The following is a 115,343-nucleotide window of genomic DNA, read 5'->3' as shown; positions in this document are numbered from 1 at the left end:
AAGAAGAACAACCCGATACCAAACCAGAATATGGCATTACCCGGAAGGTAAATTCCGGTAATTTTATGGATGTATATTTTGGTGAATTTATAGCTTTAGGCAGGGATATAGTGAAGGCCCCAGGAATTAAAAATAAGCTCGCCTATATTTTTATGCCCCCTGGATGGAGCCATACAGGGGAACATAAAACATTTAAAATTGTAAGATCTGAATATTTAACAGGAAAGACTTAGATTCCTGCCACTTCCTTTATTTCACTAATAATTCGGTCTGCCAGTGAATCCGCTTCGGTCTGACTTTTCGCTTCGGTATAAATTCTGATGATGGGCTCCGTATTCGATTTTCTCAAATGCACCCAGTTATCCGCAAAATCAATTTTTACCCCATCAATGGTGGAAATTTCTTCATCTTTATATTTGTCGGCCATCGCACTTAATATTCCGTCAACATCAAGCCCTGGAGTAAGTTCAATTTTCTTTTTGCTCATAAAATAACTTGGGTAGCTGGCCCTAAGTTCGGCCACTGTTCCCCCTTTTTCAGACATCAACATCAGAAATAAAGCCGTACCTACCAAGGCATCGCGTCCATAATGGCTTTCGGGATAAATGATACCTCCATTTCCTTCTCCACCAATAATCGCATTATTCGCCTTCATTTTGGTCACCACATTGACTTCTCCAACCGCCGCGGCCTCGTATGTTCCTCCATGTTTTTGGGTAATATCCCTTAATGCCCTGGATGAAGATAGGTTGGAAACCGTATCTCCTTTTGTTTTACCAAGAACATAATCCGCACAGGCTACCAAAGTATATTCTTCACCGAACATTTCACCATCATTGCTAATAAAGGCCAATCGGTCAACATCAGGGTCTACCACGATACCAAAATCGGCCTTTTCTTCAACGACCAATTTGCATATATCTCCCAGGTGTTCCTTTAAAGGCTCCGGGTTATGGGGAAAGTGGCCCGTAGGCTCACAATACAATTTTACGACCTTTACTCCCAGTTCCTTTAAAAGCTTTGGAATAGCAACTCCCCCTGTAGAATTGACCCCATCTACAACAACCTTGAATTTTGCTTTTTTGATGACATCTGCATCCACCAGGGATAGGTTTAGAACTTCATCGATATGTATATCGATATAACTATCATTTTTAATAATTTCGCCCAATTCGTCCACTTCGGAAAAATCAAAATCCTCCTTTTCTGCTATTTCCAAAATTTTAGCACCTTGGGCTGCGTCCAAAAATTCTCCTCGCTCGTTCAACAACTTTAGGGCGTTCCATTGTTTTGGGTTATGACTAGCGGTAAGTATGATTCCCCCATCCGCCTTTTCCAAAGGAACGGCTATTTCTACGGTAGGGGTGGTGGACAAATCCAAATCTATGACATCGATTCCAAGTCCTACAAGGGTAGAAACAACAAGATTTTGGATCATTTCACCAGAAAGTCGGGCATCTCGGCCAATCACCACTTTTAATTTGTCCTTTTTGGAATAATCCTTAAGCCAAATACCATAAGAAGCTGCAAATTTAACCGCGTCTATAGGTGTTAAGTTATCGCCCGGCTTGCCTCCAATTGTTCCTCGTATTCCTGAAATTGATTTTATTAGTGTCATTATTTGAATTAAGTTTTTGCAAATATAAAGCTCTAAGGTTATTTGAAAGTTTACCAATTCGTAAATTCGACTTTTATAGAAAAATATTAGCTGAATGAACTTCTTGGCCCATATTTATCTTTCCTTTAATGATAAGGAAATTACCATTGGTAATTTTATTGCGGACAGTATCCGGGGAAACAAGTTTCGGCACTTACCATACAGAATTCAACAGGGCATTCAATTGCACCGCTCCATAGATACCTTTACGGACACGCATAAAATTCCCAAACTGAGCAGTAAGCGCCTTCATAAGAACTACGGCCACTATAGTAGGGTAATCGTAGATATTTTTTATGACCATTTTTTAGCCAAAAATTGGAAGGAATACTCCAATATTCCTTTGGAACACTTTGTGGACGAATTTTATGACTTGTTGGAAGAATATTATGATTATCTGCCAGACGGCACCAAACATATGATGCCTTACATGATTTCCGATAATTGGTTGTTGAATTATTCTAAAATGGATGGAATCGCAAGAGTTCTAAATGGAATGAACCGTAGAACCCGCAACAGGTCAAAAATGAATTTTGCCATTTTGGACCTGGAGGAATATTATGACGATTTTGAAAAAGAGTTTACCCTGTTTTTTGAAGAATTGGTTATCTTTTCCAAACACAAATACAATTCTTTAAAACCAATTTAAATCAACCTAATAGAACTTTAAATGAAAAAACTTTCCTTTCTTTTTCTTGGCTTATTAGTATTAACAAATTGCAGAAAGTCAGCTTCCGATCCAACTGGTTTAGTTACCGATAAGGCCATGGTGGTCTCAGCTCGTGAGGAGGCCTCCAAAATTGGTGTGGAAATCATGAAAAAGGGGGGCAATGCCTTTGACGCTATGGTAGCGACGGAAATGGCCCTAGTAGTAGCGTATCCCTTTGCTGGAAATCTTGGGGGTGGTGGATTTATGGTTTACCGAAAGGCAGATGGAGACGTTGGTGGTTTGGACTATAGGGAAAAAGCCCCCTTAGCAGGACACAAGGATATGTATTTGGATTCTCTTGGCAATGTAATTCCCAATATGAGTACCGTGGGCGCCACTGCTGTCGGTGTACCGGGTACCGTTGCGGGTATTATAGAGGTTCATAAAAAATTTGGTTCCCTTCCCTTGGAAGAAATATTTGAACCCGTAATCGCACTGGCCGAAAAAGGGGTTCCCGTTACCGCCAACCAAGAAAGAAGATTAGCTAGCCAACGGGACAAGTTTATAGAAGTTAATGGCGATAGCACAAAATTTGCAACAGTTTACAAGGAAGGAGATATTATCAAATATCCTGCTTTGGCCAATACGATGCGAAAGATTGCTGAGCAGGGACGCGACGGATTCTACAAAGGGGAAACCGCTCAAAAATTGGCGGCCTTCATTCAGGAACATGGAGGATTTATTACCGAAGAGGATTTAGAAAAGTACCAAGCGGTATGGAGGCAACCTATTATATTCAATTATAAAGATCTACGAATCATATCCATGAGTCCTCCAAGTAGCGGGGGAGTGACAATCAATCAAATATTCAAGATGATAGAACCCTATGATGTTGCCGATTTTGGACATAATTCTGCTAAGACCGTTCAATTGTTTACCGAAGCTGCACGTAGAGCGTATGCGGACCGTAACTATTATCTTGGAGACCCTGATTTTGTGGATATACCTTTGGATGTACTGTTATCCAATGCTTACTTGGAGGAACGCATGAAGAACTTTTCTTTTGAAAAGGCCACTAAATCCTCGGATGTAGAACGTGGTAATGTAGAGATTGTAGAAAGTATGGAGACCACCCACTACTCTATCGTTGATGCCGAAGGCAATGCCGTCTCGGTCACCACAACCTTGAACGGAGCCTATGGTTCCAAGCTATATTCTGACGAACTGGGATTTTTTCTCAATAATGAAATGGATGATTTTAGTGCAAAGCCTGGCGTTCCCAATATGTTTGGTTTAATAGGTGCGGAAGCCAATAGTATTGCACCCGAAAAACGAATGTTGAGTAGTATGACTCCTACCATAGTGGAAAAGGATGGTAAACTTTGGATGGTAGTAGGTACTCCGGGTGGTTCTACCATAATAACAGCAGTGGCCCAAACCATTTTGAACGCCTATGAGTTTGATATGAGCATGCAGGAAGCGGTTAACGCTCCACGTTTTCATCATCAATGGTTGCCGGACATGGTCATTTTTGAACCGGAAGGATTTCCGGATACCCTTAAGGAAGAAATGAAATCCAAAGGATATATCATTAACGAAGAAAGAACTCCTATAATAGGAAAAGTGGATGCCATTCGGGTTTTACCCGATGGAAAACTGGAAGGTGGTGCCGATAAGCGAGGTGACGATGCCGCAGTTGGATATTAAATTCAAGTGTCAAACTCAAATTCAAGTACAAGTACAAGCTCAAAATGAAAAGTTTTAATTTTCCTATAACCAACAATCGGCAACCAATAGCGAACAGCAAATAGTAAAAAATATGCTTAAAAAATTATTACGAATCCTAGGTATTATTGTTTTAGTAATCGTAATCGCCTTTGGAACAATCTATGCCTTATACAACGAACCCTTGCCAGAAGGCAGGTCGGGACCGGAGGCGGATGCCCTGGCCCAAAAAATGTTGAACTCCTTAAACTATGATCAATATAAAAACACCCGATTCATTGAATGGTCTTTTAGGGATGGCTCCCATTTATATAAGTGGGACAGGAATAATAAAAAGGTGGAGGTCCAATGGGACGATTACAGAGTCAATTTGGACCTCATTGCTACAGAATCCAGTATAGGATATAGAAACGGAGAACGACTAAATGCCAAAGAGAACGAGGATGTCATAGAAGATGCCGTTTCCATGTTCAACAATGATTCCTTTTGGTTGGTGGCACCGTACAAGGTTTTTGACCCTGGAACGCGGCGGGAAGTGGTCGCTTTAGAAGATGGTTCGGAAGGTTTGTTGGTTACCTTCAACAGTGGTGGCACTACTCCGGGGGATTCCTATTTATGGATTTTACAACCTAGTGGATTCCCTAAAAGTTTTAAAATGTGGGTGAAAATTATACCTATAGGGGGTGTTGAAGCTACTTGGGACGATTGGCTGGTTACCGATAGTGGCGCATTTCTGCCCAAGACCCATGTCATGGGACCTTTAGAAATTTCCATGGGCGATGTTAGAGGGTATAATCGATAGTCTAAAAAATCAAACACAAATTCAAGTACAAATCCTAATAAACAAATTAAAAATTCCAACTGCCAAAACAATGGAAATTAAACTTTTAGCTGAAAAGGATTTAACCCAGGATTTACAGGAACAACTATCCAAGTTATACCTGCAGCTTAATTCCGAACTGAAACAGCTTTCCTTGGAAGAAATATTATATGACGAAGAATATATTGATATAGCCGCCTGTTTTGATGACGACAAACTTGTTGGTATCGCGATGATGGTCAATTACAAAGTAGTTTCGGGGCACAAAGGAATGATAGAGGATGTTATTGTATCAGAAAATTACAGAGGACAGGGAATCGGAAGAAAACTCATGGAAGTATTACTTCAACAAGCTAAAAAAAGAAAGCTTGATGATGTGCTCCTTTTCAGCGGTCATCATCGAACTGCCGCCATCAGTCTCTATAAAAGTTTAGGCTTTACTTTAAAGAACAGCGGACTTTACATTAAAAAATTGGATTAGCACCTATACTTTCTTAACGTGTTGCAATTGACTTTTGAGCTCTTGCATGGATTCCTGTAACTGTCGTAAAAGGCCACTATCAGTGGTTGCATCTACATTGAAGGTAATCTTACTACTTACTTCCCATATCTCCTGAATCAAAAAGGGTTTTATTTCGTATGGTGGATATGTTTCGTTCAAGGAAACCAAGGTAATATTGTTGGAATTTGGTCTTTTTTCAATTTTTTTGACCATGACCGAATCCTGTAATACCACCACGTACATTTTGTTGGCACTCACATGGTCAATATGTTCTATGGCCCTGGCCAAAACCCACTCGCCAGGTCTAAGATTGGGAAGCATACTATCTCCTTCCACTTGAAAGCCACGATATGTAGCGTTCCTAAATTCTGGTATTGGCAAATCAAACGCTGGTAGCTGTTGGTACCAACTCGTATCTGAAATGTTTTGGGGATATCCGGCGGCGGCCTTTGCATTAACTAAAACCATATTGTCACGGTCGGCGCTATCTACAGTAACCACTTTGGGAATCACACTTACTTGGGAAGTTTCTAAATATTGGTTGTCGCTTTCCCCAAACAACCACAAGGGGTTAATCTTAAACTGTTTCAGAAGCTCCGAGACCACTTTTCCGGATAGTTTGGTCCTTCCCCTTTCAATATCAGCAGTCGTATTTTTAATGCCTAAAAGCTCGGCAAATTCAGCTTGGGTGTATCCTAGTTCCCTGCGGATATCAATAAATCTTTTGAGCGTCAGTTCATTTTCCATATTCAAATATAGTCAATATGGATTATTTCCAAAATAAAATATGGATTATTTCCATAATTAGGAATATATCCATAATTTTGGATTAATTACATATCCTGATGAATTTTGAACGTATAAAGGAAAAATTGAATATTCTTGCGGATGCCGCCAAATACGATGTTTCGTGTTCCAGCAGTGGTAGTAATAGAAAGAATAAGGATAAGGGGCTGGGCAATGCCAGCAACGGTATCTGTCATAGTTATTCAGAAGACGGCAGGTGTATCTCTCTTTTAAAGATATTATTGACCAACCATTGTATCTATGACTGTGCCTATTGTGTTACTAGAAAGAGCAATGATGTAAAACGTGCTGCTTTTAAAATTCAGGAAGTGGTGGACCTGACCATAAATTTTTACAGAAGAAATTATATCGAAGGTCTCTTTTTGAGTTCAGGTATTTTTAAGAATGCTGATTATACGATGGAGAGACTTATTGCAGTGGCCAAAAAATTAAGGGAAGAGGAAAATTTTAATGGATATATTCATTTAAAGTCGATTCCCGGAGCTAGTGATGAATTGATGTATGAGGCCGGATTATATGCGGACCGCTTGTCGGTAAACATTGAAATCCCCACAATATCCGGCCTTAAACTTTTGGCACCTGATAAAAAACACGAAGATTTTGCAAAGCCCATGCGCAAGGTGAAGGACGAAATTCTGCGTTATCAAGAAGAAAAAAAGCGAATAAAAAGTATACAGGCATATGCACCGGCTGGGCAAAGTACCCAGATGATAGTGGGTGCAACAGGGGAATCGGACAAAGACGTGATGTATTCCGCAACCCATTTTTACAAAAAATTTCATATGAAGCGGGTCTATTATTCCGGTTATGTTCCGGTTTCCCATGACAGTCGGTTACCGTCTATCGGAACACAGGTACCTATGTTACGGGAAAATAGATTATATCAAACAGATTGGTTGTTACGTTTTTACGGTTTTGCCGTTAATGAAATCCTTAATGATGAGCATCCCAATCTGGATATGGACGTTGATCCAAAATTAGGGTGGGCCCTAAGAAACCTTCAATATTTTCCCGTGGACATCAATAAAGCGGACAAATCTCTTTTGGCCCGTATTCCTGGCGTGGGAATATCCTCGGTACATAAGATTGTAAATGCAAGGAAGTTCAGGAAATTGGATTGGGATCACTTAAAGAAAATGGGGGTTGCACTAAATAGGGCCAAGTATTTTATTCATTGTGACTCAAGGTACTGGGAAAGAAGGGATTTGGATGCGGAACGTATAAAAGGGATGATTTTAAGTACGTCCTATGGAAAATTTAGAGGTCAATATAGCAATCAATTATCACTTTTCAACTGAATAGGGGCTTATGGAAACAACAAAAACATTTATTTACGACGGAAGCTTTAATGGATTTTTAACCGCTGTTTTTTCTGGATTTGAGCAGCGACTAGGGTCTGTGGACATTCAAAAGGATCGACTTGTTCAAAATGGATTGTTTTCTGAAACAGAAATCATCTTTACAAACGTAACAACAGCTAAAAGGGTATGGAACGGAATAAAATCTAAAAGTAGCAATGCCATTCGTAACATATATTTTTCCTTCCTTAGCGGAGAAGAGGGTTTGGAGCCCCTACTCTATCAATACATTCGCAAGTTAATGGGTTCTAAACAATCTATGGAGAAGAATTTTTCTGATACAGCCATTCTAAAAATCAATCAGATCGCCCAAAAGGTCAATCGGGAAAAACACCGTATGGAGGCATTCGTACGATTTCAACTTACCAAAGACGGTATTTATTTTGCAAATATTGAACCGGACTATGATGTACTTCCCTTGATTTCCAGACATTTTAAAAATAGATATGCAGATCAGGAATGGATAATCTACGATCTTAAGAGAAAATATGGTTTATACTATGACTTGAGCGGGGTTGAAATTATTACTATGGATCTGTCCCAGGAGCTTGTAAATGATATAGGAAAAAGTCACTTGTTGACAGATGGTGAATACGACTATCAAAATTTGTGGAATAATTATTTCAATAGTACCAATATCAAATCCAGAATTAATAAAAAACTACACACACAGCATGTACCCAAACGTTATTGGAAATACCTTAGTGAAAAGAAGGAAGCAGTTTAAACACACTTTAGATTTGAATTGGTTTAATGAATGATTAAGTCCATTTGATTCATAAGTAATTTTAAATATACATCACCCAAATAATAATCAGTTTCTATTAGTTATATTGTAACTTGATATTCTTTTCTTAAAATAGAAATTATGATTTCCAAAACACCATTTGTAAGTTTCCTTATTCTTTCAATTCTCGTGTTATCTTGTAATGAAACACCAAAAACTACTGCTTCATTACTCATCTACGGTGGTCCTATTTATACCGTAGATTCCATTCAGCCTATGGTGGAAGCTGTTGCCGTTAAAGAAAATAAAATTCTATTTGTTGGGAGTTTAGCCGATGCGGAAAAATATAAAGGAGATATAACAAAAGTTATTGACCTAAAAGGTAGAACCATGGCACCTGGCCTAATTGAGGGTCACGGTCATTTTATGGGTTTAGGTTATAATGAGTTGAATTTGGACCTGATGAATACAAAGAGTTATCAGGAAATTGTAGATGCAGTGGCAGAACAAGTAAAGAAAGTGGCTCCGGGTGAATGGATAACGGGAAGAGGCTGGCACCAAAGTAAATGGGAGGAAATGCCAAGTGATACGGTAAATGGTTTTCAAACCCATGATTTGTTAAGTGAAGTATCACCGGATAACCCCGTTTATTTGAGACATGCAAGTGGTCATGCAGGTTTCGCCAATGCAAAAGCCATGGAAATTGCTGGTGTTTTGGAACTTTCAAAGGACGGAGTTGATAAATTGGAGGTAGAAGGTGGTGAAGTAATGCGAGATGGTTTAGGAAGACCAACTGGTATTTTTAATGAGCGAGCCATGTCTTTAATTACCCAACACATTCCAGAAACTACTCCAGAAAAGAATATTCAGGCCTTTAAATTGGCTATTAAGGCTTGTCACGAAAATGGAATTACAGGTTTCCACGATGCGGGTATTGGTAAAGAGACTATTGAACTTTATAATCAGATGAAAAGTGAGGGTGAAATGAACGTACGTATGTACGCTATGTTGACTGGTTGGGACAAAGAGCTCCTGAAGGACTGGTATGCAAAAGGCCCAAGTATTGATGAGGATAATCTATTTACTATTCGCTCCGTAAAATTAAATTGCGATGGAGCATTAGGGTCAAGAGGTGCCTGGCTTTTGGAGGAGTACACGGACCGACCTGGGCATTTTGGGCATGAGACCCTCCCAATGGAGTTTGTAAAAGAAACTGCTCTAAACGGATTGCAACATGGTTTTCAAGTATGTTCCCATGCCATTGGTGATCGTGCAAATAAAGAAATATTGGACCGTTACGAAGCTGCGTTTACGGAATTACCCGAAATGGCGGAGAATCATAGATTTAGAATTGAGCATGCGCAACATTTACACCCCGATGATATTCCACGCTTTGCCCAATTGCAGGTAATTCCGGCTATGCAAGCGGTGCATATGTCATCGGATAGACCTTGGGCTATTGATCGTCTGGGTGAGAAGCGGATAAAAGAAGGAGCTTATATGTGGCAATCCTTATTGAAATCAGGAATCCCTATTGTTAACGGCACCGATGTACCCGTGGAACCGTTAAATCCGATTGCCAGCTTATATGCAAGTTTTACACGGAAAACTTTGAAAGGAACCCCGGAAGGAGGCTATGAACCTGAGCAAAAAATGACGCGTGAGCAAGCACTACGATCCTATACACTTGATGCCGCCTATGGTGCCTTTGAAGAAGAAATCAAAGGTTCCATCTCCCCAGGCAAGTTGGCCGATTTCACCATATATAACCAAGATTTGATGACCGTGCCTGAAGATGATTTTTTAGGGACCGAAATCGACATGACCATTTTCAACGGCAAAGTTGTGTATGACAAATCGAAATAATAAATGCTTTAAGGTTCATTATACGATATTGCACAAGTTGCTTGCTTCATGCAATGATGGTATTGTTTGAAGTTTAAAAAATTATCCTAAATCTACTTTATGCTTTTTTCGCCGATAAAATGGTCACTCTTATTTTTAAAAAGAACATTGAACGTTGTTAGACTGCCATAAATTCTCGTAATGTATTGCTGTAAATCAATCTTTTCCTGGTCGTCCAAATTCTTGCTGGAATTGATTTTTTGCTCCATTACCCTAATCCTATCCCGTACCATGACTATTTTATGAAAAAAGGTATCAATAGGGATTTCCTTGTTGCTTAAACCTGTTTCCCCTGGTTCCAATATGAGATTGCCACCTTTCCACTTGTCCGCGATAGCCACTTGTTCCGTAACATCGCTCCATCTTTTTAAAATGTTCATTAGTGAAGTCTCCACTTCCAAAAAACTTACCGTGTCCACATCATTCTCCAAAGCTTCAATAACTTCAAAATCATCATTAATATAGATAGTTTCGAGTCCCTTTTCCATGAAGGTCACCCAATAATGTTTGGAAGAAACATTGGTAACCACTCCAAATCCATACTCGCTATGTTTAATACGAGAGCCTATTCCCAATAATTGCATAGTGTTTTTTTAATTTTGAAAGCTAAGGTAGTACCAATGACATTTTTCAGCAAGGAAAAATTCTTTGAATCAAATAAAAAATTGAAGCATATTTATGCTAGTTGTTAATCTAAGGAACTTCCATTACATTTAAACACTGTAAAATCTATGCCCTATGAAATACCTAAAATGGTTTGTGCTTGTCGTCATCTTGGCGACTGCCTGTAAGGAGGAAGCAAAAAAGAGCGAAATCGTGGAAGAAAGGAATCCCGTTAAATTAAAAGCATTGATTCTGGACGGACAGAACAATCATTATGTTTGGCCCAAGACTACGATGATGATGAAAGATTATTTGGAGGAAACCCAATTATTTGATGTTGATATACATCGTATGGACTCCGTTTGGTTGGGTATAAAATATAATGAATCGAGACCTGAATCGTATACTTTTTATATTGAAAAGTACCCCTTGGATTCCACCAAGTACGGAGTGTCTTCCAAGCCTATCAAAACATCTATGTTTTCCATGGATTTTGAACAGTATGATGTCATTATCTCTAATTTAGGTGCAGACTCTCCCCTATGGCCCGAAGCCACGAGAAGTAATTTCGAAAATTATATTTCCAATGGTGGTGGATTTGTGGTAGTTCATGCCGCCAATAATGCATGGGGCGAATGGGATGAATTCAACAAGATGATCGCCCTTGGAGCTTGGGGAGGTCGTGACGAAAGTACGGGTCCTTATGTGTATTATAACGATGCCGGAGAAGTGGTAAGGGACGATTCAGAAGGGGTCTGTGGTTCGCACGGACCGGAATATGAGTTTGAGCTCACCAATCGGGCACCGGAACATCCTATTATGAAAGGAATACCCAGCAAATGGTCACACACTCAGGACGAACTGTACGAACGTATGCGAGGTCCTTTTGAGAATGCCACTATTCTTGCAACCGCCTATGCCGATGTGGAAAAGAATGCACCGCCTTGGAACCCGAACGTAAAAGGTCTTGGACAACATGTACCACAATTAATGGCCATTGAGTATGGCGATGGACGTGTTTTTCATACCACCTTGGGACATTTTGATTATTCCATGGAAGGTGTAGGGTTTATCACCACGTTACAACGAGGTGCCGAGTGGGCGGCAACGGGTAAGGTAACACAACCCATCCCTAAAGACTTTCCAAAAGAGAATGAAACATCCTCAAGAAAATGGAAGGGCTAATTAGTAGATTCTTGGTCTGGTTGGCTTATCGGGTCGGTTTGGCATCCCTCTTTCCGTCTGGTATCGATTAAATATATAATTTTCCACGTGCCTTCTTGCTTCAGTAGTTGAAAGGAATTTACCCCACAGTGGCTGAATTTATTTTTATACCAAAACTCATAGGGTGTCCAAGCATTGGCCATCGCACCATCGACCTGTATGGAATAATCCAATAGCTTTTCCTGAAAGCTTACCGTATCGGGAATGCTTACAATAGAGCGAATCATATCCTTAATATTTTCCGTTTTTAAGATGGTCTTTCCTTGCTTATCGGTACCAATGGTCTGCAATACAACATCTTCACGAAGAACATTCGCCATACCGATAGAATCCTGTGTATGGAAAGCTGTAAAAAAATCATCTACCGTTTTTCTTACTGCCGTTTCTTCGTTGGATTGTGCCGGCAGAACCATGGAAATAAACGGAAACACAAATAGCATTAATTTTTTTAGCATCACTCAAATAAATTTTGGTTGGCTAAAAATAATGATTATGACCCATACAGAGACCAAAGCAGGGAAATCTTCGTAAAAAATTTCTCAACAAAACTCATTACTTTTGCCCAGACTAAAAAGGAAATATATGTCTACCGCAAAAAAGGAATACAAGAGAGTAACGGTCAAGTCTTTGGTCGAAATGAAAAGCAATGGTGAAAAAATATCCATGCTAACGTCCTATGACTACTCTATGGCAAAAATTGTGGATGCGGCAAAAGTTGATGTCATTCTGGTGGGTGATTCCGCTAGCAATGTAATGGCCGGTCACGAAACCACTTTGCCCATTACCTTAGATCAAATGATCTATCATGCATCTTCGGTAATTAGAGCGGTAGAAAGAGCCTTGGTTGTGGTTGACCTGCCTTTTGGAAGTTATCAGAGCGACCCAAAGGAAGCATTAAGGTCTGCCATCAGAATCATGAAGGAAAGTGGGGCCCACGCGGTAAAAGTGGAAGGCGGGCTGGAAATTAAAGAATCGGTAAAACGTATCTTGGCTGCTGGAATTCCCGTCATGGGCCATTTAGGTTTGACCCCCCAATCCATTTATAAATTTGGAACGTACACAGTAAGGGCCAAGGAAGAGGAAGAGGCCCAAAAATTGCTTGAGGATGCCGCCATGTTGGAGAAATTAGGTTGCTTTAGTGTAGTCCTTGAAAAAATACCGGCAGCTTTGACCAAAAAAGTGTCGGAACAATTGACCATACCTACCATTGGAATTGGCGGGGGAAAACATGCTGACGGACAAGTTTTGGTAGTACATGACCTCTTGGGAATGACCCATGAATTTAATCCAAGGTTTTTAAGGCGATACATGAACCTTTATGAGGAAATGGGCAACGCCATATCCAACTATGTCAAGGACGTAAAAAGTATGGACTTTCCCAACGATGAGGAACAATATTGATTATTATGACTTTGTCCCTAAGAAATAAAGTGCTTTTTAGCAGGCTTGTAATCATATTTCTGGTGCTTCTCAATATAGGCTGTGACCAGGTGTCTAAAAGGGTTGTACGTGAAAATGTATCACATCGGGAATATATTCCTCTGATTAAAAATCATTTCATTCTTACCAACGTAGAGAACACTGGGGCCATGTTGGGATTTGGAGCCAACTTCCCTCCTACCCTTAAACTCATTTTGTTTCAAGTTTTGCCCTTTGCTGTTTTACTGGTTTTACTGTATAGAATGCTAACGAAAATCCATACCAACAAATGGATGATTATGGCATTTGCTTTTGTAATTGGTGGTGGTATAGGTAATTTAATCGATAGAATTGCACTAGGATCGGTTACCGATTTTTTTCAAATCCGTCTAGGTTTTTTTAAAACAGGTATTTTTAATATGGCAGATGTTGCAGTTACCACCGGGGTGCTGCTTATTTTGTTTCTTGGGCTTGTTGGAAAAAAAATTACCATTTAAAGTGTATGGGAGCTTTTGAAAAGGTAATATCCACCCCTAAAAATCTCCAAGTATTATATGAGGACAATCACCTTATCATTGTCAATAAAAGGCCAGGGGATATTGTTCAAGGAGATAAAACCGGTGATTTACCTTTGAGTGAAGTCGTTAAACAATACCTTAAGGAAAAATACCAAAAACCTGGTAATGTATATTTGGGCGTGGTGCACCGTTTAGACCGTCCTACATCCGGATTGGTGGTTTTTGCAAAAACCTCCAAAGCCCTACCTCGATTGAACAAACTTTTTTCGGATAAAAAGGCGAAAAAAACCTATTGGGCAATAGTTAAGGAAGCACCACAAAAAATCGAGGGGACATTAACGCACTGGCTTAAAAGGAATCCGAAACAAAACAAATCTTATGCCAACGACAGGGAAGTACCCGACAGTAAAAAAGCTATACTCCAGTATCGAATTCTAAAAAAGTTGGACTCCTATTATTTATTGGAAATTGATTTAAAGACAGGGAGGCATCACCAAATCAGATCGCAATTATCCGCCCTTGGGCACCCTGTTAAAGGAGATTTAAAATATGGTTTCCCTCGAAGTAACAAGGATGCCAGCATTCATCTCCATGCACGTAAACTTGAATTTGAACATCCCGTTCAAAACAAACCCCTTTCCATCTTGGCCCCCTTGCCCAAAGACCCTATTTGGGATGCCTGTTCCTAGATTTTGTACATTAGGATTTTTAAACACTAAACCATGTATAAGAAAATCAGTATACTTTTCATATTCGTTCTTTTCTATAGTTGCGGTACTTATAATTCCATCGATACCTTTTATAATGCCCATAAAAATGATGATCAGGTAACCGCTGTAAGGGTGCCACAGTTCATGTTAACTTTAATCAGTGGTATTTCCCCAGAAATGCAATCCCTGATCGGAAATACTAGGGATTTAAGATATATGCAGTTTCCTAGTGCTACGCCGGCCAGAACGCAGTTTTTAAATCAGCAAATGAATGGCATTACGAGTAATTCTTTTATTGAGGTGTATAGAAAGAATGACAATTTAAAACGAAATGTAGTTTCCATCAGGGAAAAAAGAAACAGTGTAAAGGAAATCTTAATTTATAACAACAATGCAGAATCTGCCTCCTTTCTTTATTTCAATGGCGATTTTGACCCTATAAAAGTTAGGGAAATGGCACGGAACAACGAGTTTGAAACGCTAGGAAACAATGTTATGAACGAGTACCTTCCAAATATTAATCCGAAGAACTGACCTTCTTCCTTTTTGAGGACCTAAAGCTTTCAATAATCACGGAACTAAGAATCAATACTCCGCCAATTAAGGTAGTGTTTTTAGGAATTTCGTGTAGAAATATCACCCCGATTACTATACCATAAATTGGCTGCACACTACTTAGTATACTTACCGTAGTTATACTAAAATGTTTGAATGTCATAAGAAAAAGGCTATGTCCAATTGCCGTGGTAATCACTCCTAAGGCCAAAAGCCCTTGCCAATTTTCCAATATATTGGTTGGGGTCGTGAAAAATAATGCGGGTAACATGAGTAGGGCTATTGTTCCTGTTTGATAGACCATTAGGGTAGTCCCTTGATATTTTTCAACTTTTAATTTCAAAATGATGTTTCTTAGTGCGTAGGCGATAGCAGAAATCAATCCCATTAAAATTGCCAGAGTGCTCGAGTCCTTTAAACTAAAATGGGGGCTTAAGAAATAGATACCCAACAAAACCAAAGCACCAAGCAAAAGATGCATTTTTTGAAGCTTTGTTTTTAACAAGATTGGTTCTAAAAAGGCCGTTATCACCGGATAGGTAAAAAGGGATAACATTCCAATGGCTACATTGGACCATTGAAGGGCATAAAAGTAAAATAGCCAGTGGGAGGCCATTAAGACACCGGTAAGTAAAATAACGGGCAAATCCCTTTTTTTTACGTTCAACGAAATTTTTCTAAACCTGCAGAAAAGTAATAAGAGCACAAAAGCTATGGCACCACGTATTCCAGTTGTTACGGGTACCGATAAATCCACAATTCTTCCCAAAGGACCGGATGTCGCTATAAACAACATGGCTAGGTTGATTTCCAATAATTGGGAAGCATGGGTTCGGTCCATAGAAGATGTCCTTACTTACCTGGTCTGTTTTAATGCTTTTTCTCTAATGATTTCCGAAACCGGTTTGTTTTCCAAGTGGCTCTCTAACCATGAAATAATGTCAAGGTAAAGAAAGGCACGTTTTTCATAGGGATGGTCCTCATATTTTTTGAGTTCGGTGTGGAGCTTTTTAAATTCATTTTTTAATTCATTGGGATAAATTCCGCCCAAATTCCGTAAAAACTTTATCATTTCCTTTTGTACCGCATGCATATCGTTCATTTTTAGCAGGAACTTATAGGTACTTTTTAATTGTACCTCCAAATGGTAGTCCATGCCCGCTTCATAATGCGCCACCAAACTCAAAACCCTAGCAAAGCACATTAGGTCTTCACGCATTTTAAGGTTTTTATTATTGATGATTTTTTTAAGGTAAACAATGCAGGTCTTATTATCACCGATTCCAAAATACAGGCAAGCAATTTTATAATAAAGTACCATTACGTGATGCGCATCTATACGGTCCTTATGCTTATTTATACCATATTCCACGATTTTTACGAGATACAATCCTTTTTCAAAAGTACCTTCCAAAAAATGCAGGTTCAATTTATTTGCATTCAAATAGAGAAAGGCAAGCGAGTTTATATTGTCATTATTAGGAAAATTCTTTTCCTGTATGACACCCTCCATTTTTTGAAGTGTTTCCCTAAATTGCGAACTATATTTTACGTAAAAAAGAGATTCCAATAAGTAATGATTGCCCTTTAGAAAAAACACGGGATTTAAATAGATCATTTCCTTGTAATCATAGAATAGATCTACCCATTTACTGGCATATTTATAAGAAGAAAGAAAATCCTGGATTAAAAAACTATACCATAAGTGGGCCTTATAGAGCCATAATTTCTCCCTGAACCCTAGCTTTTCAATATCAACCTTGGGCAAGTGTTTGGAAAAATAGTGCTTTACTTTCTGTAGGTCCTCATCGCTCCTAACATATCCTACCTTTAGCATCATGCTATATAGTTGCAACGAAAGATTGGATAGCTTGCTGGTCACAACATTTTGTCCGGATAGTTCCTTTGCCTGTAAGGCAAGTTCGTCTGCCCTATCAGGAATACTCCGGGTAATGTATTGTGTTTCAATAATTTTTTCAAACTCTACAATTTCATAGGCGATGTTCTTTTCCTCGTTTTCTATGGCTGTGGATTTGGCTTTGTCCAAAATTTTAAGACTTTGCTTGTAAAGTCCTTTTTGATAGAGAATAGTTGCAAAATCCAACTGTTCCCGTATTTGAACCCGAATGTTTTGGTTGACAGGATTAAGGCGAAGACTGACTAAAATCTGTTTATATAGATGGGCCTTCAGGTTGGAAAGTTGCGCTTTCTTAACTATTCCGCTGGAAAGTATTACTTTTTCATCGTATCGCTTAATTTTGTCCAGAAGATTGAAAAGTGCAAGGAACTTGGCATCGGTATTCACACCTAAACGACCCACATAAAGCTTAAATTGACGCTTTTCTGATTTTGAGAGCGATTTTACCAAAACGAACAACGCATCTTTATGAGCACTTGTCATCGTAAAAATATATGTTTAAATTATTGTAAATCAATTGATTGATATTAGCGAAAAGTTAATTAACATTGTAAATGTTCTAACAAAATTTGCTTTTTTCGTTATCAGGGTTATATATTCGTTTAACTAGCTAAAACTACATAAATATAATGAGCAAAGATATAGTACAAATTTTTGATACTACACTTAGGGATGGCGAACAGGTTCCAGGATGCAAATTGGACATGGAACAAAAGTTAGTGATAGCTGAAAGATTGGATGAACTGGGTGTTAATATTATAGAAGCGGGGTTTCCTATTTCTAGCCCAGGTGATTTTAAATCTGTGGAAAGTATTGCCAAATTGGTTAAGAATGCAACGGTATGCGGATTGACCAGAGCGGTTAAAAAAGATATCGAAGTGGCGGCAGAAGCCCTTAAATATGCAAAAAAACCTAGAATACATACAGGAATCGGGACTTCGGACTCCCACATTAAGCATAAATTCAACTCGAATAGGGATGCCATCATAGAAAGGGCCATAGAAGCCGTAAGTTATGCAAAGACCTTTGTTGAGGATGTTGAGTTTTATGCGGAAGATGCCGGCAGAACGGATAACGAATTTTTGGCACGGGTTTGTGAAGCAGTCGTGAAAGCTGGTGCTACAGTTTTAAATATTCCGGATACCACAGGGTATTGTCTGCCCGAAGAATACGGTGCTAAAATGAAGTATTTGAAGGAAAATGTCAAAGGTATAGATAAAGCTATTCTTTCCTGTCATTGTCATAACGACCTAGGATTGGCCACGGCCAATTCCATAGCAGGGGTAATCAACGGTGCCCGACAAATAGAGTGTACCATCAATGGAATTGGGGAGCGTGCCGGAAACACTTCCTTGGAGGAAGTGGTAATGATCATGAGGCAGCATCCAAGTCTAAATTTGGATACCACTATTAACAGCCAGTTACTCTTTGATACCAGCAAAATGGTCTCCAACAAAATGGGTATGGTTGTGCAGCCAAATAAGGCCATTGTAGGTGCCAATGCATTTGCCCACAGTTCAGGTATTCATCAAGACGGGGTCATTAAGAACAGGGAAACGTATGAAATTATTGATCCTGCGGATGTAGGGGTAACGGAATCCTCTATTGTTTTGACCGCTAGAAGTGGTAGGGCCGCCCTTGCCTATCGTGCAAAACTAGTTGGCTATGAGCTAACCAAAATCCAATTGGATAAGGTTTATGAAGAATTTCTAAAGTTTGCAGATAGAAAAAAGGAAATTCTTGATGAGGATATTCACGATATTGTTGAAGCGAGCAAGGTAAATCTTCAAAGTATAAGTTAACATGCGTTTGGAAATAGCTGTACTTGGAGGGGATGGTATTGGCCCGGAAGTCGTTGCCCAATCCCTAAAATGCCTGCGCTCGGTTGAAGAAACTTTTGGTCATTCCTTTAAATTCAAGAAAGCGCTTATAGGTGCTGAGGCTATTGACAAAAAAGGGACTCCCTTGCCCGAAGATACTTTAAAGCTCTGTAAAAATTCCGATGCTATTTTATTTGGAGCCATAGGTATGCCAAAATACGATGGTAATCCAGATTCTAAAATTTGGCCGGAACAAGGTTTACTGAGACTGAGAAAGGAATTAGATCTTTTTGCCAATATACGACCGGTTAAAGTGTTTCCCGCATTGATCAAACAATCTCCTTTAAACAAAAAGTTGATAAAACATACTGATTTGGTCATTTACAGGGAATTGTCCGGTGGGATTTATTATGGAAACAAGTCCATGGATTCAGGTACCAATATCGCTACCGATACTTGTTCGTATTCTGAGGACGAAATCAGTAGAATAACGCATTTGGCTTTTAAAGCGGCCAAAAATAGAAGAAAGAAGGTCACTTTAGTGGATAAGGCTAACGTACTGGAAACTTCCCGTTTATGGAGAAGGGTCGTAAGGTCCATTGCAAAAAGCTATCCCGAAATTGAATTGGAAACTTTGTTTATAGACAATGCAGCCGTGCAGATGATTCTTAACCCCTCACAGTTTGACGTTATCCTGACGGATAACATGTTCGGTGATATATTGTCGGACCAAGGTAGTGTCCTAGCAGGATCTATAGGTCTTCTACCCTCGGCCTCAGTTGGAACGGAACATGCCATGTTTGAACCAATACATGGGTCCTATCCTGATGCTAAGGATAAAAATATAGCCAACCCGGTGGCCGCAATTTTAAGTGCCGGTATGCTTTTACAGCACTTTAAACTTAATGAAGAAGCCGATGCCCTTGTCGCTGCTGTTTTAAAATCGTTCTCAAAAAAAATCGTTACTCCGGATATTATGGGAAGTAGTAAGTATGGAACCAATTATGTGGGAGATTTTATTGCGGACAATATCATGGAACTGGACGATAATTTCAATATGAACGATGAGAATATAGACTTGGGAAAGTCTACCATCATTTAACATCATTTTATTCCGATAATAACTCTTTTAAGAAACTATCGAAATCCAATTTAAATTCCTCGAATTTTTCTCCCGTTGCAGGACCATTAAATCCTGTGTGTATTTTTCTGACAACACCTTGTTTATCTATGAAAATAGTGGTAGGATAAGACAGCACGTGGTTTAACATCGGTAATTTTTCTTGTGCTTTTTCTTTGTCATAACTTCCATATTGCGCCAGTAAAATAGGGTAATCAATACCAATTCTATCTTTAAGGCGACTAATACTTTTTAGAGCCAATTCCTTAGTCTTTGCCTGTTCAAATGCCAGACCTAAAATGGCCAAATCCTCATGCTGATTGTTGTTGAGATAGTTCACCAAAAATTTGGATTCATCCAAACAATTCGGACACCAAGAACCCATAAGCTGCACAACAACTACCTTGTTTTCAAACTCGGGATCTGATAAGGATACTTCTTCTCCATTTAAATCAGGAAAAGAGAATTCCAATCTTTCGTATCCCTCTTTTATAAAGGTCAGTGAGTCAGGACTGGGAAGTTCATAGGTTTCGTTTTTAACGGCAACAAAAGGTTCCTTAAAATGATTACCTGAATAAAAAATACCGTTCATTGTGCTATCCGTTACCTTTGCCTGGAACAAAAAGGCATGAGCGCCATCAAATGCAGATATTTTAATTGAATCGGCATGCATTGTTCCCTCTAAAAATCTATAATCTCCGGTGGTCGTTCTAAAGGTGCCAGAAACCACCCCATTCTTTTGGGTAAAAATCCCCTTGCCCATGTAGCTATCCTCCGTGTCTGGACTAAACTCGGTTTCCCAAATACCGGTTACATCAACATTACCTTCCTCCGTATTTGAAAATCGTTCTTCAATTCCAAAAACGGCCTCAAAAGGAACCTCGCGATCTAAACTTTCAATAACAAATTTTCCTTGCATTCTATCACTGGCAAGTTTTGCGGTAATATATCCCTCAAAAACTGGAGCTTTAATCAAAATGGAATCCTCCTTTATGGTAATTTCATCTACATAAATGATTTCCTCGCCATTGTGTATGGTTATATTGGTCCCTTGATCATCTGTACTACTCAGCTCGAAATTAAAAGGGAGAATCTGATTGTCCTGAACCGTCAATCTGGCCTGCCATATACCATTTTTTGGTACGTTACTTGACTTTTTGGGTGTACAGGCCGTTATAGAAAGAAATAAAAATGTTATATAAATTTTTCTCATCGTCAATAGATTCTTCTGCGAATTAACAACTTAAAAACTTCATTTTAAAATTCAGGAGAAAACAAACTAGCGTCTGTTGAATGTCTTAGGGCATTGTTTTATCTTTGCCTGCTTAAAATAGACCAATGAAAATTTCTTACAACTGGCTTAAACAGTTTATAAATATAGATTGGAGCTCCCAAAAAACAGGGGAACTTCTTACAGATTTAGGTTTGGAGGTAGAAGGCATCGAGCCCTTTGAATCAGTAAAGGGCGGCTTGGACGGTATTGTCATTGGTCATGTAGTGAGCTGTGAACAGCACAGCAACGCGGACCGATTGAAAGTCACGTTGGTCGATATTGGCGATGAAAAACCAGTACAGATTGTTTGCGGTGCGCCCAATGTTGCAAAGGGACAAAAAGTACCGGTAGCTACTATAGGTACCACGCTGTATACAAAAGACGGTGAGGCTTGGAAGATTAAAAAGGGTAAGATTCGCGGTGAGGAAAGCCATGGAATGATATGTGCCGAGGATGAGTTGGGCCTTGGCGAAAGCCATGACGGTATTATGATTTTGGATGATAGTCTACAACCGGGAACCTTGGCTTCTGAGGTATTCAAAGTTGAAAAAGACGAAGTATTCGAGATAGGACTTACTCCCAACCGGGCAGATGCCATGAGCCATTTTGGTGTTGCAAGGGATTTAAAGGCGGGTTTAAAGCAGAAGGAAATCAACCAGGAGTTGATTACCCCTCCTGTAAGCCATTTCAATGTTTCCAACAGGTCATTACGAATCGATGTTGACGTAAAGAACAATACATTAGCCCCAAGATATTGTGGTGTTACCATAAGCAACATACTGGTACAAGATTCACCTGATTGGCTTAAAAACCGATTGAAGGCTATTGGTCTTACACCAAAAAACAATGTAGTTGATGCCACAAACTATGTACTTCACGAATTGGGGCAGCCCTTACATGCATTTGACGCGAACAAAATCAAAGGGAATAAGATAGAGGTGAAAACACTTCCAAAAGGAACCAAGTTCACGACGCTCGATGGTATAGAAAGAGAATTGCACGAGGATGACCTTATGATTTGTGATGTTGAAAAACCTATGTGTATTGCCGGTGTTTTTGGGGGAATACATTCAGGGGTAACGGAACATACCACTTCCATTTTCTTGGAAAGTGCCTATTTTGATCCAGTATCCATTCGTAGGACCGCTAAGAGATATGCACTCAATACGGATGCTTCCTTTAGATTTGAACGAGGTATAGACATCGAAAATGTTGAGTACAGCCTTAAGCGTGCTGCTTTATTGATCAAGGAAATTGCGGGGGGCGAAATCACTTCGGATATTGTAGATCTTTATCCCAACAAGCACAAGGACTTTGAAGTATTTTTGGCCTTCGAAAAAATCAATAAGCTCATCGGGCAAAATATTCCCCAAGACACTATTAAATCGATTTTGGCTTCCTTGGATATCAAGGTCAAAAACGTGACGGAAGCAGGTATGGGATTAACAGTTCCTTCCTATCGTGTGGATGTTCAGCGTCAAGTGGATGTTATCGAGGAAATTTTAAGGGTCTATGGCTACAACAATGTGGCCTTTAGTGAAAAATTGAATGCTTCTGTGGCTTCTACAAGTCCTTTTGAGGACTATAAAATTCAACAAATAATAGGAGATTTATTGGCTTCAAAGGGCTATTATGAAACATTGACCAATAGCCTGACCTCACCGGAATATGATTCTTTTTTAGAAGGTGATTTTAAAAACAAAAACCATGTCACGGTCATGAATCCATTAAGTGGGGAGCTGTCCGTGCTTAGAAAATCCTCTTTGTTCACCGCTTTGGAATCGGCAAGCTTCAATATCAACAGAAAACGTCAGAATCTTAAACTTTTTGAGTTTGGTAAAACATACCATCAGATACATGACGAACGTATTGAAGAAAAATACCTAGGTATTTTACTTAGTGGCGAAACCAACGAGAATAGTTGGACCGGGCCATCAAAGAAAACAGATTTTTTTCAACTCAAATCCATTGTTGACACTGTACTTGAGCGATTAGGTATAATGAATTTAACAACCGGTCCAGATGAATCCCTATTGTTTTCAGAAGGCATTTCCTATAAAACTAAAGAAGGTATAACCCTAGTGTCATTTGGCATGATTAAAAAGAAAATTGTTAAACATTTCGATATAAAACAACAAATTTTCTATGCCGATTTTAAATGGGACGATATTTTGAATAGCCTTAATAAAACGGGAATCACTTTTCGGGAGATTTCAAAATATCCTGAAGTAAAAAGGGATTTTGCACTTATGTTGGACAATTCCACCACGTTTAAAGAAGTATACGATTTAGGCTTCAAGACGGAACGAAAGCTATTAACAAACATAAGTTTATTTGATGTATATCAGGGTGATAAGTTACCGGCGGGTAAAAAATCATATGCGGTTAGTTTTACGTTAAAGGACACGTCCAGTACCTTGACGGATAAGCAAATAGATAAAATTATGAACAAGCTCCAAAACAACTATGAAAGGGAACTTGGGGCAGAACTTAGGTAAGGTTAAAACAAGTTTACAGGAAAGAATACACTATCTATTTCATGTATAAATCCGTTGCTCTGTTCGGAATCTGCGGTAACTATCTTGGCCTTGTTACCTTTGTTATCGGTTAAGACAATATCTATTCCGTTCATAGTGGCCGTTATTTTTTCACCTAAAATAGTAGTAAATGAGGCCTCGCCGTTTCCCCGGCACATAGCCCTTAAAATATTAGAGGCCGATAACTTGCCTGCAATAATATGATAGGACATTATAGCCTTAAGCTTTTCTTTGTTGTCTGGGTTTAGAAGTAATTTTTTGGTAACATCAGAAAGCTTGTTAAAAGCGGCATTGGAAGGGGCGAAAACTGTGAATTGGGCGTCGTAGTCCAAAAGACAATCTAAATCCGAAGCCCTGAGTGCCGCCAATAATACACTATGACTGGTTGTATTTTCAGTATTAGATAAAATAGAATTCCCAAAATGAATCAGGCTTGTTGAGGATTGTTCGTTTTGGGGTTCTTGCGCATTACTAAAAGCGAAAAAAAGCAAGAGTAAAAGAGACATGGGGGATGTCCAGTTTTTCATATTCAAGGTTCTTGGTTAGGGGCAATGGCACATAATCGACGAATGGTCAACTATTGAGGACAATATACAATCTTAGGTTCAAAAGGCATAGCAGGAGGAAGTGCCTAGAATTTGATTTAACATATTTTTAACATTCATTAAGGATTTTGTGGTCAATACTAATTTTATTTATTGTCTAACTTTGAAAGAGTTGCTAAAAAAAAGAATATGCTATTTCGAAAAACGAACCTTTTAGAAAAGTTACATTTAGAAAAAGAAAAGCAAAGAAAGTCAGAAGAGAATATATTGAGTGAGGTAAGAAATATCCTTGATCAGGTGGATAAAAGCTACTCTCGTATTGAAGACAATCTCTCCTTGACCGACACTGTTTCCGATATCAATTCCTTTGATTTTGACCTTTTGGAGTCCGATAAAATTTTTCACATCGATCAAATAAAAAGCCTATGTATCGATTATAGACTAAGGTTTTTGGACAGCAAATACTTTAAAGGTGAAATACCGGTCGAAGCCTATGCCAAAATTAGAAAGTTGGAACAAGAGCATACCATTGAAATCAAAGGCTTTAAGATAATTGCACCTTCTAGGTTGTTTAAATTGGAGGATAAGGATGATCCTCTTTTGTTTGCCCCAATAGGCAACGGATACTATTATCTAATCCATAAATGGGGCAATGATCTACATCCTTTCAGGAAAATGATGATGTGGCCTTTTAAGAACGTGGGAAACCTAATTTTTGTAATTGTTCTAATTAGTTACTTGACCACTCTTTTAATTCCCAACGGGTTATTTTCAAAATCGAATTCGGTGGCGGAGTTTGGAATATTATTTTTCTTCACGTTCAAAAGCATAGTTGCCGTTGCAATTTTCTATGGATTTGCCCTAGGGAAAAACTTTAGTCCCGCCATATGGAATAGTAAATACTATAATGCCTAGGAAGTTTTTATTGTACCATGATGGCCTTTGGAATACCTTCCAAGTCAACGTTATCAACATAGGTGAAATCTGGTGTTGGTGTTAAGCGAAGTATACCCCCAGTATTACCGTTGCCGTTTTTTTGGTATCCCACTAGAATGAATCCGTTCTTCTCATCATATCCTATAGCAGATGCTGATTTAATGTTTAGTTCCGTGGATTGAATATCAGACAAAAAGTTATCAAAATAGTACAACGTAGCCTTATTGGCTTGAAAATCATAAACGGCAGGGATTTTCATAATTTGATTATCCTCTGTGTTCATGGTATAGTACAACTTATCGGTCGAATCAAATTCATAGTATGTGGATGCGTATAAATTGGGACGTAGTGTCTCTCCATATTGAGTATACAGCTCCTCAAAAGTACTACTATTCATTTTTGTATGTAGTTCTGGGTAACTGATTACGATATTGCCATCCGGTGTCTTAAAGATTTTCTTCGCATTAAATCCAATTAGCTTTTCATAAACAGTAGATTGACCATTGATATCTATGACAATGACTCCATTTTCATCGGTAATTTCAACGTCGTGGGCAAGTACAAATACTTTTTCCTGACTAGGAACCAAATACATTGGTTTTAAACCAAGCTCCACATCAACTGCACTTTCGGTATCGTTCAAATTGATAATCCTAACGAAATAAGCATCTGATTTACCTACTTCACTTTTAATAAAGCTTAGGAAAACATGGGTGTTATCGTGTGCGATGGCTGTAATATTTAAGTCACATGCATCTAGATTCAAAAAGGTTTCAATCAATTGATAGTCACCAGAATCAAAATCATACCTTAAAACCTTTCCCTTACAATCCGATGTGACTTCAAAAAAACTAAATGTATTTCCATCTGCATAGGAAATTTCTGTTGATGGAAATGACGGGAAATTCAAATCATGAGTTTCTGGTACCATTCCATTTTCAGATGATAAGATACTTTGAGTCGCAAAAACACCGTTTTGATCCATCAAAAGGGTATAATCTGCTTTAATAGATAAAGGGGTCTCATTCTCTTGGGGCTCTGCGGCAGGTTTACTGCATGCGGCCAATAAAGCCATCAGCAATATGCCGACCTTGTAGGTGTAGGTCTTCATGATGTATAGATTTGGGTTATACTTCCTTATGCAGGAACAGCATACATCTTGCCCCTCTGTTCCTTCAATGCCTTGTCCGACATATATTCATCAAACGTAGAATATCGGTCAATGTTGCCTTTGGGTGTCAATTCTATGATTCTGTTGGCAACAGTTTGTGCAAACTCGTGATCATGGGTGGTAAAGAGCACCGTTCCCTTAAAATTCTTTAAGGAATTATTGAATGCCGTGATACTCTCCAGATCTAAATGGTTCGTAGGTTCATCCAACATAAGCACATTTGCTCTTAGCATCATCATCCTGCTTAACATACACCTGACTTTTTCTCCTCCAGAGAGTACGGTACACTTTTTAAGGGCCTCTTCTCCACTAAACAACATTTTACCCAAAAACCCCCTTATATAAACTTCTTCACGCTCTTCCTCCGTCTTTGCCCATTGTCTTAACCAATCTACCAAGTTGATATCTTGGGTAAAAAAACTGGAATTATCCGCAGGTAAATAGGATTGCGTAGTTGTAATCCCCCAACTATATTTTCCGTGATCCGCCTTTTTATTTCCGTTGATAATTTCATAAAAGGCCGAGGTTGCCCTAGAATCCCTTGAAATAACAGCTATTTTATCTCCTTTTGCTAGATTAATGTTGACATTATCGAACAAAACTTCGCCCTCTTCCGTAGTAGCTTTTAAACCATCCACATTCAGTATTTGATCACCCGCTTCACGTTCTCTCTCAAAAATAATTGCAGGGTATCTTCTGCTGGAAGGTTTTATATCATCCACTTTCAATTTGGACAACATTTTCTTTCTGGAAGTAGCCTGCTTGCTTTTTGCCACGTTTGCACTAAAGCGCATAATAAACTCTTGCAATTCCTTGGCTTTTTCCTCTGCCTTTTTATTTTGTTGTGCCCTTTGTCTTGCCGCCAACTGACTACTTTCATACCAGAAAGTATAATTTCCGGAATATAGGTTCAATTTGCCAAAGTCGATATCCCCAATGTGGGTACAGACTGTATCCAAGAAATGACGGTCATGTGATACTACAATTACCGTGTTTTCATAATCGGCCAAAAAGTTCTCCAACCAATTGATGGTCTCATAATCCAAATCATTCGTAGGCTCATCCATGATCAATACATCTGGACTACCAAAAAGGGCTTGGGCCAAAAGGACCCTAACCTTGAGTTTGGAATCCATATCCGCCATCAATGTATAGTGCATTTCCTCACCAATACCCAGATTTGAAAGCAGAGCGGCCGCATCGCTATCTGCATTCCAGCCATTCATTTCTTCGAATTGCACTTGTAACTCCCCTATTCTATCGGCATTTTCATCATTGTAATCGGCATACAAGGCATCAATTTCCTTTTTTATATCGTAGAGTGGCTTATTGCCTTTGACCACGGTCTCCAGAACAGTGTACTCGTCTGACGCATTATGGTCCTGCTCCAAAATGGACATTCTTTTACCAGGCTCCAGATGTACATGGCCGGATGTGGGGTCCATCTGTCCCGATAATATTTTTAAAAAGGTCGATTTCCCTGCTCCATTGGCTCCAATTATTCCATAACAGTTACCCTCCGTAAAGGACACGTTGACTTCATCGAATAATATTCTTTTTCCAAACTGAACTGATAAATTGGATACTGATAACATAGGGTACGATTTAAAAATCCGTGCAAAAATACAGAATTTTAAAGGCTAAAACCAATAAACATTTCATATCATCCCCTACAATCATCCTTTCATCCTAATCCATTAATTTTTAACTAGGTATTAACAAGGAGCGAAGTGTGGTATCCTTATTTTTGGTCCTAAATGTTGCCCATTTTGTGTATGGATAAATTTTTACCTATTGCTCTTGCTTTATGTTTAATTGGATGTAATACACCTGAAAGGAATGACCAGAGTGTTTTCTTCGCTGGGGAAATTGTCAATCCAACAAGTGAGTATGTAGTGCTTTTCAAAGGAAGCGATGCTCTGGATTCTGCTAAACTTGACGAAAATAACAGATTCTCATTCCAGTTTGATAACGTAAGCGATGGTTTATACCACTTCAATCATAGTCCTGAGCAGCAATATGTATATTTAGAAAAGGGTGATAGTGTTTGGATACGTTTAAATACGCTCTATTTTGATGAATCTTTGGTTTTTTCAGGAACCAACGAGGAATTAAATAACTTTCTTTTGGAGATTTTTCTAGAAGATGAGGAAGTGGAGCAATTAATGTACTCAGAGCTTTACGCATTGGAAGGAGATGATTTTTCGGAGAAAATCGAGAAATTACGAAATGAAAAGCTCCAAGCTCTCGAAGCGTTAAATAAGGAAGCCAAACTTTCCGATACCGCTTACGAAATTGCCAAGGCCAGCATTAATTATACCTTCTACAGGTTCAAGGAGATTTATCCATTTAAGCATAGGGGATCCTTACGTGAAGATGAACTTCATGATTTACCAAGTGATTTTTACGCCTACAGAAAAGGAATAGATTATAATAACAAAAACCTAATCTATCTTAGACCCTATTATGATTTTATGAAGTCTCACATGGGGAACCTTTCTTATATGAACTGCTCTCATTCTTGTGGAAAAAAAGCTGGTACCACCCATAACCAATTACATTTTAACCAACATAAATTGGCTATTATTGATAGTCTGGTGGGTGAAAAAGAACTCAAAGACAATCTTTTTAGGAACGTTGCCTTCAATTATTTATTACGGGAACACGATGTTGATAGCAATAAAGTATTCATAGAGAAGTTCCAAAGGATATCTGGAAACAATATGCATATTAAGGAAATCGAAAGGTTGTATAATGGTATTAGCAATATTCAGCCCAATAGTCCGATACCTGAGATTAATGTGGTATCCATGAAAGATACTTTGGTTTCTCTTCCTTCCTTAAGTAAGGATAAAAAGGTTGTATTTTACTTTTGGTCCGCTACGGATAAAAACCATTATGAAAATATATTTAGCCGTGTTAAAGAGTTGCAGGCGCTTAAACCGGACTATGATTTTATCGGTATTAATTTTAGAACCGAAACCAATAATTGGAAGGCTATAGTTAATAAGTTTGGTTTTGATGCTCATAGTCAATACAAAGCGGACGATTTAGAACAGCTTGCCGAAAAACTTATCCTCTATCCTATGAATAAATGTATTATCACTAAAGATGCTATGATTGTGGATGCTTTTTCCAATATTTATAGAAACGACCTTTAGTCTTTGGTCAAAGTCAATAATCAATTATTTCTTGCTGTGATTTAATAAGAGTTGCTCGTACCATGTATCGGGAAGTACTTTTTTAAGGACAATTGAAAATTTTTGAAGTAGAGCGCCGACCTTATAATGCACCTTCGGATTTTTTGTATTGATTATTTGCAAAACCTTTTTTGCTACTTCTTCCGGATCTCCTCCTTTGTCCACATCTTGATCAATGGTATTTAATGTCTTTCCATAAGATTCCTTATACGGAGAATCGTTATTTACAGGTGCATGATAGCGACCTGCGGCGATATTGGTAGCAAAATCTCCGGGGGCCAAACAAGTACATGTTATCCCAAAGTCCTTGATTTCCATCCTTAGACTTTCTGTAATAAGTTCTAATGCACCTTTTGTGGCGGAATAAATTCCGCGATAAGGTAATCCCATATAACCAGCTATAGAGGTAATGTTGATAATGAGACCGGAACCTTGTCTCCGCATTTGGGGTAAAACACTTTTTATTACGTTAAGCGGACCGATAAAATTAATATCAAAGGCATTCAATATCTCCTTGTTTGGGGTTTCCTCCAGAGGTCCAGTAATTCCTACCCCTGCATTATTGACCAATACGTCCAATCTATTTTCCTTTTCCAATAACACGTCAATAGCCCTGTTCACCGATTGCGGTTCCCTAACGTCCATTTCCAATAGTTGGAACTCGGTAAAATCCGGATATTTTTTTAAATTTCGTGTAGTTCCATAAACGGTAAAACCCTTTTTGGTCAAATATATACCGATGGCTTTTCCAATACCGGATGACCCACCTGTGATAAGTACTATCTTAGAATCCATATTTCAAAAATAAGGTCGGTAAGTGTATAAAAAAAATGAATGGATTTTGATTCAAAGGAATATGAACGCATTGATAACTTTCGGGTACAAAAAAAGGCAAGCTACCTACATCGCACCGCTACGACCGTATACCCTTGCTGCGTTCCCACCCTGGGGGATTCTACAGGAGCTGGTCGTGTAGGACTTGCCGGGTGCAAATATACAACCTTTTAAATCTTTCACAATCCTTTTTACATTCTAAATTTATGGTTTAACTTGCCGTTTTGACATAATTACCTTAGAATTTTAGAATACAATTTCAAATGAAATTTTTTAGAACAAGCAAAGCCATTATGTTGTTTCTTTTGATTGTCTCCTGTGGGAGCGGTAATCAAAAGCCTTCTTCACTTTTCACGATAGAACTGGAAGGCAACACAAAACAAGTGAACCAAAATGAAAAAGTTGGGGTTTCCTTAAAAAATATGAAGAATAAGGAGATAGAAAATGTCGTTTATAGCATTGATGGCAATGAATTAAGCGTTGTAGGTAATAAGTTGGACTTCTGGGTTCCCAAATTGGGAAATAAGGTGTTAAAGGCTACCATTACCTATGAAGGAAATGTTGTTGAAGTAACCAAGAATTTAAAAGTTTTAGCCTCACAAGCACCCGAAATTTATACCTATACCATTTTAAACGAATATCCCCATGACCCCAATGCTTACACCCAAGGTTTGGAATTCCACAATGATACGTTATATGAAGGTACAGGAAAGAATGGGCGCTCCTTTCTTAGAAAATTTGATTACAGGACTGGAAAGGTATATCAACAAATCGATTTGGACGAAACTTATTTTGGGGAAGGCATTACAATATTGAACGACAAGATATATCAGTTAACTTGGCGTAGTGGTATGGGCTTTATCTATGAACTGAAGAACATGAAAAAATTGGATAATTTCCAGTATGGTAAAAGCCGAGAAGGTTGGGGACTTACAAACGATGGAGAAAAGCTTTATAAAAGTGATGGAACCGATAAAATTTGGATTTTGAACCCGAACACTCTGGTCGAAGAAGACCACATAGAGATTGCCACCAACAAATCTCTGTTTGCGGACACCAACGAATTAGAATATGTAGATGGGAAAATTTATGCCAATGTATATCAAAAACCCGGTGTCATGATCATCGATGCCAAAAGTGGAGCCATTGAAGGTGTTATAAACTTTGGTGGATTAAGCGATAAGGTTACCAAAACTGAAAACTGGGTAGATACAGAAAATGTATTGAACGGTATCGCATATCATCCAGACCGGAAGACATTTTTTGTGACCGGGAAAGACTGGGACAAATTGTTCGAAGTCGAAATTCAAAAAAAATAATATGTCTTTTACGAAACGTATCAAAGTTTCAATAGAGGATTTGGATGACCTAAATCATGTGAACAACGTTAGGTATGTGCAATGGATACAGGATATATCTAAAGAACATTGGCAGAAAAAGGCACCTATTGATATCCAAAACGAGGTAGTTTGGGTGGTTCTGAAACATACCATTGAATATAAGTCACCAGCGGTGCTCCATGACCCGATACTAATTTCCACATATATAGAGAAAAGTAAAGGTGCAATTTCAATTCGTGTCGTGGAAATGTTTCATGAAATAACAAAAACGCTCTTGGTCCGTTCAAGTACTGAATGGTGTCTATTAAATAAGGACACTAATAAACCTATGCGGATTTCAGAAGATATACAGCATATTTTTTCCTAAATCACAACAAAAACTTGATGGTGAAACAGAAGGTTCCTATACTGGTGATACTGTTTATATTGGTGCTCTGGGGCAGTTCCTGTAGAAAGGATTTTGAATTTGCCTCCAGCAATGGCCATCTTTCTTTTTCCAAGGATACCGTATACTTGGATACTGTTTTCAAAGGTATAGGCAGCAGTACCTATTCGCTTAAAGTATATAATACTACCAAAGACGATATCCTTATTCCATCAATTAAGCTAAGAAACGGCGCCGATAGTCAATACAGATTAAATGTGGATGGAAAAGCTGGAAAATACTTTGAGGACATACCTTTATATGCTGAGGACAGCCTTTTCATTTTTATAGAGACCAATGTTACTTTATTTCCAGATAATACTTCACAGTTAATATATACAGATGCCATTCAATTTGATAATGATATATATCTGCAAGAAGTAGAACTGGTAACTTTGGCAAAGGATGCAATTTTCCTTTATCCCAAAAATGATTCCAACGGGACAAAAGAGAAAATTATGTTATATACCCGGGAAGATGGCACCGAGGTATGGGTAGAAAGTTTTGAACTTACGGATGACCAACTGCATTTCAATAATAACAAACCTTATGTTATTTACGGGTATGCCGCTATTCCTGAAAGCCAAAAACTTACAATAGATGCCGGTGCCAGGATTCATTTTCACAATGGTTCTGGAATACTGGTTAGGCCAACCGCCTCGTTAGAAGTTAACGGCACCCATAGTATAGACCAAGACCTGTTGGAAGGTGAAGTCATATTTGAGGGAGATAGGTTGGAACCGGCCTTTTCAAATACACCGGGTCAATGGGGAACGATATTTATTACAAAAGGAAGTATAAGTAATAGCATCGACCATCTTACTATTAAGAACGCTGAAATAGGGATTTATGTGGAAGGGAACATTGAAATAGAGGATTCAAGTTTAGACATTGCCAATAGCCAAATCCATAACAGTTCCTTATTTAACCTTTGGGCCAAATCGGCAACCATAAAGGCCAAAAATATATTGTTGGGCAATGCGGGGAGTTCATCGCTAAAATGTGACTTAGGAGGCAAGTATGAATTTATTCATGCTACCATTTCCAATTATTGGACCAATGGATTTAGGACGGGTAGAGCTTTGAGTCTAAGGAATTATGAAGATTCCGATGTAAATTTAGGAGTTGATCTGTTACAGGCCGATTTCCGAAATTCCATTATAGATGGAAATTCCATGTCGGAATTGACACTTTCCTCCAATGGGGAGAATATTTTTAATTACAGTTTTGAAAATTGCTTTATAAAGTTCAATAAATCAGGTCCGGCCTCTCCGGATGATTCATTTTACAATTTTGAAGGTCCGAATTTTATCAATTGTATTTTAAATGGAGATCCAGATTATTTTAATACCCGGGCAAATGATTTTAGGATCGGACTGGATTCCGATGTTATCAATAAGGGTAGCATTCCCATTGCGCAACAAGTCCCATTTGATCTGCTAAATAGGGAAAGAATTTCATCACCGGATTTAGGTGTTTATGAGGCAACGGCAAAGGAGGAGTAATCTATACCTTATATATCTCGAGGAAAAAACTTTCAAAAGTAAATATTTAGAAAAAATATAATAATATCCTCCATTTTTATAAGGTTTTCCTAGTTCAAAGATTTTCAGTCTATTAGTACCTTGCGAGTGAACACTATTTAGATTTGGAATATTCTTACGTCATTATAGATTCTGATGCCGTTTCCAATTTGCAATTGAGCACTTTTTTGGAAGAGTATGGGGATTTTTCTTGCTCAGGACTAGCAAAAAGTCCTGATGACGGTCTGAACCAAATTCTTAAGTATTCCCCCGATTTGGTTTTTATCAATCTGGACCAAAAAGCCAAGGCCCAATTTCAAATGGTACTGGAAATGCACCAATACCTTCTGGACATTCCCGTAGTGATAGGTATTTCCAAATCCAAGAAACATGCTTATGATGCTATAAAGAATGGTTTTTTTGATTATTGGTTATTGCCGTTTAATGAGTTCGATATTAGAAAATCTCTTTTGAAACTGAGGAAAAGAATGCCCAAGACAAAGCAACCTCAGACCATATGTTTAAAGTCCTACAATGATTTTCAATATTTGAATACCAAGGATATTCTCTATTTGCAGGCGGACAACAATACCACGGAATTTTTTATGAAGGACGGAACCGTGGTAAACGCTTTCAAGACCTTGAAGACTTTTGAAAAGCAATTGCCTCAAAATTTCATCCGCATTCACCAAAGCTACATCGTAAATACAGATTATGTTTCCAGAATCAACTTTGGTAAGAATATCTGCGCATTAAAAGAGGGTGAAAAAAACCTGCCTTTCTCAAAATCCTACAAGGACAAGATGGATCAATTGAAGGAAACCTTGTCAAAGAACAGCATTTCCTCACTAAACTGACCGAATTCTCTCAAAATCGGTTCAAATACTATCAGAACCGCTCCATCCACTAAACACCCAGTAAAATAGGCTGTTTCGACAAATTGGCTTATTACTTTAGTAGTGTAATAAAAAAACGTTTCCCTAACTAAAAAAACACTAAAAAAATGAAAAAAGTAGTAAGTATTGCAGCAGTAGCATTAATGGCATTAGGACTAACCACCTACGTAGTAGAGAACACTGCAAACGAGTTTGATTTTATGAAAGATTTGAGCAAAATGTTGGCCTGTGATGGTTGTTCTACAACTGAAGATAGAAGGGACCCTCCAAAGCCTATTGCTTAATATTCTTTTAGGAAATAATTAAATCACGCCCAGAACCTTAAAGTTCAGGGCTTTTTTATATCTTGTAGGTAAATAGTTACAGGACAAAACCTAATCGATTGAAAAAATTCCAATTCTTCGTATTTGCCTTTGTATTCTTAAATATCCTCCAAAGCCAAAATGAAAAAACTTCAGATTATTCAAATGGGCTAAAAACACAAATTGATAGTCTCATTGACTTGAGTAACTCACCTAGGATTTCACAGGCAACGAGAAATGAATTACTGGGTCAAGCCTTTGAATTATCTAATGAAATCAAATCGGATAGCCTTCGAATAAAATTTTTATCAAGTCTTTCCTATTATAGTTCTTCATCACGACTTAATAACCTTTTCAAAAATATAAATTGGGAGACCATACGTTTGGCCAAAGATTTAAATGATTCGACTGCATTGGCCAATGCCTTCTGGGACCGAGGATTTTTTTATAGTAAAAACTCAGTAAAGGACAGTGCTTACCAGAGCTATTCTGAAGCCCACAAAATATTCGAGGCCCAAGGGAATTCCTACCTTTCAGGGCGCATGCTAAATAACATGGCCATTCAACAGTTGGAGGTAAAGGACTACGTGGGTAGTGAAGCCAATGCCATAGCTGCCATTGAACGCCTAAAGCCCTTAAGCAAAAGCAAAGAACTTTATTATTCTTACAATACCCTCGCCATAATCACACAAGACTTGGAAGAGTACGAACAAGCCATTCAATATTATGATGAGGCCTTGTTTTATTTAAAAAAAACTGATTATTCAGAACGTGATGTATTACAGAATATGAATAATCGAGGTATGGTTTATCAGGACCTAGAAGAATACGAAAAAGCTTTAGAAATTTTCAAAGAAAGCCTTAGCAATAAAAATTTAGCGAATAATGATAAGAAGCTTTATGCCATAATACTAAGTAATCTTGCCTTCACCAAAATAAAGTTGAATGACACCACTCAGGTGAGGAAATTAATTGAGAATTCGATACAAATAAATGATAGTCTTCAAGATATAAGAGGCTTGGCGTCTTCCTTTTTTATCGAAGCCCAATATCAATTATACCTCAAAGATACGTCAAAAGCAGTGGTCAGCGCAAGGAAAGCGATGCGCTTGGCCAAGGAAAGTTCCAGTAACGAGCGCCTATTGGAAACCTATGCTTTTTTAGCCCGTTTAGAAAATCAAAATGCTTCGCAATATGCCCAAAAATATATTGCTTTAAATGATAGCATTGTCAAGGAAGAACGTAAGGCTAGAAACAAATTTGCGCGCATCCGTTTTGAGACTGATGAATTTATTGCCCAAAATGAACAGTTGGAAGAAGAGACAGAAGTTCTAGCCAGACAAAAGCAGATTTGGACCGGGGTGGCCCTTGGTTTTTTCCTTTTGGGGTTATCGGTTTATATTATCATTAATCAAAGAGCCAAGAACCAAAAGCTCCTATTTACACAACAGCAACAGGCCAATAATCAAGAAATTTTCAACTTGATGCTTACCCAAAAACAAAAAGTAGACGAGGTAAAGAGATTGGAGCAAAAAAGAATTTCTGAGGAACTCCATGATGGCGTTCTTGGTAAAATGTTGGGTGCACGTATGGTATTGACCGGACTTAACAAAAAGGAAGGGCAAGAAATTATTGAAGCTAGGATGGAAGCGATAAAAGCACTTAAAAATGTAGAAGAGGAAGTACGATCTATTTCACATGAACTAAGCCATAGCGCTTATCAAAAAATAAACAATTTTATCAACTCTGTTGAGGATTTATTGAGTTCCGCAAAAGAGAATTCCAATATTATCACTACATTCAAGTATGATGAGGACGAGGACTATGATGAACTTAAAGGGGAAATCAAAATAAATATGTATCGTATGATTCAGGAATGTCTACAAAATACCATAAAGCATTCCGAGGCTGATAATTTCTTTGTTAGCTTTGAAAGAGACGGAAACAATCTTATTGTAGAAATGGGAGATGACGGAAAAGGTTTTGATTTGGAAAAGGAAAGAAAAGGCATTGGCATGCGGAATATTAGCTCAAGAATAGAAAAGTTAAAAGGGCAATGGCGAATGGAATCCAAACCCAATGCGGGAACCACAATAATCTTGGAAATTCCCTTATATTTTGTAGATTCAAATACAAAAGGTACATTACAGAACGTTTAAAGGAATAATCTTAAAATTGATAAAGAATGGATACGGTGAGGATTCTGGCGGTGGATGATCATGAAATGACAACTTTAGGATATAAATATATCCTAGAGGATGCGGAGTTTGAAGATTTTATGGTCAAAGTGGACATAGCTAAAAGCTATGATAAGGGAAAGGAAAAAATTGAACACTCCGCAAGAACTTTACCATATGATATAATTTTGTTGGATATACAATTGTTCCCCGCAGAGTCCAAGGACCCTAGGTCTGGTGTTGATTTAGGTAAATTGGCAAGGGAAATTGTACCCGACTCAAAGGTCGTTTTCATGTCTTCTTTTAGTGATAGCTACCGAATTAATAACATTTTCAAAGCGGTTAATCCTGATGGTTATATGGTTAAGTCGGAGATTGATGAAATGTCCTTAAAAACCATGGTAGAAACCATAGTTAAAAAACCTCCATATTACACGGCCAGTGCATTGGGCGCCGTTCGTAGAAGAATGGCCAGCAATATCGAAATTGACGAGCAGGACCAAAAAATACTGTATTATTTATCCCTGGGAACCAATACTCGGGATATTGCTCCCTTAATAGCGTCTGCCAATACTACCGTAGAGGCCAGAAAACGACAGCTAAAAGCTATTTTTGGGGTAAAAAACGGAAATGATTTGGCGCTCATTCAAGAAGCCAAGAAAAGAGGGTTCTTATAACCCGAATCCATGAAATTTTAAAATACTGAAAATCAATTCTTTGTAAATTATATTTTCAGAATATTACAATTTCCTCCGAAATTCTAAGGTTTTCCTAAGTCCTATGAATTTCCAATAAAGCTATCTTTATTATAAAAGAGATTGTAAAGAATGCTTTTCAAACCAAATAATTACCATTCCATTGATTTTATAAATGTCAAGTCCACTGACGTTATGCTCGGTCTATTCGATTTTAAAAAATCGATTGAGTTGGGATACTTTTCAGAAGTTATACTTAAAAACAATAGTGATAGCACCCATAAATTGGACTTGGTCGTTGAGCTAAACTGCCCACTTAACCTATTGGATATTTTAAGTCATTTCAATAAAGGGCTTTGGGGCTCCTCTGAGATTACAAAATCGCCTTTGGCCAAAAGTTTTGATTGTTTATTGGCATATAACAAGGAATTGGATATTGATATTCAGGAGTTTACCTTGTACTTAAATGACACGAATATTGTCATCAAAAATATTTATAAGCACAGTATTCCTGAGCAGTTCAACAATATCATATCTGAAATAGGTAAACAATACGTTTCCATTACAAAGGGTTTAACGGAACAGCCTGAAGAAATATTTATACCGGTCTTTGAGGATTCATTAAATAGTTCTCTGAACGGTGTTGAAAAGAGACCAACATTAAATAGCTATACAGAATACTGGGGCATATACATGGAATCTGAAGTTGACGGATTAATATTTGATGTACAGCACAACAAATTTATTTCTGCCAATTTAGATTATTATATGTTCGATGAAAATAATTAGGCCTTTACCGACATTTCATTAAAGATTTCCCTGCCTCCCATCATGGCATTGACACTGTTCTTAACTTCCGAAATTACCTGAGAATCCTCGGGATTCGTCAATACTTTATCAATAAATTCTACAACGGTCTTCATATCCTCTTCTACCAACCCTCTCGTTGTAATTGCTGCTGTTCCAAAACGAATACCAGAGGTTACAAATGGTGATTTATCATCAAAAGGAACCATATTCTTGTTTGCCGTAATATCGGCCAATACCAAAGCCTTTTCGGCATCCTTACCGGTAATTCCCTTATTTCGGAGATCTATCAACATCATGTGGTTGTCAGTACCACCGGAAATAATATTATAGTCCTTGGCCACAAAAGCCTTGGCCATAGCATCTGCATTCTTTTTCACCTGTTGCATATATTCCCCAAATTCCTCGGTAAGCGCTTCCCCAAAGGCTACTGCCTTTGCTGCAATGATATGTTCCAAAGGTCCTCCTTGATTGCCTGGAAAAACGGCCAAATCCAATAAGGCGGACATCTTTCTTAGGTTACCGTTCTTAAGCTTGATTCCGAAGGGGTTGTCAAAATCCTTACCCATCAAAATCAAACCTCCCCTTGGTCCTCTTAAGGTTTTATGGGTAGTAGTAGTCACTATATGACAATGAGGTATGGGGTCACTTAACAATCCTTTCGCTATTAAACCGGCGGGATGCGAAATGTCGGCCAACAACAAAGCGTTTACACTATCGGCAATTTCCCGAAACCTTTTGAAATCCATATCGCGAGAATAGGCAGAGGCTCCCGCTATTATAAGTTTTGGTCGCTCCTTCGTTGCTATTTCCTGAATTTTATCATAGTCCAGCGTTCCCGTTTTTTCATCTACCCCATAAAAAACCGGGTTGTACAATTTACCGGAAAAATTGACCGGAGACCCGTGGGTAAGGTGACCCCCATGGGAAAGATCAAACCCCAAAATGGTGTCACCTGCTTGAAGACAGGCATGATATACAGAAGCATTGGCTTGGGAACCCGAATGGGGCTGTACGTTGGCATATTCCGCCCCAAACAACTCCTTTGCCCTATCAATGGCCAATTGCTCTACTTCATCGACAACTTCGCATCCGCCATAATAACGTTTCCCTGGATATCCTTCAGCATATTTGTTCGTTAGAACGGAACCGGCAGCCTCCATAACCTGTGGGCTCACAAAGTTTTCAGAAGCAATTAATTCAATACCGTTTTTTTGGCGCCTTCTTTCCGCTTCAATGAGTTCAAATATTCGATTATCCCTTTCCATGTTGTTGATGTATTTTAATCTTTTGCAAAAATACAATATGATCCCATTTCTATTACCATAAAAATGGTAAGCTCACTATTATTTTATTCAACAATGGTTAATAACTGAAGGCGAATTTCAACTCTTAATGTTACTTCCAATACTTTAAAAAGTGTAATTCATCCCTTTTACACTAATCTTCAACCTTTTTCGTTATGTATTGGAATATTTCTGGCATAGCTATTGAAATAGCTCCAATTGAAACCCTTAAAGTTCTAGTTATGAAAAAATTTCTACTTCTTGGCATCATTGTGTTGGTATACTCTTGTAGTGGAGTAAAAAGAACACAAGAGGCATTGAATTCTGGGAATTATAATGCGGCCATAAACAAAGCCATTGCAAATATTGCAGAAAACAAGACCAAAAAAGGTAATCAGGCCTACATCTTATTATTGGAGGAAGCATATCAAAAAAACACGGAGCGTGAGCTTCAGAATATTAAGTTTCTAAAAAAAGATGGCAATCCCGCCAATTATGAAACTATTTATGAGTCCTATTCCAGATTGAAACAGATTCAACAAGGTATTAGACCCCTTTTGCCGCTTTACATTATGGAAGAAAACCGCAACGCCAGGTTCAATTTCAACAATTACGATTCTGATATCATTGCAGCAAAGGAAAATCTATCGGAATTCCTATATAATAATGCAGTGGGCCTTTTACAAAATGCCCGTTATAAAAATGAGTATAGGAGTGCGTATGATGATTTAAAATATTTGGAGGAAATTAATCCAAATTATAAGGATACCAAATTGAAAATGGATGAAGCTTATCAAAAAGGATTGGATTATGTGGTGGTAGAGATGGTAAACAATACGGATAAAGTAATACCACAGAGACTTGAAGACGAATTGTTGAATCTGAATACTTATGGATTAAACAATCTATGGACAGAGTACCATACCAACAAGTTGGCTAACATCGACTATGATTATTTAATGGAGGTTTCCTTTCAAGATATCAACATTTCACCGGAACAGGTAAATGAAAAACAGATTATAAAGGAAAAACAGATCAAGGATGGTTATCAGTATGTAGAAGACCAAAATGGCAATATTGTTAAGGATAGCCTAGGAAACAAAATAAAAGTGGATAAGTTTAAAACTGTTAGGTGTGATTTTTATCAATTTACCCAGTTCAAAAGCGCTCAGGTCGTTGGGGTGGTTAATTTTACGGACTTAAGAAAGCAACAACAAATAAATCAATATCCTTTGGCCAGTGAGTTCGTTTTTGAGCATATATTCGCCAATTATAACGGAGACAAACGTGCTTTGGACAATGATTTGCTACCTTTCTTACAAGCTGCAAGAGTACCCTTTCCCACAAATGAACAAATGGTCTACGACGCAGGAGAAGATTTAAAGAATAATTTAAAATCGATTCTTACAAGACAACATTTTAACTAAAAGAAAAACTCCGCAAATGTGCGGAGTTTTTTTATACATATTGTTCTAATTTTATTTCCGATATGCCCCCATGTGAACTATGGGCTACCACTACCCCATTCTTAATAATCAATAACTGGGGCGACTGATGCACAACCCCAAATCTTTTCACCACTTCGTTGGATACCTCCCGGTGTGCGTGCAAATCCAAAAAATAGAAATCCATTTGGGAAGGTTCTAGACCATAAGAGGTCTTGAACATATTTAAAACCATTCTGCTCACACCGCATGTGGTGGAATGCTTGAAAATGGCCTGAGGTCTTGTTCCAGAATTTTTCGTCAATACCTCTAGCTGATCTGTATTCTCAAGGGAAATCCACGGTATATCCATACCACTTTCAGAATTTCCATTATCATTTTTACCAAAAAAATTACCAAATAATCCCATTCTCCACTAACTTTAAATGACGCTATAAATATTAATCCGATACTGACTTTATGTCTTGAAAATATTGAAATTACAGGACATTTTGTCTTGTTGATTCAATTGGTAGGATTGTTGCCCATTTCCTTACAAAAGTAATATTCAAAATAAAAGTAATCCATATGAACTTTAATAATTTCACCATAAAATCACAGGAGGCTGTACAACAGGCTCAGGTAATTGCCCAATCATTGGGGCATCAACAAATAGAGAACGAACATTTATTTAAAGCTATTACAGAGGTAGAAGAAAACGTGGTTCCATTTATATTCAAAAAATTGGGACTCAATGCCAACCTTATTAAACAGATTTTAGAAAAGGAACTCAATTCCTTTCCTAAGGTTCAAGGTGGAGACATTATGCTTTCCAGAGAGGCGGGTAAATCGGTAAACGAAGCCTCTATAATCGCTAAAAATATGGGGGATGAATATGTTTCCATAGAGCATCTCCTATTGGCTATTTTCAAGTCAAAAAGTAAAATCTCCCAAATCCTAAAAGATCAAGGGGTGACCGAGAAGAATTTGGTTGCCGCTATCAATGAATTGAGAAAAGGCTCCAATGTGACTTCCCAAAGTGCGGAGGAAACTTATAATTCATTAAACAAATATGCCAAAAACCTTAATGAATTGGCCGATAGTGGTAAACTGGACCCGGTTATAGGAAGGGATGAAGAGATTAGAAGGGTGCTACAGATTCTATCCAGAAGGACCAAGAACAACCCCATGCTTGTGGGTGAACCTGGAGTGGGAAAAACGGCTATTGCCGAAGGTCTGGCCCACAGAATCGTTCAAGGCGATATCCCTGAAAACCTAAAGGACAAGGTTATTTATTCCTTGGATATGGGTGCCCTGATTGCTGGTGCCAAATACAAAGGGGAGTTTGAGGAACGATTAAAGGCTGTTATTAAGGAAGTGACCAGTGCTGATGGTAATATCATATTGTTTATTGACGAGATTCATACGTTGGTAGGTGCTGGTGGTGGTCAAGGAGCAATGGATGCCGCCAATATTCTAAAACCCGCTTTGGCGAGGGGCGAACTTAGGGCCATTGGAGCCACGACTTTGGATGAGTATCAAAAATACTTTGAAAAGGACAAGGCATTGGAACGTCGTTTTCAAAAGGTTGTGGTAGATCAACCCGATACGGAAAGTGCCATTTCCATTCTTAGGGGAATAAAGGAACGGTACGAGACGCACCATAAGGTACGTATCAAGGACGAAGCGGTAATTGCTGCCGTAGAACTGTCCCAACGCTACATTACCAATAGGTTTTTGCCCGATAAAGCAATCGACCTTATGGACGAAGCGGCTTCTAAATTAAGAATGGAGATCAATTCCAAACCTGAGGAACTTGATGTGTTGGACCGAAGAATTATGCAACTTGAGATTGAAATAGAAGCGATAAAAAGAGAAAACGATCAGTCAAAGCTAAAGTCCCTGAACTTAGAGTTAGCCAATGTTAAGGAAGAACGTAACGAGATTTTTGCCAAATGGGAAACTGAAAAATCCGTAGTGGACAACATCCAAAAAACTAAAATGGATATTGAAAACTATAAGGCGGAGGCGGAAAGAGCCGAGCGAAACGGGGATTACGGTAAAGTGGCTGAAATTAGATATGGTAAAATCAAGGATGCCCAAGAAAATCTGGCAAAACTGCAGGAAGAGCTCGCTGAGCAACAAAATGCAGGTACCTTGATTAAAGAAGAAGTAACCAGTGAGGATATTGCCGAAGTCGTAGCGAAATGGACTGGAATACCTGTAACCAAAATGCTACAGAGTGAACGTGAGAAGCTCCTAAATCTGGAAAATGTGTTGCATAAGAGGGTCGTAGGTCAGGATGAAGCCATTCAGGCGGTTTCTGATGCCATTAGAAGAAGTAGGGCAGGTTTGCAAGATATGAAAAAACCAATAGGTTCCTTTCTGTTCTTAGGTACCACGGGTGTTGGTAAAACGGAGTTGGCCAAAACACTGGCCTCATACTTGTTCGACGATGAAAATGCCATGACCAGAATAGACATGAGCGAATACCAAGAAAGGCATTCCGTAAGTAGATTGGTAGGAGCACCTCCAGGCTACGTTGGTTATGATGAAGGAGGGCAATTGACAGAAGCCGTGCGAAGACGCCCCTACTCCGTTGTTTTGCTGGATGAAATTGAAAAGGCACATCCAGATACGTTTAATATTCTTCTACAGGTTTTGGATGAGGGAAGGTTAACGGATAATAAGGGACGTGTTGCCGATTTCAAGAACACCATTATCATTATGACCAGTAATATGGGTAGTCAGATAATTCAAGAGAAGTTTGAAAATTCAACCGATATACACAGTGCATCCGAGGCGGCAAGGGTGGAGGTCCTGGGACTTCTCAATAAAATGATTAGACCGGAGTTCCTAAATAGAATTGATGACATCATTATGTTTACACCCCTAAACAAGGAAGATATACGTGAGATTGTGAAACTTCAATTGGAAGGATTGAAGAAAATGTTGGATAAACAAAATATCACTTTGGATGCAACCGATGAAGCTATTGACTATTTGGCGGAACGAGGCTATGAGCCGCAATTTGGTGCCAGACCGGTAAAAAGGACCATTCAGAAAGAGGTTCTTAACAATATGTCCAAGGAGCTCTTAAGCGGAAAAATCAAATCCGATAGTGTAATTCTCTTGGATGCCTTTGATGACGAACTTGTATTTAGAAATCAAAATGATTTGGTAGTATAAATTGATAATTAGTTAGTTAAGCGCCCTAAAAATTATTTAGGGCGCTTTTTTTTATCTGCTAGATATACCATACAGTATTGTTTTTTTATCTTCGTGAAAAATAGCCGAATATGTCCACCAAAGCTGAAAGAACCACTGCCTATATCATTGAAACAGTTGCCCCTGTATTCAATAAACATGGCTATATAGGCACTAGTATGAGCGATCTCACCGAGGCAACGGGTTTAACTAAAGGCGCACTCTACGGTAATTTTGAAAATAAGGAGGCTTTGGCGCTCTCTGCCTTTGAACATAATAGCAAGATATTGCTAAATGCTTTGGACGAGGTCCTTAATATATCAGGCTCGTCCTTGGACAAGCTAAAAAGTCTAATGGATTTCTATAAGCAATATGATGCTTTTACGAACCCCATGAGTGGATGTCCGGTACTTAACGTTGGTGTGGATGCACAGCATAACAATACATTATTGGCAGCGGCCGCTAGGGAAACCATAAAGGAGATTGAAGGAAAAATAGCCCTGGTTCTGGAAAATGGTGTAAATAAGGATGAAATTAAAATCCCTGTTACACCACTTCAATTTGCCAAACAATTATATACTATGATTCAGGGTGCCATTTCCATGGCGACCATAACAAAGGACAGAAAGTATTTGTTAAATACTATTACTTACTTGGAAGTTTTGGTGAGGAGGGAGTTATAACTCCCCTTCCACATATCCTTTTGTTCTTTAGTCTATTTTATTCCCCTACAACTCTAAAGATCCAAGTTTTATCGGTATACTTTCCTCCAAAATTGGAATCCCTTGCGGCTCGTGCTTCAGAGATGGAATCATATCTTGCCAAAAACACATAGTTATATTTGTTAGTTTCCCTATAGAATGATCCCGGACTGAGACCTCTCTTTTGCAAATCGGCCATAAAAGCATCAAAGTAGCGCTTAGTGCCAAAAACATTAGCTATTAAATAATAACCGGGCTCCAAGGAACCTTGTTTGGCTACTTCCTCGTAGCGCTCTCCTTTTTCGGGTGTTACCACTTCTTTTTTTAGAGCTTCGGCCTCGGCCAATTTTACTTGGGCTATAGAATCCTGTTTTCTTTGAATTTCCAAGGCCAAAGCTTCTTCCTTGGCCTTGTTAACAGCTTCGGTAGAATCCAACACCCTTTGGCGTTCCAAGGCTTGAGCCTCTGCCAATAACTTTTTTTCGCTAGCCTCTGCAATAGAATCCCTTTTTCTTTGGTCTTGCTTTTTAGATTCTTCAAGGGCCAAATCTGCCAATTTACTAGCTTCCCTGATAGAGTCTTTCTGTCTTTGTTGTTGCAATTTGGCCAATCGTTCCTGTTCCTTCTCCTCTTTTCTTTTAGCTAATTTCTCAGCACGAGTCAATTCTTTCTCAATGGTTTCCTCCGCTATCAATTCATCTTGTGGATATCGTTCTTCTGAGGATAAAGGCCCTAATTTATAAGCGGTCACCAATTCAAAAGTGGGGTCTGTACCTTTTAAATCGTTGGATATACCAAATTCTACCAGAGCCCCGAGGGAAAATCGCTTAAAAAATCTTCCTCCTACTCCACCTGAGATTCCGTAGAAGCTATTGTATCCAATCTGTGTCCAGAATTTATTGGTAGAAAGCAAGGCTGATGCTCCTAACTGCGCATCAAATCCTGGGATAGATTTATAGTAAATGGATGGTCGTAAAATAGAATTTTCATCAGATTGAATTACACCCTGAAATTCATAACTGGCCAAAGCGAGAAAAATTCGACCGTCGGTACTGGTGTTTCTTTCATTAGTGCTGATATTATAGTCCATTAGATTTTCCGAGGACAAACCCAAACTAAATCGGTCTATTTTCACATTAATACCTGGCGCCATTTGAACTACGAAATCATCGGTAATTTCAGTTTGTATGGGGTTTGGAATAAAAAATCTTTGATCCGCCAATTTTTGCTGAAATCCTAAAATGTTGATTCCTACCCCTAGACTTGCACGCTCGCCTAAGGTAATGGTATAGCCGTAGTTTAAAATGATTCCTGTATTTATGAATATTTCCGTATTCTGTTGAAAGAATCCAAGACCTGCCGTAGAAATATCGTTTAATCTATGGGAGTAGTTCAAGAATAAACTGGTAGGGTCGGCATCAAGGGTCTGCCACTGCCATCTGGACCAAAAAGCAACTGAAGAAGGATTGTTCCTGTCGAGCGCAAATGCGGGATTAAGTAGACTGGAATTGTATTCCATCAAATTGTGTTGCCTATAATCACTAGGAAGTTCAACATCCTGGGCGTTTAAACCAACAACTACAAATACAATAAGAAGTGCCCCACAAAATTTATTCATATGCAAAAAAACAAAAAATAGCGTTGAAACGTACTATTTTAAAGTAAATTTAGTTCTGTATAAAAGTAATTGTTAACGTTAAACCATGAAATTACTAAAGATTCTTTCATTCTTTCTTTTATTGTCATTTATTTCCTGCAAGGAAGACAATCCCACTGAAAAACCAAACCAAGATGCCGGTATTTCTACTTTTTATTTCATACGGCATGCCGAGAAGGATAGAACCAATCCAGAAGACCCCGACCCTGAACTTAGCCAAAAGGGATTGGGAAGAGCCATGCATTGGGCTGAAATTTTAAATGAAGTAGATTTGGATGCTATTTATTCCACTAATTTCAATAGGACTTCGATGACCGCTGCCCCCACCTCTGTAAAAAAGAACATCGATGTTCAATATTATGATCCTAGAATTTTGGATATAGATCAATTTAAAAAGGACAATCTTAATAAGAATGTACTTGTAGTTGGTCATAGCAATACTACACCTGAATTCGTCAATCTTTTATTGGGTGAAGATAAATACACCCAAATAGATGACAATGAAAACGGGACCTTATTCATTGTCACCATTGTTGACGGTATTGCAACTAGTAGTAGGCTTATTTTTAATTGTAACTGCCCTGATTAACCTGTACGTTTTCCAATGCGATATTGGAAAGCAATTCCAATTGATTATTTAGGTAAAGACTGTCTATGTTAAAGATGGTCGTATTCTCCAGTTTGGGTTTATAATTTTTATAATCCACAAATCGGATATCACCAACATACCGTTCATTATAGGCTTCCCTAAAACGCTGTCCGCCACCGTTCACATGAAACTCATAGGCCAGATAATCAGGTTTGAATGTATCGGCATTGAACCAATAGATATATACATCGTCAAAATCGTCGCCCCCACCATCTTCCTTAAAGGTAACTTGGATTTTATAGTAGCTTTTTCCGTTTAGATCCACTTTTCCCAAAAGCCTTTTTTGAACCGCCCTATCGTTTAAACCATAGGGTAAATAGGCAAAATAATGAACGGAATTGACAGAATTAGCGTATTTATTTGACGTTGTATCCGCTAGTACGACAAGACTATCGTTTATATATCGCTCAAAACCGGAAGGTGACTTCACGTCCAAAATAACGGCAGTATCATTTTCTATTCGCCGTTTCAACACCTTTTGGCCATTCTCCAATTCAGAGCTATAATGAATTTTCCTAAAATCGAATTCAATATTGGAATTCCCATACTTTTTTCCACCACTGACTTGGATACTTTTATCCACTATTTCTTGGGCCGAGGGTATTTTTTTGTCTTCTTGGCAACCCAGTAGGCCAATTAATATCAAGATTGTGAATACTCTATTCATGTATTTTTTTAAATGATAATCGTTAAAAACATGGATTCATTACAAAATAAGCACTTTAAATTTTTATATGGTTCCACAGGATTATTTATTTGTCCTTACTTTTGTAAGTCATGCAGAATAAAATAAATATTAAAAATAAAAGGGCTCGTTTCGAATACGAGTTACTGGATACCTATACTGCAGGAATCGTACTTGCAGGTACGGAAATAAAGTCCATTCGATATGGAAAAGCTTCCATTGCAGAAAGTTTTTGCGAGTTTAATGACCGGGGAGAACTTTTTGTGATCAATATGCAAATAGACGAGTATTCCCATGCCTACCATTTCAACCACAAACCAAAGGCTGAAAGAAAACTATTATTGAATAAAAGAGAGCTAAATAAACTTCATAAAGAAGTTAAGGCATCGGGTCTAACCATAGTGCCCTTGTCCCTTTTTATAAATGATCGCGGACTAGCCAAAATGCAAATTGCTTTAGCTAAGGGTAAAAAGCTTTATGACAAGAGAGATACCATAAGGGACAGGGACAATAAGCGAAATTTAGACCGAATCAAAAAAAGCTTCAATTCTTAGTTTTTATCCTCTAATAAGGGTACAAACCTGAAGGAACCATACTCGGTTTTCTTGAATTCTTTTTCCGATGTTCTTTCTAACAAGGTCATGATCTGATCTTCAAAACCTACCGGTATCACGAGCCTGCCTCCTACTTTTAATTGGGACATCAATGCCTTGGGCACTTCCGGTGCCCCGGCGGTAACAATAATCCGATCAAATGGCGCATCTTCTGGAAGACCTTTATAGCCATCACCAAATACAAACTTTTTGGGCCGGTATCCCATTTTCTTAAAAAATAGGTTAGTTTTTTTAAACAGCTCCAATTGTCTTTCAATGGTATACACTTTGGCCTTGCATTTTAATAAAACTGCAGTTTGATAACCACTACCGGTGCCAATTTCCAACACGGTATGGTTGGGTTCCAATTGCAATAATTCTGTTTGGAACGCCACCGTATAAGGCTGCGATATCGTCTGGTCCGCCGCAATGGGAAACGCCTTGTCCTGATAGGCATGACCTTCAAAACTACTGTCCATAAAAAGATGTCTGGGCACCTCTCTAATAGCATTCAGGACCTTTGTATCCGTAATGCCTTTTTCCATCAGCAATTCTGCCAATTGATTGCGCATGCCTTTGTGTCTATAGGTATCTTTCAATTTTAGCTTGGTTTGGTTCTCAAAGTTATAAAAGATTGCCATAGAAAAGAAGTTGACCAAACAGTAAATGTCAAAAATGGATTTTACATTCCTACTGAAACTTGTAAACTATGTGTATTTTTGATGAAAAAGTAGAAGCATGCTCAAAGTAGGGGTTTTAGGGGCCGGACATTTAGGTAAAATTCATTTACGATTGCTTAATCAGTCTGAAAAATATGAACTAATAGGTTTTTTTGATGCGGACATTATAAATGGGAAACAAGTGGCGGCCGAATTTGGATATGCTTATTTTGACCATTTAAATGACTTGATCGATGCCGTAGATGTCGTGGATATTGTGACCCCTACCCTATCCCATTTCGATTGTGCCAAAAAGGCCATGGAAAAGGGCAAACATGTTTTTATTGAAAAACCCATTACCAATACCTTGGATGAAGCCGAAAATCTGTTGGCACTGGAGGAAAAGTATGGTGTTAAGGGTCAAGTGGGCCATGTGGAACGCTTCAACCCGGCTTTCATGGCGGTACGGGAATCCATAAAGGAACCCATGTTCATTGAAACGCATAGGTTGGCAGAATTTAATCCTCGTGGAACGGATGTACCTGTGGTTTTGGATTTGATGATACATGATATAGATGCAATACTTAGTGTGGTGAAATCTAAGGTTGTCGGAATCAATGCGAGTGGGGTTTCCGTATTGAGTCAATCCCCTGACATCGCCAATGCCAGATTGGAATTTGAAAACGGCTGTGTTGCAAACCTTACGGCCAGTAGAATCAGTTTAAAAAACATGCGTAAATCTAGATTCTTCCAAAAAGATGCCTACATATCCGTAGATTTTCTTGAGAAAAAAGTGGAGGTGGTTAAAATGAAGGATGCACCGGAAGTGCCTGGGGATTTCGATATGATTTTACAGAATGCGGAAGGGGTTAAAAAGCAGATTTATTTTGAAAACCCCGATATTTTGGAAAACAATGCCATCTTGGACGAATTGGAGTCCTTCGCCGAAGCCATCCAAAAAAACAACACTCCGCAGGTTACCTTGAAACAAGGAACGGAAGCCTTAAAGGTAGCTTTGCAGATTATTGATGCGTTTGAAAACAAAACGGTTTTGGGTTGATATTTCAAGTCTAAAATCCTATTTTCCTATAAAACTAGTTTATGAAAAAAATTGCGGTAATAGGTGCTGGGACCATGGGAAACGGAATTGCCCATGTGTTTGCACAATATGGATATAAAGTAAATCTAATAGACCTTGACCAAAAGGCCTTGGAAAGAGGGGTTTCCACCATTTCCAAAAATTTGGACCGCATGTTGGCCAAGGAGAAAATATCTCAAGAAGACAAAAAAGCTACTCTTGACAACATTACCACTTTTTCCGATTTAAAAAATGGAGCAAGCGAGGTAGACCTTGTGGTGGAGGCTGCATCAGAAACATTAGAAATAAAACTGGATATTTTTGGTAAACTGGATATAATTTGTAAACCGGAAACCATTTTGGCCACCAATACTTCCTCGATTTCCATTACCCGAATTGCTTCGGTAACCACAAGACCTGACAAGGTAATCGGTATGCATTTTATGAATCCGGTCCCCATTATGCCCTTAGTGGAAATTATTCGTGGTTATAATACTTCGGACGAAACCACTGAACAAACCATGGCATTATCCAAGAAATTGGGAAAAACGCCTACGGAAGTCAATGATTATCCGGGTTTTGTAGCCAATAGAATTCTAATGCCCATGATCAACGAAGCTATAGAGACTCTGCATCATGGGGTTGCCGGTGTTTTGGAAATAGACACCGTAATGAAATTGGGAATGGCCCATCCTATGGGGCCATTACAGCTTGCCGATTTTATAGGGCTTGACATTTGTCTTTCTATTTTGAACGTCATGTATGACGGATTCAAAAATCCAAAATACGCTCCTTCCCCCCTATTGGTGAACATGGTTACCGCTGGGAAATTGGGTGTTAAATCCAAGGAAGGTTTTTATGATTATTCCCAAAGTAATAAGGCCGAAAAAGTTCCGAATCAGTTTAAATTGTAAATATGTCCATAGCAGAAAAATTATCATCCATAAAAAAGGAACTGACAGAGAATGTGACCTTGGTCGCCGTTTCCAAAACCAAGCCTTTTTCAGATATTTTAGAAGCCTATAATAGTGGGCATAGGGTTTTTGGGGAAAACAAGGTGCAGGAAATGACCCAAAAATGGGAAGAAATGCCCAAGGATATCGAATGGCATATGATTGGACATGTACAGCGAAACAAGGTAAAGTATATGGCCGAATATGTAGCCTTGATCCATGGAGTAGACAGTCTTAAATTATTAAAGGAAATCAATAAACAAGCAAAAAAGCACGAGCGGGTTATTCCATGCCTATTGCAGGTGCATATTGCAGAAGAAGACACCAAATTTGGTTTTGACGCAGATGAGATCAAGGAACTGATTAGCAACCCGGAATTCGAAAAATTGGAAAACGTCAGAATTAAAGGTTTAATGGGCATGGCCACCTTTACAGACAATATGGATCAAGTGAGACGGGAATTTCAATCATTAAACAAGCTTTTCCAAGACTTGAAGAATAGCTTGACACATATTTCCATTCTCTCCATGGGTATGAGCGGCGACTATAAAATTGCCATTGAGGAAGGTAGTAACATGGTGCGAATTGGAAGTAGTATCTTTGGTAGTCGAAATTATAACTAGCGCAAAGGACAAAAGCGTTTGGAATTCAGACTGAAAATATTTTTATGTACGCTATACTGGATATAGAAACGACCGGAGGGAAATTTAATGAGGAAGGTATCACGGAGATAGCGATACATAAATTCAATGGACATGAAGTAATAGACTCCTTCATTAGCTTGGTCAATCCAGAAAAGGAAATTCAACCCTTTGTAGTCAACCTTACGGGAATTAACAACAAAATGCTTCGCACAGCCCCTAAGTTCCATGAAGTAGCCAAGAGGATTGTGGAAATCACGGAGGGGACGGTACTTGTTGCCCATAATGCACAGTTTGATTATAGAATCCTAAGAACGGAATTCAGGAGGTTGGGTTATAATTATGAGCGAAAAAGCCTTTGTACCGTAGATTTGTCCAAAGCTCTTTTACCGGATGCCGATTCTTACAGTTTAGGAAAATTAGTACGATCCTTGGGAATCCCAGTAAGTGATCGTCACCGGGCCAACGGCGATGCCTTGGCTACGGTAAAATTGTTTAAACTCTTATTGGCCAAGGATTCGGAAAAGAAAATTATACAGGACGTTATCCGAAAGGAAGCCCATGGTGAACTGTCCGAAAAACAATTGGATATTGTTCAAAATATGCCCAATGAAACGGGGGTATTTTATATGCACAATAAAGATGGGGATATCATTTACCTGAGTAAAAGCAACGACATCAAAAAAAGGGTGAATCAATTGTTTACCCAATCAAGTGACCGTGTAAGAAAACTGACAAAGGACACCAGAAAGGTTACCTTTGAAAAAACGGGTAGTGAACTAGTGGCACAATTGAAGGAATATCAGGAACTTTTAAAAAATAGGCCTAAATACAATTCAATACCCAGAAAACGAATGTTCTCCCATACGCTTTGCCTTTCAAAAAATGAACATGGGTACTTGGAATTAAGGTCATCCAAAATAAATTCATGTCCTGATTCCTGGGGCTACTTCAATGGTGAATTCAGTGCCGAAAACCATTTATTCAAGATTACTAAGGAATTTAATCTTTGTGATAAGGTAAATGGAATTAGTGAGGCACGTGGAAGCTGTTCCAATTTTTCCGAAGGAAAATGCAAAGGTGCCTGTATTCAAAAGGAAGACCAGGGAGACTATAACACAAGGGTCATGGAAGCACTGCATAAATATACCCTTAAGAATAAGAATATATTGCTGGTCGATAAGGGTCGTCAAATTGGCGAGAATGCTGCCATTATGATTAGAAAGGGCTCTTTAGTGGGGGTTGGTTATTATGATCTAAATCATCAAATAAATAATATTCATATCTTAGAATCCTTGATAACGCCCATGGATGGGACAACAAATGCCAATTTTATTGTCGAGTCCTACCTTAGAAAGAAAAAAATACTAAAAACCATTCCATTGTAACGATCATTGGACAAGGAGGAGAAAAATATAGGTTGGAAACAAAGGCTACATGAGATTATTTATGAGGCGGACACCCCTATGGGAAAGTGGTTCGATATTCTTCTGATCATCCTTATACTTTTTAGTGTTCTCCTAATTATGTTGGAAAGCGTCAAAAGTATTGATGCGGAATACCATAATACATTGTTAATCTTGGAGTGGATCGTTACCATTCTCTTCACCATTGAATATTTTGCCAGGATTATCTGTATAAAGAAACCCACCAGATATATTTTCAGTTTTTATGGAATCGTGGATTTTTTGTCTACCATTCCGCTTTATCTATCCTATATTTTGGCGGGATCGCAGGTGTTATTGGCAGTCCGCGCTTTCCGATTGCTTCGAGTCTTCAGGATATTAAAACTGGTTCAGTTTTTAGGGGAGGCATCCCAATTAAAAAGTGCGTTAAAAGCAAGTAGGGCAAAAATTACGGTTTTTCTTTTTGCTGTACTTATATTATCTGTAATGTTGGGTACTCTTATGTACATTGTGGAAGGGGATGAAGCCGGCTTCACCAGTATCCCCACCAGTATATATTGGACCATTGTTACCCTAACTACAGTGGGATATGGCGATATAGCACCCATTACCCCGCAGGGTCAACTCATTGCAACCATAATAATGTTATTGGGTTATGGAATAATAGCGGTACCCACGGGAATCGTAACCGTTGAATTTGGAAAACGTTCCAAAAAAGGATCTGGCGACGAAAGTGTGGAACATTTTGTGCACGTAAATACCCAAGCATGTCCCGTTTGTGCCAAAGAAGGACATAGGGACGATGCCACTCATTGTTATAATTGTGGAAGTATATTAAATGAATAAAGTACTCATTTCCGTAACAGGGCCAACTGCCATAGGGAAAACGAGGTTGGGCATTCTTTTGGCGAATCATTTTAATACGGAAATTATTTCGGCGGACTCCCGTCAATTTTACAAGGAAATGTCAATTGGTACAGCGGTACCTACAAAACATGAGCTAACCAGTGCGGTTCATCACTTCATTCAACACAAGAGTATTCATGAACCTTACTCGGTGGGTGATTTTGAAAAGGATGCCTTAAAAAAATTGGATGAACTGTTTCAAGACCATGAAGTTGTCATCATGGTTGGTGGTAGTGGACTTTATGTGGATGCAATTACCAAAGGACTGGATGCATTTCCAAAAGTAGGTAAGAGTATCCGTGAAAACCTGAACAAACAATTAACGAATGATGGCATCGAAATATTGCAAAATATGCTCAGTACATTGGATCCTGAGCATTATAACAGAATCGATATTCATAATCCGCATAGACTCATTAGGGCCTTGGAAATATGTATAGGTACGGGAAGGCCGTACTCCAGTTTTTTAAACAAGCCAAAGGATAAAAGAAATTTTAAGGTTTTATCGGTGGGTTTAAAAGCCGACCGGACTGTGGTCTATGAAAGAATAAACGAACGGGTTGACCTTATGATGAAGGAAGGTCTTCTTGATGAAGTTAAATTATTAAAAAGCACTAGAGATTTAAATGCGCTACAAACGGTTGGGTACAAAGAGCTTTTTGAGTATTTGGATGGCAACTGGACACTGGATTTCGCCATTTCCGAAATTAAAAAAAACACCCGACGGTTTGCGAAAAGACAAAATACCTGGTTCAAAAAGAGTCTGGAAACGCTCTATGTCGATTATAATTATAAAGAAAATGAAATTCTAGCCATGATGGATAAAGCCGTTATGGAATTACAACATGAACGTACCTAAAATTATTTATGTAATGGGGGTTTCCGGTAGTGGGAAATCTACTATCGGTTCACTTTTGGCCGATAAACTGGGATATCCATTTTTTGATGGTGACCATTATCATCCAAAGTCCAATATTGATAAAATGTCGAAAGGCATACCGCTAAACGACGAAGATAGGATAGGTTGGTTAAATACCTTAAATGAATTGGGAAAGGAGCACCAACAAGAAGGTGCCGTAATTGTTTGTTCTGCTTTAAAGGTTAAGTATAGGGAAATCCTAAGAAAGGACATAGAACAAACCACTACCTTTCTTTTTTTGAAGGGTTCCTTGGAACAGATTAGCAACAGGCTAAGCCAAAGAAAAGGGCATTTCATGCCCAAGGATTTATTGAAATCGCAATTTGAAACCTTGGAAGAACCTGAAAACGCTGTTATAATTTCAATTGATCAAACTCCGGAAGAAATAGTATCCCAAGCAATTGTCCAGCTTAAAAACTAAAAAAGCACCCCTGTAGGGTGCTTTTTCTTTATGTTATAGAATTATACTACTCGTCTTCGTTTTTGATTACCAAACGGAAACCTTCACCATGTATATTCAAGATTTCCACATTTTCGTCCCGTTTTAGATATTTTCTAAGTTTGGCGATGTATACGTCCATACTTCTTGAAGTGAAATAGTTGTCATCCCTCCATATTTTCGTCAAAGCCAATTCACGGGGCATCAGATCATTCTCATGTAGTGCCAAAAGTCGTAAAAGTTCGTTTTCTTTCGGGGATAATTTAATAGACTCCTCATCCTTATACTTTAAGAACCTCAATTTTGAATTTAGATGAAAACCACCAATCTCAAATTCAAATTTCTTACTATCCGCCAAACTGCTCGACGCCTTTCTTTGAAGTATGGCCCTAATTTTCATTAAAAGAACTTCAGAGTCAAAAGGTTTGTTAAGATAATCATCGGCACCGGCCTTATATCCCTTTAAAACATCCTCCTTCATTGTTTTTGCCGTCAAGAAAACAATAGGAACATTTTCATTCTTTTCCCTTATTTCCTTTGCCAAGGTAAACCCATCCTTATAGGGCATCATGACGTCTAGAATACAGATATCGAAATTATCCTTCTTGAACTTTTCAAATCCTTCCATTCCATTCTTCGCCAAAGTCACATCGAAATCGTTCATGGACAAATAATCCTTAAGAACGATTCCAAAGTTTGGGTCATCCTCTACTAAAAGTATTTTTTTATTTACTGTTTCCATAATTTTTAAATTAAAGGCAGTTTAATGTAGAAAGTGCTTCCTTTATCTTTTTCACTTTCCGCATATACCTCCCCTTGATGATCATCTACTATTTTTTTTACGTACGCAAGCCCAAGTCCATGACCTTTGACGTTGTGAATATCTCCTGTGTGTTCTCTATAAAATTTCTCAAAAACTCTTTTTAATACGGCCTTGCTCATTCCTGCTCCCTGATCTTGAACCTTTATTACTATATTATTTTTAACGACCTCCGTAAATACATCTATTTTAGGGGCATTTATAGAGTATTTAATCGCGTTGTCCAATATGTTCACAATTACATTGGTAAAATGCATTTCATTGGCCAAAACTTCGGAACGTTCTGCATCCAAATGGGTTTCTATATATCCTCCCCTATCCTGCACAATGAGCTCTACATGGGTAATTGCGTCTTCTATTATGTCGTGGGCATCGACCCTATCCTTACTAATATCCAATTGGTTTTTTTCCAATTTGGAAATTCGGAGTACATTTTCAACCTGTGCGTGCATTCGCTTGTTTTCGTCCCTAATCATTTGCAAATACCTAGAGACCTTTTCCTGATCTGCAATCACTTTGGGGTTTCTAATAGCCTCTACCGCCAAGTTAATGGTAGCAATGGGTGTTTTGAACTCATGGGTCATGTTGTTGATGAAATCCGATTTTATTTCGGAAATCTGTTTTTGTCTAATCAATTGATATATGGCCCCAGAATAGGCGATGACAATTATCAAGGTGAACAACAATGACAATAAGGCAAGACCCAAAATGGATTGTACCAAAAAGCGCTTTTTCTTCGGAAACGAAACCAAAAGATCAAAATTGGATATCCCTTCAAAATCCGTAAACAATGGCGATTTATAAATATTTGCTTCGGAATATTTAAATTTCCTCGATTTTAGTTTTGTGGGCAAGCCATTGCTATAAACTCCGTATTCAAAACCAATATCCACTCCCCTATCTTCCAACTCTCTTTGAAGCAACAGTTCAATTTCCTGTTTGGAAACCCGCTTATGTATGGGTACTCTTTTGGCTTCGGTCATAAACAAATCCTCAATAGCCATCTTATCCATTTCGCTCAGTTCACCTATCTTCTCGATTCGTTGTATAGGAGTAAGTTGAAAACTTTTGCCATCTATGTCGTAGTCTTCCTTAAATATAGAAGTTGATCGCTTGCTCGTATAGTTTTTGATGAATGTGGTATCACCCTCTTCACCATTATCAAAGAACGTTGATGAAATGCCATATTTTTCCTCTAATATTCCATGTTGGAACAATAAAATCTCATTGGAATTGACATCCCGGTCTATGAAAAAGAAATTTCTAAATTGGGTTTCTTTTAATTCCCCGATACTATCCTTGGCATACAGATACCTATCGAAGTAATTTTTTTTCTCCCGCTCCTCTATCTGATTGGTAACACTGTTGAGCGCTTCTGAAACAACATTTGAAAATTGCTCCTCCTTGTTCTCAACGGATTTCTTTATCCAAAAACTTTGAACGAAAATCAATCCAATGAGAGAAAGGCTCATTAGAACTACCAAGAGAACAAATAACCTCTTATTCATTATAATGTTAAAATTAATTATTTACAAGGAAGCCCTTAACACGTTTAACCAAACCTTAACACAAATGTTAAAATAAGCGAGTCTTAGTAAGAATCAAGGATGGCCCGATTTACTTCCGTGACGCGTTCACCTGTTTTTTCAAGGTTTGTGTTTTTAATGATAAAATCTGCCAAAGGTATTTTTTCCTTATCCTCCAACTGATTCTCCATTCTTGCCAATATGTCTTCCCGGGTACTTTGGTCTCGCTCCAACAAGCGGTCTATTCTAACTTCTTTGGGAGCGACTACCAAAATTATCTTATCGTACAAATCCTGGGCCCTGTTTTCAAATAAAAGCGCGGTTTCTTGAATGACATAAGAATGATCCTGTTTTTTGCACCATTTTTTAAAATGTCTTCTCACAGCCGGGTGTACAATGCCGTTTAGCGCTTTCAATAAGTCCTGATCGTTAAAAACGGACTTGGCAATGTAGCCCCTGTTTAATTTTCCGTCCAAATAGGCAGACTCACCAAACAAAATTTTCAGTTTATTTCTAATAGTTTTGGAGGAATGCATCAATTTTTTAGCTTCCAAATCTGAATTGTAAACAGGTACACCCAGTTCTGCAAACATTTTTGCCACTGTGGTCTTACCACTTCCAATTCCCCCGGTAAGTCCAACTATTTTCATGAGTATATTCTTGGATAATTTAAAGGTCACATGCCTCACAAAATACAATCGATACATTTTGTACCAAAACTATACCATAGCGCATTATTCCTTTTTCAATATGAATTCTATTTCTTTACTCCGTAGGTCGGCATTATTGATATTTTCAGGTTTTTCTTCCAGAATCAAAGGCAAAACATTCTGGTCTCCACCTACTATCTGGTTATAGTCTGCCACCACCAAAAAATCCTCGGGAGAAATATCCTTAAGAATATCCAAAGGTGCCTGACAAACTACCTGAACCACATCGGGAAACATTCTCACTTGAACACTATCCGGTAGATTCCTCATCACTACGGGCACATCAAATACCTGTTCCGAAAACCGATATACCTTTCCAGAAATTGTGACCGATGAAGGTTCGAAATTGGTATCCTGCAACTCCCTAGATTTTACTACGGTCAGTTTTTGGGAGAAATCAGTTTCAACATTCAGCAACTCCATATAAGAAGTACGTACACTTTCTATGGTATCAATTTGTGTTTTGGGTCCGTTTATCGTAATTGTTCGTGGTTCAATTAACAGGGAGTCCATTAATGCATGGTTTTTTGCATAGGTAATATTCAATCTTGGTAGAACGGGAACTTCTTTGGATTCCAAAGAGGTAAACTTCACAAAAATGGTATCGTTGTCCATTTCCAATAATTCCATATCGTTGGACAACTGGCTTTGAACCTGCCTTCTGTAGACCGATGGGGGAATAAAATATTGATCATTTTTTTTCCTTACTTCGGCAAGATTGATTTGGATATTTTTCTTTCTAATCCCAAAACCGATTAATTGAAATCCCACTGCCCTAATTCTAGCTTGCAATTGGCTTTTTGGAATCTCTTTCAAAAGAAATTCCTGGGGAACGTTCACATAATTCAAATTAAAGGAAGTGATTCCCACAAAGGTCTGAGCCAGATTATTGACAAACCAGGCCAAAAAAGAAAAGAATAAAAAGACCAAGAATACCTTGACCTTTCGTTTCTTTAGACCCGCTTTAATTCTTTCTATAATCACAACTCAATTTTGGTTTTGAAAAACAATTTTGGAAAAATCACCTCTGGAGGTTTGTTACTGAACCTAGTATAAATTACCGACTTCAAAAATCCAAATCCGTAGCCCGCAAATTGCACCAAGGTGGCCAAAAGGGCCATAAAAGCTACTTTTAGACTTTTGGTCTTAAAAATCGCATCTATCAACAATATGGAAAAATAGAAAATAAAGCAGTAAAGTAAGGGATTAAAACCAAAAATAGCGAACGCAATGGATACCAACAAAGTCAATATAAAAATGGTAGGAAACCAATAAGTCAATTTTGCAGTTTTTGGGTGCCAAGCGTTCAGTATAGGTCGTACCAGTCCAAATTTTTTCACTTGCATGTAAAATTTGTTCCAGTCGATTCTTCTTTTATGGTAAACAAATGCTTCGGGTATCAATTTGGTTTCATATCCCTTTTCCCAAATACGAATGGTCAGGTCTGGATCCTCGCCCGGATGGATGTTCCCGTACCCGCCCGTTTTTTCAAAGGCTTCCTTGGATATGCCCATATTAAAACTCCTAGGCTGAAATTTATTTACGGCATCCTTTCTTCCTCTAATACCTCCGGTAGTCAAAAAAGAGGTCATCGCATAGTTGATAGCCTTTTGTACATCACTGAAGGATGGGTGGGCCGCATCTGGTCCCCCATAACAATGTACAAATTGCTGAGAGAGGCTTTTTGCAGCCTCCTCCAAATACTGGGGCGGTAGAATACAATCAGAATCCAAGACAATAAAATAATTCCCTTGAGCCAATTTCATACCATAATTGCGGGAATCCCCTGGACCTGAATTTGGTTTTTGATAGTAGGAAATATTGAGTCGATCCCTAAAAAGATCTACAACATCCTTTGCAGGAATTGTAGAGCCGTCTTCTACAATGACCACCTCATAACCCTTGGAATAAGTTTGTAATAAAAGACTTTCCAAGAGTTCTTTAATTTCATCAGGTCTATTAAATACTGGAATTATAAACGAGAATGATACATTCATTTCAAACTTTCAAGTAATTAAAGCCCCAGAAATCCCTGATTACCTTTTTAGAATTTATCTATGACTTCCTGACTGACCCCTGTGTTGGAAAAACCACCGTCGTGGAAAAGATTCTGCATAGTTACTTTTCTAGTCAAGTCCGAAAATAAGGAAATGGTATAGTCCGCACAATCCTGGGCCGTTGCATTACCAAGTGGCGACATTTTTTCCGCATAGTTGATGAAACCATCAAACCCCTTGATTCCCTGACCGGCAGTGGTTGCTGTTGGTGATTGCGACACAGTGTTGACTCGAACTTTCTTTTCTTTCCCAAAAAAGTATCCAAAGCTTCTTGCCACCGACTCCAAGTAGGCCTTATTGTCCGCCATATCATTATAGTCCGGGAAGGTACGCTGAGCCGCCATGTAGGTCAAAGCAACAATACTTCCCCATTCGTTCATGGCGTCGTTTTTATAAAGGGACTGCATTACCTTATGGAATGAAAGTGCAGAAACATCCCACCCCTTCGCTGTAAAATCATAATTTTCATCGGTGTATGCACGACCTTTTCGAACATTAACGGACATGCCGATCGAGTGAAGTACAAAATCCAACTTCCCACCTAAAATCTCCATGGACTTTGTCACCAAATTGGATAAATCTTCCTCATTTGTGGCATCTGCAGGAATAATCTCGGAACCTGTCTTCTCGGCCAATTCCTTGATTTGCCCCATTCTCATGGCTATGGGAGCATTGGTCAAAACAAAGGTTCCACCTTCTTCATGAACACGTTGTGCCGTTTTCCATGCAATTGAATTTTCATCCAAAGCGCCAAATATGATTCCTTTCTTTCCTTTTAATAGATTATAAGCCATGTTTGTTGGTTCTTAGTATTGTTAATGGGTCAAAGATATTTAAAATATACCAATCCGATTTTAAGCGGATGGAATTAATTTAACAATTGCCTGGCGTGTGCGAGTGCCGAATCCGACACATCATTACCTCCCAACATTTGGGCTAGTTCCAGTACACGTTCATCATTGGAAAGCTGTCGCATATTGGTGCGTGTTCCTTCTGGCTCATCGGTTTTAAATACTTTAAAATGGTGGTTTCCCTTGGAAGCTACTTGCGGAAGATGTGTGATGGCGAATACCTGCATGTCCTTGCTCATTTCCTTCATGATGTCGGCCATTCTATTTGATATTTCCCCGGAAACCCCAGTGTCTATTTCATCGAACATGATGGTGGGCAATTTTTCATACTTCGCCAAAATGGCCTTTATGATTAACATTATCCTGGAAAGTTCCCCTCCGGATGCTACTTTCTTTAATTCCCCATAGTCGCTACCTTTATTGGCGGTAAACAAAAAGGAAAGATCGTCCATACCATTGGTCTTAAAAGAATCTACACTATTCAACCGAATGTTAAACGAAGCACTGGGCATCCCTAGATGTGATAAATCCAATTCCAATTGTTTTTTCAAATCGGGAATAACGGCATTTCTCTTTTCCCTCAGCACAAGGGCCTGTTCTTCCAAGGAGGATTCCAAATCCTGTAACTCTCTGGTTTTAATCGAAATTTTCTCGTCCACATGGGCCGTTTCAAAAGCTTTTTGGGAAAGCTCCTCCCTTATTTGAATCAACTCTGAAATCTCTGAAACCCCATGCTTCTTTTGTAGATTGTACAACAACTGCAATTTGGCATTGGTTTCTTCCAAAAGCGCAGGATTGGATTCCACACCATCCTGAAACCCTTGTAGTTCCGTATTGATGTCATCCATTTCTATAAAAACGGATTTTATTCTTTCATGCAAATTTTCATACTGTTTTCCAAAACCGGACAACCTGGACAAGGTTGCTTTAAGCTCAGAAAACAGGGGTAGCAATCCAACCTGTTCATCGTTCATCAATTGCTCTCCCTTGGAAAGCTCTTCCATAATTAACTCCACATTGTTCAATTGCTCATACTGTTCTTCCAACTCCTCCAAAATACCTTCCTTGAGCGGTGCCGCTTCCAACTCCGTCAGCAGAAAGTCATTATAGTCCTGTTCCTTCAAGGCATTGTTTTGGAATTCCTGAAGTTCATTAAGTTCTTTTTTGGTCGCCGAATATTTGGATAGGGTTCTTCTAAAATCAGAAAGGCGACCTGTATTATTGGCTAGGGCATCAATCAATTTTAATTGAAAATCATTTTCGGTCAACCTTAGTGTCTGATGTTGGGAATGGATGTCAATCAATCTATCCCCTAGTTGAGTAAGTACATCCAAGGTAACCGGAGAATCATTGATAAAGGCTCGCGACTTTCCACTGGGCAGAATCTCCCTTCGTATGACCGTGCTGTCCTCATAATCCAAGTCGTTTTCCTCAAAAAAAGATTTTAAGCCATAGTCCTTAATTTGAAAATACGCCTCTATAATACACTTTCGTTCCTTGTCCCTTAGGGAAGATAAATCGGCCCTTTTTCCCAAAACCAAGGAAAGCCCCCCTAAAAAGATGGATTTACCTGCACCTGTTTCTCCGGTAATAATCGTGAAACCAGCCTCCAAGCTTACTTCCAAGCTATCAATTAAGGCGTAATTATCGATGGAAAGATTGGTTAACAAATCGTTGAAATTTTGAAACCCAAAGGTAATCTATTTCAGTTATCAAATTCAAGGTCAAACTCAAGAATCAAGTTCAATATAGCTTTTGGCTTTTAGCCATTAGCTGTTGATTGTTGGTTGTTGGTTGTTGGTTGTTGGTTGTTGGTTGTTGGTTGTTGGTTGTTGGAAAAAACAAAATATAAAGGCAAGAAGCAAATTCATGTGTCATGCATGTTTTTACATACAAGTTCACTTAACCCTAGTTGCCTAAAAACTAGCCAAAAAAAATTAATATTTAATATCGTTCCAGGTACTGGAATATAAAGGAGCAATTTTGTTGAGGGTCTCCTTTAACTTAACGATATCTACCTTGGGACCATCTGAAAAGATATTTTGGATTTCTTCTGACTTGGCATCGAAGAACGTCTGTATCAAAAAAGCATTGGGCCTTCTGTTGATCATAGTTTCAAACAATTTCATGGTACCTGCAATAATCTGCTTACCGGTACTGTTGTTGTCCGCTAAAATATCCAAGCCCTTTCTATGGTAATTATACATGGCAACCCTGTACTCCTTATAGGTATTGGAAAGCAAATTGTCTACCAATTCAAACCGACTTCTATCGGTAGTTTGTGCCCAGCCGGAATAATTACTTCCCTGGGCCTGGGTCACTATGCTCTGTGCCTTTCTGTAATAATCGGTACCACCTTCCAAAGAAAAAGTATCGGCATCCAAGCCTAAAATCACGTACACATAGTAAGCCACTACGGCCACTAGATTGGACTCAAATACATTTTCATTGAATACCAAAGGTTGGAATTCTATGTATTGAAAGTTCAATTGATTGTCCTTGTAATTAAACACCGGACTTTCATACGAAGTATTGTAAACGGGGCGTGAGGACTGTATTTGAATATTACCGCTAAATCGGTCAGATTCATAGTCCGTAATCGTAATGAACATTTGAGCGTTGACTCGTTCATTTTCCTTGTAGACCCTATTGGTCCACTTATTCTTGTTCACAAAATCACTCAAGGAGCGCTCCAAGGTTTTAAATATTTGCTGATTGGTCTGGGAGACCTGATCGGAATTTATCGTTACCGTACAGTTCAATTCCTGCGCATGAAGCGAAACAAAGGTGAAAAATAGAATTAAAACGGGAAACAGCTTACGCATAACGTCTTTTAACGATTTCATATAGAATATCCTTGGCCACATCGGCCTTGGTTTTTAATTCAAACGTTTGGATATCCAAATTGGTATCTATAAAGCTAATTTTATTGGTATTCCCTCCAAATCCTGCACCTTGGTCATTTAATGAATTCAACACGATGGCGTCCAAATTCTTGCGCTTTAGCTTTTCCTTGGCGTTTTCGATTTCGTTCTCGGTTTCCAGGGCGAAACCTACCAAATACTGCGATTGTTTCTCCTGCCCGAAGGAATACAAAATATCCCTATTCCTTACCAATTGTATTTCCAAATCCGTATCGGACTTCTTAATTTTTTGTTCTGATTTGTTCTTTGGTCTATAATCGGCCACCGCTGCAGCACATATCACAATATCGGACTCCGAAAAATGGGGATGGGCTTCTTCATACATCTCCTCTGCAGAAACCACCCTGATCAACCGGATACCGTCATCCTTTACATCATACTTTGAAGGTCCGGATACCAAAACCACATTCGCACCCAGAGCTGCCGCCGCCCGCGCCAATTCAAAGCCCATTAATCCGGAGGAATGGTTTCCTATAAAACGTACGGGATCAATGGCCTCATAGGTAGGTCCAGCGGTTATCAGGACTTTTTTTTCTTTTAGAGGCAGCCCATCCGATAGATAATTTTTGATAAAAGTGACAATATCTTCAGGCTCGGCCATTCTTCCTTCTCCATGGAGGCCACTTGCCAATTCCCCTGAAGTGGCAGGTATCATAATATTACCAAAAGATTGTAACGTCTCAAGGGAATTTTTGGTCGATGGATGTTGGTACATATCCAAATCCATGGCAGGGGCAAAAAAAACGGGACATTTAGCGGAGAGATAGCAGGCTAACAAGAGGTTATCCGATGCACCATTGGCCATTTTGGACAAGGTATTTGCCGTTGCCGGGGCAATCAACATCAAATCGGCCCAAAGTCCCAATTCCACATGGTTGTTCCAATCCGTAGTATTGTTTTCCGTCTTAACAAAATTGGATACTACTGGATTTTTGGAAAGCGTGGCAAGGGCCAATGGGGAAACAAAGGAGCTGGCGCTCTCGGTAAGAACAATCTTAACGTTAGCGCCAGCCTTTATCAATAAACGAACAAGAAACGTCGTTTTGTACGCGGCAATCCCTCCGGTAATGCCTAAGAGGATGTTTTTGCCGTTCAACATGGTTCCTATGCGTCTTTCTCCGTATTTCTGTGGTAAATTTTATCGTTCAACCATTCCTCTACGGCCAGAGCATGGGGTTTGGGTAGCTTTTCATAAAACTTGGAGACTTCAATTTGCTCCTTGTTTTCGAAAACCTCCTCCAAGCTATCGCTATAGGTGGCGAACTCCTCCAGTTTTTCCAATAATTCCTTTTTGATTTCGGAATTGATTTGCACGGCACGCTTGGCGGCAATGGAAATGGCCTCATAGATATTATCGGTAGGGGCATCAAACTCGTTTCTGTTGATGGTTACCGTTGATACGGGCGCTTTGGAGTTTTTTAAATCGTTCATGTTCATAATGAAAACTATTTATTTTGATTCTTCTGTGATGAATTTTTGTGATTCCTTGTTAATCCTCTCAAGGAGATTAGCGGATTCTTTTTCGTATTTCGTGTTTGGATATTGCTTTTTTAGGACGTTATATGCTTCCCGGGCCTCCGCAAGTCTTTCCTGCTGTAAGCTTTCAAAACTGTTCATCGCCAAATGGGTCAAGGCATCTACTTTCACAAAGTAAGCATCTTCCCTGTAAATGGAACCAGGAAAATCCGAAATGAAATTCTCACTGGCGGCAATAGCGGATTTTAGCATGTCATAATTAAATTCACCAAGCCTATTATACTGCTTTAATATCTCAAACGCCTTTTTTTCCTTTTTTGTTGTAAGCTCTTGGGCCATGGCATTGGCTTCCGTAAAATATTCAGATTCCGTATACACGTTGATAAAGTTCTGTAATTTGGCCAAGGCCTTGTCCGTATCCGTTTGGTCCAAGGAATATCGTGGGGAAAGCATGTAATAGCTTTTGGCTCCTAAGAAGCTGGCTTCTGCCAATTTCTCACTTTTGGGATACGATTTTATAAAGCGTTCGAACTGATACCCGGCCATATTGTAATCCCCTCGCTCAAAATAACTGTTGGCCAAGAAGAACATAACCCTTTCTCCCTGAGGCTTTCCTACATATTTGGGAGCGATTTGCTCGAACAAACGGTTGGCCCGTTTAAAATCGCCCTCGTCATAATATTTTTCGGCCAAATCATATTTGGCCTTCACATCATCCTTCTTGAGTACTTTTTGATACTCGCTACAAGATTGTAACATAGCCAACAACAGACCCAAAACAAAAAATTGCCTCATTGTAAAAAATATTTTGCAAAATTAATGATTATCAATGGATTTAAAAAACATTTTTAAACCGTCAAAAATAGGGAGACCTAAAGATAAACCATTGGGATTTGTGTTAGTTTTAACGCTAAGGTCTATGCAGGAACTCTTGTAAGCGAAGCTATAAAATTGGCTATTTTGTTCTTTAAACCCGGGGTAGCCTCCAACAACGGCAGTCTTACCGATGCCCGACACATACCTAATATCTCAAATATCGCCTTGATACCAGCAGGGTTACCTTCCTCAAAAATAAGGCCCATACCCTCCTGTAGCATATAATGTAAATGATAGGCCTCATCATTTTTACCGTCCATTCCCAGACCCACCATTTGAGAAAATTCCAAGGGCAATCCTTGTCCTATGACGGAAATCACCCCTTCCCCGCCTGCCAATATGGTGGGCAACGCCGTTATGTCATCACCAGAAAGTACCAAAAATCCTTCCGGTCTATGGTCTATCAATTCCATGACCTGGACCATGTTACCACAGGCTTCCTTAATAGCCACGATATTCTCAAAATCCCGTGCTAGGCGCAAGGTAGTACTCGGTAACATGTTACTGCCGGTCCTGCCAGGAACATTGTAAAGGATTATGGGTAATGGGGAAGCTTCTGAAATAGCCTTAAAATGTTGGTAAATACCTTCTTGGGTAGGTCTGTTGTAATAAGGCGAAACGGAAAGAACCGCATCAAAACTGGAAAGGTCCATGGTCTGTAGTTCCTCTACGAGAGCCGCCGTATTGTTGCCCCCAATCCCAATCACCAAAGGCAATTGGCCATTATTGGCGGCCACTATGGTATCAATGACCTGTTTTTTTTCGTACTTGGTTAGGGTGACAGATTCTGCCGTTGTGCCCAAGGCCACCAAATAATCCACTCCGCCATTTATGTTAAAAGAGACTATTTCCGCCAAAGCCTCCACGTCTACATGGCCTTCAGCCGTAAACGGGGTTATCAATGCCACACCTGTTCCCTTTAACTTTTCCATAATTATATTTCTTTAAAAACGCCTAAATACTTTTTTAACTCAGCCTTGAACGTTTTAAAATCGGATATTGGGGTTTCTAGAATTAGGTCGTTGAAATCTGGGCCAACTGTTCCAAAACCTACTTTCATCCTTGCCCTTGTCTTAATGGACATCAGGTTTAAAAGCAGGTTGTTCTCGTCATAATAGTTTACCAACAAATCATATTCCCTGCTCAGGAACTCCAGTGCATAACTATTTTGGATGTCGCCGTTCCACCCTAAATCCTTGTCAGAAAATATGGGCGTTGAGTACGGGGAATTTTTATCGTAAAAACTCTTATAGCCTATAATCTTGACCGCGTTTGGCCTCAAGGAAAAATCGTCCAAAAACTGATAAAATAGGTCAGATTTATCAAACTTGTCCAAATCCACAATGCAACCCAAAGAACGTATTCCTTTCTTTCCGGTACTCTTATTGACAGGTTTTTCAAGTTCCTGTTTAATATATTTTAGACCGGATTTCTGCTTAAACTTGTCCTTAATTCCTTTTAAAAACATGTATTTTTACATTTCTACAAATGTAAATAATATCCGTTCAACTGTATGACGAAGTTAAAACACTTTGACGTTTTAAAAATAAAACATTTTGTTATATTTATAACTTTTTTATATTGTATCTCATGTCAAAACAATACTGAGCTCCTCACTAAAATTGAAGGCAAACAAATAGTTATTGACAGTACAGATGCTATTGTAGACTCAATCGCCTCCTTTATTCTGCCCTATCACACTCATGTGGAAGAAGTATTGGACAGTGCCTTGGCCTACGCTCCATGGGACATAACCAAAACTGATGGTCCATATAATACTACCGCTGGTAATCTTATGGCCGATATAATTCTGGAACAGGCCGCTCCCCTTTTTAAAAGTAGGACTGGAAAGAACCTGGATTTTGTGTTATTGAACCATGGGGGTATTCGCTCCAGTATCACAAAAGGGAAGGTATCGGCCCGTACAGCCTTTGAGGTAATGCCTTTTGAAAACAATATTGCCGTGGTGGAACTGCGCGGAAAATCCGTCAAGGACATGTTGAACTATCTTATCCGATCTAAAAGGGCCCATCCCGTTGCCGGTATTCAGTTGGTATTGAACAAGGACGATAGTATAAAATCGCTAAAAATCAGAGGCGAGCCCTTTGATGAGGACAAAAACTATTATGTGGCCACATCAGACTACTTAGTATCCGGTGGTGATGATATGATGTTTTTTAAGGATGCCTTGGAAGTGACGGACATCGACTATAAAATTAGGAGTGCCATGATCGATTATTTTACCAAAGTGGATACGCTTTCCCCTAAAGTGGATCTGAGATATTATAAGGTGGAATGAGTGTTGGATTTGGGTAGTTAGGGACCTAGGGGTTAGTGAAATAGCTGGCGAAAACAGACTTGATACTTGTATTTGGTGTTTTCATCTAATAACAAACAATTAACAAACAACGAACAAACAACGGCCAACAGCTATATTGAATTTGAACTTGATTTTTGAACTTAATAATGGATAGAAGACAATTTGTTGCACAAACGATGGCGGGGTCGGTTTTGCTATCGGCAGGTGGCCTTTCCCTAGGTTCCTGTTCGGACAGAAAAAAACACTTGACCGTTCTGCACACCAATGACGTGCATAGCCACATTGACCCTTTTCCCGTGGATCATGCAGACTTTCCCGGATTGGGAGGGCTGGCCCGCAGGGCAGGTTTGGTTCAAAGCATACGGGAAGAAAATCCAAATACCCTGCTTTTGGATGCCGGTGATATTTTTCAGGGTACCCCCTATTTTAATTTTTACGGAGGCGAACTGGAATTTAAGTTGATGAGCAAATTAAAATATGACGCCTCAACGATAGGGAACCACGATTTTGATAATGGCATTGACGGTCTTTTGGCCCAAATCCCCTACGCCAGTTTTGATTTTCTTATCGCCAATTACGATTTTTCCAATACCGTTTTGGACGGTTACACAAAACCCTACAAAACCTATTTACGAGATGGTATCAAAGTGGGTATATATGGCATCGGTATTCAACTGGCCGGTTTGGTAACCAAAAAATTGTACAAGGAAACCGAATATCTGGATCCTTATGAAATTGCCTTGGATATGGAAACACAGTTAAGGGAAACAGAAAAGTGCGATGTGGTCATTTGCCTCTCCCATTTGGGCTATAGCTACGAAAACGAAAATAAGCCGGACGACCTTACCCTGGCTCAACGAACCCAACACACCGATCTGATTATTGGGGGCCATACCCACACCTTTTTAGAACGGCCCACCATAGTGACCAATGCCGGCGGACGTGATATTTTAGTGAACCAAGTGGGGTGTTTTGGAGTAAACCTGGGCCGGATCGATTTTTATTTTGACGCCGATGGCGCCAAGGCCCAAGGAGTCACCATTTCCGTTTAAGCATATGAAACAGGAAGAACTACTTAGAACTGATTCCGGCAATGCGGCCTTTAAAGAACTCGTTCAATTATTGGATGCGGATTTGGCCCTGCGCGATGGTGAGGATACTGCCTTTTATTCCCAATTTAATGGCATAGCCAAATTAGGGCACTGCATTGTCTACTCCTTGAATGGCACGGCATTAGGCTGTGGGGCCTTTAAACAATTTGACGATAACAGCATAGAGGTGAAGCGCATGTATGTGGACCCAAAAATGAGGGGCAAGGGCATTGCCTCCAAAATTTTGAAGGCCCTTGAGGCATGGGCTCGGGAACTAGGCTTTACATATTGCGTACTGGAAACGGGACTGCGCCAGCCCGAGGCCATAGCTTTATACAAAAAGAACGGGTATACCGTAACGGCGAACTACCCACCCTATGTGGGCGTGGACAACAGTGTGTGTTTTAGAAAGAAATTAGATTTATAACATCGGTTTGGCCCATATCTTTCGCCATGGCTTTACTACTCATTTACGGAACTATAAGTTGGACTTTAGGCAGATACAAGTGATTTTAGGACATGGATGGAGCAAGACGATGGAAATTTACTCCCATGTGGCCACCAATACTTTCAAATCAATCGAAAATCCATTAGATTAGGTTTTTGTAAAATAGAAATATGTGTAATTGTAAACACATACAATTGTTGCCCACAATTTTGAAAAACATTAACTATCCAACAATAATTTACAAGTATCGTGATTGGAATAATCCATATCACAAGAACATTTTGCTGTCAAACGAACTCTATTTATCATCACCAAAAGATTTTAATGACCCCTTTGATTGTAGAATTTATAAAAACTTTACGATTCTCGATTCTAAAGAAAAAATCGAACTTTTTATTGAAAATTTTTGCGAAAAACACGGAGAATACCTGATTGATGAAAATAGAGATGTTGAATCAGTTAAAAATGATTTGAGAAAATCACTGTCAAATCTCGCTGAATTTCAAAGAATGCAGGAATTTGCGGAATCAAAAGCGATGGATGAAAACTATGGAATTTTATCATTGACTGCAAGATGGAATTCCATACTTATGTGGTCACATTACGGCAACAATCATCAAGGTTTCTGTATTGGATTTAATGAAGAAAAAATGCGGAATTCTGGACTTTTTAATAATGGTGGTCCAGTAACTTATAGAAATGACTTTCCAGAAATTAATCCCTTGACAGAAGAAGAAAGTTTAGAAGTTATGTTTTTGCAAACTCATAGTAAGGCAAAAGATTGGACGTATGAGAAAGAATATCGGTTGATAAAATTATTTTATCCAGACACACCGACTAATGACGAAAGGAAAGTGTTTGTTAGTGATAATTTAATAGAAGAAGTCAATTTAGGCTTAAACATATCACAAGAAAACAGAGAGCAGATAGTTTTAGAATGCAAAAGGCGGAATATACCTGTATTTCAGTTAATAAAGGAGCCTTTTAAATTTGAACTGAATAGAACTAAATTATAAAAACTGTGGGCAACACCGTATAAAATTAATTGCTAGTGCAAGCCTACTTACGAAAATCCTCGCGGATTTTCTATTCGGTTTGTATTTGCTAAATTAGGTGCTTAAACAACGCAACTAATCTTATACAAACACGATGATGTCGAATTATTCATATAATTTCTATTGTTTTTCAGAGGAATTCATCGGTCGCTCCGCTCGGTCGCCTGCGGCGTACTTTTGTTGCATTGCTCGCGCAATTACCCCACCAAAAGCTAGTCGACATCATCACTTCGCTAAACTCAGTACAGGCTCTGCGCTATGCCAGATTACATTGGCCGTAGGATGAGGGACATTCTTGCCAGGACCGCCGCCACGGCTCTGATACTCGACATATCAGGACGCTATATGTTCCCGATAGCTATCGGGATTATTCCCAATACCGCAAAATCCAACAAGGGTACCTCCGCTATCGCGGACTCCTTGAAGAACAATGCCGTGTGATCAATAGGAAGTCCGATTCACACAGCATTGTTGATTGGATTTTGCTATATTTCCTTAAAATTCGCCACCAGCACTTCAACTCGCCCACTGCCTCCGCAGATGGCGTACATAGCGCGGCGTTGTGCTTCATACTGAAAACGCAAAGAATAATAAAAACGGGAAAGCTGAAAACCGACCAAAGTAGGCAATAAACAATTAGAATTATGAAAAAACTAACCAACCAATTGACTATACTCGCAACATTTTTTGCATTGGCTTTTGTATTCCAAAGTTGTGAAAAAAAACAAAAGGAAGAAACTAAAGAAGTGGAAAAAGAAGTAATTGTCGAGGCCGAAAAACCTGAATATTTTCTCTTGCGTCCAGAAGTAGAAAAAGCATACGGATATTCACACGCTGTGAAAATTGGGAATAGCATTAAAATTTCTGGAGCAGTAAGTATGGATAATGAAGGAAATCCAACTGCTGTTGGTGATATAGAACAGCAGATGAAAAATTGTTATGCTGATTTGGAAAAAATATTAAAACACTTTGGTTGCACATTTGACGATGTTGTAAAAGAAGATATTTTCACAACTGATATGGCTCAAATGTTGGAAAAATCAGCTTATCGTGCTGAAATTTATAAAAATGGATTTCCGACTGGTTCATGGCTTGAAGTAAAAGGATTAGCATTACCTGAATTTTTGGTTGAAATCGAACTTGAAATACATAAATCGGAATGAAAAGTACGAAAGCAAAATAATGTATAACCAACCGCTAATTAATGATAAAATTCTTTAGAAAAATTAGGCGAAGATTACTTGCAGATAACAGAATTGGTAAATATCTGCTTTATGCAATTGGAGAAATTGCACTTGTTGTGATTGGCATTCTCATTGCTATGCAACTAAACAACTGGAATGAACATCAAAAGCAAATAAAACTGGAAAATGAATATTACTGCCGGTTACTGGAAGATGCTATTCTTGATATAGAACAAACAAGTAATCTTTTAACATTAGCTCAAGACCGTTTATCTGCTTCCAACCAAGCTGTAAGGTTGCTCCTAAATGGTAATGTGCAAAAAGTTGAGATCGGAAATCAAATATTTCTTTCAACAAAGGCTATCTACTCTGATTTTAAACCAAATAATTCAGCGTATGAAGATTTAAAGTCTGGAGCCAACCTAAATATTATAGGTGATAAATCAATAATAAAAGCACTTAACCAATATTTCAACAAAGTTGAAGAATTAAAAAGTATAATTATGGTAAATGGTAAATACGCCGTAGAAATACTTTTTGCACATAACAACAATTTTGCTAACGGCTCTAATCAGGCATCGCTCAGGGCAGGTGGAAGATTCTCAACAGGATTGGAACAAGATGTAAAAGACGTAATGCAAATAAATGACAATGATATTTTATCAAATGAGATGAAAACAAGACTTCTTAATGAGGCGCTTGAGTATGTATCGGTGAATACCAGACAAGTTGAACTTTATAAATTAATGCTTAAAGAAATCCATGTTTTAGAAGATATTTTAGAGTCAAAATGTCAAGAAAATGAATAAAATAACGAAAGGCTAACAAAGTGAATAAAACATTAAAACGGTTGGAGGCCCAGACCGATAACATACATTTAACTTAAGCATATTTTTTTCCATTACCTAGGCGCCGGTCCCTTTCCAATAACAATGTGACCAAATGACCAACAAGAAAAATGAGAACCCTAAAGTGATAGAATTAAGACCCGCTACGATAAAAGACCTTGATTTGGTCAAATACTGGGACACGAAACAACATGTGATTGACTGTGATCCAGATGAGGACTGGAATTGGGAGATAGAATTAAGTAGAAATCCAGAATGGCGGGAACAACTAATTGCCGAATTAAATTCAGAGCCGATAGGTTTTGTTCAAATCATTGATCCTTCTCTTGAAGAAACCCATTACTGGGGCGAGGTGGAACCTAATAAAAGAGCCATTGATATTTGGATAGGAGAAGAACACAACCTAAATAAAGGCTATGGCACTAAAATTATGGAACTTGCCATTGAAATATGTTTTAAAGATGAATCAGTAGAAGGGATTCTCATTGATCCCTTAAAATCAAATATTAAAGCGCAAAGATTTTATAGAAGAATAGGATTTAAATTCATTGAAGAAAAAGAGTTTGACGGAGCGCCATGCGTTGTATATGAGTTGAAAAGAAAAAAAACCATCAGGTAATAATGTATTTTGGAAAATAGGTGAAAAGAAGGGAAATCAAGGTTTTTGCCTTGCATCAAGGCTAGTGCTCAAGGTAAGTTCAGCGCTTTTAAAGCGTCCATTTTTCATAGCGTAAATTATATTGCTAATTCTACAGAAGTTTTTATTTTTTTTAGGTAATTAACTGTTATTCAGTAATTTAAATAAAATTAAGTGATTCTTTAAGTTAGAAGGTTATAGCCATGCTATCATTAATAGTTTTTACTATATTTCCTTAAAATTTGCCTCTTTTGCTCCTACACGCGTACAGCAATTGCAGATGTTTTGCAAAATGTTGTGTTGGCGTTTATAAATAAAATAAATGAAAAACAGGAATACAGATATCATAGTTGGCGGCCTCTTTTTGTGTTTGACCATTGCCTTCATAACAGTATCAATGACCTATAGGCCTTTTTTTGATTGGGTTTTTGAACGGCACCACAATCAATGGAGTTGGTATGTAAGGCCCCTTTTTTTACTTCCTTTTTGCTATTTCGCTTACAAAAAAAGTTTTACGGGAATGATGATTTCCATTTTCGCCTTATTTACGAGTATGTTTTGGTTTCCCAAACCCGAAATTGTAAGTGAAAACGTCATGGGGTTTTTAGCATTCGAGAAGGATTATCTATACGGGGATTGGAATTTAAGCAAACTACTATTGACTTTGACGATTCCCTTATCATTTTTAGCCTTGGGTCTAGCTTTTTGGAAACGGAGTCTACTTATTGGAATTGGAGTAGTCGTACTCATGGCTACAGGTAAAATTGTATGGAGTATTCAAAATGCAGGGGAATCCGGAAAGTCTATTTTAATACCCGCTATAGTCGGATTACTTCTGTGTTGCGGACTAATGTACTATGGGTTCAAAAGGCTGGAAAAAAATAAATAAAATTGTACGGTGCCGAACTGAAATAGGTGAAAATTCAAATTTCAATGAATCAAAAACTGGATATTAAAGATTTTATAACGAACCTCCCCGAGTACTTTGACCTATCCCAGTCCCCAGCACCCTGGAAGTTGACAACCCATTTAAAAGACATTCTTGAAAAAATAATAACCCACTTGGGGCCGGAATTCAACATAGAGAATGGCATTGCCGTTCATAAATCCGTTATCATAGAAAAGGGTGTAACCTTTAAAAGACCATTTATAGCCCTGGAGCATTGTAAAATAGGTGCCAACGCTTATTTTAGGGAAGGTGTGTTTTTGGACAAATTCGTGAAAATAGGTCCTGGCTCGGAAATAAAGAGCAGCATTATTTGTTCCCAAACCGCCGTTGCCCATTTAAACTATATCGGAAACAGTATTATTGGACAAAATGTAAATTTTGAGGCGGGATCAATTGCGGCAAACCATTACAATGAGCGAGAGAATAAAAGAATTTGGGTTAAGTACAATAATGAAACCATAGATACCGGAGTGGATAAGTTTGGTTCTTTGGTAGGGGACGATTCTAAAATTGGTGCCAATGCCGTTTTATCCCCAGGTACCCTTTTGAAAAAGAATTCCATTGTAAAAAGACTGGAATTGGTTAATCAACAAGGGGATACCTAGTTCGGTAGTTGTCCTGAAGAAGGATAACCTCATTAGGCCTACATTTACAACAATTCCTTGCCGCAACCTTCATTTCAGAATACAAACAATTCATTCATAAAAAATTACACTTGGGTAAAAGGAATTGGTTGTTCTTAAAAGCAAAATATACTTTTACCCTGTAATCAACCAAGAACTATCATGAACAAGCAGGATTTAAAAAAACTCAAATTGGAATTGGCCATTAACGCTAAAAGTGGAATTGATTTTATCATATCCGCTGCCATTGTCTGGACCATTATCGCCTATATCTGGACCTTGCCCAAAGAAGCGTTTACCAAAAGTATTTGGACCTTTTACGTTGGTATGTTTATGTTACCTTTGGCCTATTTATTGTCCAAAGCCCTTAAAACCACTTGGACTACCAAAACCAACCCCCTACAACCTTTGGGTATGTGGCTTAATTTTGCACAGCTTTTTTATTTTCCCTTTCTGTTTTTTATTCTGAGGGATAATCCAGATTATTTTGTAATGACCTATGTCATTATTACAGGGGCCCATTTTTTCCCCTATGCTTGGTTCTATGACGAAATAGGATACGCGATTTTTGCGGGTATCATTTCCGTAGGGGCTTTACTCGTGGCCATTAACGTGAGTACCGACCAAATGTATTATGTTCCACTTCTTATGGTGGTATGCCTACTTCTACTGGCTCTATGGTTGTTCATCTCCAATAATCGAAAGAAAGGAATGATTGTGAATTAAGCTGCACTGCCAAATGATTTTGCGCCCTATGATTCTGAAAGAATCCGTAACTTGAAATATCGAATTTCGAACTTAAAATTATAATCTTCCGGCCCAATGACGAACAATCAAATCCTAGTAGATGAAAAACCTGCGGACATTGGTCAGTTTACCGTAGGACGCCTGCTTCCCATTCGGAAAAAGCGCCAAGTAGGCCCATTTACCTTTATAGACCATATGGGACCGGTTGCATTGGGCAAGGGTAAGTACATGGACGTGGACCAACATCCGCATACGGGTTTAAGTACCCTAACCTACCTTTTTGAGGGCGAGATAGCACATAAGGATAGTACCGGTGCCAATCAAATCATTACCCCGGGCGATGTAGGTTTTATGACCTTTGGTAAGGCCGTCACCCATACGGAACGCACACCGGCCCAGTTACGAAATAGTAATAGATTTACCATGCACGGTTATCAGGTCTGGGTGGCCCTACCCAAGGAATTGGAAGACATGGAACCTAATTTTCAGTTTATCCCCAAGGAAGAACTACCACGCTGGCAGGATGGGCAAACCCTATATACCTTGGTAGCAGGCACAGGATATGGTCGGCAATCACCCTTAAAAGTCTATTCTCCCCTATTTATGCTCAAAATTGAGAGTCCGGAGGAACAAACCATTAAAATCAACGGGGAACTGAAAGGGGAAATTGCCATCGTGGTAGTTACGGGAAGTGTCTTTGAAAAAGATTCGGAAATCAAGGCCGGACAAATGCTCATTTCAAAAACGGAGAACCATTGTGACATTCATGTCACCAAAAACACCCAACTACTGCTGTTTGGCGGGAAACCTTTGGGCCGGGAACATTATTTACTTTGGAATTTTGTCTCGTCGGACCGGGAAAAACTCAAACAGGCCAAAGAGGACTGGCAGGATAAAAGATTTCCCAAAGTACCGGGCGATGATACGTATATACCTTTCCCGGATATCCGTTTAAAATAATGGATTAAACCTACATTTAAACAAATCTTTACTCGCAATAAAACATAAATTTAATTTCAGGACTATTTTTTCTTTTCTCGCACTCCATCTCCCAATTATAATCACCGACTTGCACAAAGATGGTACAGACACCTTTAAAAGTGTAATTTTGTTAGTAAGCCAGAATAAATCAAAAAACAATTTTCAATGTCTGAAAATATAAGACTATATAAAATTGCATTTGGACTCGCTCTATTTACAATCATATATAACGTTGTGGAAGGGCTTATTTCAACATATCTTGGATTCGAAGATGAAAGTCTCGCTCTTTTCGGTTTCGGCTTGGATAGTTTCATCGAAGTTGTTTCCGGATTAGGAATAGCCCATATGGTATTAAGAATTCAAAATAACCCTAATAGTAAACGAAATGACTTTGAACGGACAGCACTACGAATTACAGGAATTGCTTTCTATATTTTGGTTTTAGGTCTCGTTATAACTAGTGTCTATAATATTTGGACAGGACACAAACCAATAACTACCTTTTGGGGTGTTGTTATTTCAATGATTTCAATTCTAATCATGTGGATTTTGGTTGTTTGGAAGAGAAAAGTTGGAGGCCAGCTGAATTCGGCACCAATTTTAGCAGATGCCAACTGTACTATGGTCTGCGTTTATATGTCAGTAATTTTACTTGCAAGTAGTGGACTTTATGAACTTTTTGGACTACGATATATTGATAGTATAGGAACACTTGGTCTTGCTTACTTTGCCTTTAAAGAAGGAATGGAATGTTTTGAAAAAGCAAATAGCGACAAAAATTGCTGTTGTGATTGAGTAGATAATTTGAACAACAGTATAATAAAGATTACTATATTGAAATAATCATCCAACAATAAAAACTTCATGAAAGCTAAAAAACTAGTCTACTTATTTCTTTTTATAGGTATTTTGGGCTGCAAAACCAGTAACAAAGAAATAGATTCACTTGAAAAAGAAGATGCTACAATAACCATTTCAAGGGATAATTATAAAGACCAACTCTATGGTTTTTGGCTCGCTCAGTGTATTGCCAATTGGACCGGATTGGTCACCGAGATGGATAAAATTGGAAATATTGGTGAAATTAAAACCGGAGATTTCTATACCCGTGAAGATTGGGGCCAGCCGGACCAACCCAGTATTTTTTCGGAGGGAGAACCCAGCGACCTCTCCCCCACTATTGACTTTGTATTTCGGGATACTACTGAAATATGGGGTGCAGACGATGATACGGACATTGAATATATGTATCAGCATTTGCTCAACACCCATAAAACCACCCTACTCACCCCGGAACAGATTCGGGATGGTTGGTTAACCCATATTAGGCCGGAAGAGGAAAACTATTTATGGGTCTCCAACCAAAAAGCCTTTGACCTGATGCAAGAAGGGGTTTTGCCACCAGCTACAGGAAGTCCAGAACAAAACGAGCATTTTGAAATGATAGATGCCCAGTTAACTACAGAAATTTTCGGGCTCTTTGCTCCTGCAAGACCGGATGTTGCCGTTAAAATCGCCGTACTTCCCATACAAACCGTTGCAAGCCAGGAAGCGGAGGACATCTCCAAATTCTATGTACGCATGTATGCTTTGGCAAGCCAACCATCGGAAGAAAAAATGCACAAACGGGTTCAATGGATGGCCCAGGAAGCGCGCAAATCCCTCCCCGATACGGAATACCCAGCCAAAATGTACGATTATGTACATCAACTATATGAATCTGGTATTCCCTGGGAACAGACCCGGGATTCCATATACCAAAGATATCAAGTGAATGAAGAGGATGGATATGACATTACCTCTCAAAATTTGTATTGTAATGGATGTTTTGCTGCGGGTATCAATTTTGCAGCTAGTTTGGTTAGTCTTTTCTATGGTGAAGGAGACTTAAAGGAGACCATAAAAATCGGGGTGCTTACCGGATGGGATTCGGACAATCCAACTGCCACTTGGGGCGGTATGCTTGGTTTTATGCTGGGTAAGGACGGGGTGGAAAAGGCCTTTGGCAGGCAATTCTCCAATACATTCAATATTCACAGAACACGACAAAACTTTCCCAACGATGGAATCGATACCTTTGAGGCTATGGCTGAAAAGGGCCTTCGGGTAACCGATAGGGTTGTACAGGAACAAATCGGCGGAACCTTGGATACTGAAAATAATAACTGGATCATTCCATTAAAGACTACGCATGAATAAAAAGATTATAGTATGGGCCATATGTGCCATCGGATTCATTTCTTGTAAAAATTCTGAAAAATTAAGCGATACCGAAATTACAACCCGGTATTTTAATATGCTGGACACTTCCGATTATTCCCAAATTCCGGTGCTGCTGGCCGATAGTCTTCAAACCCAGGAAGGTGATTATACTTCCTCATATTCACACGAAGATTACGAAGAACTATTGAAGTGGGACGCTGTTTTTGACCCTACCTACGAGGTTTTGGATGTTGTTCAGCAAGATAATGGGATGGTAAAGGCCGAGGTTTCCAAATTGGATACCCGAATTCAATTTCTATACGAAAAACCTTTTATCAGTAATTATTATCTCTCCGTGGTAGATGGCAAAGTTTCCAAAGTGGTCACCGAATATGTGGATTTTGATGCCGAAACCTTCGGGAATAACAGAACTAAATTGCTAACCTTTATAAACGACAACCATCCTGAACTTAACGACTTTTTACAGGACCAAACGGAGGCCGGTGGACAGAAATATTTGAAAGCGCTGGAACTTTACAAAAACCAGCCTCGATTTGAAATAGGGAAAGATCTCCTGTTAATGCATTTTGATTGCAAGACTGATGTGGACGACCTACAGGCCGCTGCAGGATTATTGACCTTAATGACCTCTCCCAATTTCATGCACGTGAATTACCATGCGGTTGCCGGTACGTATGGTATTCAGGAAGGATTGTATGTACCTCCCAATACCCTTTTTAAGTTGGCTTTTGATACAAACTGGACAGATGCCCATGAGCGTATGGAAGCGGCTGCGGAGGAAGTCGCACAATTGGCAACGGTCACATTGGAGGCTGAGGGAGATATCTGGATTGCGGAAGCGGGCCAGTCCGATTTTTCGGCCCAGTTGGTCAAGGCACTTCAAAAGAAACTACCTCAATTGGAAACCAAGAAACGTATCCATATAGTGCAGCATAGTGACTGGAACGAAGAAGTTACAACTCCTGAATTATTGGATTTTGTGAAAAAGAACACGGATTACAATAAAATTCCCGATGGAAATACCGTAGGTAATGGGACGCCAGGATTTCGAACCCCTGGGTACACCGAATGGAAAGAAGAGGTGATGGATTCCAAATTAAAATCGGTTTGGGAATTGGCCGTTGAACTATCCAATCAATATAACGGCAAGGACGGACGCTATAACAATGAAGCAGTTGCGGAGAATGGGTTGGACTTTTCGGACCTTTCCGAAGTGTGTTGGATGTTAAAACTGGAGGACATCAAGGATACGAACGAATTCTTTGAAAGGTATGCTAGATAAGGAAATAAAATAAAAGTATGAAAATCACATCTTATCCATTTTAAACTTCTCATTGAACCTATGATCCGCATCAATGATTAAAAAAGATTGGATGAACCACCGTCAATTACCCCAAATAAAAGGGTAATTAAACGGTTTTTACTTTTCAGGAACTTTCAAAATGGCCTCGACCGCCTTTTTAGGCTCTAATTGCCTGTCGTATAAGAGTGGATAGTTGGTACGTGCATTTATGGGATAGTTATTTTTCCAGGACATACCGTCATGCAGTCCCCAAAAAGTAACTCTATCAATTTTGTCCCTTTTATTATAAAAAATACCCATCAATTCCGCGTATCTATCGGCCAATTCTTTTTGAACATCTTCTGGAAGTCCATCCGGGTAGGGATCAAGAAACTCTTTGAACTCTTCCAATTGATATTGGGGATGTAACATGCCCGTTCCAATAATTTGCCCTTCCTTTGTTAAAGGGAGTACATCTACATCCAACTCGGTGATCATCACCTTAACACCCAAAGAGGCAAAGGAATCGATTGCAGCCTCTATATACTCGTTCTTTGGATAATTAAGGCCCCAGTGACCTTGGATACCTATGCCATCTATCTTAATCCCCTCATTTTGTAGCATACGCACCATTTTCATAATACCATCCCTTTTGGTGGGCCTCCATGCATTAAAGTCATTATAATAAAGTTCTGTATCCGGGGCGTACTCACTGGCAAACTTGAAGGCATTTCTAACAAGTTCGTCTCCATCGCCCACACTTTTGACCCAAGCCGTATTGCTTCTGTAAGAGCCATCATTGTCAATGACCTCATTGACCACGTCCCACGCATCGATTCTCCCGGCATATCTACCCGCAACGGCCTGTATATGTTGATGCATTCTCTCCAATTGCGCTTCTTTTGTGTTGGGATTGCCGTTCTTATCCTGAAAAAACCATGCTGGGGTCTGGTTGTGCCAGACCAACGTATGCCCTACTGTAAAAAGGTCGTTTTTTTCGGAAAAATCCACATAGGCATCGGCAGCCGTAAAATCAAAGATTCCAGGCTCCGGATTAATAATTTCCGCTTTCATCACATTCTCCGGAGTCACTGTATTAAATTGTTCCAATATGATTTCTTGTGACCCGGAATCCTCACCAGATACAATTGCACCATTTACGGCAACCCCAATTTTAAAAGCATCTGCATAAGCTTCCTTCAATGTTTTGGATACAGGCTCTTTTTCCCCCTGATCGGTTATTTCCGGCTTTTCCTTTTCCCCACAACTGTTCAGCAATACTAATGAAGATATTAGGAAAACGGTTGGCTTAAATATGTTCATGGTTTTAAAAATAAATGTGAAACTTAAAAGTACTAAGAAACCGACAACCTACGTAACTTGAAATGTTACAAAATTTCTCCTTCCCCATTAAATATCCTGTTATTTGTAAATCAAAATAAACTAATTTTAATTCACGATACGTAGCGTACAGGACGCACTATTGCCTTACTTTATTATTCATAAATACCTTTTAATTATGATTCATATATGATTCATCCGCATACGGAATTACGCTTTATAAGCAAAGAAATAGGCTACGGTGTCGTGGCCGTTCAATTTATTCCCGCTGGCACCATTACCTGGGTGCTTGATAAACTGGATCGGGAGTTCAGTCCCTTGGATTTTCATAATATGGAGCCTATTTATCAGGATATTCTGGACACGTATACCTATAGGAACAACAACGGAAATCTTGTCCTTTGTTGGGACCATGGAAGATACGTAAACCATAGTTTTAACTCCAATTGCCTCACCACCGCCTATGATTTTGAAATCGCTGTAAGGGACATTAATCCGGGAGAACAATTGACGGATGATTATGGTTACTTGAATATTACGAGTCCGTTTAGGGGCATCAATGAAGGAACCCGGCGTAAAACGGTCTATCCGGACGACCTATTAAAATACTATAAGGTGTGGGACAACAAAATCAGAAAGGTCTTTTATAAAATCGATAAGCTAGAACAACCATTGCATCAGGTATTAAGTGATAAGACCAAGAGCAAAATTGAAAGTGTCCTGAGCGGGGAGGCCGAACTGGCGTCTATCTTGTCCAATTATTATGATGAGAAAAAGCATGTCCTTGCAGACAAATAACCTGGCAAAATTCTATCATTCTATTATACTCGGCCCAGATACTGAGGCATTTATCCATGAAACAGAATAAATAATGATGTACCTTAGGACGCTACATGCTATTACAGTAGAGGGCATTTAAAAACAAAAGAAATGAAAAAAAGATATCGATCACTTAGTTTGATTTTCTTGTTCACAGCCCTTGTTGGTTGTAAATCTAGCGAGATTAAAAATTCGATAGAGGGGCAAACAGGATTAACAAAGGTTGCCATATTCTACCCTAACGGGGAAGGAAAAACCTTTGACATGACGTATTATGTAAACAAGCATATGCCCATGGTAGCCGACTTTCTAGGGAAAAATCTAAAATTTTATGAAATTGACAAGGGAATTTCGGGCAGGACCCCAAATGATGAAGTCCCCTTTTTGGCAGTGGGTTACTTTTATGTCCATGACTTGACTGCCTATAATGCAGCAATAGGACCGCACATAGATACCATCGTCAATGATTTTAAAAACTACACGAACATCCAACCAGTTATTCAGATCAGTGAAATACAAAAAGTCGGTTATAATAATAAAAAGTAATACTTCCTTTTTTCGTGAACTGCCAATTGATTGTTGGTAGAACACTAAATTCATGAAAACATACCCTGTTTTTTGGCCAATGGGTATTAATGAACTCCCTATATCCTTATTTTTAAGCAACTTGTAATAATTAAGGATATGTCTTTTAGAACCAACGGATTTCACATTTTATCGATTGTATTGATTTGCTTACCCCTATTGGGTTTTTCCCAAACGAATTTTGAGCAAATTCAAGTCATATCGGGTGAACTACCGGATCCTTCCGTAATTGAGGTGGATGGAGTCTATTACGCCACAGGTACCACGGGCGATTGGGCCCCGGTCTATCCCATCTATAAATCCACGGACCTTTATCATTGGGAACACATAGGTGCCGTATTTGATACCAACCCGGATTGGACCATGGGAAGCTTTTGGGCTCCAGAACTTTTCTATGAAAATGGTACGTTCTATTGTTATTATACGGCAAGGGGTACAGATGGCATTTCAAAGATTGGTGTTGCAACTACAACGGATATTACCCAAGGCTTTATTGACAAAGGTGTACTCATAGATTGGGGAGAGGAAGCTATAGACGCCTATGTCTACAGGGAGGATAAATCACTGTACATCACTTGGAAAGCCTATGGGTTAACACCGGATAAACCCATTCAGATTTTAGGTTCCCAACTTTCCGATGATGGACTTAAGCTAATGGGTGAACATTTTGAAATTGTTACGGCAGAAGACGATACATGGGAAAAGGGCGGTATTGAAGGCCAGGCCATTATAAAACATGGCGATTTTTTATATATGTTGTACTCTGGTAACGCTTGCTGTGGAAAGAATTGTGATTATATGGTTGGGGTTGCCCGTGCAAAAAGTATGGAGGGGCCATGGGAAAAATATGATCAAAACCCACTGCTCAAAGGCAATTCCATGTGGAAATGTCCGGGACATGGAACGGCCGTACAATTCAATGAAGATTGGTTTTATCTCTACCATGCGTATAACACCAAAGGCTTCCCAAAATTGGGAAGAGCGGCCCTTTTGAGTCAAATGTATTGGGATGAAAATGGATGGCCTTATTTTAAAGTAGAACCTAGCTTAGTGGAGGGAAATCGGTTGGAACAAAACATCACGGACGATTTTGAGGGTAATGAGCTTGGTAGACACTGGAAGTTTAACGTAAAGAACAGTCCATTTAATGCAAGGGTAGGCAATGGAACATTGACCATAACGGAAACCCAACCAGACAATACAAACAATACCGGAGCGGTATTATGTGTAATACCAGACGACTCGGAATTTGAGATTACCACGAAGGTGATTAATAAAAATAGTGCCTTAAAGGGTATTGTGCTCTATACCACAAAAAACCATAGCCTTGGCCTTGGAACCAGAGACAATCAAGTAATACTTTGGAAAGTTGAAGAAGGGAAGTATACGGAATTGGATTCCAAAGAAAATTTGGAAAAAATGAATAATGTTTGGCTCAAAGCCGAACTAAAGGACGACACTGGTATTCGTCTGAGCTATAGTGTTGATGGCCAGAATTGGGAAGGGTTTGACGCTTTGGACGGCAATAATTTGGCATGGTGGTCCTCTGGAATGAAAGCCGGACTTCAAATAAAAAAAGACAACAAATCCGGAGATGACAACGGTGTATTCGATTATTTTTCGATACAATATAATTGATACAAATCGCTGTTAAGGTTCCTGGTATCCCGAGCAGTGCCCTTGTGTGGACAATTAGCGTTCTTGGAGCACGTATTCCACAATGTCCTTAAGCTCATCCTCAAGGGATAATTTTGAAAAAGGCCTGTTTGCCTGTCGGTACCAATAGCCTGCATTGAATCGGTCGCCTTCCTTGCGGTGTAGATAGGCATGAATCCAACTCCCTAGCTGATTATACAAGTCTTGGGCAATATTGTGGGAAGCTTCCCAATCGCCCTTGGCATCGTACCAAAGGGCCTTTAGTCCCTCCGGCCAATCGGGCAGTGGCTGGGAACCTGTTAAGGTTGCTTCAAATTCGGTGTAATCCTTGGGTATCATTTTGCAACTCGTTTTACAAGATTACCAACAGTTAAACCTTGGGCGATGATGGAAAAGACCACGACCACATAGGTGATGACCAAAAACAGGTCCCTATTCATATCCTGGGTCAAACCTAGGGCCAAGGCAATGGAAATACCCCCTCGCAATCCGCCCCAAGTCATGACCAAATTCGTCCCGGGAACAAAATCCAAGCGCTTTTCAAAAAATTTAATGGGCATCAGCAAACTGAGATATCTACATCCCAGCACAATGGGAATCGCAATCAATCCAGCTATAATGTAACTGGTTTCAAAGCTGATGACCAACATTTCCATACCGATGAGGACAAACAACAACGTATTGAACAAAATATCCAACAATTCCCAAAATTTATCGACATATATCTCCGTAGTATCCGACATAGCCGAATTTCTCACCGTATCGTTCCCCACGACCAAGCCTGCAGTTACCATGGCCAGGGGTGCGGAAAGATGAAATTTTTGGGCGACCACAGTGCCCATCATTACGGCGGCCAAGGTTATAATCACCTCAATATCATAGTCGTCTATACTGCGCATCAATCTGTACGTTACCCAACCAATCAAGAGGCCCCAAAGAATACCTCCAATAACTTCTACACCAAAAAGCTCGAGTATTTCCATAGGCTCTACTGGTGCCCCTCCCGAGGAGGCCATTTTAAAAATGGTCAAAAATACGACTACCCCAACCCCATCATTGAACAAGGACTCCCCCACTATCTTAGTTTCCAGTTTTTTGGGCGCCCCAGCCTTTTTAAGGATTCCCAATACCGCTATGGGATCTGTTGGGGAAATAAGCGCCCCAAAAAGCAAGCAATGGATATAAGTCACATCCATGGATGTCATTTTCAACAGATAGAACATAATAGTACCGACCAAAAATGTAGACACCAAAACTCCCAAGGTGGAAAAGACCATAATCGGCCATCGTTGTACTCTAAGCTGCTCAAAATTGGTATGGAGTGCACCGGCAAAAAGCAGGAAACTCAACATAATATCCAAGAGCACAGTTTTAAAATCAATCTGCGTAATAATATACCGTTCGGCATTTAGAAGGGTATCGTCTACATAGCCAATGACAAAAACCGCCAATGTAAATACAATGGTTATGAGCATGAGACCAATGGTGTTCGGAAGCTTTAAAAACCGAACATTGATATATCCAAAAATTGCCGAAATAAAAACCAGTACTGCACTGATAATGAAGTAATCCATTTTTTTTATTTAAATCATTGCTAAAAATTCTTGCTCTGTGATAATAGGGATACCCAACGACTCCGCTTTGGTCCTTTTGCTAGGTCCCATTTTGTCCCCGGCAACCAAATAACCCGTTTTGGAGGATATAGAGGAACCTACTTTTCCACCATTGTCCTCAATCAGCTTTTTAAGCTCGTCCCTACTCACCGTTTCAAATACCCCCGAAACTACAAAAGTGGCACCGTTTAACACATCGGTTTGGTTTTCAAGTTTTTCGGCGGACAACTCCAGTTGCACCCCTTTTTGCCTCAATCGCCCGATGGCGTCCAAATTTTTGGGATTTTGAAAAAAGTCGACCACACTTTCTGCAATACGATCACCAATTTCATCCACAGATACCAAATCCTCCTTAGTAGCGACCATAAGGGCATCAATAGTTTTGTAGGCTTTTGCCAGTTTTTTGGCCACAGTCTCCCCTACATATCGTATACCCAAGGCAAACAGGACTCTTTCAAAAGGAACCTTAACCGAATCCGCAACACCTTGAATCAGGTTTTCTGCGGACTTCTCCGCCATTCGTTCCAAAGGAAGTAATTGGTCCTTGGTCAATTCATACAAATCCGCATAATCGTCAATTAAACCTTCCTTAAAAAGCAATTCAACCGTTTCGCCACCCAAACCTTCTATATCCATGGCTTTCCTTGAAATATAGTGTTGTATTCGCCCCGTGATTTGTGGTGGACATCCATATTCATTAGGACAATAGTGTTTGGCATCTCCCGGTGTTCGTACCAATGGGGTGTGACATTCCGGGCACTCCGTGATATATTCCGTCGGTTTGGAATCCATGGGTCGTTTAGAAAAATCCACCCCAATAATCTTGGGAATAATTTCACCCCCCTTTTCAACAAATACGGTATCTCCTTCCCGAATATCCAGTTTTTCAATCTGATCAGCATTATGCAAGGATGCACGTTTAACTGTAGTTCCCGCCAACAGAACAGGCTGCAGATTAGCTACAGGGGTTATGGCGCCCGTGCGCCCCACCTGATAGGTAATTTCATTAAGTACCGTAAATACCTGTTCCGCCTTAAATTTATACGCCATCGCCCATCTGGGGGATTTCGCCGTGTAGCCTAACTCTTCTTGGTGCTGAAGGCTATTGACCTTTACCACCACCCCGTCCGTTTCATACGGCATACTATGCCTATTTACATCCCAGTGCTCCACAAAGTCCATTACTTCCTGGGTACTCTTGCATAATTTGGCCACGGTTGGAACCTTAAAACCCCATTCACGAGCCTTCTCCAACATTTCAAACTGGGTCGATATACCTATATTCCTTCCAACAATACTATACAGAAGACATTCCAAAGGACGTTGGGCCACTAGGGCACTATCCTGCAACTTTAGACTGCCGGACGCCGTATTCCTGGGATTCATATAGGGCTCCTCCCCGTTGGTAATCCGTTCTTCGTTCATTTTCGCAAAACCTTCAAATGGCAATACTATTTCCCCACGAATATCAAATTTATCAGGATAATCCCCTTTTAATTGTAAGGGAACCGACTTTATGGTTTTTATGTTGGTAGTAACATCATCGCCTTGAAAACCGTCCCCACGGGTCACCGCTCTCACTAATTTTCCGTTTTCGTAGGTAATGCTAATGGAGGCTCCATCATACTTAAGTTCGCATGTGTATTCAACCGGGGCATCACCTAAATTTCGCTGTATTCTTTTTTCCCATTCTTCCAGATCTTCCTTAGAATATGAATTGTCCAAGGAGTACATCCTATGCTCATGCACAATGGTTTCGAATTGTTTGGTCACCATGCCCCCCACCCGAATGGTGGGCGAACTTTCATCAAAATACTCGGGATGCTTGATCTCCAAGTCCTGTAGCTCCTTCAACTTCATATCAAACTCATAGTCGGATATCGAGGGATTGTCCAGAACGTAATAGTTGTAATTGTGCTCCCTCAACTCGTCCCTTAAGGCCTTGATTTTATCTTCGATGCTCATTGTTCTTAATTCTTGATAGCTTTAATCATTCTGTCGTTCCCAAACATATCCTTTCGCAATTCAATCTTTTCAAAATCATATTTTTTCAATAAGCAACAAGTTTCGACTCCCAAATACTGATTGATTTCAAGATACAACATACCGTTTGGTTTTAGGTTTTTTGTGGTGAATTCCGCTATACTCCTATAAAAAAATAATGGGTCATCGTCCGAAACGAACAAAGCCGTTTCAGGCTCATAATCCAATACATTATTGTTCATTTTATTTTTTTCTAAATATCTAACATAAGGAGGATTAGAAGCTACTATATCAAATTTTTGTTTAATACTAAAATTGGTCATGTCAGATTGAAAAAAATGAACATCGGCATCATTATTTCGTGCATTCTCCTTAGCTAACCCCAACGCTTCCTCAGAAATATCAAGAGCGTGAACGTTTGCATTTTTCAACACTTTTGCAAGGCCGATGGCAATACATCCACTTCCTGTTCCCATATCCAAAATATCCAAGCTTTCAGAAATTTCAGTCACATCCGAAACTACCCATCGCGCCAATTCCTCGGTTTCCGGACGTGGAATCAAGACACCGGGACCTACCTTAAATTCCATATCCATAAAATATGCCCTACCCGTAATATATTGGATCGGCCGATTTATTTTTAACTCAGACAATGCTTTAAATAATTTTGTTTCCTCTTGCTTGTCAACCATAAGATTAGGCTGAATTGCCAGAACGAAACGCTCCAAGCCCAAGTAATGTTCAATCAGTAAATAGAAAAAACTGGAAACTTCGTCTTCCCCGTAAATTTCATTCAATTCCTGATGAAAAATCTTTTTAATCTCCTTTAACAGCATCTATAAAGTCTTCAACATCCAGACAGGACAAGAATAATGACCCGTATTACCCATTGGTGCATCAATATATTCAAATCCTGATTTTTTGTACAATTTCTGGGCATCCTTCATGTAGGGCATCGTTTCCAGATAACATTTTTCATAACCAAACTCACGAGCGCGGTCCAAACAGACCTCCATCATTTTGGCGCCCAGACCTCTCCCCCTGGCCTCTTTTAAAAAGTACATTTTTTGCAATTCGCACACGTTACCCTCATAGTTCTCCAATTGCGCCACCCCGGCGCAACCAATGATATTTCCCCCATCATCGATTACAAAATAAGTAGCCTTGGGCACATCATATTTCTCATACATATAATCCAAAGCCTTGTCCGCATAGGCGGTACCCACCTTAGGCACACCCATTTCCACCAAAACCTCCCTAACCACCCGAGCAACCTCCTCATTGTCACCTGGATTTATTTCTCTAATGCGAACCTCCTTCATTGCGTTTACCCATTAGGCTTTAAAGTGCTATTTTTGATTTGTGAAGATACACGAATTGAGCAAAAACCTAAAACGCAATTTTCAATAATCTAACCTGTATGACTGGATTTACAAATCGCTCCAATTCGGAACTATCGATGGATGAACTTTATATGCGCCGATGCATAGAAATTGCAAAGAATGGTTTGGGTCAAACAGCACCAAACCCCATGGTAGGGGCCGTAATTGTCTATGATGACCGTATCATCGGGGAAGGATGCACAAGTGCGTATGGCGGCCCTCACGCCGAGGTAAATGCCATTGATTCCGTTAAAGATAAAAGTCCGCTTTACAAGTCCACCTTATACGTTACCCTAGAACCTTGCTCCCACTATGGCAAAACTCCCCCATGCGCAGATCTTATCATCAAACATAAGATACCCAAGGTCGTTATTGGATTGAAGGACCCGCATGAGAAGGTTTCCGGAAGAGGAATCCAATTGCTTGAGGAGGCGGGTTGTGAGGTGACTATAGGTGTATTGGAGAAGGAATGCCGAGAGCACCATAAACGCTTTCTAACCTTTCACGAAAAAAAACGCCCCTATATAATCTTAAAATGGGCCCAAACCTTAGATGGTTTCATAGCACCTACAAAGGAAATACGTAAGGAAAATCCAGCCCCTTTTTGGATTACGAACGAATATTCCAGGCAACTGGTGCACAAATGGCGTAGTGAAGAGCAAGGTATTTTGACGGGTACGAATACAGTGCTGGAGGACAACCCGAAACTAGATGTGAGATGGTGGACAGGAAGACACCCTATTCGGATTATTATCGACAGAAATCAAAAAATACCGATGGGTTTTCATGTTTTTGAAGGAATTTCACCTACCATATTATTCACTTCAATAAAAAATTCAATTAATAAATATAAAAATATTGATTTAGTGAATATTAATGAAAATTATAATATGGCTTTAGACATGTCTAAAAAATTATATGAACTAAATATTCAGAGTGTTTTTGTTGAGGGCGGCGCCAAAACGATACAAAGCTTTATCAACGAAAATCTTTGGGACGAAGCGAGGATTTTTACAGGAGATATTTTCTTTGGAGACGGTTTACCAGCACCTCTCCTAGAGGGCAGAATTATTAAGGAAAAGCAAATACAAAACGACCTTTTAAAAATATTGAGAAATGATCAAGAACATCATCTTTGATTTTGGCGACATCTTTTTGAACTTGGACAAGCCAGCGGTCTTTAGAAATATGGAGGCATTTGGATTTGAGGAAATGACCATGGAGATGGACACCTTTGCAAAACAATACGAAACCGGCCTTATTACCTCCAACGAATTTATTAAAACGCTAAATGCACTCTACCCCAAAGCGACGGAAACGGATTTGATTGTTGCATGGAATTCCATTCTCTTAGATTTTCCAGAATACCGATTGGAATTTTTAGAGCAGCTAAAAGAGAAAGGCACATACAGAATGTTTTTGTTGAGCAATACCAATGACCTACACATTCAGCATGTAGCACAGACCATGGGTAAAACACGTTTTGAACGGTTTAAAACATGTTTTGAAGGTTTTTACTTGTCCCACGAGATAAAAATGAGAAAACCCAATACTGAAATCTATGAGCACGTCCTTGCTCTAAACACCCTGATACCCGAAGAAACCTTATTTATTGACGATACCAAGGAAAATACAGATAGTGCCAATAAAATGGGTATACAGTGCTGGAATTTACAGGTAGGCGAACAGGACATCATTGAACTTACCCAGAGGTTATAATGGAATATTTGGCACTTAGTGTATTAGCATCCAGTCTGATATTTGTGATTTTCAAACTCTATGACAGGTTTAAAATCCAGACCCTTAACGCTATAATCATCAATTATGTAATTGCTTGCCTTGTAGGTCTTTACTCCTTCCAAGGAAACCTCGTAGCGTCTGAGATAACAGCCAAACCTTGGTTTTGGGGCACTGTTTTCATGGGCATACTGTTTATAGTCGTCTTTAATTTAATGGCGGCTACATCCCAAAAAATAGGGGTGTCCGCAGCATCCGTGGCAACGAAAATGTCCTTGGCAATACCGGTCATTTTCGGGATTTGGATGTACGGGGAACGTTTGGGGCTTTTTGAAATTATCGGCATTCTACTTGCGCTGGCGGCCGTTTATTTAGCGTCCATGAAAAAAAAGAATGTGCTATCCCACACCTATTTATTATTTCTTCCTATTGCCGTTTTTTTGGGTTCCGGTATTATAGATACATGCATTAAATATGCACAGGCATTTTATGTGCCGGAGCAAGAATTTTCCTTATTCTCCGCCTTGGTTTTTGGTTCAGCTGCCAGCGTTGGTATTCTTTTCCTTACCGTCAAATCGATTAAAAAACCTTTGCGAATCAGCCTAAGGGACATCATTGGAGGATGCTGTTTAGGAGTTCCAAATTATTTTTCTATATACTTTTTAATGAAGTCTTTAGACAACTCTATTTTAAATAGTGCTTCAATATTTACAATTAACAATGTTGCCATCGTTATGCTTTCTACGTTAGTAGGTATCGTTTTGTTCAAAGAACGCATAAGTGCCAAAAATTGGATCGGGATAGGGCTGGCCGTACTAAGTATTGTTTTGGTCGCTCTTGGGGGCTATAACCTAAACACATTGATCAACTAAATTGGCAATGGAAAAGGAAAGCGCTACATATAGAACCATTACACAACCCTCCGAGGAAATACTTTATAAGGAGCGGAAAAGCAAGTTTTATGGATATGCCTTTCCAGTACAAAGTGAGGAAGAAGTAAAATCCATCATTGAAGAACTTAAAAAAAAGCATCCTACCGCAAACCATGTTTGCTATGCTTGGCAATTGGGCGTAACGGATATCTCCTATAGAGCAAATGACGATGGGGAACCTAACAACTCTGCAGGAATGCCCATATATGGTCAAATTCAATCTTTTGAGGTAACTAACATACTGATAGCCGTAGCCAGGATATTTGGTGGCACAAAACTAGGCGTCGGCGGGTTGATTTCTGCCTACAGGGAAGCAGCCAAAATAGCTTTGGAAAATTCGAGAATTGAAGAAAGGGTATTAAAGGGACAACTTCAAATAACATTTGATTATGAAGAAATGGATACGGTGATGCGATTTATAAAAAAGCATCAATTGGAAATTGATTCACAGGAGTTACATCTCAATTGTAAAATCATTATTTCGGTGCCAAAAAATCATTTTAGAGATATATTGTCCAAGTTGAAAGCACATCACAAATTAGAAATAAAAGTCCTTTCTTAATTTTAAAAGAATCAGGTTAATTTTTCCAAAATATATTCTGGACATTTTATAGGCTTTTTCCTATGGGAGTCCATGAACACCAAAACGGTATTGGCCTCGATTAAAATTTCACCATCTTCATTAAAAATGGAATAGTCAAATTCTATACGAACTGAGGGCAATTTTTTTAGTTGGGTCCTCACGGTGATAAGGTCATCATACCTGGCAGAATTTTTATAATCCACCTTTAGTGAGATTACTGGAAGCATAACACCGTTTTCTTCCATCCATTTATAGGAAACCCCAAGGGATCTTAGCCACTCTACCCTACCCATCTCCAAGTATTGGGCATAATTGCCATAATACACAATTCCCATTTGGTCTGTTTCGGCATATCTTACGCGAAAAGAAATTTCGTTAAATTCCATTGATTTTTGATTAAAAACTATATATTTAAAGTCCCCCGATGTTTGGTGGCGAACATGAGAAAAAAAAAGGTCAAATTCAATAGGTATTGATTTTTTTTTTAGAATTTTTGTTCACATATTTGTCCACCTTACAGAGCTAAAATATTTGTCTCTAATTTTTGTTTTGATCACTTTTAACTAACCAATAACAAGAGCCTTTTTTATTATGAATGTTACTGCCGATTCCGTATGGAAAAATTGTTTGGTGTTTATCAAAGATAATATCCAACCGCAGGCATTCAAAACTTGGTTTGAGCCTATCAAACCTATCAAACTCTCTGACAATGCCTTGAGCATACAAGTTCCCAGTAAATTTTTCTATGAGTGGCTAGAAGAGCATTATGTCAAGCTTCTTAAAGTGGCTTTGACAAAGCAGCTTGGAGAAACTGCAAAATTGGTGTACATCATTAGAATGGAAAACACCTATGGCAACAAGGAACCTTTTACGGAGAAAATACCAAGTTCCAATAGGGGCAATATGAGTCCGCAGGAAATGGACGTTCCCATAAAGTCAAAAAATCCAGAATTACGGAATCCTTTTGTTATCCCTGGAATCAGAAACATAAAGATTGAATCCCAATTAAACCCAAATTATAATTTTGATAATTTTTTAGAAGGGGATTCCAACAGGCTTGCACGTTCCGCGGGCATGGCCGTAGCCAATAAACCAGGAGGTACATCCTTTAACCCCCTTTTAGTTTTTGGTGGCGTTGGTTTGGGAAAGACACACTTGGCGCATGCTATTGGGGTGGAAATAAAGGACAAATATCCAGAGCGTACCGTACTTTATATTTCCGCTGAAAAATTTACTCAGCAATATATTGAGTCCGTAAAGAAGAATACCAGAAATGATTTCATCCATTTCTACCAATTGATAGATGTACTGATTATTGACGATGTGCAGTTCCTTTCCGGTAAGTCTGGAACACAGGATGTTTTCTTCCACATTTTCAATCATCTGCATCAAAACGGAAAACAGGTTGTGTTAACCTCGGACAAGGCTCCGGTGGACATGCAGGATTTTGAACAACGACTACTATCCCGCTTCAAATGGGGACTTTCTGCTGAACTCCAGAGTCCAGATTACGAAACCCGTATTTCCATACTAAAAAACAAATTGTATAGGGATGGTGTGGAAATGCCCGATGATATTATCGATTACGTGGCCAAACACATCAAGACCAATATACGGGAATTGGAAGGTGCCATTATTTCCTTAATTGCGCAATCTACTTTAAACAAACGCGAGGTTACCATTGAATTGGCCCAGCAAGTGGTAGAAAAATTCGTGAAGAACACCAAAAGGGAAGTATCCATAGATTACATTCAGAAGGTGGTATCAGACTACTTTGAAATGGATGTTGCCACCCTACAATCAAAAACAAGGAAAAGGCATATCGTACAAGCCCGACAGTTGGCCATGTTCTTTGCAAAAAAATTCACCAAGGCCTCTTTGGCGAGCATAGGATCCCAGATTGGTAAGAGAGATCACGCTACAGTACTGCATGCTTGCAAAACCGTAGACAACTTGGCTGAAACGGACAAACAGTTCCGAAAATATATAGAAGACCTGACCAAAAAATTCTCCTAATCCAGATGAAGACCAAAGTTTTAATGGTATGCCTAGGGAATATCTGTAGGTCGCCATTGGCAGAGGGTATTCTAAAAAGCAAGATAGATACAGATGCTGTATGGGTAGACTCGGCAGGAACGGGTGGCTACCATATAGGAAATCCTCCAGACCCTAGATCTATAGCAGTAGCCAAAAAGTATGGGATCGACATAAGTCAACAAGTTTGTAGAAAGCTTTCTTATTCAGATTTAGAGGAGTTTGATGTTATTTATGCCATGGATAAAAGCAATTATGCCAACATCATTAGCTTAAGTAGAAATAAGGGTCAAGTGGCCAAGGTCAAGTTATTGCTCAGTGAGGCAAGCATCAAGGAAAATGAGGTTCCTGATCCCTATTATGATTCAGTCGATGGTTTTGAAAAGGTCTATCAACTCATTGACAAGGCCTGTGAGGAAATTGCCAAAAAACTATCTTAATCTATGATGGACCAAGATTCTAAAAAAGGTAAACTTTACTTAATTCCTACAACCTTGGGAGACATTCCCCCTCTTGAGGTATTGCCCATTTCCATAAAAAGGGCCATTGAGGATATCAATATATATATTGTTGAAAATGAAAAGACGGCGAGACACTTCATCAAAAAAATTTCACCTAGAAAATCACAGCCATCCCTAGTGCTACAAGCCCTTAACAAGTTTACCGAAGTCTCTGAAATACCGAGTTTTTTAAATCCTTGTCTGGAAGGGTTGAATGTGGGTATACTTTCGGAAGCTGGTTGTCCAGGTATTGCAGACCCCGGTGCCGCGGTGGTAAAAATTGCCCACGAAAAAAATATTCAGGTAGTACCTTTGGTGGGGCCATCCTCCGTTGTATTGGCCTTAATGGCCAGTGGTTTAAACGGCCAGAATTTTGCCTTTAATGGATATCTTCCCATAGATAATGCGGAGCGAAGGAAAGAAATTAAGAAATTGGAAAGAAAATCCAAAGAAGAAAACCAATCACAACTATTCATAGAAACACCCTATCGCAACAATAAACTTTTGGAAGAATTGGTCAAAACCGTATCAGGAAGCACACAAATCTGTGTGGCCTGCGATATTACCTTGAATAACGAGTTCATTAGAACAAAAACTGCTTCTCAATGGAAAAATGAACATGTTGACTTGCACAAACGCCCAACAATCTTTATAATTCAGGCATAAAAAAACCTTGACATATCTGCCAAGGCTTTCCCATTTTCATATTTAAAAAACTTTAAATCCTAGCGTTTTTAATAGGCTTGATCAAGGTAATATCATAACCTGAAAACTTCTTTAGATACGTGGCAATTGTGGTACCATAACCATCCATGACATCCGTTTTTCCAAAGGAACGCAAATATTGTTTCACATTGCCAGGACCTGCCAAGTGAGCCGCTGCCAGAATACCGGATTCCGTAATTTCAATACCATTGATACGTTTTCCCACAAATCTTGCGATATCCTTTCTTAAAATCCATTTGTTACGAGCTATATTCTTTTCGAATACCTCCTCTTGCAATGCGGGGTTTTCCAAAAAATGTATGGAATCACGCACACCCACCAAGGCCAAAGTATTAATACCAAATTGGTATTTTCCCATATATCCAAAAGAATTTACTGCAGCATAGTTTCCTTGTGACTCCTTGAAAGCCAAGGCCTCTTTAAAGCCTATATATTTACTGCCCAAAAAGGGTGGCTGTACATTAATTTTTTCGAATACTGCTTTGTCCTGGGGGAACAAAAACGGGGAGGGTTCTTTTACCTTGAGAGCTTCTGGAACTTCAACATTAAAAATACTAAAGCTGAAACTCGACAAAATAAAAATAGCGATAAGAGGACAAGTTATTAATATCCATCTTTTCATACTGTGTTTTTCTTAAGACTTATGGCACAAAAAAATGCTTGCTTAAATTTCTCGGGGCAAAGTTACATATGTTAAAAATGTAAATTGGGAAGGATTTGTTAAAAATACACCCTATTAGTTAAGATGTCTTAAAATTACGACAACCTCCTATCTGTTGATTTTCTGTTTGTTAAGCCAACGGATATACTGTTCCTTATTTCGGTTGTGTTGCGCCATATCCTCTGCAAACATATGATAACCGAAGTTCTCGACATTGGCCACCATGTACAAATACCTATGAGTTTCAGGGTTTAAAATGGCATCTACCGAGCTAATATCGGGCATTGTAATAGGTCCGGGCGGAACCCCGGTATTTTTATATGTATTGTATGGGGAATTAATTTCAAGGTCCTTATAAAGAACTCTTTTTATAATTGTATCGAAATTACCTGTCTCTTTTTTTATCGCATATATAACAGTGGGATCCGCCTGCAACAACATACCATTTCTTAATCTATTAAGATACAAACCTGCAACTTTTGGCCGTTCATCCACCTTGGCCGTTTCCTTTTGCACAATGGATGCCAATGCCACAACCTCATTAGGTGTCATATTTTGGGCCTTGGCCTTTGCAATTCTGTCCGCATTCCAAAATCTTTTGTACTCTTTTAACATACGTTCCCTAAACTGCTCTGCAGAAGTATTCCAAAAAAACTCATAACTATTGGGTATAAAAAGGGAAAGCTTATTGTCTTCATTAAATCCGTTTTGTTGAAGAAATTCACTATCGTTAAAGCTAATAAGCAAGCTTAGGCTATCAGCTTCGATTTGTTCCGCAATCCTACCGGCCAAACTTGCCGTGCTTTCCTGATTGTTAAAAGAAACTTTCACGGGAATATTATTGACCCTTAAGTTGTTAATGATATCATTATTGTTCATTCCCTTGGAAATACGATATTTACCCCCTTTAATATTTGAGGCATACCCTTTTCTCTCCGCAGCCTTTTGAAAAGCTTCCACATTATGCAAAAGGGGTGCCATTTGCTCTTTGACATCGGCAAAGGAATCATTGGAACCAATGTATACAAAGGCCTCTTCATTATTAAAATTGGTATTGGGCGTAAAAAAGGTATTATAGACCATATAAGCGAATACTCCTCCGGCAATTAAGCCTAAGAGTAAAATAGCTAACAATATTTTTTTGATATACATTAATAAAAAATCTTTTGAAACAATAATTCGTTTTTAAAAACACCTTCGCTGAAAATCCAATTCTTTTTGGTACCTACCAATTCAAAACCTAATTTTTTAAAAAGGTGGATACTTCTTTCGTTTTCTTCCAGAATATTAGCATAAAGTTGTTTTAATTGTAAGGTCTTAAAAGCATACTTACATAGTATTTCAAGGGATTCGGTGCCAATTCCTTTATTTCTATCTCCTTTATCATTTATTAAAACACCTATCCCCGCTCTTTTATTTTTTGGATCGAAATCAAAAAGGTCTATTAATCCCAAGGACTCATTATTTAAGGTACAAATAACTAATCGTAACTGTTTGACGTCATAAATATCCCTATGTGCATTGTCCAAATACAATTTTAGGACATCCCTGGAATACGGTGTTATTGTTCCGCTAATTTCCCAAACTGATGGATTATTCTCCAATTCAAAAAGCAAATCCAAATCTTCTTTTTCAAGGGCCCTTAGCTTAACTTTATTTCCTTGGAGACTTACCATGTAATTTCTCCTTTAAAAACTTGCTTGGCCTCCCCTATTAAGTGAATTTGACCATAGCTTCCTTCACTAAATTCAAATTCAATCTTTAACTTACCACCAACCGCATTGATGTGGGCATAGTTACTTTTTATTTTTCCTAATTCATGCATGGCCAAAGCCACAGCCGTAACGCCTGTACCACAAGAAAGTGTCTCGTCCTCGACCCCTCTTTCGTAGGTCCTTACATTGAAAGTATCCTCTGACTCTTGCTCTACAAAATTAATATTGCTTCCCACCTCCCCATAAATGCCGTACCTTAATTTAGCGCCTTCCTTGGCTACATTGAACGTACTTAGTTTGGAAACCAATTGTACATGGTGCGGAGATCCGGTATTCAGATACAAGGCGCTGGGTTTTCTTTTAATTTCGGTAACGTCTTGCATTTTAAGACTGACGATATCTCCGTCAACTGTAGCAGTATGAGGTCCATCCACAGCGATGAATTTTGCTTTTCTTTCAATGATGCCTAAAAACTTTGCAAATGCCACTATACATCTTCCACCATTTCCGCACATACTTCCCTCTCTACCATCAGCATTATAATATACCATCCTAAAATCATGGGATTCATCGTTTTCAAGAAGAATAAGTCCATCCGCACCAATTCCAAATCTTCTATGGCATAAAAAGGCAACGAGCCCATTGTCCTCTTTTGGAAAAAACAATGTCCTATTATCGATCATTACAAAGTCGTTTCCCGTGCCTTGATATTTAAAAAATGTAGCGGTCATACTAAGTGTTAAAACACAAAGATATGATTTATTCAAGGCATCATTGCAGTTAAAAAGTCGTTAAACCACTACCATAAAAATGGAAATGATGTAATTTTACCCTTAAATGGTTAAAACAGTATAGATTATGAAGAAAATTGGAGGACTTTTACTCGTTTCCATCTGTGCAGGAGCAATTACCTTGGGTGCCTATAAACTTCTTTTTGAGAAGCCCAATTATGCAATTGTCTCCTCAAACGATTCGCAGCCTTTATTCAGTACGAACTACACCCCTACTTCGGCTTTGGGCGCTGGTATTAACGAAGTAGATTTCACCAATGCGGCGGAACGTACCGTAAATTCAGTGGTCCACGTTAAAAACCTTACCCTGAACACCAGAAGAAATAGTGTTTTTGACTTCTTTTATGGTTCGGGAGGTACCGTTACCCCACAAGTAGGTACAGGATCTGGGGTAATCATTTCACAGGATGGATATATTGTAACGAACAACCATGTAATCGCCAACGCCACTCAGTTACAGGTTACCTTAAACAATAATAAGACCTTCGAAGCGGAATTGGTAGGTACGGATCCAAATTCAGATATTGCCCTAATTAAGATTGACACCGATGACAAATTACCTTATTTGGCGTTTGGAGACTCGGACAACACTAAGATTGGGGAATGGGTTTTGGCGGTCGGAAACCCTTTTAACCTTACTTCTACGGTCACAGCGGGTATCGTTAGTGCCAAAGCCAGAAGTTTGGACACGCGTTCAAACCAATCTTTCATACAAACCGATGCCGCAGTAAATCCGGGGAATTCAGGAGGTGCCTTGGTCAATACCAATGGGGATTTAATAGGAATCAATACGGCTATTTCATCCCAAACCGGTTCCTATGTTGGATATTCCTTTGCCGTTCCCAGCAATATTGCCAAAAAGGTCGTAAATGATATTATGGAGTACGGCAACGTTCACAAAGCCTTTATGGGAATAACACCTGCACCCGTGAATACAAGGGATGCTATAAAAAGAGGAATCAATGATATTGACGGGGTTTATATAGAAGATATTGAAGAGGAATCAGGTGCCGAGGAAGCTGGATTGCAATTAGGCGATATTATAAAAAAAATAGATCAAATCGAAATACACAAATATCCAGATCTTTCAGGATATTTGGGCACCAAAAGGCCCAATGACACAATTAATGTGACTATAGAAAGAAATGAGGAATTGCTAACCCTACCGGTGATACTGAGAGAACGTCAACAATTAATAGTTCCCGCTATGGGAATGGAAGTAAAAAATCTTACCAAGGAGGATCAAAAAAGGTTTAGGACCAAGAAAGGGGTTAAAATAACGGGCGTGCCTGAACTATATCGAGGCTATGGCTTGGAAGGAAAGGTCATTGTACAGGTAGATGATAAGGAAATAAATAATATATCCGATGCAGACACTGCTTTTGGGTCGATATCACGATATGGAAAGACCATCATTACCATGCTCAACGAAAAAGGCGAACGAGAACGCTTAATTTTTCAATAAATCATAATACATTTAAAAGAAGCATCCATAAAAACGGATGCTTCTTTGATTTATTTGTATGTTATAATAGTTTTCAGAATGTTTAATTTTGATAATATTTATAACAACCACCTAATATGTCACGAAAGATATCCTTTGAAAAAAATTAGCGTTCCAGGCGGATAGGCGAAAAGCTACCACGGAATTCATAAAAATAATCAGCGATTTATGGTATGATAAATCCATAGAGATTGTCTTATTTAAAAATCCACTAATAGACCGAAATGTAAGCGATATCATTCAGCTACATGAATATGCTGGAGAATTTGTTCAAAAACCCATTTCAATCTTCGATTCCGTTGAAATCCTTAGGGCCATTAATGATTTAAAATTGCCTCCGGCCAAATTGGATATTGGTAAACTAACCTATGAATATCATTCCGATGACAATAACTTCAACAATGTAAAGGCGTTTGTTATTGATAAGCTCAAATCAGCAACCGAATACAAAGCCATAAAACCAAAGGATGTAGTACTCTATGGTTTTGGTCGTATTGGACGGTTATTGGCCAGGGAACTTATGTCAAAAACCGGAAAAGGTACTCAGATGCGCCTTCGTGCCATTGTGGTAAGGGGCACCTTGAATACGGAAATACTGGAAAAAAGGGCCTGTCTTCTTCGAACAGATTCCGTCCATGGAAATTTCACGGGAACCGTGACCGTTAACGCAGTAGACAACACGTTGTTGATCAACGGAACCACGGTGCAAATCATTAGCGCAAATACACCTGAGGAAATAGACTATACGGAGTACGAAATATCAAATGCCCTGGTCATAGACAATACGGGAGCGTTTAGGGACCAAAACCAATTGTCCAGACACCTAAAGGCCAAAGGTGTATCCAAAGTTCTATTGACCGCGTCCGGTAAAGGGGTGCCAAATATAGTTCATGGGGTAAACCATTTTGACTATGATCCAGATACCACGCATATATTCTCGGCCGCATCATGTACCACAAATGCGATAACCCCAATTTTAAAAGTTATTGAGGATTCCGTTGGGATTAAAAAGGGCCATTTGGAAACCATCCATGCCTACACCAATGATCAGAATCTTGTGGATAATATGCATCCCAAATACAGAAGGGGAAGGGCAGCGAACCTGAACATGGTAATAACCGAAACAGGAGCAGGACAGGCCGTTGCCAAGGCACTACCCGGACTGAAAGGAAAATTGACCTCCAATGCCATAAGAGTACCGGTGCCCAATGGATCGTTGGCAATTCTTAATTTGGATATCAAGAACAAAACTTCCTTGGAGGGCATAAATACCATCATAAAAAAATACGCACTGGAAGGGGATTTGGTAGAACAAATAAAGTATAGCCTTAGCAAGGAGCTGGTCTCAACGGATATTATAGGATCTGTAGCTCCAGCTGTTTATGATAGTGAGGCGACCATAGTTTCGGACAACGGTAAGAATTTGATACTCTATATTTGGTATGATAACGAATTTGGATATTCCCAACAAGTCATTAGGCTCGCAAAATATATTGCCAAAGTACGACGTTATACTTATTATTAATTTAGGGCAGGTACAAAACATCCTTATTGGAAGTTTTTACGTACATTTTATTTAGAGATAAGGGTTTTTCATCGTTTGATTATATTCAATTACTTTAGTACCCTCTAAATCTATTTTTAACGGAAATTCAAATACGAATGAAAATTTCAAGAATACTATTTTTACTTGCAGTCCTACTTACGGCAGGTTTAGGATACTCACAGGAGTCAGAAGGTGAGGAGACACTTTCATTGGAAAGTGGCCCTATTAGCAGCCAGTTCGATTATGTTGCTAAAAAATCCGGCAATTATCGTGCCGATGGTGTACGGTACGAGGTCGTCAAGGAAGCCAACCTATATAAATTAAGGGGGAACGTTTTGGATTCCATTGCGGCTTTCAATAAAAAGACCAGTGAACTGAATTCAACCATTTCCGAGCACGAAACAACTATTACATCCTTAAATAAAAAATTAGAGGAAACAACTACGAACCTGGAAGCGGTCACAGAGGAAAAAGACAGTATGTCCTTTTTGGGTATTTTGGTATCCAAGACGACCTATAACTTAATATTATGGACCATAATAGCCGGGCTATTTATTCTTTTAGGGACTTTCATCTATAAATTCAGAAACAGTAATATTCTAACCCAAGAGGCAAAACAAAATCTAGCAGAACTGGAAGTGGAATATGAAGACCATCGAAGACGGGCCTTGGAGCGGGAGCAAAAGATTAGCAGAAAATTACAGGATGAGCTAAATAAACAAAAGAAAGCGAAATAAATGGAAGCTCCTTTATTGGAGCTTTTTTTATAAAAAATGGTTATTACCCAAGCTACTATAACGAACCTTAAAGAAATAGTTCCATTATTTGACCAATATAGGGTTTTCTATGGTCAATCAACTAATTTGATTCAGGCCGAGGCATTTCTTAAGGAGCGCTTTGAAAATAAGGAATCCATAATATTGGTTGCCTCCATGGAAAATCAAATGATTGGCTTTACACAACTCTATTTCTCATTTTCTTCTGTTTACCTTGAACCTACACTGATACTAAACGACCTTTTTGTACTCCCTAAATATAGGGGCCAAGGTATTGGCACATTACTTTTGAAAAGTGCACAGGACTTTTGCGAAAAATATAATTATAAAGGGTTATCCTTGGAGACCGCCATTGACAATCCCGCCCAAAAACTCTATGAAAAATTAGGTTGGGAGAAAGATTCCCACTGTTTTCACTACTTTTGGTCTGCCCAATAATTAGTTATTCCAATCGCATGCGAATTGATATCATCACTGTTTTACCGGAACTACTAAAAAGCCCGTTCGAAGCCTCGATTTTAAAGAGAGCCATAGAAAAAGGATTGGTCGAAGTTCATTTTCATAACTTAAGAGATTACACGGATAATAGCTATAATCAAGTGGATGATTATCAGTTTGGCGGTGGTGCGGGAATGGTAATGATGATAGAACCGATAGATAAATGTATTTCGGGACTCAAAGCGCAAAGAAATTATGATGAGATTATCTATATGACCCCTGATGGGAAAACATTGAACCAGAAAATTGCCAATAGTCTGTCTCTCTTGGAAAATATCATTATTCTATGTGGTCATTATAAAGGGGTTGATCAACGCGTAAGGGATATGTTCATTACCAAGGAGATCTCGATTGGAGACTATGTGCTCTCCGGTGGGGAATTGGGCGCTGCAGTCCTTTGCGATACTATAATTAGACTTCTGCCAGGCGTACTTAATGATGAAACATCGGCCCTGACAGATAGTTTTCAAGACGGTTTATTGGCTCCGCCCGTGTACACAAGACCAGCGGAATATAAAGGGATAAAGGTTCCTGAGGTACTTTTGAGTGGAAATTTCGGTAAAATAGAACAATGGCGAGAGGAGAAAGCACAGGAAAGGACAGAAAAGCTAAGACCGGACTTACTACAATAAAACAAGAATCAAAATAAAAACTTCAAAATATTTGTAGATATTAATTTTACAAGTATTTTTGCACCCTGTTAAATCAACCTCTGACGAAAATCGTGAACGTTGTTTTAATCTAATTCCAACATTAAATCTAAAATGGAATCATTAATTAAGTTTGTACAGGACGAATTCGTAGCAAAAAAAGAATTCCCAAAATTTTCTGCAGGTGACACTATCACTGTATATTATGAAATTAAGGAAGGTGAAAAAACACGTACACAGTTCTTTAAAGGGGTGGTTATCCAAAGAAGAGGTACTGGTGCAACCGAAACATTTACCATTCGCAAAATGTCCGGAACTGTGGGAGTTGAACGTATTTTTCCAATTAATCTTCCAGCTCTTCAAAAAATTGAAGTTAATAAAAAAGGTAAGGTTCGTAGATCAAGAATTTACTATTTCAGAGGCTTGACCGGTAAGAAAGCAAGAATTAAAGAGGTGAGATCATAAACGACAACCTCTCCTAATAAAAAAAGCACCGATTTTATCGGTGCTTTTTTATGAACAATTGTTAAAAACATAAGTTCATAAACTGTTCATTATTAATTATATACAAAACTCTCGTTTTATAAATTTTTTTTATTAAATTTAGGTGTGATTAAAAAAGTTCACCGAGGTAAAATTGTGGTAACTTTTAAGTCACTGTGAGGTTTACGTTCTTTACATTGTTGTTTAATCGGTAATTAAGCATTTTCTAGGGAATTGTTTAAAACGATGAGCTTTAACCGTTAAAGGCTGTCGCTTTTAAAAGTATTGTGGGCAATCATTTTTCATAAAGATGGGAAGTTACCCAAAACTTGAAAGAAAATTGTTAAGACGACAAAAATGAGGTGTAGATTTAAGGTTCAATTACAGAATTGAGTTTAGGATACATTTCAAACGTTGATTTAGTGACGCAGAGGCAATCAAGGGTTGCAGTTTTAATTAACTTTAAAACAACACGTCTGTAAGCTATTTCTAAAAAGCCATATCAAGGTATTTGTACATTGATATGGCTTTTGTTATTTTATGAATCTTCCCAAAAGCCTAAAATATTAAGGCTACACCACTCCAATAAGGCTGGATAAAATTGTATATTTGCACCGCTTTAATTTAAATCAGAACTAATAATGTCCAAAATTTTTTATACCAAAACGGATGAAGCTCCCGCTTTAGCTACTGCCTCATTTTTACCTATTGTCAAAGCATTTACCAAAACTTCGGGAATAGAAATAGAAACCAAGAATATTTCCTTGGCCGGTAGGATAGCAGCTCTTTTTCCGGAGTATCTCACCGAGGAGCAAAAAGTTCCCAATGATTTGGACGTTTTAGGTGAATTGGCAAAACAACCAGAGGCAAATATTATAAAATTACCTAATATAAGCGCTTCAATTCCGCAGTTAAAGGAGGCAATTGCCGAATTACAATCCAAGGGATATAAACTGCCAGATTATCCAGATGAACCAAAAACTGAAGAGGAGAAAGTAATTAAGTCCAAATATGATAAGGTAAAAGGCAGTGCGGTAAACCCTGTATTACGGGAAGGAAATTCTGACCGTCGTGCTCCTAGGGCCGTAAAGAATTATGCCAAAAAGAATCCACATAGCATGGGTGCTTGGTCGGCAGATTCCAAAACACATGTAGCCACAATGTCTCATGGCGATTTTAAATCCAACGAGAAATCAATAACAATTCCATCTGCAACGGAGGTACAGATAGTACTAAAAACCGAGAATGGAGCAAAGAAAGTTTTAAAGGAAAAGTTATCCTTACAAGACGGGGAAATTATTGATGCTACTGTTATGAGCAAAAAGGCTCTTTTGGTATTCCTTAAAGAACAGGTAAAAGATGCCAAGGAAAAGGGTGTTTTATTTTCTGTGCATCTAAAGGCTACCATGATGAAGGTATCCGATCCCGTTATTTTTGGCCATGTTGTGGAAACTTTTTTTAAACCTGTATTTGATAAGTATTCCACAACTTTCGAAAAAATAGGTGTTAACCCCAACGATGGGCTTGAGGTTTTATATAATAAATTGGAAAAATTACCTACCAATGAGAAAACCGAAATAGAGAATAAAATACAGGCTGTATTGGAAGACGGTCCATCCCTGGCTATGGTAAATTCAGATAAGGGTATTACGAACCTGCACGTACCCAGTGATATTATCATAGATGCCTCAATGCCGGCCATGATCCGTAATTCTGGTCAAATGTGGAATGCCGAAGGGAAACCACAAGATACCAAAGCGGTTATACCGGATAGTAGCTATGCAGGTATTTATTCCGCTACTATAGATTTTTGTAAAGAACACGGTGCATTTGATCCAACTACCATGGGAACTGTTCCCAATGTTGGGTTAATGGCGCAAAAAGCGGAGGAATATGGTTCCCATGACAAAACTTTTGAGATAAAGGAAGCAGGTTCCGTTCAAGTAATAGATTTAAATTCTGACAAGGTTTTATTGGAACATTCTGTTGAAGAAGGTGACATTTGGAGAATGTGCCAAGTAAAGGATGCCCCTATTGAAGATTGGATAAAACTGGCAGTTTCCAGAGCAAGAGCGACAAACGATCCGGCAATTTTCTGGTTGGATGAAAATAGGGCTCATGATAGAGAACTAATAAAGAAAGTTAACTTGTACCTACCACAACAGGATACGGATGGTTTGGATATCCAAATTATGTCTCCGGAAAAAGCAACACAATATACGCTTAAACGTATTAAAGAAGGAAAAGATACCATCTCGGTTTCTGGGAACGTACTACGGGATTACCTAACTGATTTATTTCCCATTCTAGAAGTAGGTACCAGTGCCAAAATGTTATCCATTGTTCCTTTGATGAATGGAGGCGGATTATTTGAAACAGGTGCAGGAGGTTCGGCGCCGAAACATGTAGAGCAATTTTTGGAAGAGGGACATTTAAGATGGGACTCTTTAGGTGAATTCTTGGCTCTAGGCGTGTCTTTAGAGTTTTATGGAGAGAAAAACAATAATCCTAAAGCTAAGATTTTGGGTGATGCCTTGGACGCAGCCACAGAGAAATTTTTATTGAATGATAAATCACCATCCAGAAAAGTTAAGGAATTGGATACCAGAGGAAGTCATTTTTACCTTGCGAAGTATTGGGCAGAAGCTTTGTCTAAACAAGACAATGATGCTGAGCTTAAATCAATTTTTACAAAAATATATGCTCAGATACAGAATAAGGAAGAACAAATCCTGAACGACCTTTTGGATGCCCAAGGAAGTGCACAGGACATAGGTGGTTATTACAAGCCGAATCCGAACTTAGAGTCAATTGCCATGCGCCCAAGTGATGCGTTCAATAAAATTCTACAATCCATTTAAGATTATATAACTATCATACAAAAGCCCCATCTCTGGGGCTTTTTTTTAGTTTAAAATATCGTTAAGCGTTGAATACTTCAGGTATTTCTCATTATTTTTAAAAAAAATTCAAATGAAAAAGCCTCATTGGCTATTTCCTATCCTTCTAGTTTGTTTTTCCATAGTCGCGAAAGCGCAGGAAAAATATACCTTAAGCGGAGTTATTACCGAGGATTCCAGTAACGAAACATTAATTGGTGTAACCATTGCATTTCCCAGTCTGGGAAGTGGCGTAACTACGAATGAATATGGATTTTATTCCATAACCTTACCTAAAGGCGAATATCAGGTTATCGTAAGCTATTTGGGGTTTAGTGATATTGTTCAAAATATCATACTTGATAAGGATACCAAATTGGATTTTCAGCTCTCCGAAGAGGCCGAACAACTGGATGAGGTTGTCGTTACGGATGATTCGGAAAAGTTGGATATTAGAAAACCCCAAATGAGTGTCAATACGCTTTCTGCCGCCACCATAAAAAAGATACCTGTTATTTTGGGGGAAGCAGATGTCATCAAGTCCATTTTGTTGTTACCGGGAGTCACCAATGCTGGTGAGGGTGCTTCCGGTTTTAATGTTAGGGGCGGTGCTGCGGACCAAAATCTTATACTTTTAGATGAAGCGATAATATTCAATTCCTCGCATCTTTTTGGATTCTTTTCAGTTTTCAATCCAGATGCTATCAAAGATATAAAACTATATAAGGGCGGTATTCCGGCCCGTTACGGTGGACGAGTTTCTTCGGTATTGGATATTTTTCAAAAAGAAGGGAACAGCAAGGAATTTAAAATGAATGGCGGTATAGGTGCAGTTGCCAGTAGATTATTGCTAGAAGGCCCAATAAAGAAAGACCGTGCCGCTTTTTTAATTGGAGGCCGTGCCTCCTACGCCCATTTATTCCTTCCCTTGTTCGATGTTGACAATACAGCTTATTTTTACGACTTAAATACCAAAATCAACTACAAAATCAATGAAAATAACAACGTATTTCTCTCAGGTTATTTTGGAAGGGATGTCTTTGGGATTAGTGAAAGCTTTGTAAACACCTATGGAAATGCGGTGGGAAACTTCAGATGGAACCATCTATTCTCGGATAAGCTCTTTTCAAACCTTTCCTTAATTTATTCCGATTATTACTATGGCTTAAAATTGGATTTTGTAGGATTCAATTGGAATTCGGGCATTCGTAATTTCAACCTTAAATATGATTTCAAACACTATCTGAGCGATAAGTTTCAGTTGAACTACGGAATAAATAACATTTACTACCAGTTCAATCCGGGTAAAATAGAACCTAGTAACGATGAATCCGGAATCTTAGAAGATCAATTAACCCAAAAATATGCAAATGAATTTGCAGCTTATGTTGATGTAGAACATCAAATTACAAACAATCTCAGCCTTGGTTACGGCCTTAGGTTCAGTCAGTTCGTGCGTTTAGGTCAGGATGAGGTTTTCACCTATGCCAATGATAATCCCGTCGTTTTTGATCCATTTTTATTAATTTATCAAGAAGCAGAACCAATAGGAAGGTCAACGCCAGGACGTAAGGGTCGGCTTGCTACCTTTAATAATTTGGAACCAAGGGCGTCCCTATCCTATACCTTGAATGAAAAAAGTTCCGTAAAGGCAAGTTATACCCGTTTAGCACAGTACTTACACTTGCTTTCCAATACAAGTTCCCCTACCCCATTGGATGTTTGGACTCCGAGCGGACCTTTCGTGAAACCTCAGTTATTAGATCAATATGCCTTGGGATATTTCCGGAATATCAATAATGGGGATTATGTTATTGAAAGTGAGATTTTTTACAAGGAAGTACAAAACAGAATTGATTATATAGACGGAGCTAATCTTATAGCGAATGATGCTATTGAACAGGTAATTCTCAACGGCGAGGCCAGGGCCTATGGACTAGAACTGCTGTTACGCAAAAATGAAGGAGATTTTCAAGGATGGTTGGCATACACGCTTTCAAAATCCGAACAGCGGACACCAGGTAGAAATCTAGATTTTGACAACGGACGCAGCAATTTAGAAACAGGTATCAATAACGGAAACTGGTATAACACTCCTTATGATAAAACCCACGATATATCCCTTTTCCTTAGTTATAATTTAAATGAAAAATGGAGCTTTAGTAGTAACTTCGTCTATCAGACCGGGCAGCCCACCAACTACCCCATTGGGCAATTTGAATTTCAAGGATTGACCATTCCCTATTACGGACTACGAAACAAGCAACGCTTACCGGCTTATAACCGATTGGATATATCCGCTACACTTACTCCGAGAAAAAATAAAAACAGAAAAATAAAAGGGGAATGGATTTTTAGCATTTATAACCTTTACAATAGAAGAAATGCAGCATCTATAAATTTTAGAAGAAATGATGATACCGGTGCAAATGAAGCGGTAAGAACTTCCATTTTCGGAATTGTCCCGGCCGTTACTTACAACTTTAAACTATAGGGCATGAAAAGGATTATTACCATATTTTTAGTCTTAATATCGTTTGCCTCTTGTGAGGATGTGATTGAAGTAGATACACCTAGCGAGTCTCCCAGGTTAGTTGTAGATGGTATTATACGCATCGATACTTCGGAAGCATTTACCACTGCCAGAATTAAGATTAGTACAAGTAGCTCTTTTTTTGACCCGAACACCCCAGTTTCAGCAGATTTGGTACGAATTCAAAATGTACTATATGAGCCAGAAATAGCTGGCGAAGGTAATTTCATTAATTTGGCAGAAGTAGAACCCGGAATATACGAAGGAGGAAAAAGTACAAGGTTTTTCACCGAGGGCCGTTTGGATTTATATGTGAATTATAACGACGAACGATTCTATGCAGGTACCTCGTTTGTCCCCAGTGTTCCAATTGATTCATTACGCCAAGGAACCGAGACCTTATTTTCAGAAGATGAAACGGAAATTATTGTCTCCTATACAGATCTAGGGAATAGAAATGATTTTTACGTTTTCGATTTTGGATTTAATGAATTTCTGGTCACGGAAGACGAGTTTTATCAAGGACAAACCTTTGAGTTTTCCTATTTCTATGAGGATGGCCTAGAGGCTGGTACGAAATTGAACATAAGTTTGTTAGGTGCTGATGAAGGCTTCTTTAATTATATGAACCAAGTGATTGTACAATCGGGTGGTGATCAGGGTCCCTTTCAGACTCCAGCGGCCACTGTTCGTGGAAATGTGTTTAACGTAACAGGCTTGGACAATATTGAGGTATTTGATAATGTAGAACGTTCCAATAACTTTGCTTTAGGCTACTTTGCCGTAGTGCAAGAGTATCAAAGCAACATTACAATTGAATGAGAACAGATAAAGAAATGATGGTAAAGGGCATTAAAAAGTTGGCCTTTACAATTTTATTGATGTTTTTAGCCCCAGTAGTTATTTGGCAGGCCTTCAAAAATGAGGGGCATCCATTTTATTGGCCGGTTCTAGTAATTGGCCTAATATTGGCTATTTATGCCATATATTCTGGTTTTAAAGGTATTCAGATCATTGTGGATGCCCTTTTTGGAGGTAATAGCAGAAAAAGGGACTAATTGCCAGGGTGATTTTTTTGTGCCGGCTTTTTCCACTTATTATAAAGCTTGTTATAGTCGTAATCCAAAACCGTTTCTTGACGCTCCAATTGACCCGCCGCAAAGGCCCGTTGTAGAATGTCCTCTATGAGATAATCCTCCTCAATTTCATCGGGATGAAATTCTTCCTTTATACTTATTTTAAAGAACTTCGCCGTGGTGTTATACCAAAAGGCCCTCCAGCCGTTCCTGAGTTCCTTAACCAAGTCAAAGGCTGTAGTTCCTGTTTGCCTATAAATGAGCTTCACCAAAATTTGTCCCTCAGTCCTGGTCAGCTTTTTTAGTTCTTCAGAGAATTCCTCCTCGATATATTTTTGCACTTTACGCGTATATTTTCTTCGTTTTCTGTTTTTGGTGATTTTGGTCAGGCTATCATTGAGTTCTACCAAACGTTCCGCGGCCAATTTGGCATAAGGATACACTTTGTGGGTCTTGCGCCTTAAAATATAATATCGGAGCTTATCATCATAGGAAGAAAACTGTAACTTACCAAAAACGTAGGCCTCTTCCAGAGAAATGGAATTTTGGACAATGGAATCCCCCGAAATGATGATCATTTTTTCGGAAATCGAATCCAGTTCCTGTTCTTCCACCTGTCCTATTGATTTAAATAAGGACATTAGAAAAACCAACATCAAAACACTATTCCTTATCATAGTACTAATTTGTACAAAAGCCTTGCCAAAATTAACGATAATTGATTCAGCATATTATTAAAAACAAGTGAATATTGCTAAGTTTGCAAACAACTTTAAAAAGTAAGACTTGCGAATAATTTCAAAGACTTCATTAGAAATTTTTACGGGACTTTGAAAGTTTGAATCTCGATAATCGAGTTAAAAAAATTATACATGGCGAACAAAACGATCATTACCAAAAAATCATTGGATTTTTTTGAAAAATACCTGAACAATGCCGCTCCCACAGGTTATGAATGGGAAGGACAAAAGCTTTGGATGGAATATCTAAAGCCCTATGTAGATACCTTTATTACGGATACCTATGGTACTGCCGTTGGGGTCATAAATCCAGATGCAAAATATAAAGTAGTTATAGAAGGACATTCCGACGAAATATCTTGGTATGTAAATTATATAACGGACAACGGACTTCTTTATGTCATCAGGAACGGAGGCAGTGACCATCAAATCGCACCGAGTAAATGGGTGAATATCCACACCAAAAAAGGTATTGTAAAAGGTGTATTTGGATGGCCAGCTATTCATACCCGAAAGAACGACAAGGAAGAATCGCCAAAATTGGATAATATCTTTATTGATATAGGTGCAAAGGATAAGGAAGAGGTAGAAAAAATGGGTGTCCATGTGGGCTGCGTCATCACCTATCCAGATACGTTTCAGGTGCTGAACGGTGATAAGTTCGTCTGTAGGGCCATTGATAACCGGGCCGGTGGATTTATGGTTGCAGAAGTAGCGCGACTTTTACATGAAAACAAGAAGAAATTACCCTTTGGACTTTACATTACCAACTCCGTACAGGAGGAAATTGGCTTGCGTGGTGCGGAAATGATTACCCAGACCATTAAACCGAATATTGCCATTGTAACGGATGTTTGCCACGATACCACCACTCCAATGATCGAGAAAAAGACTCAGGGCCATACCGAAATTGGGGCCGGACCGGTAATTTCCTATGCTCCTGCAGTACAGAATAAACTTAGGGAACGAATCATAGAAACTGCGGAAGCGAAAAAAATACCCTTCCAACGAATGGCGGCTTCAAGGATGACAGGGACTGATACCGATGCCTTTGCCTATAGCAACGGAGGTGTAGCCTCTGCCTTGATTTCCCTGCCCTTACGTTATATGCACACCACTGTGGAAATGGTTCATAAGGATGATGTTGAAAACGTAATCCGATTGATTTACGAAACACTTTTAAATATTAAGGAAGGTGAAACCTTCAGTTATTTTGATTAACTAATAGTAAAACCCGCCCATTGGCGGGTTTATTTTTTATATGGACGAGCTTGTAGACATTTTGGACGAAGAAGGGAAGTACAAAGGTATTTCCCTTATGAAATCCCAGGCACATCAAAAGGGTTTATTCCATCCTACTGTGCATGTATGGTTTTATACTCCCAATGGCCAAATCCTAATCCAACAAAGAGGCAAGGACAAAGATACCTACCCCCTGCTTTGGGACGTTTCCGTTGCCGGACATGTTGGGGCCGGTGAGAACATTAAAATATCCGCAGTCCGAGAAATAGAAGAGGAAATAGGTCTAAAAATAAAACCTTCTGATTTACATAAAATTGGAATATTTAAATCGGTTCAAAAGCATTCAGAATCACTTATCGACTGTGAATTTCATCATACATTTCTAGTCGAATTACGAGTGTCTTTGGAAAACCTTACCAAACAGGAAAGTGAAGTGGAGGATTTAAAACTAGTTTCCATCACCCAATTTGAAGAGGAGTTGGGCAACGAGGAGAAATCAAAAAAGTACGTACCCCATTCATCGGACTATTACAAAACTATCTTAGCTGAAGTTAAAAAGTTAGCGTAAACCTCCTATGAACGTTTCCACTTCAGAAAGCGCAAATGTAGTTTGTTTACCGCTCTCCATATGTTTTACCACGAAAGAGTTGTTGTTCAACTCTTCCGTTCCCAATAGAATCACATAAGGGACATTGCGATTGTTCGCATACTTGAACTGTTTGTTGAGCTTGGCATCCGAAGGATACAAATCCGCCTTTACTCCATGCTTTCTTAGGACCGTAGTCAACTTTAAGGCCGCCAGGCCTTCCTTGGTTCCAAAATTAAGGCAA

The 115,343-nt window shown here is 38.9% G+C and carries 117 protein-coding genes, 1 other RNA gene and 1 pseudogene (2 of these 119 running past the window's edge); 76 read left to right on the top strand and 43 right to left on the bottom strand.

Annotated elements, in window-relative coordinates; translation table 11 throughout:
• On the top strand, positions 1-233 hold the final stretch of the coding sequence (locus CJ263_RS18480) for a sterol desaturase family protein (RefSeq protein WP_094998627.1). 754 nt of this gene lie to the left of the window's left edge; the window shows 233 of its 987 coding nt (coding positions 755-987); the start codon falls outside the window, past its left edge; its stop codon occupies positions 231-233.
• On the opposite strand, the gene glmM is transcribed toward CJ263_RS18480, so the two are convergent.
• Positions 230-1,618, bottom strand: coding sequence for a phosphoglucosamine mutase (gene glmM, locus CJ263_RS18475; RefSeq protein ID WP_094998626.1), 1,389 nt, complete (start codon positions 1,616-1,618; stop codon positions 230-232). The two genes, CJ263_RS18480 and glmM, sit on opposite strands and share 4 nt — an antisense overlap.
• Before the next feature lie 94 nt (positions 1,619-1,712).
• On the opposite strand from glmM, the gene CJ263_RS18470 reads away from it, so the two are divergent.
• From CJ263_RS18470 to CJ263_RS18455, 4 genes are all read left to right on the top strand, one after another.
• Positions 1,713-2,306 carry an acyl carrier protein phosphodiesterase gene (locus tag CJ263_RS18470; protein ID WP_094998625.1) on the top strand — a complete coding sequence of 198 codons (594 nt, stop codon included), beginning with the start codon at positions 1,713-1,715 and terminating at the stop codon, positions 2,304-2,306.
• 21 nt (positions 2,307-2,327) lie between these two features.
• On the top strand, positions 2,328-4,013 hold the full coding sequence (gene ggt, locus CJ263_RS18465) for a gamma-glutamyltransferase (protein ID WP_094998624.1): 1,686 nt from the start codon (positions 2,328-2,330) through the stop codon (positions 4,011-4,013).
• A 112-nt stretch (positions 4,014-4,125) separates the two neighbouring features.
• Positions 4,126-4,833, top strand: coding sequence for a hypothetical protein (locus CJ263_RS18460; RefSeq protein ID WP_094998623.1), 708 nt, complete (start codon positions 4,126-4,128; stop codon positions 4,831-4,833).
• A gap of 70 nt (positions 4,834-4,903) precedes the next feature.
• Positions 4,904-5,332: a GNAT family N-acetyltransferase gene (locus CJ263_RS18455; protein ID WP_094999312.1), complete on the top strand. Its 429-nt coding sequence runs from the start codon at positions 4,904-4,906 to the stop codon at positions 5,330-5,332.
• A 3-nt stretch (positions 5,333-5,335) separates the two neighbouring features.
• Here CJ263_RS18455 and CJ263_RS18450 read toward each other — a convergent pair whose 3' ends face one another.
• Complete coding sequence (locus CJ263_RS18450) at positions 5,336-6,100, bottom strand: XRE family transcriptional regulator (RefSeq protein ID WP_094998622.1); 765 nt, start codon at positions 6,098-6,100, stop codon at positions 5,336-5,338.
• A 98-nt stretch (positions 6,101-6,198) separates the two neighbouring features.
• Here CJ263_RS18450 and CJ263_RS18445 point away from each other — a divergent pair, with 98 nt between their 5' ends.
• The 3 genes from CJ263_RS18445 (at position 6,199) to CJ263_RS18435 (ending at position 10,111) form a co-directional block, all read left to right on the top strand.
• Complete coding sequence (locus tag CJ263_RS18445; protein WP_094998621.1) at positions 6,199-7,458, top strand: putative DNA modification/repair radical SAM protein; 1,260 nt, start codon at positions 6,199-6,201, stop codon at positions 7,456-7,458.
• 10 nt (positions 7,459-7,468) lie between these two features.
• Complete coding sequence (locus CJ263_RS18440) at positions 7,469-8,245, top strand: TIGR03915 family putative DNA repair protein (protein WP_094998620.1); 777 nt, start codon at positions 7,469-7,471, stop codon at positions 8,243-8,245.
• A 141-nt stretch (positions 8,246-8,386) separates the two neighbouring features.
• Positions 8,387-10,111, top strand: a complete 1,725-nt coding sequence (locus tag CJ263_RS18435; RefSeq protein ID WP_094998619.1) for an amidohydrolase — start codon at positions 8,387-8,389, stop codon at positions 10,109-10,111.
• A 92-nt stretch (positions 10,112-10,203) separates the two neighbouring features.
• Here CJ263_RS18435 and CJ263_RS18430 read toward each other — a convergent pair whose 3' ends face one another.
• Positions 10,204-10,734, bottom strand: a complete 531-nt coding sequence (locus CJ263_RS18430; RefSeq protein WP_094998618.1) for a hypothetical protein — start codon at positions 10,732-10,734, stop codon at positions 10,204-10,206.
• A gap of 154 nt (positions 10,735-10,888) precedes the next feature.
• Between CJ263_RS18430 and CJ263_RS18425 the strand changes: the two genes are divergently transcribed.
• Positions 10,889-11,938: a ThuA domain-containing protein gene (locus CJ263_RS18425; protein ID WP_094998617.1), complete on the top strand. Its 1,050-nt coding sequence runs from the start codon at positions 10,889-10,891 to the stop codon at positions 11,936-11,938.
• Here CJ263_RS18425 and CJ263_RS18420 read toward each other — a convergent pair.
• Complete coding sequence (locus CJ263_RS18420; protein ID WP_094998616.1) at positions 11,935-12,432, bottom strand: Cif family virulence factor; 498 nt, start codon at positions 12,430-12,432, stop codon at positions 11,935-11,937. The two genes, CJ263_RS18425 and CJ263_RS18420, sit on opposite strands and share 4 nt — an antisense overlap.
• A 127-nt stretch (positions 12,433-12,559) precedes the next feature.
• Here CJ263_RS18420 and panB point away from each other — a divergent pair, with 127 nt between their 5' ends.
• Genes panB through CJ263_RS18400 form a run of 4 tightly spaced genes read left to right on the top strand, consistent with a single transcriptional unit; the run spans position 12,560 to position 15,158 of the window.
• A complete protein-coding gene (gene panB / locus CJ263_RS18415; RefSeq protein WP_094998615.1) occupies positions 12,560-13,378 on the top strand; it encodes a 3-methyl-2-oxobutanoate hydroxymethyltransferase in 819 nt (272 codons plus the stop codon).
• A 5-nt stretch (positions 13,379-13,383) separates the two neighbouring features.
• Positions 13,384-13,893 carry a signal peptidase II gene (lspA, locus tag CJ263_RS18410; RefSeq protein ID WP_094998614.1) on the top strand — a complete coding sequence of 170 codons (510 nt, stop codon included), beginning with the start codon at positions 13,384-13,386 and terminating at the stop codon, positions 13,891-13,893.
• Positions 13,894-13,898: 5 nt separating this feature from the next.
• Positions 13,899-14,603 (top strand): RluA family pseudouridine synthase, encoded by a 705-nt coding sequence (locus CJ263_RS18405; RefSeq protein ID WP_094998613.1) that lies wholly within the window; start codon positions 13,899-13,901, stop codon positions 14,601-14,603.
• 33 nt (positions 14,604-14,636) lie between these two features.
• Positions 14,637-15,158: a DUF4252 domain-containing protein gene (locus CJ263_RS18400; protein WP_094998612.1), complete on the top strand. Its 522-nt coding sequence runs from the start codon at positions 14,637-14,639 to the stop codon at positions 15,156-15,158.
• On the opposite strand, the gene CJ263_RS18395 is transcribed toward CJ263_RS18400, so the two are convergent.
• Together CJ263_RS18395 and CJ263_RS18390 are read right to left on the bottom strand one after the other, a co-directional pair.
• On the bottom strand, positions 15,142-16,020 hold the full coding sequence (locus CJ263_RS18395) for a DMT family transporter (RefSeq protein ID WP_229702435.1): 879 nt from the start codon (positions 16,018-16,020) through the stop codon (positions 15,142-15,144). The genes CJ263_RS18400 and CJ263_RS18395 overlap by 17 nt on opposite strands.
• A gap of 15 nt (positions 16,021-16,035) precedes the next feature.
• Positions 16,036-17,580 (bottom strand): hypothetical protein, encoded by a 1,545-nt coding sequence (locus CJ263_RS18390; protein WP_094998611.1) that lies wholly within the window; start codon positions 17,578-17,580, stop codon positions 16,036-16,038.
• Between the two features lie 146 nt (positions 17,581-17,726).
• Here CJ263_RS18390 and CJ263_RS18385 point away from each other — a divergent pair, with 146 nt between their 5' ends.
• Both CJ263_RS18385 and leuB read left to right on the top strand, forming a co-directional pair.
• Positions 17,727-18,899 carry a 2-isopropylmalate synthase gene (locus tag CJ263_RS18385; protein WP_094998610.1) on the top strand — a complete coding sequence of 391 codons (1,173 nt, stop codon included), beginning with the start codon at positions 17,727-17,729 and terminating at the stop codon, positions 18,897-18,899.
• Position 18,900: 1 nt separating this feature from the next.
• Positions 18,901-20,019 carry a 3-isopropylmalate dehydrogenase gene (gene leuB, locus CJ263_RS18380; protein ID WP_094998609.1) on the top strand — a complete coding sequence of 373 codons (1,119 nt, stop codon included), beginning with the start codon at positions 18,901-18,903 and terminating at the stop codon, positions 20,017-20,019.
• Positions 20,020-20,026: 7 nt separating this feature from the next.
• On the opposite strand, the gene CJ263_RS18375 is transcribed toward leuB, so the two are convergent.
• Entirely contained in the window at positions 20,027-21,250 is a 1,224-nt protein-coding gene (locus CJ263_RS18375; protein WP_094998608.1) for a peroxiredoxin family protein, read from the bottom strand.
• Positions 21,251-21,375: 125 nt separating this feature from the next.
• On the opposite strand from CJ263_RS18375, the gene pheT reads away from it, so the two are divergent.
• A complete protein-coding gene (gene pheT, locus CJ263_RS18370) occupies positions 21,376-23,808 on the top strand; it encodes a phenylalanine--tRNA ligase subunit beta (protein WP_094998607.1) in 2,433 nt (810 codons plus the stop codon).
• A 2-nt stretch (positions 23,809-23,810) separates the two neighbouring features.
• Here pheT and CJ263_RS18365 read toward each other — a convergent pair whose 3' ends face one another.
• Complete coding sequence (locus CJ263_RS18365) at positions 23,811-24,374, bottom strand: fasciclin domain-containing protein (RefSeq protein ID WP_094998606.1); 564 nt, start codon at positions 24,372-24,374, stop codon at positions 23,811-23,813.
• Positions 24,375-24,581: 207 nt separating this feature from the next.
• Between CJ263_RS18365 and CJ263_RS18360 the strand changes: the two genes are divergently transcribed.
• Positions 24,582-25,307 (top strand): hypothetical protein, encoded by a 726-nt coding sequence (locus CJ263_RS18360; protein WP_094998605.1) that lies wholly within the window; start codon positions 24,582-24,584, stop codon positions 25,305-25,307.
• 7 nt (positions 25,308-25,314) lie between these two features.
• On the opposite strand, the gene CJ263_RS18355 is transcribed toward CJ263_RS18360, so the two are convergent.
• Together CJ263_RS18355 and CJ263_RS18350 are read right to left on the bottom strand one after the other, a co-directional pair.
• Positions 25,315-26,439: a hypothetical protein gene (locus CJ263_RS18355; RefSeq protein WP_094998604.1), complete on the bottom strand. Its 1,125-nt coding sequence runs from the start codon at positions 26,437-26,439 to the stop codon at positions 25,315-25,317.
• Positions 26,440-26,465: 26 nt separating this feature from the next.
• Positions 26,466-28,094: an ABC-F family ATP-binding cassette domain-containing protein gene (locus CJ263_RS18350; RefSeq protein ID WP_094998603.1), complete on the bottom strand. Its 1,629-nt coding sequence runs from the start codon at positions 28,092-28,094 to the stop codon at positions 26,466-26,468.
• Between the two features lie 180 nt (positions 28,095-28,274).
• On the opposite strand from CJ263_RS18350, the gene CJ263_RS18345 reads away from it, so the two are divergent.
• Positions 28,275-29,660, top strand: coding sequence for a TlpA family protein disulfide reductase (locus tag CJ263_RS18345; protein WP_094998602.1), 1,386 nt, complete (start codon positions 28,275-28,277; stop codon positions 29,658-29,660).
• A 24-nt stretch (positions 29,661-29,684) separates the two neighbouring features.
• Here CJ263_RS18345 and CJ263_RS18340 read toward each other — a convergent pair whose 3' ends face one another.
• On the bottom strand, positions 29,685-30,494 hold the full coding sequence (locus CJ263_RS18340; RefSeq protein ID WP_094998601.1) for an SDR family oxidoreductase: 810 nt from the start codon (positions 30,492-30,494) through the stop codon (positions 29,685-29,687).
• Positions 30,495-30,585: 91 nt separating this feature from the next.
• An RNA gene (gene ffs, locus CJ263_RS18335) (signal recognition particle sRNA small type) lies at positions 30,586-30,684 on the bottom strand.
• Positions 30,685-30,796: 112 nt separating this feature from the next.
• On the opposite strand from ffs, the gene CJ263_RS18330 reads away from it, so the two are divergent.
• From CJ263_RS18330 to CJ263_RS18300, 8 genes are all read left to right on the top strand, one after another.
• The gene (locus CJ263_RS18330) at positions 30,797-31,852 is read left to right on the top strand and encodes a glutaminyl-peptide cyclotransferase (protein WP_094998600.1); all 1,056 of its coding nucleotides are present in this window, start codon (positions 30,797-30,799) and stop codon (positions 31,850-31,852) included.
• A gap of 1 nt (position 31,853) precedes the next feature.
• Entirely contained in the window at positions 31,854-32,240 is a 387-nt protein-coding gene (locus CJ263_RS18325) for an acyl-CoA thioesterase (RefSeq protein WP_094998599.1), read from the top strand.
• Positions 32,241-32,260: 20 nt separating this feature from the next.
• On the top strand, positions 32,261-33,802 hold the full coding sequence (locus CJ263_RS18320) for a hypothetical protein (RefSeq protein ID WP_233726865.1): 1,542 nt from the start codon (positions 32,261-32,263) through the stop codon (positions 33,800-33,802).
• Positions 33,803-33,945: 143 nt separating this feature from the next.
• Positions 33,946-34,677 (top strand): LytR/AlgR family response regulator transcription factor, encoded by a 732-nt coding sequence (locus CJ263_RS18315; protein ID WP_094998597.1) that lies wholly within the window; start codon positions 33,946-33,948, stop codon positions 34,675-34,677.
• Positions 34,678-34,823: 146 nt separating this feature from the next.
• Positions 34,824-35,000: a hypothetical protein gene (locus tag CJ263_RS21030; protein ID WP_158657194.1), complete on the top strand. Its 177-nt coding sequence runs from the start codon at positions 34,824-34,826 to the stop codon at positions 34,998-35,000.
• Positions 35,001-35,098: 98 nt separating this feature from the next.
• Positions 35,099-37,177, top strand: a complete 2,079-nt coding sequence (locus tag CJ263_RS18310; RefSeq protein ID WP_094998596.1) for a tetratricopeptide repeat-containing sensor histidine kinase — start codon at positions 35,099-35,101, stop codon at positions 37,175-37,177.
• 26 nt (positions 37,178-37,203) lie between these two features.
• Positions 37,204-37,872, top strand: coding sequence for a response regulator (locus CJ263_RS18305; protein ID WP_094998595.1), 669 nt, complete (start codon positions 37,204-37,206; stop codon positions 37,870-37,872).
• A gap of 150 nt (positions 37,873-38,022) precedes the next feature.
• Positions 38,023-38,679 (top strand): hypothetical protein, encoded by a 657-nt coding sequence (locus tag CJ263_RS18300; RefSeq protein ID WP_094998594.1) that lies wholly within the window; start codon positions 38,023-38,025, stop codon positions 38,677-38,679.
• Here the strand turns inward: CJ263_RS18300 and glyA are convergent.
• Entirely contained in the window at positions 38,676-39,965 is a 1,290-nt protein-coding gene (gene glyA, locus CJ263_RS18295; protein ID WP_094998593.1) for a serine hydroxymethyltransferase, read from the bottom strand. The genes CJ263_RS18300 and glyA overlap by 4 nt on opposite strands.
• Before the next feature lie 260 nt (positions 39,966-40,225).
• Here glyA and CJ263_RS18290 point away from each other — a divergent pair, with 260 nt between their 5' ends.
• A complete protein-coding gene (locus CJ263_RS18290; RefSeq protein ID WP_094999310.1) occupies positions 40,226-41,410 on the top strand; it encodes a hypothetical protein in 1,185 nt (394 codons plus the stop codon).
• A 31-nt stretch (positions 41,411-41,441) separates the two neighbouring features.
• Here the strand turns inward: CJ263_RS18290 and ytxJ are convergent, their stop codons facing one another.
• On the bottom strand, positions 41,442-41,837 hold the full coding sequence (gene ytxJ, locus CJ263_RS18285; protein ID WP_094998592.1) for a bacillithiol system redox-active protein YtxJ: 396 nt from the start codon (positions 41,835-41,837) through the stop codon (positions 41,442-41,444).
• A gap of 158 nt (positions 41,838-41,995) precedes the next feature.
• Here ytxJ and clpB point away from each other — a divergent pair, with 158 nt between their 5' ends.
• Positions 41,996-44,596, top strand: a complete 2,601-nt coding sequence (gene clpB / locus CJ263_RS18280; protein ID WP_094998591.1) for an ATP-dependent chaperone ClpB — start codon at positions 41,996-41,998, stop codon at positions 44,594-44,596.
• Between the two features lie 110 nt (positions 44,597-44,706).
• Positions 44,707-45,297 carry a TetR/AcrR family transcriptional regulator gene (locus tag CJ263_RS18275; RefSeq protein WP_094998590.1) on the top strand — a complete coding sequence of 197 codons (591 nt, stop codon included), beginning with the start codon at positions 44,707-44,709 and terminating at the stop codon, positions 45,295-45,297.
• Between the two features lie 37 nt (positions 45,298-45,334).
• On the opposite strand, the gene CJ263_RS18270 is transcribed toward CJ263_RS18275, so the two are convergent.
• Positions 45,335-46,933 (bottom strand): PorP/SprF family type IX secretion system membrane protein, encoded by a 1,599-nt coding sequence (locus CJ263_RS18270; RefSeq protein WP_094998589.1) that lies wholly within the window; start codon positions 46,931-46,933, stop codon positions 45,335-45,337.
• A gap of 85 nt (positions 46,934-47,018) precedes the next feature.
• Here CJ263_RS18270 and CJ263_RS18265 point away from each other — a divergent pair, with 85 nt between their 5' ends.
• Positions 47,019-47,561, top strand: a complete 543-nt coding sequence (locus CJ263_RS18265) for a SixA phosphatase family protein (RefSeq protein ID WP_094998588.1) — start codon at positions 47,019-47,021, stop codon at positions 47,559-47,561.
• On the opposite strand, the gene CJ263_RS18260 is transcribed toward CJ263_RS18265, so the two are convergent.
• On the bottom strand, positions 47,539-48,288 hold the full coding sequence (locus CJ263_RS18260; RefSeq protein ID WP_094998587.1) for a DUF6503 family protein: 750 nt from the start codon (positions 48,286-48,288) through the stop codon (positions 47,539-47,541). The two genes, CJ263_RS18265 and CJ263_RS18260, sit on opposite strands and share 23 nt — an antisense overlap.
• Positions 48,289-48,398: 110 nt before the next feature.
• Between CJ263_RS18260 and smpB the strand changes: the two genes are divergently transcribed.
• Positions 48,399-48,860, top strand: coding sequence for an SsrA-binding protein SmpB (smpB, locus tag CJ263_RS18255; protein WP_094998586.1), 462 nt, complete (start codon positions 48,399-48,401; stop codon positions 48,858-48,860).
• Here the strand turns inward: smpB and CJ263_RS18250 are convergent.
• Complete coding sequence (locus CJ263_RS18250) at positions 48,857-49,498, bottom strand: protein-L-isoaspartate(D-aspartate) O-methyltransferase (RefSeq protein ID WP_094999309.1); 642 nt, start codon at positions 49,496-49,498, stop codon at positions 48,857-48,859. The two genes, smpB and CJ263_RS18250, sit on opposite strands and share 4 nt — an antisense overlap.
• 139 nt (positions 49,499-49,637) lie before the next feature.
• Between CJ263_RS18250 and CJ263_RS18245 the strand changes: the two genes are divergently transcribed.
• From CJ263_RS18245 to CJ263_RS18215, 7 genes are read left to right on the top strand one after another with little or no spacing between them, the layout of a single operon-like run.
• Positions 49,638-50,618 carry a Gfo/Idh/MocA family oxidoreductase gene (locus tag CJ263_RS18245; RefSeq protein ID WP_094998585.1) on the top strand — a complete coding sequence of 327 codons (981 nt, stop codon included), beginning with the start codon at positions 49,638-49,640 and terminating at the stop codon, positions 50,616-50,618.
• A 41-nt stretch (positions 50,619-50,659) separates the two neighbouring features.
• The gene (locus CJ263_RS18240) at positions 50,660-51,550 is read left to right on the top strand and encodes a 3-hydroxyacyl-CoA dehydrogenase family protein (protein ID WP_094998584.1); all 891 of its coding nucleotides are present in this window, start codon (positions 50,660-50,662) and stop codon (positions 51,548-51,550) included.
• Between the two features lie 2 nt (positions 51,551-51,552).
• Positions 51,553-52,212 (top strand): YggS family pyridoxal phosphate-dependent enzyme, encoded by a 660-nt coding sequence (locus CJ263_RS18235; RefSeq protein WP_094998583.1) that lies wholly within the window; start codon positions 51,553-51,555, stop codon positions 52,210-52,212.
• A gap of 44 nt (positions 52,213-52,256) precedes the next feature.
• Entirely contained in the window at positions 52,257-53,618 is a 1,362-nt protein-coding gene (locus CJ263_RS18230; protein WP_094998582.1) for an exonuclease domain-containing protein, read from the top strand.
• 6 nt (positions 53,619-53,624) lie between these two features.
• Positions 53,625-54,482, top strand: coding sequence for an ion transporter (locus CJ263_RS18225; protein WP_094998581.1), 858 nt, complete (start codon positions 53,625-53,627; stop codon positions 54,480-54,482).
• The gene (miaA, locus tag CJ263_RS18220) at positions 54,475-55,401 is read left to right on the top strand and encodes a tRNA (adenosine(37)-N6)-dimethylallyltransferase MiaA (RefSeq protein WP_094998580.1); all 927 of its coding nucleotides are present in this window, start codon (positions 54,475-54,477) and stop codon (positions 55,399-55,401) included. Before CJ263_RS18225 ends, miaA begins: the two co-directional genes overlap by 8 nt.
• Positions 55,388-55,882 (top strand): gluconokinase, encoded by a 495-nt coding sequence (locus CJ263_RS18215; RefSeq protein ID WP_094998579.1) that lies wholly within the window; start codon positions 55,388-55,390, stop codon positions 55,880-55,882. The genes miaA and CJ263_RS18215 overlap by 14 nt, the downstream gene beginning before the upstream one ends.
• Before the next feature lie 46 nt (positions 55,883-55,928).
• On the opposite strand, the gene CJ263_RS18210 is transcribed toward CJ263_RS18215, so the two are convergent.
• The 13 genes from CJ263_RS18210 to CJ263_RS18150 form a co-directional block, all read right to left on the bottom strand.
• The gene (locus CJ263_RS18210; RefSeq protein WP_094998578.1) at positions 55,929-56,642 is read right to left on the bottom strand and encodes a response regulator transcription factor; all 714 of its coding nucleotides are present in this window, start codon (positions 56,640-56,642) and stop codon (positions 55,929-55,931) included.
• Positions 56,643-56,647: 5 nt separating this feature from the next.
• Positions 56,648-58,228 (bottom strand): sensor histidine kinase, encoded by a 1,581-nt coding sequence (locus CJ263_RS18205; protein WP_094998577.1) that lies wholly within the window; start codon positions 58,226-58,228, stop codon positions 56,648-56,650.
• 83 nt (positions 58,229-58,311) lie between these two features.
• Complete coding sequence (gene coaE, locus CJ263_RS18200) at positions 58,312-58,896, bottom strand: dephospho-CoA kinase (protein ID WP_094998576.1); 585 nt, start codon at positions 58,894-58,896, stop codon at positions 58,312-58,314.
• Positions 58,897-58,980: 84 nt separating this feature from the next.
• Complete coding sequence (locus CJ263_RS18195) at positions 58,981-59,940, bottom strand: CdaR family protein (protein WP_094998575.1); 960 nt, start codon at positions 59,938-59,940, stop codon at positions 58,981-58,983.
• Positions 59,937-60,953: a glycosyltransferase gene (locus CJ263_RS18190; RefSeq protein ID WP_094998574.1), complete on the bottom strand. Its 1,017-nt coding sequence runs from the start codon at positions 60,951-60,953 to the stop codon at positions 59,937-59,939. Before CJ263_RS18190 ends, CJ263_RS18195 begins: the two co-directional genes overlap by 4 nt.
• A 47-nt stretch (positions 60,954-61,000) precedes the next feature.
• Positions 61,001-61,807, bottom strand: coding sequence for an enoyl-ACP reductase FabI (locus CJ263_RS18185; RefSeq protein WP_094998573.1), 807 nt, complete (start codon positions 61,805-61,807; stop codon positions 61,001-61,003).
• Between the two features lie 74 nt (positions 61,808-61,881).
• Complete coding sequence (gene recN, locus CJ263_RS18180; RefSeq protein WP_094998572.1) at positions 61,882-63,534, bottom strand: DNA repair protein RecN; 1,653 nt, start codon at positions 63,532-63,534, stop codon at positions 61,882-61,884.
• 267 nt (positions 63,535-63,801) lie between these two features.
• Positions 63,802-64,689 (bottom strand): type IX secretion system protein PorD, encoded by an 888-nt coding sequence (gene porD / locus CJ263_RS18175; protein WP_094999308.1) that lies wholly within the window; start codon positions 64,687-64,689, stop codon positions 63,802-63,804.
• The gene (coaBC, locus tag CJ263_RS18170; RefSeq protein WP_094998571.1) at positions 64,682-65,887 is read right to left on the bottom strand and encodes a bifunctional phosphopantothenoylcysteine decarboxylase/phosphopantothenate--cysteine ligase CoaBC; all 1,206 of its coding nucleotides are present in this window, start codon (positions 65,885-65,887) and stop codon (positions 64,682-64,684) included. The genes porD and coaBC overlap by 8 nt, the downstream gene beginning before the upstream one ends.
• A 5-nt stretch (positions 65,888-65,892) precedes the next feature.
• Positions 65,893-66,225 carry a DNA-directed RNA polymerase subunit omega gene (locus tag CJ263_RS18165; RefSeq protein WP_188669460.1) on the bottom strand — a complete coding sequence of 111 codons (333 nt, stop codon included), beginning with the start codon at positions 66,223-66,225 and terminating at the stop codon, positions 65,893-65,895.
• Between the two features lie 12 nt (positions 66,226-66,237).
• A complete protein-coding gene (locus CJ263_RS18160; RefSeq protein WP_094998570.1) occupies positions 66,238-67,059 on the bottom strand; it encodes an outer membrane protein assembly factor BamD in 822 nt (273 codons plus the stop codon).
• 122 nt (positions 67,060-67,181) lie between these two features.
• A complete protein-coding gene (dapA, locus tag CJ263_RS18155) occupies positions 67,182-68,072 on the bottom strand; it encodes a 4-hydroxy-tetrahydrodipicolinate synthase (protein WP_094998569.1) in 891 nt (296 codons plus the stop codon).
• A gap of 2 nt (positions 68,073-68,074) precedes the next feature.
• Positions 68,075-68,608 carry a DUF6913 domain-containing protein gene (locus CJ263_RS18150; protein ID WP_094998568.1) on the bottom strand — a complete coding sequence of 178 codons (534 nt, stop codon included), beginning with the start codon at positions 68,606-68,608 and terminating at the stop codon, positions 68,075-68,077.
• A 45-nt stretch (positions 68,609-68,653) separates the two neighbouring features.
• On the opposite strand from CJ263_RS18150, the gene CJ263_RS18145 reads away from it, so the two are divergent.
• The 16 genes from CJ263_RS18145 to CJ263_RS18070 all read left to right on the top strand — a co-directional run bounded on the left by CJ263_RS18145 (position 68,654) and on the right by CJ263_RS18070 (position 81,528).
• Positions 68,654-69,439 carry a 5'-nucleotidase C-terminal domain-containing protein gene (locus CJ263_RS18145; RefSeq protein WP_094998567.1) on the top strand — a complete coding sequence of 262 codons (786 nt, stop codon included), beginning with the start codon at positions 68,654-68,656 and terminating at the stop codon, positions 69,437-69,439.
• A gap of 167 nt (positions 69,440-69,606) precedes the next feature.
• The gene (locus CJ263_RS18140; RefSeq protein ID WP_094998566.1) at positions 69,607-70,512 is read left to right on the top strand and encodes a bifunctional metallophosphatase/5'-nucleotidase; all 906 of its coding nucleotides are present in this window, start codon (positions 69,607-69,609) and stop codon (positions 70,510-70,512) included.
• A 4-nt stretch (positions 70,513-70,516) separates the two neighbouring features.
• Positions 70,517-70,978 (top strand): GNAT family N-acetyltransferase, encoded by a 462-nt coding sequence (locus CJ263_RS18135; protein WP_094998565.1) that lies wholly within the window; start codon positions 70,517-70,519, stop codon positions 70,976-70,978.
• Between the two features lie 7 nt (positions 70,979-70,985).
• A complete protein-coding gene (locus CJ263_RS18130; RefSeq protein ID WP_308423244.1) occupies positions 70,986-71,150 on the top strand; it encodes a tyrosine-type recombinase/integrase in 165 nt (54 codons plus the stop codon).
• A gap of 58 nt (positions 71,151-71,208) precedes the next feature.
• Positions 71,209-72,015: a DUF2971 domain-containing protein gene (locus CJ263_RS18125; RefSeq protein WP_158657193.1), complete on the top strand. Its 807-nt coding sequence runs from the start codon at positions 71,209-71,211 to the stop codon at positions 72,013-72,015.
• A 297-nt stretch (positions 72,016-72,312) separates the two neighbouring features.
• Complete coding sequence (locus CJ263_RS18120) at positions 72,313-72,495, top strand: hypothetical protein (RefSeq protein ID WP_094998562.1); 183 nt, start codon at positions 72,313-72,315, stop codon at positions 72,493-72,495.
• A 203-nt stretch (positions 72,496-72,698) separates the two neighbouring features.
• The gene (locus CJ263_RS18115) at positions 72,699-73,217 is read left to right on the top strand and encodes a RidA family protein (RefSeq protein WP_094998561.1); all 519 of its coding nucleotides are present in this window, start codon (positions 72,699-72,701) and stop codon (positions 73,215-73,217) included.
• Between the two features lie 41 nt (positions 73,218-73,258).
• The gene (locus CJ263_RS18110; RefSeq protein ID WP_094998560.1) at positions 73,259-74,047 is read left to right on the top strand and encodes a DUF6090 family protein; all 789 of its coding nucleotides are present in this window, start codon (positions 73,259-73,261) and stop codon (positions 74,045-74,047) included.
• Between the two features lie 133 nt (positions 74,048-74,180).
• On the top strand, positions 74,181-74,705 hold the full coding sequence (locus CJ263_RS18105) for a GNAT family N-acetyltransferase (protein WP_199768152.1): 525 nt from the start codon (positions 74,181-74,183) through the stop codon (positions 74,703-74,705).
• Between the two features lie 340 nt (positions 74,706-75,045).
• Complete coding sequence (locus tag CJ263_RS18100) at positions 75,046-75,612, top strand: hypothetical protein (RefSeq protein WP_094998559.1); 567 nt, start codon at positions 75,046-75,048, stop codon at positions 75,610-75,612.
• 44 nt (positions 75,613-75,656) lie between these two features.
• Entirely contained in the window at positions 75,657-76,277 is a 621-nt protein-coding gene (locus tag CJ263_RS18095; protein ID WP_094998558.1) for an LbetaH domain-containing protein, read from the top strand.
• Positions 76,278-76,457: 180 nt separating this feature from the next.
• Positions 76,458-77,021, top strand: coding sequence for a DUF7010 family protein (locus tag CJ263_RS18090; protein WP_094998557.1), 564 nt, complete (start codon positions 76,458-76,460; stop codon positions 77,019-77,021).
• A 96-nt stretch (positions 77,022-77,117) separates the two neighbouring features.
• The gene (locus CJ263_RS18085; RefSeq protein ID WP_094998556.1) at positions 77,118-78,002 is read left to right on the top strand and encodes a pirin family protein; all 885 of its coding nucleotides are present in this window, start codon (positions 77,118-77,120) and stop codon (positions 78,000-78,002) included.
• Positions 78,003-78,188: 186 nt separating this feature from the next.
• On the top strand, positions 78,189-78,818 hold the full coding sequence (locus CJ263_RS18080; protein WP_094998555.1) for a cation transporter: 630 nt from the start codon (positions 78,189-78,191) through the stop codon (positions 78,816-78,818).
• A gap of 69 nt (positions 78,819-78,887) precedes the next feature.
• Positions 78,888-80,222: an ADP-ribosylglycohydrolase family protein gene (locus tag CJ263_RS18075; protein ID WP_094998554.1), complete on the top strand. Its 1,335-nt coding sequence runs from the start codon at positions 78,888-78,890 to the stop codon at positions 80,220-80,222.
• The gene (locus tag CJ263_RS18070; protein WP_094998553.1) at positions 80,215-81,528 is read left to right on the top strand and encodes a hypothetical protein; all 1,314 of its coding nucleotides are present in this window, start codon (positions 80,215-80,217) and stop codon (positions 81,526-81,528) included. Before CJ263_RS18075 ends, CJ263_RS18070 begins: the two co-directional genes overlap by 8 nt.
• Positions 81,529-81,666: 138 nt before the next feature.
• On the opposite strand, the gene CJ263_RS18065 is transcribed toward CJ263_RS18070, so the two are convergent.
• Positions 81,667-82,851: an endo-1,4-beta-xylanase gene (locus tag CJ263_RS18065; RefSeq protein WP_094998552.1), complete on the bottom strand. Its 1,185-nt coding sequence runs from the start codon at positions 82,849-82,851 to the stop codon at positions 81,667-81,669.
• A 207-nt stretch (positions 82,852-83,058) separates the two neighbouring features.
• Here CJ263_RS18065 and CJ263_RS18060 point away from each other — a divergent pair, with 207 nt between their 5' ends.
• The 3 genes from CJ263_RS18060 (at position 83,059) to CJ263_RS18050 (ending at position 85,911) form a co-directional block, all read left to right on the top strand.
• Entirely contained in the window at positions 83,059-83,667 is a 609-nt protein-coding gene (locus tag CJ263_RS18060; protein WP_094998551.1) for an SET domain-containing protein, read from the top strand.
• 132 nt (positions 83,668-83,799) lie between these two features.
• Positions 83,800-84,234, top strand: coding sequence for an EthD family reductase (locus tag CJ263_RS18055; protein ID WP_094998550.1), 435 nt, complete (start codon positions 83,800-83,802; stop codon positions 84,232-84,234).
• A gap of 138 nt (positions 84,235-84,372) precedes the next feature.
• Positions 84,373-85,911, top strand: a complete 1,539-nt coding sequence (locus CJ263_RS18050) for a family 43 glycosylhydrolase (RefSeq protein WP_094998549.1) — start codon at positions 84,373-84,375, stop codon at positions 85,909-85,911.
• Positions 85,912-85,965: 54 nt separating this feature from the next.
• Here the strand turns inward: CJ263_RS18050 and CJ263_RS18045 are convergent, their stop codons facing one another.
• From CJ263_RS18045 to CJ263_RS18025, 5 genes are read right to left on the bottom strand one after another with little or no spacing between them, the layout of a single operon-like run.
• Positions 85,966-86,268 (bottom strand): hypothetical protein, encoded by a 303-nt coding sequence (locus CJ263_RS18045; RefSeq protein ID WP_094998548.1) that lies wholly within the window; start codon positions 86,266-86,268, stop codon positions 85,966-85,968.
• Positions 86,265-87,503, bottom strand: coding sequence for a cation:proton antiporter (locus CJ263_RS18040; RefSeq protein WP_094998547.1), 1,239 nt, complete (start codon positions 87,501-87,503; stop codon positions 86,265-86,267). Before CJ263_RS18040 ends, CJ263_RS18045 begins: the two co-directional genes overlap by 4 nt.
• Before the next feature lie 9 nt (positions 87,504-87,512).
• Complete coding sequence (gene ligA / locus CJ263_RS18035; protein WP_094998546.1) at positions 87,513-89,507, bottom strand: NAD-dependent DNA ligase LigA; 1,995 nt, start codon at positions 89,505-89,507, stop codon at positions 87,513-87,515.
• Between the two features lie 5 nt (positions 89,508-89,512).
• Complete coding sequence (gene prmC, locus CJ263_RS18030) at positions 89,513-90,361, bottom strand: peptide chain release factor N(5)-glutamine methyltransferase (protein WP_094998545.1); 849 nt, start codon at positions 90,359-90,361, stop codon at positions 89,513-89,515.
• Positions 90,362-90,847 (bottom strand): GNAT family N-acetyltransferase, encoded by a 486-nt coding sequence (locus CJ263_RS18025; protein WP_094998544.1) that lies wholly within the window; start codon positions 90,845-90,847, stop codon positions 90,362-90,364.
• Positions 90,848-90,945: 98 nt separating this feature from the next.
• Here CJ263_RS18025 and ribD point away from each other — a divergent pair, with 98 nt between their 5' ends.
• Genes ribD through CJ263_RS18005 form a run of 4 tightly spaced genes read left to right on the top strand, consistent with a single transcriptional unit; the run spans position 90,946 to position 94,138 of the window.
• Positions 90,946-92,046, top strand: coding sequence for a bifunctional diaminohydroxyphosphoribosylaminopyrimidine deaminase/5-amino-6-(5-phosphoribosylamino)uracil reductase RibD (gene ribD / locus CJ263_RS18020; protein WP_229702434.1), 1,101 nt, complete (start codon positions 90,946-90,948; stop codon positions 92,044-92,046).
• Positions 92,024-92,626 carry an HAD family hydrolase gene (locus CJ263_RS18015; RefSeq protein ID WP_094998543.1) on the top strand — a complete coding sequence of 201 codons (603 nt, stop codon included), beginning with the start codon at positions 92,024-92,026 and terminating at the stop codon, positions 92,624-92,626. Before ribD ends, CJ263_RS18015 begins: the two co-directional genes overlap by 23 nt.
• A complete protein-coding gene (locus CJ263_RS18010) occupies positions 92,626-93,516 on the top strand; it encodes an EamA family transporter (protein WP_094998542.1) in 891 nt (296 codons plus the stop codon). Before CJ263_RS18015 ends, CJ263_RS18010 begins: the two co-directional genes overlap by 1 nt.
• Before the next feature lie 7 nt (positions 93,517-93,523).
• Positions 93,524-94,138 (top strand): IMPACT family protein, encoded by a 615-nt coding sequence (locus CJ263_RS18005; protein ID WP_094998541.1) that lies wholly within the window; start codon positions 93,524-93,526, stop codon positions 94,136-94,138.
• Positions 94,139-94,149: 11 nt separating this feature from the next.
• Here the strand turns inward: CJ263_RS18005 and CJ263_RS18000 are convergent, their stop codons facing one another.
• On the bottom strand, positions 94,150-94,545 hold the full coding sequence (locus CJ263_RS18000) for an acyl-CoA thioesterase (RefSeq protein ID WP_094998540.1): 396 nt from the start codon (positions 94,543-94,545) through the stop codon (positions 94,150-94,152).
• 205 nt (positions 94,546-94,750) lie between these two features.
• On the opposite strand from CJ263_RS18000, the gene dnaA reads away from it, so the two are divergent.
• The 3 genes from dnaA to CJ263_RS17985 are packed head-to-tail and all read left to right on the top strand — an operon-like array spanning position 94,751 to position 97,359.
• Positions 94,751-96,175: a chromosomal replication initiator protein DnaA gene (gene dnaA / locus CJ263_RS17995; protein ID WP_094998539.1), complete on the top strand. Its 1,425-nt coding sequence runs from the start codon at positions 94,751-94,753 to the stop codon at positions 96,173-96,175.
• Between the two features lie 5 nt (positions 96,176-96,180).
• On the top strand, positions 96,181-96,633 hold the full coding sequence (locus CJ263_RS17990; protein ID WP_094998538.1) for a low molecular weight protein-tyrosine-phosphatase: 453 nt from the start codon (positions 96,181-96,183) through the stop codon (positions 96,631-96,633).
• Positions 96,634-96,639: 6 nt separating this feature from the next.
• The gene (locus CJ263_RS17985; RefSeq protein ID WP_094999304.1) at positions 96,640-97,359 is read left to right on the top strand and encodes an SAM-dependent methyltransferase; all 720 of its coding nucleotides are present in this window, start codon (positions 96,640-96,642) and stop codon (positions 97,357-97,359) included.
• 52 nt (positions 97,360-97,411) lie between these two features.
• Here the strand turns inward: CJ263_RS17985 and CJ263_RS17980 are convergent, their stop codons facing one another.
• The 4 genes from CJ263_RS17980 to dapF form a co-directional block, all read right to left on the bottom strand.
• A complete protein-coding gene (locus tag CJ263_RS17980; RefSeq protein WP_094998537.1) occupies positions 97,412-98,041 on the bottom strand; it encodes a hypothetical protein in 630 nt (209 codons plus the stop codon).
• A gap of 147 nt (positions 98,042-98,188) precedes the next feature.
• Positions 98,189-99,232, bottom strand: coding sequence for an endolytic transglycosylase MltG (gene mltG, locus CJ263_RS17975; RefSeq protein ID WP_094998536.1), 1,044 nt, complete (start codon positions 99,230-99,232; stop codon positions 98,189-98,191).
• A complete protein-coding gene (locus tag CJ263_RS17970; RefSeq protein ID WP_094998535.1) occupies positions 99,232-99,756 on the bottom strand; it encodes a GNAT family N-acetyltransferase in 525 nt (174 codons plus the stop codon). The genes mltG and CJ263_RS17970 overlap by 1 nt, the downstream gene beginning before the upstream one ends.
• Complete coding sequence (gene dapF / locus CJ263_RS17965; RefSeq protein WP_094998534.1) at positions 99,750-100,526, bottom strand: diaminopimelate epimerase; 777 nt, start codon at positions 100,524-100,526, stop codon at positions 99,750-99,752. The genes CJ263_RS17970 and dapF overlap by 7 nt, the downstream gene beginning before the upstream one ends.
• Before the next feature lie 127 nt (positions 100,527-100,653).
• Between dapF and CJ263_RS17960 the strand changes: the two genes are divergently transcribed.
• From CJ263_RS17960 to CJ263_RS17915, 10 genes and pseudogenes are all read left to right on the top strand, one after another.
• Complete coding sequence (locus tag CJ263_RS17960) at positions 100,654-102,051, top strand: S1C family serine protease (protein WP_094998533.1); 1,398 nt, start codon at positions 100,654-100,656, stop codon at positions 102,049-102,051.
• A 139-nt stretch (positions 102,052-102,190) separates the two neighbouring features.
• A pseudogene (locus CJ263_RS17955) lies at positions 102,191-103,615 on the top strand (glyceraldehyde-3-phosphate dehydrogenase); the annotation flags it as partial.
• A gap of 137 nt (positions 103,616-103,752) precedes the next feature.
• Positions 103,753-104,373 (top strand): tRNA (guanine-N1)-methyltransferase, encoded by a 621-nt coding sequence (locus tag CJ263_RS17950; RefSeq protein WP_094998531.1) that lies wholly within the window; start codon positions 103,753-103,755, stop codon positions 104,371-104,373.
• Positions 104,374-104,409: 36 nt separating this feature from the next.
• Positions 104,410-104,850, top strand: coding sequence for a GNAT family N-acetyltransferase (locus tag CJ263_RS17945; RefSeq protein ID WP_094998530.1), 441 nt, complete (start codon positions 104,410-104,412; stop codon positions 104,848-104,850).
• Between the two features lie 17 nt (positions 104,851-104,867).
• A complete protein-coding gene (gene trmD / locus CJ263_RS17940; protein ID WP_094998529.1) occupies positions 104,868-105,542 on the top strand; it encodes a tRNA (guanosine(37)-N1)-methyltransferase TrmD in 675 nt (224 codons plus the stop codon).
• Between the two features lie 132 nt (positions 105,543-105,674).
• Positions 105,675-106,025 carry a 50S ribosomal protein L19 gene (gene rplS / locus CJ263_RS17935; RefSeq protein WP_094998528.1) on the top strand — a complete coding sequence of 117 codons (351 nt, stop codon included), beginning with the start codon at positions 105,675-105,677 and terminating at the stop codon, positions 106,023-106,025.
• 659 nt (positions 106,026-106,684) lie between these two features.
• Positions 106,685-108,904, top strand: coding sequence for an NADP-dependent isocitrate dehydrogenase (locus CJ263_RS17930; RefSeq protein WP_094998527.1), 2,220 nt, complete (start codon positions 106,685-106,687; stop codon positions 108,902-108,904).
• Between the two features lie 112 nt (positions 108,905-109,016).
• Positions 109,017-111,416: a TonB-dependent receptor gene (locus CJ263_RS17925; RefSeq protein WP_094998526.1), complete on the top strand. Its 2,400-nt coding sequence runs from the start codon at positions 109,017-109,019 to the stop codon at positions 111,414-111,416.
• A gap of 3 nt (positions 111,417-111,419) precedes the next feature.
• The gene (locus CJ263_RS17920; RefSeq protein WP_094998525.1) at positions 111,420-112,277 is read left to right on the top strand and encodes a DUF4249 family protein; all 858 of its coding nucleotides are present in this window, start codon (positions 111,420-111,422) and stop codon (positions 112,275-112,277) included.
• Entirely contained in the window at positions 112,274-112,513 is a 240-nt protein-coding gene (locus tag CJ263_RS17915) for a DUF6095 family protein (protein WP_094998524.1), read from the top strand. Before CJ263_RS17920 ends, CJ263_RS17915 begins: the two co-directional genes overlap by 4 nt.
• Here the strand turns inward: CJ263_RS17915 and CJ263_RS17910 are convergent.
• Positions 112,510-113,208 carry a DUF4294 domain-containing protein gene (locus CJ263_RS17910; protein WP_094998523.1) on the bottom strand — a complete coding sequence of 233 codons (699 nt, stop codon included), beginning with the start codon at positions 113,206-113,208 and terminating at the stop codon, positions 112,510-112,512. The two genes, CJ263_RS17915 and CJ263_RS17910, sit on opposite strands and share 4 nt — an antisense overlap.
• Positions 113,209-113,403: 195 nt before the next feature.
• Here CJ263_RS17910 and CJ263_RS17905 point away from each other — a divergent pair, with 195 nt between their 5' ends.
• Together CJ263_RS17905 and CJ263_RS17900 are read left to right on the top strand one after the other, a co-directional pair.
• Positions 113,404-114,492, top strand: a complete 1,089-nt coding sequence (locus tag CJ263_RS17905) for a M42 family metallopeptidase (RefSeq protein WP_094998522.1) — start codon at positions 113,404-113,406, stop codon at positions 114,490-114,492.
• 40 nt (positions 114,493-114,532) lie between these two features.
• Positions 114,533-115,081, top strand: a complete 549-nt coding sequence (locus CJ263_RS17900) for an NUDIX hydrolase (protein WP_094998521.1) — start codon at positions 114,533-114,535, stop codon at positions 115,079-115,081.
• Here the strand turns inward: CJ263_RS17900 and hisS are convergent.
• Positions 115,073-115,343, bottom strand: the 3' portion of a protein-coding gene (hisS, locus tag CJ263_RS17895; protein WP_094998520.1) for a histidine--tRNA ligase. Its footprint extends 1,475 nt past the window's final position; only the last 271 of its 1,746 coding nucleotides appear in the window; the start codon falls outside the window, past its right edge — the gene reads right to left on this strand; the stop codon is at positions 115,073-115,075. The two genes, CJ263_RS17900 and hisS, sit on opposite strands and share 9 nt — an antisense overlap.

Origin of the sequence: Maribacter cobaltidurans, from assembly GCF_002269385.1 — a bacterium.
Lineage (GTDB): Bacteria > Bacteroidota > Bacteroidia > Flavobacteriales > Flavobacteriaceae > Maribacter > Maribacter cobaltidurans.
Note: the sequence above shows the minus strand (reverse complement) of the source record. Positions and strands in the feature narration are given on the sequence as shown.

Coding starts and splice junctions, on each gene's coding strand:
- glmM (WP_094998626.1), bottom strand. CDS start 1,618: ATGACACTAATAAAATCAATTTCAGGAATACGAGGAACAATTGGAGGC.
- CJ263_RS18470 (WP_094998625.1), top strand. CDS start 1,713: ATGAACTTCTTGGCCCATATTTATCTTTCCTTTAATGATAAGGAAATT.
- ggt (WP_094998624.1), top strand. CDS start 2,328: ATGAAAAAACTTTCCTTTCTTTTTCTTGGCTTATTAGTATTAACAAAT.
- CJ263_RS18460 (WP_094998623.1), top strand. CDS start 4,126: ATGCTTAAAAAATTATTACGAATCCTAGGTATTATTGTTTTAGTAATC.
- CJ263_RS18455 (WP_094999312.1), top strand. CDS start 4,904: ATGGAAATTAAACTTTTAGCTGAAAAGGATTTAACCCAGGATTTACAG.
- CJ263_RS18450 (WP_094998622.1), bottom strand. CDS start 6,100: ATGGAAAATGAACTGACGCTCAAAAGATTTATTGATATCCGCAGGGAA.
- CJ263_RS18445 (WP_094998621.1), top strand. CDS start 6,199: ATGAATTTTGAACGTATAAAGGAAAAATTGAATATTCTTGCGGATGCC.
- CJ263_RS18440 (WP_094998620.1), top strand. CDS start 7,469: ATGGAAACAACAAAAACATTTATTTACGACGGAAGCTTTAATGGATTT.
- CJ263_RS18435 (WP_094998619.1), top strand. CDS start 8,387: ATGATTTCCAAAACACCATTTGTAAGTTTCCTTATTCTTTCAATTCTC.
- CJ263_RS18430 (WP_094998618.1), bottom strand. CDS start 10,734: ATGCAATTATTGGGAATAGGCTCTCGTATTAAACATAGCGAGTATGGA.
- CJ263_RS18425 (WP_094998617.1), top strand. CDS start 10,889: ATGAAATACCTAAAATGGTTTGTGCTTGTCGTCATCTTGGCGACTGCC.
- CJ263_RS18420 (WP_094998616.1), bottom strand. CDS start 12,432: ATGCTAAAAAAATTAATGCTATTTGTGTTTCCGTTTATTTCCATGGTT.
- panB (WP_094998615.1), top strand. CDS start 12,560: ATGTCTACCGCAAAAAAGGAATACAAGAGAGTAACGGTCAAGTCTTTG.
- lspA (WP_094998614.1), top strand. CDS start 13,384: ATGACTTTGTCCCTAAGAAATAAAGTGCTTTTTAGCAGGCTTGTAATC.
- CJ263_RS18405 (WP_094998613.1), top strand. CDS start 13,899: ATGGGAGCTTTTGAAAAGGTAATATCCACCCCTAAAAATCTCCAAGTA.
- CJ263_RS18400 (WP_094998612.1), top strand. CDS start 14,637: ATGTATAAGAAAATCAGTATACTTTTCATATTCGTTCTTTTCTATAGT.
- CJ263_RS18395 (WP_229702435.1), bottom strand. CDS start 16,020: ATGGACCGAACCCATGCTTCCCAATTATTGGAAATCAACCTAGCCATG.
- CJ263_RS18390 (WP_094998611.1), bottom strand. CDS start 17,580: ATGACAAGTGCTCATAAAGATGCGTTGTTCGTTTTGGTAAAATCGCTC.
- CJ263_RS18385 (WP_094998610.1), top strand. CDS start 17,727: ATGAGCAAAGATATAGTACAAATTTTTGATACTACACTTAGGGATGGC.
- leuB (WP_094998609.1), top strand. CDS start 18,901: ATGCGTTTGGAAATAGCTGTACTTGGAGGGGATGGTATTGGCCCGGAA.
- CJ263_RS18375 (WP_094998608.1), bottom strand. CDS start 21,250: ATGAGAAAAATTTATATAACATTTTTATTTCTTTCTATAACGGCCTGT.
- pheT (WP_094998607.1), top strand. CDS start 21,376: ATGAAAATTTCTTACAACTGGCTTAAACAGTTTATAAATATAGATTGG.
- CJ263_RS18365 (WP_094998606.1), bottom strand. CDS start 24,374: ATGAAAAACTGGACATCCCCCATGTCTCTTTTACTCTTGCTTTTTTTC.
- CJ263_RS18360 (WP_094998605.1), top strand. CDS start 24,582: ATGCTATTTCGAAAAACGAACCTTTTAGAAAAGTTACATTTAGAAAAA.
- CJ263_RS18355 (WP_094998604.1), bottom strand. CDS start 26,439: ATGAAGACCTACACCTACAAGGTCGGCATATTGCTGATGGCTTTATTG.
- CJ263_RS18350 (WP_094998603.1), bottom strand. CDS start 28,094: ATGTTATCAGTATCCAATTTATCAGTTCAGTTTGGAAAAAGAATATTA.
- CJ263_RS18345 (WP_094998602.1), top strand. CDS start 28,275: ATGGATAAATTTTTACCTATTGCTCTTGCTTTATGTTTAATTGGATGT.
- CJ263_RS18340 (WP_094998601.1), bottom strand. CDS start 30,494: ATGGATTCTAAGATAGTACTTATCACAGGTGGGTCATCCGGTATTGGA.
- CJ263_RS18330 (WP_094998600.1), top strand. CDS start 30,797: ATGAAATTTTTTAGAACAAGCAAAGCCATTATGTTGTTTCTTTTGATT.
- CJ263_RS18325 (WP_094998599.1), top strand. CDS start 31,854: ATGTCTTTTACGAAACGTATCAAAGTTTCAATAGAGGATTTGGATGAC.
- CJ263_RS21030 (WP_158657194.1), top strand. CDS start 34,824: ATGAAAAAAGTAGTAAGTATTGCAGCAGTAGCATTAATGGCATTAGGA.
- CJ263_RS18305 (WP_094998595.1), top strand. CDS start 37,204: ATGGATACGGTGAGGATTCTGGCGGTGGATGATCATGAAATGACAACT.
- CJ263_RS18300 (WP_094998594.1), top strand. CDS start 38,023: ATGCTTTTCAAACCAAATAATTACCATTCCATTGATTTTATAAATGTC.
- glyA (WP_094998593.1), bottom strand. CDS start 39,965: ATGGAAAGGGATAATCGAATATTTGAACTCATTGAAGCGGAAAGAAGG.
- CJ263_RS18290 (WP_094999310.1), top strand. CDS start 40,226: ATGAAAAAATTTCTACTTCTTGGCATCATTGTGTTGGTATACTCTTGT.
- ytxJ (WP_094998592.1), bottom strand. CDS start 41,837: ATGGGATTATTTGGTAATTTTTTTGGTAAAAATGATAATGGAAATTCT.
- clpB (WP_094998591.1), top strand. CDS start 41,996: ATGAACTTTAATAATTTCACCATAAAATCACAGGAGGCTGTACAACAG.
- CJ263_RS18275 (WP_094998590.1), top strand. CDS start 44,707: ATGTCCACCAAAGCTGAAAGAACCACTGCCTATATCATTGAAACAGTT.
- CJ263_RS18270 (WP_094998589.1), bottom strand. CDS start 46,933: ATGAATAAATTTTGTGGGGCACTTCTTATTGTATTTGTAGTTGTTGGT.
- CJ263_RS18265 (WP_094998588.1), top strand. CDS start 47,019: ATGAAATTACTAAAGATTCTTTCATTCTTTCTTTTATTGTCATTTATT.
- CJ263_RS18260 (WP_094998587.1), bottom strand. CDS start 48,288: ATGAATAGAGTATTCACAATCTTGATATTAATTGGCCTACTGGGTTGC.
- smpB (WP_094998586.1), top strand. CDS start 48,399: ATGCAGAATAAAATAAATATTAAAAATAAAAGGGCTCGTTTCGAATAC.
- CJ263_RS18245 (WP_094998585.1), top strand. CDS start 49,638: ATGCTCAAAGTAGGGGTTTTAGGGGCCGGACATTTAGGTAAAATTCAT.
- CJ263_RS18240 (WP_094998584.1), top strand. CDS start 50,660: ATGAAAAAAATTGCGGTAATAGGTGCTGGGACCATGGGAAACGGAATT.
- CJ263_RS18235 (WP_094998583.1), top strand. CDS start 51,553: ATGTCCATAGCAGAAAAATTATCATCCATAAAAAAGGAACTGACAGAG.
- CJ263_RS18230 (WP_094998582.1), top strand. CDS start 52,257: ATGTACGCTATACTGGATATAGAAACGACCGGAGGGAAATTTAATGAG.
- miaA (WP_094998580.1), top strand. CDS start 54,475: ATGAATAAAGTACTCATTTCCGTAACAGGGCCAACTGCCATAGGGAAA.
- CJ263_RS18215 (WP_094998579.1), top strand. CDS start 55,388: ATGAACGTACCTAAAATTATTTATGTAATGGGGGTTTCCGGTAGTGGG.
- CJ263_RS18210 (WP_094998578.1), bottom strand. CDS start 56,642: ATGGAAACAGTAAATAAAAAAATACTTTTAGTAGAGGATGACCCAAAC.
- CJ263_RS18205 (WP_094998577.1), bottom strand. CDS start 58,228: ATGAATAAGAGGTTATTTGTTCTCTTGGTAGTTCTAATGAGCCTTTCT.
- coaE (WP_094998576.1), bottom strand. CDS start 58,896: ATGAAAATAGTTGGACTTACCGGGGGAATTGGAAGTGGTAAGACCACA.
- CJ263_RS18190 (WP_094998574.1), bottom strand. CDS start 60,953: ATGAATGTATCATTCTCGTTTATAATTCCAGTATTTAATAGACCTGAT.
- CJ263_RS18185 (WP_094998573.1), bottom strand. CDS start 61,807: ATGGCTTATAATCTATTAAAAGGAAAGAAAGGAATCATATTTGGCGCT.
- porD (WP_094999308.1), bottom strand. CDS start 64,689: ATGCGTAAGCTGTTTCCCGTTTTAATTCTATTTTTCACCTTTGTTTCG.
- coaBC (WP_094998571.1), bottom strand. CDS start 65,887: ATGTTGAACGGCAAAAACATCCTCTTAGGCATTACCGGAGGGATTGCC.
- CJ263_RS18165 (WP_188669460.1), bottom strand. CDS start 66,225: ATGAACATGAACGATTTAAAAAACTCCAAAGCGCCCGTATCAACGGTA.
- CJ263_RS18160 (WP_094998570.1), bottom strand. CDS start 67,059: ATGAGGCAATTTTTTGTTTTGGGTCTGTTGTTGGCTATGTTACAATCT.
- dapA (WP_094998569.1), bottom strand. CDS start 68,072: ATGGAAAAGTTAAAGGGAACAGGTGTGGCATTGATAACCCCGTTTACG.
- CJ263_RS18150 (WP_094998568.1), bottom strand. CDS start 68,608: ATGTTTTTAAAAGGAATTAAGGACAAGTTTAAGCAGAAATCCGGTCTA.
- CJ263_RS18145 (WP_094998567.1), top strand. CDS start 68,654: ATGACGAAGTTAAAACACTTTGACGTTTTAAAAATAAAACATTTTGTT.
- CJ263_RS18140 (WP_094998566.1), top strand. CDS start 69,607: ATGGATAGAAGACAATTTGTTGCACAAACGATGGCGGGGTCGGTTTTG.
- CJ263_RS18135 (WP_094998565.1), top strand. CDS start 70,517: ATGAAACAGGAAGAACTACTTAGAACTGATTCCGGCAATGCGGCCTTT.
- CJ263_RS18120 (WP_094998562.1), top strand. CDS start 72,313: ATGCCAGATTACATTGGCCGTAGGATGAGGGACATTCTTGCCAGGACC.
- CJ263_RS18115 (WP_094998561.1), top strand. CDS start 72,699: ATGAAAAAACTAACCAACCAATTGACTATACTCGCAACATTTTTTGCA.
- CJ263_RS18110 (WP_094998560.1), top strand. CDS start 73,259: ATGATAAAATTCTTTAGAAAAATTAGGCGAAGATTACTTGCAGATAAC.
- CJ263_RS18105 (WP_199768152.1), top strand. CDS start 74,181: ATGACCAACAAGAAAAATGAGAACCCTAAAGTGATAGAATTAAGACCC.
- CJ263_RS18100 (WP_094998559.1), top strand. CDS start 75,046: ATGAAAAACAGGAATACAGATATCATAGTTGGCGGCCTCTTTTTGTGT.
- CJ263_RS18095 (WP_094998558.1), top strand. CDS start 75,657: ATGAATCAAAAACTGGATATTAAAGATTTTATAACGAACCTCCCCGAG.
- CJ263_RS18090 (WP_094998557.1), top strand. CDS start 76,458: ATGAACAAGCAGGATTTAAAAAAACTCAAATTGGAATTGGCCATTAAC.
- CJ263_RS18085 (WP_094998556.1), top strand. CDS start 77,118: ATGACGAACAATCAAATCCTAGTAGATGAAAAACCTGCGGACATTGGT.
- CJ263_RS18080 (WP_094998555.1), top strand. CDS start 78,189: ATGTCTGAAAATATAAGACTATATAAAATTGCATTTGGACTCGCTCTA.
- CJ263_RS18075 (WP_094998554.1), top strand. CDS start 78,888: ATGAAAGCTAAAAAACTAGTCTACTTATTTCTTTTTATAGGTATTTTG.
- CJ263_RS18070 (WP_094998553.1), top strand. CDS start 80,215: ATGAATAAAAAGATTATAGTATGGGCCATATGTGCCATCGGATTCATT.
- CJ263_RS18065 (WP_094998552.1), bottom strand. CDS start 82,851: ATGAACATATTTAAGCCAACCGTTTTCCTAATATCTTCATTAGTATTG.
- CJ263_RS18060 (WP_094998551.1), top strand. CDS start 83,059: ATGATTCATCCGCATACGGAATTACGCTTTATAAGCAAAGAAATAGGC.
- CJ263_RS18055 (WP_094998550.1), top strand. CDS start 83,800: ATGAAAAAAAGATATCGATCACTTAGTTTGATTTTCTTGTTCACAGCC.
- CJ263_RS18050 (WP_094998549.1), top strand. CDS start 84,373: ATGTCTTTTAGAACCAACGGATTTCACATTTTATCGATTGTATTGATT.
- CJ263_RS18045 (WP_094998548.1), bottom strand. CDS start 86,268: ATGATACCCAAGGATTACACCGAATTTGAAGCAACCTTAACAGGTTCC.
- CJ263_RS18040 (WP_094998547.1), bottom strand. CDS start 87,503: ATGGATTACTTCATTATCAGTGCAGTACTGGTTTTTATTTCGGCAATT.
- ligA (WP_094998546.1), bottom strand. CDS start 89,507: ATGAGCATCGAAGATAAAATCAAGGCCTTAAGGGACGAGTTGAGGGAG.
- prmC (WP_094998545.1), bottom strand. CDS start 90,361: ATGCTGTTAAAGGAGATTAAAAAGATTTTTCATCAGGAATTGAATGAA.
- CJ263_RS18025 (WP_094998544.1), bottom strand. CDS start 90,847: ATGAAGGAGGTTCGCATTAGAGAAATAAATCCAGGTGACAATGAGGAG.
- ribD (WP_229702434.1), top strand. CDS start 90,946: ATGACTGGATTTACAAATCGCTCCAATTCGGAACTATCGATGGATGAA.
- CJ263_RS18015 (WP_094998543.1), top strand. CDS start 92,024: ATGATCAAGAACATCATCTTTGATTTTGGCGACATCTTTTTGAACTTG.
- CJ263_RS18010 (WP_094998542.1), top strand. CDS start 92,626: ATGGAATATTTGGCACTTAGTGTATTAGCATCCAGTCTGATATTTGTG.
- CJ263_RS18005 (WP_094998541.1), top strand. CDS start 93,524: ATGGAAAAGGAAAGCGCTACATATAGAACCATTACACAACCCTCCGAG.
- CJ263_RS18000 (WP_094998540.1), bottom strand. CDS start 94,545: ATGGAATTTAACGAAATTTCTTTTCGCGTAAGATATGCCGAAACAGAC.
- dnaA (WP_094998539.1), top strand. CDS start 94,751: ATGAATGTTACTGCCGATTCCGTATGGAAAAATTGTTTGGTGTTTATC.
- CJ263_RS17990 (WP_094998538.1), top strand. CDS start 96,181: ATGAAGACCAAAGTTTTAATGGTATGCCTAGGGAATATCTGTAGGTCG.
- CJ263_RS17985 (WP_094999304.1), top strand. CDS start 96,640: ATGGACCAAGATTCTAAAAAAGGTAAACTTTACTTAATTCCTACAACC.
- CJ263_RS17980 (WP_094998537.1), bottom strand. CDS start 98,041: ATGAAAAGATGGATATTAATAACTTGTCCTCTTATCGCTATTTTTATT.
- mltG (WP_094998536.1), bottom strand. CDS start 99,232: ATGTATATCAAAAAAATATTGTTAGCTATTTTACTCTTAGGCTTAATT.
- CJ263_RS17970 (WP_094998535.1), bottom strand. CDS start 99,756: ATGGTAAGTCTCCAAGGAAATAAAGTTAAGCTAAGGGCCCTTGAAAAA.
- dapF (WP_094998534.1), bottom strand. CDS start 100,526: ATGACCGCTACATTTTTTAAATATCAAGGCACGGGAAACGACTTTGTA.
- CJ263_RS17960 (WP_094998533.1), top strand. CDS start 100,654: ATGAAGAAAATTGGAGGACTTTTACTCGTTTCCATCTGTGCAGGAGCA.
- CJ263_RS17950 (WP_094998531.1), top strand. CDS start 103,753: ATGAAAATTTCAAGAATACTATTTTTACTTGCAGTCCTACTTACGGCA.
- CJ263_RS17945 (WP_094998530.1), top strand. CDS start 104,410: ATGGTTATTACCCAAGCTACTATAACGAACCTTAAAGAAATAGTTCCA.
- trmD (WP_094998529.1), top strand. CDS start 104,868: ATGCGAATTGATATCATCACTGTTTTACCGGAACTACTAAAAAGCCCG.
- rplS (WP_094998528.1), top strand. CDS start 105,675: ATGGAATCATTAATTAAGTTTGTACAGGACGAATTCGTAGCAAAAAAA.
- CJ263_RS17930 (WP_094998527.1), top strand. CDS start 106,685: ATGTCCAAAATTTTTTATACCAAAACGGATGAAGCTCCCGCTTTAGCT.
- CJ263_RS17925 (WP_094998526.1), top strand. CDS start 109,017: ATGAAAAAGCCTCATTGGCTATTTCCTATCCTTCTAGTTTGTTTTTCC.
- CJ263_RS17920 (WP_094998525.1), top strand. CDS start 111,420: ATGAAAAGGATTATTACCATATTTTTAGTCTTAATATCGTTTGCCTCT.
- CJ263_RS17915 (WP_094998524.1), top strand. CDS start 112,274: ATGAGAACAGATAAAGAAATGATGGTAAAGGGCATTAAAAAGTTGGCC.
- CJ263_RS17910 (WP_094998523.1), bottom strand. CDS start 113,208: ATGATAAGGAATAGTGTTTTGATGTTGGTTTTTCTAATGTCCTTATTT.
- CJ263_RS17905 (WP_094998522.1), top strand. CDS start 113,404: ATGGCGAACAAAACGATCATTACCAAAAAATCATTGGATTTTTTTGAA.
- CJ263_RS17900 (WP_094998521.1), top strand. CDS start 114,533: ATGGACGAGCTTGTAGACATTTTGGACGAAGAAGGGAAGTACAAAGGT.